General features: G+C 63.0%; 73 protein-coding genes, 1 tRNA gene and 2 pseudogenes (2 of these 76 only partly in view). 34 read left to right on the top strand and 42 right to left on the bottom strand.

Translation table 11 applies throughout. From position 1 onward, the window contains the following. Positions 1-726: the 3' portion of a M23 family metallopeptidase gene (locus ACSQ3L_RS08690; protein WP_436159568.1), read on the top strand. 1,242 nt of this gene lie to the left of the window's left edge; 726 of the gene's 1,968 nt are visible here — the last part of the coding sequence; its start codon lies beyond the left edge, outside the window; it ends in the stop codon at positions 724-726. Positions 727-732: 6 nt separating this feature from the next. On the opposite strand, the gene ACSQ3L_RS08685 is transcribed toward ACSQ3L_RS08690, so the two are convergent. Continuing rightward, complete coding sequence (locus ACSQ3L_RS08685) at positions 733-2,292, bottom strand: MFS transporter (RefSeq protein WP_436159567.1); 1,560 nt, start codon at positions 2,290-2,292, stop codon at positions 733-735. Positions 2,293-2,444: 152 nt separating this feature from the next. Between ACSQ3L_RS08685 and ACSQ3L_RS08680 the strand changes: the two genes are divergently transcribed. Then, positions 2,445-3,077, top strand: a complete 633-nt coding sequence (locus tag ACSQ3L_RS08680) for a TMEM175 family protein (protein WP_436159566.1) — start codon at positions 2,445-2,447, stop codon at positions 3,075-3,077. Here the strand turns inward: ACSQ3L_RS08680 and ACSQ3L_RS08675 are convergent. The 8 genes from ACSQ3L_RS08675 to ACSQ3L_RS08640 all read right to left on the bottom strand — a co-directional run bounded on the left by ACSQ3L_RS08675 (position 3,051) and on the right by ACSQ3L_RS08640 (position 14,911). Next, positions 3,051-4,556: a L,D-transpeptidase family protein gene (locus ACSQ3L_RS08675; RefSeq protein WP_436159565.1), complete on the bottom strand. Its 1,506-nt coding sequence runs from the start codon at positions 4,554-4,556 to the stop codon at positions 3,051-3,053. The genes ACSQ3L_RS08680 and ACSQ3L_RS08675 overlap by 27 nt on opposite strands. A gap of 246 nt (positions 4,557-4,802) precedes the next feature. Then, positions 4,803-5,168: an MmcQ/YjbR family DNA-binding protein gene (locus ACSQ3L_RS08670; protein ID WP_436159564.1), complete on the bottom strand. Its 366-nt coding sequence runs from the start codon at positions 5,166-5,168 to the stop codon at positions 4,803-4,805. Between the two features lie 118 nt (positions 5,169-5,286). Further along, positions 5,287-7,893 (bottom strand): ATP-dependent chaperone ClpB, encoded by a 2,607-nt coding sequence (gene clpB / locus ACSQ3L_RS08665; protein ID WP_436159563.1) that lies wholly within the window; start codon positions 7,891-7,893, stop codon positions 5,287-5,289. Between the two features lie 219 nt (positions 7,894-8,112). After that, positions 8,113-9,039: a DUF4167 domain-containing protein gene (locus ACSQ3L_RS08660; protein WP_436159562.1), complete on the bottom strand. Its 927-nt coding sequence runs from the start codon at positions 9,037-9,039 to the stop codon at positions 8,113-8,115. A 303-nt stretch (positions 9,040-9,342) separates the two neighbouring features. Then, entirely contained in the window at positions 9,343-10,221 is an 879-nt protein-coding gene (gene prmC / locus ACSQ3L_RS08655; RefSeq protein ID WP_436159561.1) for a peptide chain release factor N(5)-glutamine methyltransferase, read from the bottom strand. After that, the gene (prfA, locus tag ACSQ3L_RS08650; RefSeq protein WP_436159560.1) at positions 10,214-11,293 is read right to left on the bottom strand and encodes a peptide chain release factor 1; all 1,080 of its coding nucleotides are present in this window, start codon (positions 11,291-11,293) and stop codon (positions 10,214-10,216) included. The genes prmC and prfA overlap by 8 nt, the downstream gene beginning before the upstream one ends. Positions 11,294-11,303: 10 nt before the next feature. After that, positions 11,304-13,574 carry a phosphoenolpyruvate--protein phosphotransferase gene (ptsP, locus tag ACSQ3L_RS08645; protein ID WP_352632293.1) on the bottom strand — a complete coding sequence of 757 codons (2,271 nt, stop codon included), beginning with the start codon at positions 13,572-13,574 and terminating at the stop codon, positions 11,304-11,306. An 83-nt stretch (positions 13,575-13,657) separates the two neighbouring features. Then, entirely contained in the window at positions 13,658-14,911 is a 1,254-nt protein-coding gene (locus ACSQ3L_RS08640; protein WP_436159559.1) for an aspartate kinase, read from the bottom strand. A 258-nt stretch (positions 14,912-15,169) separates the two neighbouring features. On the opposite strand from ACSQ3L_RS08640, the gene ACSQ3L_RS08635 reads away from it, so the two are divergent. Next, positions 15,170-17,011, top strand: coding sequence for a CHASE3 domain-containing protein (locus ACSQ3L_RS08635; protein ID WP_436163401.1), 1,842 nt, complete (start codon positions 15,170-15,172; stop codon positions 17,009-17,011). Between the two features lie 48 nt (positions 17,012-17,059). Here ACSQ3L_RS08635 and ACSQ3L_RS08630 read toward each other — a convergent pair whose 3' ends face one another. Then, positions 17,060-19,204 carry a diguanylate cyclase gene (locus ACSQ3L_RS08630; RefSeq protein ID WP_436159558.1) on the bottom strand — a complete coding sequence of 715 codons (2,145 nt, stop codon included), beginning with the start codon at positions 19,202-19,204 and terminating at the stop codon, positions 17,060-17,062. A gap of 216 nt (positions 19,205-19,420) precedes the next feature. Next, positions 19,421-20,005: a putative glycolipid-binding domain-containing protein gene (locus tag ACSQ3L_RS08625; RefSeq protein ID WP_436159557.1), complete on the bottom strand. Its 585-nt coding sequence runs from the start codon at positions 20,003-20,005 to the stop codon at positions 19,421-19,423. Positions 20,006-20,190: 185 nt separating this feature from the next. Between ACSQ3L_RS08625 and ubiG the strand changes: the two are divergent. Further along, a pseudogene (ubiG, locus tag ACSQ3L_RS08620) lies at positions 20,191-20,928 on the top strand (bifunctional 2-polyprenyl-6-hydroxyphenol methylase/3-demethylubiquinol 3-O-methyltransferase UbiG); the annotation flags it as partial. 246 nt (positions 20,929-21,174) lie between these two features. Here ubiG and ACSQ3L_RS08615 read toward each other — a convergent pair. Both ACSQ3L_RS08615 and ACSQ3L_RS08610 read right to left on the bottom strand, forming a co-directional pair. Continuing rightward, positions 21,175-21,690: a flavin reductase family protein gene (locus ACSQ3L_RS08615; protein WP_436159556.1), complete on the bottom strand. Its 516-nt coding sequence runs from the start codon at positions 21,688-21,690 to the stop codon at positions 21,175-21,177. A gap of 113 nt (positions 21,691-21,803) precedes the next feature. After that, positions 21,804-22,928 (bottom strand): LLM class flavin-dependent oxidoreductase, encoded by a 1,125-nt coding sequence (locus ACSQ3L_RS08610; RefSeq protein ID WP_436159555.1) that lies wholly within the window; start codon positions 22,926-22,928, stop codon positions 21,804-21,806. Positions 22,929-23,037: 109 nt separating this feature from the next. Between ACSQ3L_RS08610 and ACSQ3L_RS08605 the strand changes: the two genes are divergently transcribed. Continuing rightward, entirely contained in the window at positions 23,038-23,634 is a 597-nt protein-coding gene (locus ACSQ3L_RS08605; RefSeq protein WP_436159554.1) for a winged helix DNA-binding protein, read from the top strand. A gap of 13 nt (positions 23,635-23,647) precedes the next feature. Here ACSQ3L_RS08605 and ACSQ3L_RS08600 read toward each other — a convergent pair whose 3' ends face one another. Beyond that, positions 23,648-24,562, bottom strand: coding sequence for a DMT family transporter (locus ACSQ3L_RS08600; RefSeq protein WP_436159553.1), 915 nt, complete (start codon positions 24,560-24,562; stop codon positions 23,648-23,650). Between the two features lie 96 nt (positions 24,563-24,658). Between ACSQ3L_RS08600 and ACSQ3L_RS08595 the strand changes: the two genes are divergently transcribed. Further along, positions 24,659-25,144, top strand: coding sequence for a MarR family winged helix-turn-helix transcriptional regulator (locus tag ACSQ3L_RS08595; RefSeq protein WP_436163400.1), 486 nt, complete (start codon positions 24,659-24,661; stop codon positions 25,142-25,144). Positions 25,145-25,148: 4 nt separating this feature from the next. Here the strand turns inward: ACSQ3L_RS08595 and ACSQ3L_RS08590 are convergent, their stop codons facing one another. From ACSQ3L_RS08590 to ACSQ3L_RS08575, 4 genes are read right to left on the bottom strand one after another with little or no spacing between them, the layout of a single operon-like run. Next, the gene (locus tag ACSQ3L_RS08590; RefSeq protein ID WP_292638787.1) at positions 25,149-25,574 is read right to left on the bottom strand and encodes a DUF1178 family protein; all 426 of its coding nucleotides are present in this window, start codon (positions 25,572-25,574) and stop codon (positions 25,149-25,151) included. Further along, on the bottom strand, positions 25,571-26,437 hold the full coding sequence (locus ACSQ3L_RS08585) for a carbon-nitrogen hydrolase family protein (RefSeq protein WP_436159552.1): 867 nt from the start codon (positions 26,435-26,437) through the stop codon (positions 25,571-25,573). Before ACSQ3L_RS08585 ends, ACSQ3L_RS08590 begins: the two co-directional genes overlap by 4 nt. A gap of 10 nt (positions 26,438-26,447) precedes the next feature. Further along, complete coding sequence (grxC, locus tag ACSQ3L_RS08580; RefSeq protein ID WP_436159551.1) at positions 26,448-26,717, bottom strand: glutaredoxin 3; 270 nt, start codon at positions 26,715-26,717, stop codon at positions 26,448-26,450. 27 nt (positions 26,718-26,744) lie between these two features. Continuing rightward, positions 26,745-27,545 (bottom strand): ComF family protein, encoded by an 801-nt coding sequence (locus ACSQ3L_RS08575; RefSeq protein ID WP_436159550.1) that lies wholly within the window; start codon positions 27,543-27,545, stop codon positions 26,745-26,747. 63 nt (positions 27,546-27,608) lie between these two features. Between ACSQ3L_RS08575 and ACSQ3L_RS08570 the strand changes: the two genes are divergently transcribed. Continuing rightward, on the top strand, positions 27,609-28,481 hold the full coding sequence (locus tag ACSQ3L_RS08570; RefSeq protein WP_436159549.1) for a class I SAM-dependent methyltransferase: 873 nt from the start codon (positions 27,609-27,611) through the stop codon (positions 28,479-28,481). 20 nt (positions 28,482-28,501) lie between these two features. On the opposite strand, the gene ACSQ3L_RS08565 is transcribed toward ACSQ3L_RS08570, so the two are convergent. The 5 genes from ACSQ3L_RS08565 to argJ form a co-directional block, all read right to left on the bottom strand. Further along, complete coding sequence (locus ACSQ3L_RS08565; protein WP_436159548.1) at positions 28,502-28,681, bottom strand: Flp family type IVb pilin; 180 nt, start codon at positions 28,679-28,681, stop codon at positions 28,502-28,504. Between the two features lie 109 nt (positions 28,682-28,790). Next, the gene (locus ACSQ3L_RS08560; protein ID WP_436159547.1) at positions 28,791-29,105 is read right to left on the bottom strand and encodes a hypothetical protein; all 315 of its coding nucleotides are present in this window, start codon (positions 29,103-29,105) and stop codon (positions 28,791-28,793) included. Positions 29,106-29,228: 123 nt separating this feature from the next. Further along, positions 29,229-29,651, bottom strand: a complete 423-nt coding sequence (locus ACSQ3L_RS08555) for a (deoxy)nucleoside triphosphate pyrophosphohydrolase (RefSeq protein ID WP_436159546.1) — start codon at positions 29,649-29,651, stop codon at positions 29,229-29,231. A 26-nt stretch (positions 29,652-29,677) separates the two neighbouring features. Then, a complete protein-coding gene (locus ACSQ3L_RS08550) occupies positions 29,678-30,430 on the bottom strand; it encodes a GNAT family N-acetyltransferase (protein WP_436159545.1) in 753 nt (250 codons plus the stop codon). Positions 30,431-30,459: 29 nt separating this feature from the next. Beyond that, a complete protein-coding gene (argJ, locus tag ACSQ3L_RS08545) occupies positions 30,460-31,701 on the bottom strand; it encodes a bifunctional glutamate N-acetyltransferase/amino-acid acetyltransferase ArgJ (RefSeq protein WP_436159544.1) in 1,242 nt (413 codons plus the stop codon). Between the two features lie 169 nt (positions 31,702-31,870). Between argJ and ACSQ3L_RS08540 the strand changes: the two genes are divergently transcribed. Beyond that, positions 31,871-33,100 carry a caspase family protein gene (locus tag ACSQ3L_RS08540; RefSeq protein WP_436159543.1) on the top strand — a complete coding sequence of 410 codons (1,230 nt, stop codon included), beginning with the start codon at positions 31,871-31,873 and terminating at the stop codon, positions 33,098-33,100. A 304-nt stretch (positions 33,101-33,404) separates the two neighbouring features. Then, positions 33,405-34,004 (top strand): TetR/AcrR family transcriptional regulator, encoded by a 600-nt coding sequence (locus tag ACSQ3L_RS08535; protein WP_436159542.1) that lies wholly within the window; start codon positions 33,405-33,407, stop codon positions 34,002-34,004. 70 nt (positions 34,005-34,074) lie between these two features. Here ACSQ3L_RS08535 and ACSQ3L_RS08530 read toward each other — a convergent pair whose 3' ends face one another. Further along, entirely contained in the window at positions 34,075-34,992 is a 918-nt protein-coding gene (locus ACSQ3L_RS08530; RefSeq protein WP_436159541.1) for a peptidylprolyl isomerase, read from the bottom strand. Positions 34,993-35,254: 262 nt separating this feature from the next. On the opposite strand from ACSQ3L_RS08530, the gene secA reads away from it, so the two are divergent. Then, positions 35,255-37,987, top strand: coding sequence for a preprotein translocase subunit SecA (secA, locus tag ACSQ3L_RS08525; protein WP_436159540.1), 2,733 nt, complete (start codon positions 35,255-35,257; stop codon positions 37,985-37,987). 661 nt (positions 37,988-38,648) lie between these two features. On the opposite strand, the gene ACSQ3L_RS08520 is transcribed toward secA, so the two are convergent. Beyond that, positions 38,649-38,858, bottom strand: coding sequence for a hypothetical protein (locus ACSQ3L_RS08520; protein ID WP_436159539.1), 210 nt, complete (start codon positions 38,856-38,858; stop codon positions 38,649-38,651). Positions 38,859-38,918: 60 nt separating this feature from the next. On the opposite strand from ACSQ3L_RS08520, the gene ACSQ3L_RS08515 reads away from it, so the two are divergent. Beyond that, positions 38,919-39,527 (top strand): hypothetical protein, encoded by a 609-nt coding sequence (locus ACSQ3L_RS08515; RefSeq protein ID WP_436159538.1) that lies wholly within the window; start codon positions 38,919-38,921, stop codon positions 39,525-39,527. Positions 39,528-39,658: 131 nt separating this feature from the next. Here ACSQ3L_RS08515 and ACSQ3L_RS08510 read toward each other — a convergent pair whose 3' ends face one another. Beyond that, positions 39,659-41,221, bottom strand: a complete 1,563-nt coding sequence (locus ACSQ3L_RS08510; RefSeq protein WP_436159537.1) for an ATP-binding protein — start codon at positions 41,219-41,221, stop codon at positions 39,659-39,661. Positions 41,222-41,358: 137 nt separating this feature from the next. After that, positions 41,359-41,625, bottom strand: a pseudogene (locus ACSQ3L_RS08505) (transposase); the annotation flags it as partial. Between the two features lie 145 nt (positions 41,626-41,770). Here ACSQ3L_RS08505 and ACSQ3L_RS08500 point away from each other — a divergent pair. The 3 genes from ACSQ3L_RS08500 (at position 41,771) to ACSQ3L_RS08490 (ending at position 46,013) form a co-directional block, all read left to right on the top strand. Next, on the top strand, positions 41,771-43,171 hold the full coding sequence (locus ACSQ3L_RS08500; protein WP_436159536.1) for a lipopolysaccharide biosynthesis protein: 1,401 nt from the start codon (positions 41,771-41,773) through the stop codon (positions 43,169-43,171). Continuing rightward, positions 43,171-44,451 (top strand): GNAT family N-acetyltransferase, encoded by a 1,281-nt coding sequence (locus ACSQ3L_RS08495; RefSeq protein ID WP_436159535.1) that lies wholly within the window; start codon positions 43,171-43,173, stop codon positions 44,449-44,451. The genes ACSQ3L_RS08500 and ACSQ3L_RS08495 overlap by 1 nt, the downstream gene beginning before the upstream one ends. 215 nt (positions 44,452-44,666) lie before the next feature. Next, the gene (locus tag ACSQ3L_RS08490) at positions 44,667-46,013 is read left to right on the top strand and encodes a hypothetical protein (RefSeq protein WP_436159534.1); all 1,347 of its coding nucleotides are present in this window, start codon (positions 44,667-44,669) and stop codon (positions 46,011-46,013) included. Between the two features lie 99 nt (positions 46,014-46,112). Here the strand turns inward: ACSQ3L_RS08490 and ACSQ3L_RS08485 are convergent. Next, positions 46,113-46,197 (bottom strand) — tRNA-Leu (locus ACSQ3L_RS08485). Positions 46,198-46,461: 264 nt separating this feature from the next. Between ACSQ3L_RS08485 and ACSQ3L_RS08480 the strand changes: the two genes are divergently transcribed. Together ACSQ3L_RS08480 and ACSQ3L_RS08475 are read left to right on the top strand one after the other, a co-directional pair. Continuing rightward, positions 46,462-47,049, top strand: a complete 588-nt coding sequence (locus ACSQ3L_RS08480) for a YqaA family protein (RefSeq protein ID WP_436159533.1) — start codon at positions 46,462-46,464, stop codon at positions 47,047-47,049. A gap of 35 nt (positions 47,050-47,084) precedes the next feature. Beyond that, positions 47,085-47,603 (top strand): disulfide bond formation protein B, encoded by a 519-nt coding sequence (locus ACSQ3L_RS08475; RefSeq protein ID WP_436159532.1) that lies wholly within the window; start codon positions 47,085-47,087, stop codon positions 47,601-47,603. A gap of 458 nt (positions 47,604-48,061) precedes the next feature. Here ACSQ3L_RS08475 and ACSQ3L_RS08470 read toward each other — a convergent pair whose 3' ends face one another. Together ACSQ3L_RS08470 and ACSQ3L_RS08465 are read right to left on the bottom strand one after the other, a co-directional pair. Next, complete coding sequence (locus ACSQ3L_RS08470; RefSeq protein WP_008874122.1) at positions 48,062-48,619, bottom strand: HNH endonuclease; 558 nt, start codon at positions 48,617-48,619, stop codon at positions 48,062-48,064. Positions 48,620-48,747: 128 nt separating this feature from the next. Further along, positions 48,748-49,389 carry a DNA-3-methyladenine glycosylase family protein gene (locus ACSQ3L_RS08465; RefSeq protein ID WP_436159531.1) on the bottom strand — a complete coding sequence of 214 codons (642 nt, stop codon included), beginning with the start codon at positions 49,387-49,389 and terminating at the stop codon, positions 48,748-48,750. Positions 49,390-49,462: 73 nt separating this feature from the next. Between ACSQ3L_RS08465 and gluQRS the strand changes: the two genes are divergently transcribed. After that, positions 49,463-50,338: a tRNA glutamyl-Q(34) synthetase GluQRS gene (gene gluQRS, locus ACSQ3L_RS08460; RefSeq protein ID WP_436163399.1), complete on the top strand. Its 876-nt coding sequence runs from the start codon at positions 49,463-49,465 to the stop codon at positions 50,336-50,338. A gap of 150 nt (positions 50,339-50,488) precedes the next feature. Continuing rightward, positions 50,489-51,385, top strand: coding sequence for a DMT family transporter (locus ACSQ3L_RS08455; protein WP_436159530.1), 897 nt, complete (start codon positions 50,489-50,491; stop codon positions 51,383-51,385). A 124-nt stretch (positions 51,386-51,509) separates the two neighbouring features. On the opposite strand, the gene ACSQ3L_RS08450 is transcribed toward ACSQ3L_RS08455, so the two are convergent. Beyond that, complete coding sequence (locus ACSQ3L_RS08450; RefSeq protein WP_436159529.1) at positions 51,510-52,361, bottom strand: YihY/virulence factor BrkB family protein; 852 nt, start codon at positions 52,359-52,361, stop codon at positions 51,510-51,512. A 55-nt stretch (positions 52,362-52,416) separates the two neighbouring features. Between ACSQ3L_RS08450 and ACSQ3L_RS08445 the strand changes: the two genes are divergently transcribed. The 7 genes from ACSQ3L_RS08445 (at position 52,417) to ACSQ3L_RS08415 (ending at position 57,942) form a co-directional block, all read left to right on the top strand. After that, a complete protein-coding gene (locus ACSQ3L_RS08445; RefSeq protein WP_436159528.1) occupies positions 52,417-53,283 on the top strand; it encodes an SDR family oxidoreductase in 867 nt (288 codons plus the stop codon). A 24-nt stretch (positions 53,284-53,307) separates the two neighbouring features. Then, a complete protein-coding gene (locus tag ACSQ3L_RS08440) occupies positions 53,308-53,499 on the top strand; it encodes a twin transmembrane helix small protein (RefSeq protein WP_292177974.1) in 192 nt (63 codons plus the stop codon). Positions 53,500-53,524: 25 nt separating this feature from the next. Further along, on the top strand, positions 53,525-54,106 hold the full coding sequence (locus ACSQ3L_RS08435; protein WP_436159527.1) for a cob(I)yrinic acid a,c-diamide adenosyltransferase: 582 nt from the start codon (positions 53,525-53,527) through the stop codon (positions 54,104-54,106). Positions 54,107-54,134: 28 nt separating this feature from the next. After that, positions 54,135-54,935 (top strand): rhomboid family intramembrane serine protease, encoded by an 801-nt coding sequence (locus tag ACSQ3L_RS08430; protein WP_436159526.1) that lies wholly within the window; start codon positions 54,135-54,137, stop codon positions 54,933-54,935. Positions 54,936-55,149: 214 nt separating this feature from the next. After that, a complete protein-coding gene (locus tag ACSQ3L_RS08425) occupies positions 55,150-55,899 on the top strand; it encodes an electron transfer flavoprotein subunit beta/FixA family protein (protein WP_436159525.1) in 750 nt (249 codons plus the stop codon). 23 nt (positions 55,900-55,922) lie between these two features. Then, positions 55,923-56,852 (top strand): electron transfer flavoprotein subunit alpha/FixB family protein, encoded by a 930-nt coding sequence (locus ACSQ3L_RS08420; RefSeq protein WP_436159524.1) that lies wholly within the window; start codon positions 55,923-55,925, stop codon positions 56,850-56,852. 211 nt (positions 56,853-57,063) lie between these two features. Further along, positions 57,064-57,942: a 3-hydroxybutyryl-CoA dehydrogenase gene (locus tag ACSQ3L_RS08415; protein WP_436159523.1), complete on the top strand. Its 879-nt coding sequence runs from the start codon at positions 57,064-57,066 to the stop codon at positions 57,940-57,942. Positions 57,943-57,989: 47 nt separating this feature from the next. Here the strand turns inward: ACSQ3L_RS08415 and ACSQ3L_RS08410 are convergent, their stop codons facing one another. The 3 genes from ACSQ3L_RS08410 to ACSQ3L_RS08400 all read right to left on the bottom strand — a co-directional run bounded on the left by ACSQ3L_RS08410 (position 57,990) and on the right by ACSQ3L_RS08400 (position 61,331). Next, positions 57,990-59,936 (bottom strand): PAS domain S-box protein, encoded by a 1,947-nt coding sequence (locus ACSQ3L_RS08410; protein ID WP_436159522.1) that lies wholly within the window; start codon positions 59,934-59,936, stop codon positions 57,990-57,992. Positions 59,937-60,154: 218 nt separating this feature from the next. Then, positions 60,155-60,793, bottom strand: coding sequence for an NrsF family protein (locus tag ACSQ3L_RS08405; RefSeq protein WP_436159521.1), 639 nt, complete (start codon positions 60,791-60,793; stop codon positions 60,155-60,157). Between the two features lies 1 nt (position 60,794). Further along, positions 60,795-61,331, bottom strand: a complete 537-nt coding sequence (locus tag ACSQ3L_RS08400; protein ID WP_436159520.1) for a sigma-70 family RNA polymerase sigma factor — start codon at positions 61,329-61,331, stop codon at positions 60,795-60,797. Positions 61,332-61,623: 292 nt separating this feature from the next. Here ACSQ3L_RS08400 and ACSQ3L_RS08395 point away from each other — a divergent pair, with 292 nt between their 5' ends. The 3 genes from ACSQ3L_RS08395 (at position 61,624) to ACSQ3L_RS08385 (ending at position 65,465) form a co-directional block, all read left to right on the top strand. After that, a complete protein-coding gene (locus tag ACSQ3L_RS08395; RefSeq protein WP_436159519.1) occupies positions 61,624-62,631 on the top strand; it encodes an iron ABC transporter substrate-binding protein in 1,008 nt (335 codons plus the stop codon). Positions 62,632-62,805: 174 nt separating this feature from the next. Continuing rightward, a complete protein-coding gene (locus ACSQ3L_RS08390) occupies positions 62,806-64,386 on the top strand; it encodes an ABC transporter permease (protein ID WP_436163398.1) in 1,581 nt (526 codons plus the stop codon). Further along, positions 64,383-65,465, top strand: coding sequence for an ABC transporter ATP-binding protein (locus ACSQ3L_RS08385; RefSeq protein ID WP_436159518.1), 1,083 nt, complete (start codon positions 64,383-64,385; stop codon positions 65,463-65,465). The genes ACSQ3L_RS08390 and ACSQ3L_RS08385 overlap by 4 nt, the downstream gene beginning before the upstream one ends. Before the next feature lie 48 nt (positions 65,466-65,513). Here ACSQ3L_RS08385 and ACSQ3L_RS08380 read toward each other — a convergent pair whose 3' ends face one another. From ACSQ3L_RS08380 to ACSQ3L_RS08360, 5 genes are all read right to left on the bottom strand, one after another. Then, entirely contained in the window at positions 65,514-66,323 is an 810-nt protein-coding gene (locus ACSQ3L_RS08380) for a phosphodiesterase (protein WP_436159517.1), read from the bottom strand. Between the two features lie 64 nt (positions 66,324-66,387). Then, positions 66,388-67,488 carry a sn-glycerol-3-phosphate import ATP-binding protein UgpC gene (locus ACSQ3L_RS08375; RefSeq protein WP_436159516.1) on the bottom strand — a complete coding sequence of 367 codons (1,101 nt, stop codon included), beginning with the start codon at positions 67,486-67,488 and terminating at the stop codon, positions 66,388-66,390. A gap of 18 nt (positions 67,489-67,506) precedes the next feature. Continuing rightward, positions 67,507-68,421 (bottom strand): ABC transporter permease subunit, encoded by a 915-nt coding sequence (locus tag ACSQ3L_RS08370; protein ID WP_436159515.1) that lies wholly within the window; start codon positions 68,419-68,421, stop codon positions 67,507-67,509. Between the two features lie 7 nt (positions 68,422-68,428). Beyond that, positions 68,429-69,313 (bottom strand): carbohydrate ABC transporter permease, encoded by an 885-nt coding sequence (locus tag ACSQ3L_RS08365; RefSeq protein WP_436159514.1) that lies wholly within the window; start codon positions 69,311-69,313, stop codon positions 68,429-68,431. Between the two features lie 139 nt (positions 69,314-69,452). Continuing rightward, positions 69,453-70,805 carry an extracellular solute-binding protein gene (locus ACSQ3L_RS08360; RefSeq protein WP_436159513.1) on the bottom strand — a complete coding sequence of 451 codons (1,353 nt, stop codon included), beginning with the start codon at positions 70,803-70,805 and terminating at the stop codon, positions 69,453-69,455. A gap of 423 nt (positions 70,806-71,228) precedes the next feature. Between ACSQ3L_RS08360 and ACSQ3L_RS08355 the strand changes: the two genes are divergently transcribed. Beyond that, positions 71,229-73,667 (top strand): EAL domain-containing protein, encoded by a 2,439-nt coding sequence (locus ACSQ3L_RS08355; RefSeq protein ID WP_436159512.1) that lies wholly within the window; start codon positions 71,229-71,231, stop codon positions 73,665-73,667. Positions 73,668-73,677: 10 nt separating this feature from the next. Here ACSQ3L_RS08355 and ACSQ3L_RS08350 read toward each other — a convergent pair whose 3' ends face one another. Beyond that, a complete protein-coding gene (locus ACSQ3L_RS08350; RefSeq protein WP_436159511.1) occupies positions 73,678-74,964 on the bottom strand; it encodes an MFS transporter in 1,287 nt (428 codons plus the stop codon). Positions 74,965-75,217: 253 nt separating this feature from the next. Continuing rightward, complete coding sequence (gene tlpA / locus ACSQ3L_RS08345; RefSeq protein ID WP_436159510.1) at positions 75,218-75,907, bottom strand: thiol:disulfide interchange protein TlpA; 690 nt, start codon at positions 75,905-75,907, stop codon at positions 75,218-75,220. 35 nt (positions 75,908-75,942) lie between these two features. On the opposite strand from tlpA, the gene argH reads away from it, so the two are divergent. The 3 genes from argH (at position 75,943) to lysA (ending at position 78,985) form a co-directional block, all read left to right on the top strand. Then, entirely contained in the window at positions 75,943-77,343 is a 1,401-nt protein-coding gene (gene argH / locus ACSQ3L_RS08340) for an argininosuccinate lyase (protein WP_436159509.1), read from the top strand. A gap of 101 nt (positions 77,344-77,444) precedes the next feature. Continuing rightward, the gene (locus ACSQ3L_RS08335; RefSeq protein WP_436159508.1) at positions 77,445-77,651 is read left to right on the top strand and encodes a hypothetical protein; all 207 of its coding nucleotides are present in this window, start codon (positions 77,445-77,447) and stop codon (positions 77,649-77,651) included. 65 nt (positions 77,652-77,716) lie between these two features. Then, a complete protein-coding gene (gene lysA / locus ACSQ3L_RS08330; protein ID WP_436159507.1) occupies positions 77,717-78,985 on the top strand; it encodes a diaminopimelate decarboxylase in 1,269 nt (422 codons plus the stop codon). A gap of 32 nt (positions 78,986-79,017) precedes the next feature. On the opposite strand, the gene ACSQ3L_RS08325 is transcribed toward lysA, so the two are convergent. Continuing rightward, on the bottom strand, positions 79,018-79,320 hold the full coding sequence (locus ACSQ3L_RS08325; protein ID WP_436159506.1) for an ArsR/SmtB family transcription factor: 303 nt from the start codon (positions 79,318-79,320) through the stop codon (positions 79,018-79,020). A 50-nt stretch (positions 79,321-79,370) separates the two neighbouring features. On the opposite strand from ACSQ3L_RS08325, the gene ACSQ3L_RS08320 reads away from it, so the two are divergent. Together ACSQ3L_RS08320 and ACSQ3L_RS08315 are read left to right on the top strand one after the other, a co-directional pair. Further along, positions 79,371-80,312 (top strand): threonine/serine dehydratase, encoded by a 942-nt coding sequence (locus tag ACSQ3L_RS08320; RefSeq protein WP_436159505.1) that lies wholly within the window; start codon positions 79,371-79,373, stop codon positions 80,310-80,312. 227 nt (positions 80,313-80,539) lie between these two features. After that, positions 80,540-81,011: the start of a TIGR02302 family protein gene (locus ACSQ3L_RS08315; RefSeq protein WP_436159504.1), read on the top strand. It continues 2,126 nt past the right edge of the window; 472 of the gene's 2,598 nt are visible here — the first part of the coding sequence; its start codon is at positions 80,540-80,542; its stop codon lies off the right edge, out of view.

Raw genomic sequence — 81,011 nt, 5'->3', positions numbered from 1 at the left:
GACGTCGACTTCCAGTCGCGCCTCAACCCCGCCGACCGCATCGAAGTCCTGTTCTCGCAGCCCGATGGCGACGACCAGACCTCGGATAGCTCCGAGCTTCTTTACGTCTCGGCGACGTTCGGCGGCCAGACGCGCAACTTCTACCGCTTCCAGATGCAGGACGGCAGCACCGACTATTTCGACGAGGATGGCTCGAGCGCCGAGCAGTTCCTGTTGCGCAATCCCCTGCCCGCCGGAAAATTCCGCTCCGGTTTCGGCGCCCGCAGGCATCCGATCCTCGGCTATGTCCGCATGCACACCGGCGTCGACTGGGCGGCGCCGATCGGCACGCCGATCATCGCCGCCGGCAACGGCACTGTCGAGAAGGTCGGCTGGGCCGGCGGTTACGGCAAGCAGATCATCATCCGCCATGCCAATGGCTACGAGACGTCATACAATCACCAGAGCGCCTTTGCCAAAGGCATCGAACCGGGCGTGCGCGTCCGCCAGGGTCAGACCATCGGCTTTCTCGGCCAGACCGGCCTCGCCACCGGTCCGCATCTTCACTACGAGCTGATCGTCAACGGCACCAAGGTCGATCCGATGCGTGTCCGCCTGCCGGTTGGCAAGGTGCTGAAGGGCGACGACCTCGTCGCCTTCAAGCGCGAGCGCGAGCGGATCGACGAACTGCTGAAGCAGGAAGACAGCGATTCGCTGAAGGTTGCGAGCGCCAAGATCGACGGTTGATCCGCTTCAGCCTTGCGGATTTTCGGCACGCCGCGGCCATGGTAGCCGCTCACCGGAAATGGTCGTCCAGGCGATGACAGCCGCAAGCAGGCAAAGCACCGCGGTCACCGAAGAGACCACGGCAAACGCGGCATCGCTGGCGGCGAGCCTTGCCGCATCGACGGCCGGCGCAAGTCCAGCCGTCGCCGGCTCGCCAAAGCCAGGCACGCCGGGCGTTGCACTGCCATCCAGTGCATTCGCGTAGACCCAGGCGGCGAGCGAGCCCATCGCCGCCACCGCGATCAGGCCGCCTATGCGCGAGACGGCGTTGTTTATGCCGGAGGCCGCACCCGTATCCTTGTCTTCCACAGCCGTCATGATCGCGGTCGACAGAGGCGACACGACCAGCGCCATGCCGAGCCCCATCAGCGCCATCAGCGGGAATGTTCCTGTCCAGAAATTATGGATGCCGGCATGGGTGAGCAAGGCAAGTCCGGCAAAGGCGAAAGCCACGACGAGGCTGCCGCAGGCGATTGGAAAACGCGGGCCGATCCGGTCCGACAGTTGGCCGACCGGTCCAGACAAAAGTGCGATCGCCGCCGACAGCGGCAGGAAGATGAAGCCTACCTCGGCCGTGCTCAGTCCCCAGCCGGCGATCAGCAGCATCGGCAGGTAGAAAAGATTGGCCGAGAGCGCGAAATAGAGGAAGAACGTCGCGGCATTGGCGCCTGCGAAAGCGCCGACGCGAAACAGGCTGAGGTCGATCATCGGCTCGCGCTGCCGAAGCTCGAAGACGATGAAGACCGCCAGCAACAAGACGCCGACAGCAATGCTCGGCCCAGCCATGTGGCTCTCGCCGCTGGCGCTCACCGAGGTTAGCCCGTAGGCGAGCGCGCCGAAGGCCAATGTTGCGAGCGCGGCACCGCCGAGATCCAGGCTGCGTTTCTCCGTTGGCGCGTCGGCCGGAACCTTGGCCAGCAGAAGATAGATCGAGATCAGTCCGAGCGGCAGGTTGATGGCGAAGATCGCCCGCCAGATGCCGTCGCCGAAGGCCGACAGCACGAAGCCGCCGACCACCGGGCCAAGTGCCGTGGTCAGCGCCGAAGCCGCCGCCCAGATGCCGATCGCCCGGCCGCGTTCCTTTTTCGGATAGGCCTTGGCGATGATGGCAAGGCTGCCCGGCACCATGATTGCCGCGCCAATGCCCTGGACGGCGCGAAATGCGATCAGCACCAACGCATTCGGCGCCAGTGCACAGGCCAGCGAAGCGGCAATGAACAGCGCAATGCCTGCCACGAAGGCACGGCGCAGCCCGAATCGATCGCCGGCAGCGCCGCCCGCGAGGATCAGCGCCGAGAGCGTCAACGCATAGGCATTGGAAATCCACTGCGCCTCCGCCAGGCTGGCGCCGAGATTGACGCGGATCGCCGGCGTGGCAATGGCCAGGATCGAACCGTCGATGAAGCCGAGCGCGGAGGCCAGGATTGCCGCGATCAGCACAAATCGTCGCCGCGATCGCGGACAGAACGTTCCATTCGTGGCCGGATTGGTCAGCGGGACGGCGGCCGCTTCACTGGGTGAATGCATGGAACCTCGTTAGACCTCCAGCGTACCGGCAACAACCGGCCAGTGGGCTGCTGTCCTTGAAACCAGCCACATTGCCAGGATTGCGCTTGTCCTGCTGCAAACGGCGGCAGCCATGTTAGGTTTCCTGGAAACGTGCAGACGGGGAGAAATCGATGAAGCGGCCACTTGAAGCATCGGCGGAGGGACGCGGCCGTGTCGTCGGCATTACCGACGGGGTGTTCGCCATCGCGCTCACCCTCATCGTTCTCGAAATCAGGGTGCCGGCGCACGAGGCGGTGCATTCCGAACGCGAGCTGCTTGCCGCGATCGCGGCACTGGCGCCGCGCTTCCTGACTTACGCCTTGAGTTTCCTGACGTTGACCATCTTCTGGTTTGGCCAGCAAGCGCAGCATGGTTTGATTGCCAGGTCCGACCGACGGCTTGCCACGCTCAACCTCTGCTTTCTCGCCTTCATCGCCCTACTGCCGTTCTCGACCGACCTTCTCGCCGACTTCCTCGAGTTCAGAACAGCGGTCGCCGTCTACTGGCTCAATCTGCTGATGCTCGGCGTCACGCTGTTCGCCAGCTGGCGCTATGCGGAGAAAAACGGCTTCGTGGCAGAGAACGTCGACGCGGAAACCAAACGCACGGTCTATCTGCGCATCGTCAAGGCGCAGATCCTGTGGGCGATCGGCGCTGCATTGTGCCTGATAGCCCCGCTGCTCAGCGTCGGCTTCATCTTGGTCGTGCAGTTGGTCTATGCCGCCGCACTTCGCAGTTCACTGCTGCGCAAAGTCATCGGCTGAAGGTCCGCCGACAAACTCGACCGTCACACCCGGCGAAACGAGCTTGGCCAGTTCCCGCGCATCCCAGTTGGTCAGCCGTACGCAGCCATGGCTCTCGGTCTTGCCGATCTTCGACGGGTCCGGCGTGCCGTGGATGCCGTAGGTCGGCTTGTCCAGGGCGATCCAGACCGAGCCGACAGGACCGTTCGGCCCAGGCGGAATGGTCAGCACCTTGTCGTTCTGGCCCTGCTTGAAATTGATGCTGGGGTTGTATGTATAGTTCGGATCGAGCGCCACGCGCGATACGGTGTGCGTGCCGGACGGTGACGGCGTGTCCGACGAGCCGATGGTTGCGGGATAGGCCGCGACCAGTCTGCCGCCGGCATCGTAGGCGAAAACCTCTTTCTTGCCCTTGTCGGCGACGATGCGGGCAACCGGCGTCGAGACCAGCCGACCGAAATTGGCAACCTTGACGATCGTGCCGGGCCGATTGAAGTTGACGTCCGGGTTGAGCGCCTTGAGATAATTTTCGTCCATGTGGAAGCGCTCCGCCAGCGCCTCGGTCACCGACGTGTAGCCCATGCGGTCGAGCTGCGCCTTCTGGCTGTAGTCTTCCGGGATCGAGGCGACATAGGGACCGGCCGCATCCTCCGGTGTGATCGTATAGTTGGCGAAGGCATCGCCGCCCGATTGCGCCAGTGCCGCCTGGATGCCGACCGCATCGGTCGACCGCAGACTGGCGCCGGTGATCTGGTTGTAGGCGGCCAGCGCCTTGTCGACATTCGAACCGAAGCGCCCGTCGATGACGCCAGGCGAAGCCCCGCCCCGATCGAGCAGTACTTGAAGTGCGGCAACATCCTGCCGGGCTCCCAGCGAAAGCGCCGGGGCAACAGCGGTCTTGTCGCCTGACTTCGGTGGCAGTGCCGCCTGGTCGCCGGGCAGAGATTCCGGCTGGGCAAGGTCTATCGAGGCCTCGTCCAGCGGCTGGCGCTTGATGATACCTGGCTTTGCCGGCTGCGGCGCGTCGGGATAATCGTTGTCGACGCTGCCATCGTCCTGCGGTGCCGGCGGATAGGCTTCCACGGAATTGTCCCCATAGGGATCGTATTCGTCCGCCGGCGGCGGGATAACCCGGCCTTCCTCTTCCAACTGCTTGCGGCGGAACCGCGCCATGTCTTCCGGATCGTCGAGATAGTAGCGGTCGTCGCCATCAGGGGCGCGGCCCAACTCGCGCAGTCGTGTCTCGCGGCGCAACGCGCGACGGTCGAGCCGGGTCTGCGGCGGTTGGATAGCGATGACCTTGCCGGTATCGGCGTCGACGATGACGCGGTTGCCCCTGGCATCGTAGTAGATGTCGAGATTGCCGTCCTGAGCGACAAGGATGCCATCATTGGCAGCACGGACAATCGGCGGTGCGCGATCCTGCGTCAGGGCGGCGAGGGCATTGGAAGACAAAAGCCCGCCGGCAAGTACCGAGAGGGTGAAGATCGTGCGCAGCATAGTGGCGAAACTCTCCGGTCCGTAATTGCCGCCGCCCGGCAGTGTCCTCTAGAGCGCCGCGTGTCCTTTCGGGCGCGCAAAGGACGCTCTAGCATTCAAATCTCCGTATCGCGAAAATCGAATCCGATTTTCGGGCCGATTCGGTAAGGCGAACCCCTTCGCCAGCAAACCAGTCAACCCACCCTATGGTTCCAATATGAACCGGGCATGAAGATGGCGGTTTTCCGGCGCCTCGCGGAATATTAACTAGCTTCCGGCAAGTCCCAATTCCCTGCGCGCCTGCTTGGTCAACTTCAGGGCGACAAGGCGATGGCTCTCGCGCAGATAGTCCTTCAGCGCGGCATCATCCATGCTCTGGCTTGTCCGACGCTGGATCCATGTCATGCCGCGCGAGGCAAGATAGGGCGCGGGCCGCAGGCCTGGCTGCTCCTTGAGCACATCATAGGCGATGTCGGAGCATTTGAAGGTGACGAAGAGCTGCTGGCCCTGGTCCCAGCCGCCGATCGCGAAGACCTTGGCTCCGACCTTCCAGACATGGGCGCCGCCCCATTGGACGACGTGGCTCGTCGAGGGCAGCGAGGCGCAAAAGCCGTTGTAGTCGTCCAGTGTCATCCGCGCCCCCCGTTTTTAATGCATGTCGCCCAAAAGTGGCCCCGGTTTTGGGAAGAACGACATGCATACGACAAAGACCTAAGACGCCGCGCGTCCGGGATGGACGCGCGGCGTTGGATCAGGCTGCCACTTCCGCCGCGACGATCGTCGGCTTCGAGCGGAAATTCAGCCGGTCGGAACCGGCTGTCACCTTGACGGTCGAGCCGTCGAGGATGTCGCCGAGCAGGATCTTCTCTGCCAGCGGGTCCTGCAGTTCCTTCTGCATCACCCGCTTCAGCGGCCGTGCGCCATAGGCCGGGTCGTAGCCCTTGGCTGCCAGCCAATCGACCGCCTCCTGGTCCAGCGAAAGCGTGATCTTGCGGTCGACAAGCAGGCTCTCCAGCCGCTTGAGCTGGATCTCGACGATGCGGCCCATATCCTGCCGGCGCAGCCGGTGGAACAGGATCACCTCGTCGACGCGGTTGAGGAACTCTGGCCGGAACGACGCCTTGACGACGTTCATCACCTCGTCGCGAACCGCATCGACATCCTGATCCTCGCTGAGATTGACGAGATATTCGGCGCCCAGGTTCGACGTCATGATGATCAGCGTGTTGCGAAAGTCGACCGTGCGGCCCTGCCCGTCGGTCAGGCGGCCGTCGTCGAGCACCTGCAGCAGCACGTTAAAGACGTCCGGATGCGCCTTCTCGATCTCGTCGAACAGCACGACCTGATACGGCCGGCGCCGCACCGCTTCGGTTAGCGCGCCGCCTTCTTCATAGCCGACATAGCCGGGAGGCGCGCCGATCAGCCGGGCGACCGAGTGCTTTTCCATGAACTCCGACATGTCGAGGCGCACCATGGCGCTCTCGTCGTCGAACAGGAAGCTCGCCAGCGCCTTGGTCAGCTCGGTCTTGCCGACACCCGTCGGGCCGAGGAACATGAACGAGCCGATCGGCCGGTTCGGATCCTGCAGGCCGGCGCGGGCGCGCCGCACCGCTTTGGACACAGCCTGCACCGCCTCGCCCTGGCCGACGACGCGCTTGCCGATCTCGTCTTCCATGCGCAACAGCTTGTCGCGCTCGCCCTGCAGCATCTTGTCGACCGGAATGCCGGTCCAGCGCGAGACGATATGGGCGATATGGTCGGGCTGGACCACCTCTTCGACCATGCCGGCCTTGCCGTCCTGGGCCTCGGCCTCCTTCAGCTTCTTTTCCAGTTCCGGGATCTTGCCATAGGCAAGCTCGCCGGCGCGCTGGAATTCACCCTTGCGCTGGGCAATGGCAAGGTCGTTGCGCGCCTCGTCGAGCTGCTTCTTGAGGTCGGCGGCGAGCCCGAGCTTCTGCTTCTCGGCCTGCCACCTGGCTGTGATCTCGGTCGATTCCTCCTCGAGGCCGACGAGCTCCTTTTCCAGGCGGGCAAGCCGGTCCTTCGAGGCATCGTCCGTCTCGACCTTCAGCGCCTCGCGCTCGATCTTGAGCTGCATGATGCGGCGATCGATCTCGTCGAGTGCTTCGGGCTTGGAATCGACCTGCATACGCAGCCGCGATGCGGCTTCGTCGACGAGGTCGATCGCCTTGTCGGGCAGGAAGCGGTCGGCGATGTAGCGGTTGGACAGCGTTGCCGCCGCCACCAGCGCCGAATCCGAAATGCGCACCTTGTGGTGCTGCTCGTACTTCTCCTTCAGGCCGCGCAGGATCGAAACGGTGTCTTCCACCGTCGGCTCGTCGACGAACACCGGCTGGAAGCGGCGGGCAAGGGCTGCATCCTTCTCGACATGCTTGCGATACTCATCGAGCGTGGTGGCGCCGACGCAGTGCAACTCGCCGCGCGCCAGCGCCGGCTTCAGGAGGTTTGATGCATCCATGGCGCCTTCAGCCTTGCCGGCACCGACCAGCGTGTGCATCTCGTCGATGAACAGGATGATGTTGCCGTTGGCCGAGGTGACCTCGGAGAGCACGGCCTTCAGCCGCTCCTCGAACTCGCCACGGTATTTGGCACCGGCAATCAGCGCGCCCATGTCGAGCGCCATCAATTGCTTGTCCTTCAGCGATTCCGGCACGTCGCCATTGACGATGCGCAACGCCAGGCCCTCGGCGATCGCCGTCTTGCCGACGCCGGGTTCGCCGATCAGCACCGGATTGTTCTTGGTGCGGCGCGACAGCACCTGGATGGTGCGGCGGATCTCGTCGTCACGGCCAATCACGGGGTCCAGCTTGCCGGCGCGGGCATCGGCGGTCAGGTCGCGCGCGTATTTCTTCAGCGCGTCGTAGCTCTGTTCGGCACTCGCCGAATCGGCGGTGCGGCCCTTGCGGACATCATTGATGACCTGGTTGAGCGCCTGCGCAGTCACGCCGGCCTTGGCCAGTATGTCGGCGGTCTTGGCCGACTTTTCCATGGCGAGCGCCTGCAAGAGCCGCTCCACCGTGACAAAACTGTCGCCGGCCTTCTTGGCCAGCTCCTCGGCGGTCGAGAACACTTTTGCCAGCGGCTGCGCCAGATAGAGCTGGCCATTGCCGCCCTCGACCTTGGGCATCGCCTCGAGCGCCGCCTCGACCCCAAGCTTGACGTCACGGACGTTGCCGCCGGCGCGTTCGATCAGCGACGCGGCCAGACCCTCGTCGTCGTCGACGAGCACCTTCAGGATGTGTTCAGGGGTGAATTGCTGATGGTTGCGGGAAAGCGCCATGGTCTGCGCGGACTGGATAAAGCCGCGCACGCGCTCTGAGTATTTCTCAAGGTTCATATCTGTCTCCTTCCATCACCGGCCCGCTTTGCGGCACCGGATCCGATTGCGGTGACGGACCCGCCCATTCGAGCCGGGTCCAGTTGAGGCTGATATGGTGCACAGGCCCCGAACCCTCAAGACGTCTCGATATCGGCAACTGCATAATATTGCACGGCCGCACAAACGAAAACGGCGGAGATTTCTCTCCGCCGTCCAATGTCTTGAAATGCCGTTCGATCAGTTGTCGATGTCGACATTGACCGGTTCAGCATTGCCGCTGTCGACCGGGGCCGTCACTGCCTCGCCGGAATTGGCATTGTCGCTGCCGCCATCAACCTGATCGGCGTTGACGCGCGGGCGGCGCGGACGCCGCGGGCGACGGGCAGCGGCACTTTCGGCGGCTGCCTCGTTGAGTTCGGCTCGGGCGGCAAGACCTGCCGGCGACAGGTTCTCGAACAACGGGGCCGGTTCGGCTGCCGCAATGGATTCGGTGGATTGGGTCGGCGACGCGGCTTCGGCCTGGATCGGGGCCTCATTGCGCTGGGGCTGGCCGCCTTGTTCGGCGGACGAACCATGGTCGCGCGGACCATTCTGCCCGTAACCGCCATTGGGGCGACGATCGCGATGGCGCCCGCCATTGTTGTCGCGGCCGCCATTGTTGCGCCCGCCATTGTCGCGGCCACCTTCCCGGTTGAGCGCGACCTCGGCCGGCATGCCTTCGATGACCGGCTGCGGCCCGGCGCCATGGTTGACTACCGGGATCTGGGGATCTGAAACAGTGTTGCCACCGCTGCCGGCATTGTCGAACTCGTCGCGATCCTCGTCGCCGTCGTCGTCGAAATCATCGCGATTCTGTTGCGCGTTCTGGATCGGCATCTGCGCCTGAGCGGCCGCGATGATGCGATTGTAGTGTTCGGCGTGCTGGAGATAGTTCTCCGCCATGACCCGATCGCCGGAGCTTTGCGCATCACGGGCAAGGGTGGCGTATTTTTCAGCGATCTGCTGAGCCGAGCCGCGGATCTTCACATCCGGGCCGTTGCTCTCGTAGTTGCGCGTCAGGGGGTTCGGCCCCTTGCGGTTGTTGTTGTTATTATTGTTGTTATTGCTGCCGCCGCCGCTATTGTTGCGACCGCGCATGCGCCTGTTCTGCTGTTGTGGCCTCATCAAACTCTCTTCATTTTGAAATTTTCGAAAAACTCTTCACGAACGGAGGCGCTCATGCAGCCAGCCGTTTCGTCTCTTCACCGGCGTTCGCCCGCATCGATTGCGTTGGCGCCACGTGCCATCCTGTTCCGGTTACATCACTTGCCGGACGATTCCCGCACGAAGCTTGGGCATCGTTTGCGCAAGAAGGCAGCTATTTCCAAGGAAAACCGAATCGCTAAGAGCACTGCCTGCTTCGTCTCATCCGGTTAACGCGACCCTAGCCGCATTCCCCGGTATTGCCAAGCGCTTTTTTGCACTGCGTCAAGGCTTAATCCTTTCAAAGACAAGAACCCTGTCGTTTCCGCCGAGGTCACGAAAAGCACCGCCCGGCACGTAGCCGGCCGCAGCGAATATCTCGCAGACCTCATTGCGTTGCATGTGGCCGATCTCGACCACAATCCTGCCTTCAGTTTCCAAAAACCTTGCCGCCTCCGCGGCGATGGTCCTGTAGGGGTTCAGACCGTCCGCGCCACCATCCAAGGCCAGGCGCGGGTCGAAATTGCGGACTTCGTCCTGCAGATTTCCAATGTCTTCGGAGGGTATATAGGGAGGGTTTGCGGCAATTACATGGTACCGGCCGGAAACTTTTTCGAACCAGTCCGATCGCAGCGCCGTGAACCGACCTGCAAGGCCCAGTTGGCTGGCATTGCGGGTCGCCGTCGCCAGCGCATCAGCGGACAGATCGACGCCGGTGGCGTTGGCTGTCGGCACGGCGCTGAGCAGCGCCAGCGCAATGGCGCCGGTGCCGGTACCAAGATCGAGGATGCGGCATGCGCCTTCCCGCGCCGCAATTGCCTCGATGAAGGGCAATATCGCCTCGACCAAAGTTTCGGTATCCGGCCGCGGCTCCAGCGTTTCCGGCGACAGCGACAGGCGCAGGCCGTAGAATTCACGATAGCCGAGGATGCGATGCACCGGTTCGCCGCCGGCGCGGCGTCTCAGGGCGGCATCGATTGCGGCAACAATGCCGGCGTCGATCCTGCGTTCGGGGTCCGCGATGGCTTGCGTGCGCGTCGTGCCGGAAAAATGCTCGACGATCAGCCGCGCATCCAACACCGGGTCAGCGACACCGGCCACGACAAGGCGGTTCCGCGCTTCCCGCAGCAGCGGCCCGAGCGTGTCGGGCAGTTGGTCAACCATCGATACCGATATCGGCGAGCAGCTTCGACTGGTGATCGGCGATCAACGCGTCGATGATCTCGTCGAGTTCGCCCATCATCACCCGGTCGAGCTTGTAGAGCGTCAGGTTGATGCGGTGGTCGGTGACGCGGCCTTGCGGGAAATTGTAGGTGCGGATGCGTTCCGAGCGGTCGCCGGAGCCGACCTGCGACTTGCGCGATTCGGAGCGCTCCTCGTCCGCCTTGCCGCGCTCCAGGTCATAGAGCCTAGCCCGCAGGATCTGCATCGCCTTGGCGCGGTTCTGGTGTTGCGACTTCTCCGCCTGCACCACCATGATGCCGGTCGGCAGATGGGTGATGCGGACAGCCGAATCGGTGGTGTTGACGTGCTGGCCGCCCGAGCCGGAGGCGCGCATCGTGTCGATGCGGATGTCTTCGGCCCTGATGTCGATGTCGACCTCTTCGGCTTCCGGCAGCACGGCGACGGTTGCCGCCGACGTGTGGATGCGCCCGCTCGCCTCGGTCGCCGGCACGCGCTGCACGCGGTGCACGCCCGATTCGAATTTCAGATGCGCAAAGACGCCCTTGCCCGACACCGTGGCGATGATTTCCTTGAAACCGCCGGCATCGCCATCGCTGGCTGAGGCCGTCTCGAAACGCCAGCCGCGTTCTGCAGCATAGCGCTCATACATGCGAAACAGGTCGCCGGCGAAAAGCGCTGCCTCATCGCCGCCGGTACCGGCGCGGATTTCCAGGATGGCGTTCTTGTCGTCGGCGGCATCCCTGGGCAACAGCAGGATCTGGATGTCCTTCTGCAGCGCCTCGATGCGGTCCTCGACCTCCGGCAGCTCGGCCTCGGCAAGTGCCCGCATCTCGGCATCGGTGCCCTTGTCGGCAAGCATCGCTTCGAGGTCGGCCTGCTCATGCTCGGCCAGGCGCAGCGCCCTGACCTTGGCCACCATATCCTGGATCTCGGCATATTCGGATGCCATCCGCACATAGGCATCCGGCGCCGGGCCAGCCGACATCTGCGCTTCGAGCATCTCGAAACGCTTGACGACTTGATCCATACGATCGCGGGGAAGGTTGACCATGATGAGACTGTTACAATGGGATCGAACGGTCGTCGGCAAACGCCTGCAGCAGCGCCCGCATCGGCAATCCCTGCGCCGGCGCCATCAGATTGTCGTCGAAAAATGCCTCCAACTCGTCCAGCGGCAGTTCCGTCAGCATTGCCTTGACCGGGCCGATCGAAGCCGGCGACATCGAGATCGAGCGGAAGCCAAGGCCGATCAATGCCATCGCCGAGATCGGCTTGCCGGCGAGTTCGCCGCACAGGGTCACCGGCGTATGGTTGCGGACACCGGCATCGGCGATCTGCTTGAGCACCCGCAGGAACGGCGCCGACAGCGTGTCGAAGCGGTTGGCCAATTGCGTGTTGCCGCGGTCGACGGCCATGACGAACTGGAACAAATCGTTCGAGCCGACCGAGACGAAATCGACAGCCTTCATCAATTCGTCAAGCTGGAACAACAGTGACGGCACCTCAAGCATCGCCCCCAGCTTGAGGCTGGTCGGCAGATGATGGGCAAAACGCGACAAATGCCGCACCTCGCGGTCGATGATCTCGCGCGCCTGGGCGATCTCGCCAAGCTCGGTCACCATCGGCAGCATCAGCTTGAGCTCACGCCCGCCACTGGCTTTGAGCAAAGCGCGGATCTGGGTGCGCAGCAGTCCCGGCCGGTCAAGCGTCAGGCGGATCGCCCTCCAGCCAAGCGCCGGGTTCTCTTCCTGGATCGCTCCCTTGAAATAGGGCAGCACCTTGTCGCCGCCAATATCGATGGTGCGGAAGGTGACCGGCTTGCCGCGCGCCGCTTCGAGCACGTCGCGGTAAAGCTTTTCCTGGGCCTCTGCACGGGGAAATGTCGAGGCGACCATGAACTGCAATTCGGTGCGGAACAGGCCGATGCCGGCCGCACCAGCTTCGGCAAGCTGCGGCAGGTCGACGGCAAGCCCGGCGTTCATCAACAAATCGACCTGGACACCGTCCCTGGTCGTCGACGGCTTCTTGCGCAGCTCGCGATAAACCTCTTGCCGGCGCGCCCGGAAACGCACCTTTTCGGCATAGGCGGCTTCAAGATCGGGCTGCGGCCGCAAATGGATAACGCCCTCTTCGCCGTCGACGATGATGGCGTCGCCGTTTTCCGCCATGGAAACGGCGCCCTTCATCTGTCCGGCGACCGGAATACCCATGGCGCGCGCGACGATGACGACGTGGCTGGTCGCAGCGCCATCCTCGAGCACCAGACCACGCATCTTGTCCCTGGGATAGTCGAGCAGCTCGGCGGCGCCCATCGAACGGGCGACGATGATGGCGTCCTTCGGCAGCGATGCGGCGACATCTTCCGGCCCGCGCCCCATCAACTGGCGCAAGAGCCGGTTGGCGAGATCGTCGAAATCGCTCATCCGCTCGCGCAGATAAGGGTCGGTCATGTGCAGCATGCGCGCGCGCATGTCGCTCTGCACCTTTTCCACCGCGGCCTCAGCCGTCAGGCCATTGCGGATCGCCTCTTCCAGCCGGCGCACCCAGCCGCGGTCGTTGGCGAACATGCGATAGGCTTCCAGCACCTGGCGATGCTCGCCCTCGAAGGCGACGTCGCGGCGTTCTAGCATGTCGTCGATGGAGAGCCTGAGCGAGCTGAGCGAGGTTTCGAGCCGGCGGACCTCTTCCTCGCTGTCTTCGTTGAACAGATTGGTGACGACGATGCGCGGCTCATGCAGCACGACATGGCCAAGCCCGACGCCTTCATTGAAGGACAGGCCGGTGAAGCTGACCGGACGGCGCAGATCGAGTTCGAGGCCGGGCCGCGTCAGCCGCGCCAGATCGCCGGTGGCGATCATCTCGGCGATCACCATCGCCGTGGTTTCCAGCGCCTCGACCTCGTCGTCGCGATAGTGGCGCATGGTCTTGTTCTGCACCACCAGCACGCCCAGCGTGCGCCCTGCCCGCAGCACCGGCACGCCGAGGAAGGAGTTGTAGATCTCCTCCCCGGTTTCCGGCAGATAGGCGAAGGCCGGGTGTTCCTGCGCATTGGACAGGTTGAGCGGCCGCGCGCTGGCCGCGATCGTGCCGACCAGGCCTTGCCCCAGCCTGAGCTGCGCCAGGTGGACGGCGTTCGGGTTCAGACCTTCGGTGGCATAGAGTTCGAGCACCGAATCGGCGCGCAGCACATAGAGCGAGCAGACTTCGGCGACCATGTTGGAGGCGATGTCGCGCACAATCCGGTCAAGCCGCTCCTGCGGCTCCAGCGGCTCCTGCATGAGCTCGCGGAGCCGTTTGAGCAAAACGCGCGGGCCACTGGCCTGATCACGCATCGCGGCTTCTTCTCCAATGGGCATTCTGCCCGCCGCAGTTTCCACTGCGACCGGCGCACACGCAACAACTCAAATCGTTCTCGCTACTGCTTATCCAGACCGTAGACGGAATGCAAAGTACGAACCGCAAGTTCGGTATACGGACCATCGATCAGAATCGAAATCTTGATTTCGGAGGTCGTGATAGCACGGATGTTGATCGATTTGTCGGCCAGCGCCTTGAAAGCGGTGGCGGCAACGCCGGCATGGCTCCTCATGCCGATGCCGATGACCGAAACCTTCGACATGCCGGCTTCCGACTGCACGACATCGTAGCCGATCGAGGCCTTCAGCCGCTCGAGTACGGCCAGCGCCTTGTCGACATCGCCCGATGGCACGGTGAAGGTCATGTCGGTGAACTTGCCGTCCTCGGAAATGTTCTGGACGATCATGTCGACATTGATGTTGGCCTCGGCCAGCGGCCCGAAGATGCCGGCGGCAACGCCCGGCCGGTCGCCGACCCGGCGCAGCGAAATCTGCGCCTCGTCCTTGGCATAAGCAATTCCGGTGACGACCTGCTGTTCCACGATCTCTTCCTCGTCGCAAATGAGCGTTCCCGGAGGATTGAGCAAATCCCCCATTCCGGGCGCATCGGGATCGTCGAAGGACGACCGCACGAACGTACGCACCCTGTGCACCATGGCAAGCTCGACCGAACGCACCTGCAGAACCTTGGCGCCGAGCGAGGCCATTTCAAGCATTTCCTCGAATGAGATCTTGGCCAGCCGCCGCGCCTTGGGCTCGATGCGCGGATCGGTTGTGTAGACCCCGTCGACATCGGTGTAGATGTCGCAGCGATCGGCCTTGACCGCCGCGGCGATGGCGACCGCGCTGGTGTCGGAGCCGCCGCGGCCGAGCGTGGCGATGCGATTGTCCGGGCCGATGCCCTGGAATCCGGCGATCACCGCCACCTGACCCTCGCCGAAGCGCGTGATCAGGAAGGCGCCGTCGATGTCGAGGATGCGCGCCGCGCCATGCGCGTTGTCGGTCTTGATCGGGATTTGCCAGCCCTGCCATGAGCGGGCATGCACGCCCATATTCTGCAAGGTGATGGCCAGAAGACCGGCCGTGATCTGTTCGCCGGAAGCGACGACCGCGTCATATTCGCGTGCGTCATGCATCGGCGAGGCCTCGCGCGTCCAGCCGACCAGTTCATTGGTCTTGCCGGCCATCGCTGAAACCACCACGGCCACCTCATGGCCGGCGTCGACCTCGCGTTTGACGTGACGCGCCACATTGCGGATGCGGGCGATGTCGGCGACGGAGGTTCCGCCGAATTTCATCACGATGCGCGCCATGGAAGCGAAATGCCTTTGACTGAAGCCGGACCCCAGCCCAAAAACCAGGAATCTCGAAAAGCGGAAGGCCGGCTGACGCCGGCCGTTGAATGCGCGGCCTCCTTAGCCAAATGATGAAGGTTTCGCAAGGCTAGCGGCGGATTGCCGGCCTCAAGAAGACGGCATATTGCGTTCCGCCCCGTCGCCGCCTACGAAATGCCGTCCGCGGGGAATTCCTTTGGTTCGGCATTGCAGATGATTGCTCGTCTTCGACGCACCATGCGACGGCAGTCGCTGCCGCTTGTCATCGGCTTCGCCGTATTGGCGCTTATCGTCGGCACGCGTGCCATGCTGGTCGAGAGCCAGAGGGCCAATCGCGCCGCCGCGCGCGAGACAATCGAGTATCAGGAGCTTCTTTCCGGGCTGCTTTCATTGGCGCAGGATGCAGAGAGCGGCCAACGCGGCTATCTGCTGACCGGGGAGAAATCCTACCTCGAACCTTATCGGAAGGCCGTCGAGGCGATCCCGGGGCAACTTGCCCGCATCGACACCATGACAGGTTCGGACGATCAGCTCGCCCCGCAGCTCAATCACATCAAGGGCGCGCTTTCGCGAAAGCAGGCCGAGATGGCCGAAACGATCGCGCTCTACGACAAAGGTGACGCTGTAAAAGCTTTGGAGCTGATCCGCAGCGGCCAGGGCAAGGCCGCCATGGACGAGATCCACGGCAGCATGGATACGATCCGGCGCATCGGCGCCGCCGCCATCGCCGCCCGCGACGAGCATACCGATCAACTCGAAGCCTGGCTGCGCGCCGCCTCGCTGGCGGCCCTGCTGGCGATTTTCGTGCTTGGCGTCTACACGATCACGCAATCGCGCCGTCGCTTCCGCGAGGTGGCCTTCGCCCAGGAAGAACTGATGCGCAAGAACATCGCGCTCGGCAAGGAGATCGAGACGCGCGAAAAGGCTGAATCGCAGATCCGCCAGATGCAGAAAATGGAGGCGGTCGGTCAACTCACAGGCGGTATCGCCCACGACTTCAACAACATGCTGGCGGTGATCATCAGTGCCATGAATCTCGCCCAGCGCAAGCTGGCGCGCGGCGAGCACGACATCGCGAAATTCATCGAGGCGGCAATCGACGCGGCAAGCCGTGCCGCCAATCTGACCGCCCGGCTGCTCGCCTTCTCGCGCCAGCAGCCATTGGCGCCGCAGATCGTCGACGCCAACCGTCTGCTGACCGGGATGTCGGACCTGATCCGGCGGGCGCTCGGCGAGACCATCCGCATCGAAACCGTGCTTGCGGGAGGCTTGTGGAAAACCCATGCCGACCCGAGCCAGATCGAGAATGCAATTCTCAACCTGGCCGTCAACGCCCGTGACGCCATGGGCGATAGCGGCAAGTTGACCATCGAGACCGCCAACAGCCATCTCGACGACAGCTACGCCGCCACCCATGCCGACGTTGCGGCCGGCCAGTATGTGATGATCGCCGTCACCGACACCGGTTCGGGCATGGCCCCCGATGTCGCAGCCAAGGCCTTCGAGCCCTTTTTCACCACCAAGCCGGTCGACAAGGGCACGGGCCTGGGGCTGAGCCAGGTATTCGGTTTCGTCAAACAGTCGGGTGGCCACGTCAAGATCTATTCCGAACCCGGCAACGGGACGACAATCAAGATCTACTTGCCGCGTTTCTTCGGTGCGGAGGATACTGCCGTACCCATCGGGCGAGGCGAGAACGCCGCCTCATCGGTCACCGAAACGATCCTTGTCGTCGAGGACGATGCTCGCGTGCGTGCCTCCACCACCGATACCTTGCGCGAACTCGGCTACGCCGTCATCCCTGCCGCGAGCGGCGAGGAAGCGTTGCAGAAACTGGCGGAAAACCCCGGCGTCGCACTTCTATTCACCGATATCGTCATGCCTGTCATGAACGGCCGCAAGCTGGCGGAGGAAGCGGTCGCGCGTATGCCGAGGCTGAAGGTGATCTTCACCACCGGCTTCACCAGGAACGCCGTGGTCCACAATGGCGTGCTCGACCATGACGTGCATTTCCTGGCCAAGCCCTTCACCATCGAGCAACTGGCCGCCAAGCTGCACGATGTGCTGGGCACGAAGTAGATCGCACCGGAACGATCTCGCTGGGCTGCGACCGCTGGATGCCGGGCCTCAAGCCACGCTTTTGCTGGCCTTGGATCGTTGCCTTTCAGCATGGGCCTTGCCCAGCCCTACGACGACACGGTCACGCCCGTCTGCTTTTGCCTGATAGAGCGCACGATCGGCGGCGTTGACGATCTCCGCCCATGAGGCGCCAAGTTCTGGAAAGGCAGCCACCCCGAATGATGCGGTGATGGTGCCAAGCGTGCGTCCGCGATGGGCGAGATGAAGCTGCTTGATTGCTTTTCGCAGCGCCTCGGCACGCTCAGCGCCGTCCGCCAGCGAAGTCGCGGGCATCATCCGTGCGAATTCCTCGCCGCCATAACGGGACACCACGTCGCTTTCCCTTGCATGATCCAGCAACGTGGCGGCGACCTGCTTGAGAACGAGATCGCCGGCTTCATGGCCGAACGTGTCGTTAAACTGCTTGAAATGATCCACATCGAGCATGATCATCGCCAGCGGCTGCTCGGAACGTTCCATGCGCCTCAATTCGCGACTGCTTGTTTCCTCGAGATAGCGGCGGTTGTAGAGCCCGGTATTCGGATCACGGATCGATTGTTGCCGCAGCGTTTCGCGCAGCCGCAAATTGGCGAGGGCCAATGCCAGCGTATCGACTACACCGCGCAGGATCTGCTGGCGCTCGGTCAGCCAGCCCGGCTTGTCGGCGGCATCTGGTTCGCACAGATGCACGATGCCAAGGGTCTCCCCTTGCGCCGCCAGAGGCATACAGACATAGCCGCGGCCACCATTCTCGGCAATGTGATTGCAGCGCGGCGTCAGCATGCCGGGACCGGCAACATGCTCCTGGCCGCGCCGCAGAGCCCAGCAGTCTTCGGGCGCAAACTGCCCAACACTCGAACGCACAGCGCCCCAATGCGCCATTTCCTCGACCAGATTGCGCGAGGCGCTGGTCAGATGAACGGTTCCGCTCAATCCGCCAAAGAAATCGGGCATGGCGGAGCCGACGACGGAAAACGCCTCCTGGAAGGTGACGCACGCCTGCAACAGCTCGCCGAGTTTGACCAGGCGGGTCGTTGCCTGGGAGGTTTCCTGCAGTTCGCGGTTCAGCGTTGCCAGTTCCTCTGCACGGTCGCTGACCGCCCGCTCGGCGCTGCGCAACTCGCTGATGTCGCTCAACGTCAGCACGATGCCGCCATCGGAGCGGTTGAGCGGGTTGCAGCTGGCAATAACAGGCAGGTACGATCCGTTCGGCTTTGCCAGCCGCACCTCGGCCTGATGCCGGCGACCCGTGGCCAGCGCCAGTTCAATCGGGGATGTTGCCTGCGCCAGCCTGTCTCCCGACAACCCTCGCAGGTCGAGGACCGACGACCAATCCTGCCCCTCGATCTTGTCGTTGCGCCATCCGACGATCTCGGCCGCCGCCGGATTGACCGAGACGATCTGGCCATTGCCGTTGATGACGACAATACCCTCCGCAACGGTGCGAACGATATCCTCGATATAGGCCTTCTGCTCCACAAGTTGCCCGCGTGAGGTTTCGAGCTCGGATGCCATGCGGTCGAACCCCTGCGCCAATTGGCCGAACTCGTCATTGGAGGCACGGTCGATGCGCGCCCCTGCGTCGCCGCGCGCCAGCGATTCGATGCCGCGGTTGAGACCGGAAAGACCGGCACCAAATCCGCGCAGCAAAAGGAAAGCCGAGATCCCGGAGAGCATCATGGCGGCCGCGGTGCATAAACCGACAAGCCAAAGTATGTTGTTGTTGCGTTGTTGGGCGGCACGCAGCAGCGGCGTGTACTCGAACAACACCGCGCCGACGGTCTTGTCGGGAGCGTCCTTGATCGGCACCGCGACCAGATTGATCGCTTCTGCCACGTCGGCGCTGCTTTCGACGAAGTCGCGCGGCTCGCCGTCATCGAGCGTGCGGCCGACTTCATTGCCGCGATCGTTAGCAAACGCGGTTCCGACATTCTGTTCCTCACCGGGAATATCGGCCAGGATGATCTTGCCACGATCGACCACGACGAGGTCGCGTTTCGAGCCGCTGTGCTGCGAGGTCACGAATTCCCGCAGCGCCTCGGGTCTCTCGAACAACGGACGTGGCGTATCGGCAGCCTTGAAGGCGATCGCCGCCGCGAGCTGCCGTGCAACGCTTGTCGCCTCGGCCAGTGCGGCGGATCTGGTCAGCGACATCTGGGAGACTATTGCAACGCCGCCCACAAGGCCAATCAAGGCCGCGGCGCTCAACAAGGTAGCGATAATCTGGGTCCTGATCCGCAACAAGCTGCCCCAATCCGTGGAAGGCAATGTATATGCCGAATCCCGCTCGTGCTTGAGGAAACCGCCAACCTCGTAAATTTGATGTTAAGGAACCCGGATCGACCGCTATGTCCGGGACAGATACCCGGTTCAAGCCAGGCCGATGTCAGCCTGCTTTGCGGTGGCTTTCCACAGGCCGGGATAGTCGACTACGAAGCCGTGCGGCGAGACCTCGAGGGTCTCGTCATAGCCGAACATGGGCGCGGCATAGGCGTAGCGAACCGTGTCGAGACGACGATAGCTCTGATCGAGGCGCACCAGTCTCAGTTCAGGGAAGGTCAGGTAGGCGGCCGGGGCAGGCGTTGCATCGCCGATGCCGAGGCGGTACCGGCGGATCGCCAACAGGTTCGATGCCGGTGTAAAGCCAAGATCGACGTCGACAAGGCCGGCGACGCCCCGCTGAACTTCGCCGTTCAGCGTCCACTGGCCGTCGGAATCTCGTTCGATCGCGTAGTGCAGGCGGCGCATGCCGAGAAAGCCGTCGATACGCGCCGTTCGTGTGTGCCAGCCGGCATCGCAATCCACCTCGTAGGCAAGGCAGCACGGCTTGTCGTCCTGGATGAAGATGGCTTGCCCCTCGAGCCTATGCCCGCCATCGGTCTGCGAAAACAGACAGGCGTCGTGACCCTCCACGTCCAGCCGATGCCAAAGGATCGAAGCCGTCATTGCTGTCATCGTCACCTCCTTCGAATTCAAAACGATGATGTATTCCTTCGCCCGCCAGGCCAATTGTGTTTCACCGCGGCGCGCTCCAGCTGACATGCCCTGACAGAATCCGGGTCCCTGCCGGCAGAGGAAAATTGTTGCCTTGACATTCGCGGCCTCACGCCCGACTTCCTAGCGTTCGAGGAGACCAACCCATGCCAGAGCCCCGACGATCGACGATCGATGCCGGAGAAGTGGAACGCTTTTCCGCCCTTGCCGCCGAATGGTGGAACCCGAACGGCAAGTTCCGTCCCCTGCACAAATTCAATCCGGTACGGCTGTCCTACATCCGCGACCAGATAGCGACGCGCTTTGGCCGTGATCCACGCGCCGCAAGGCCTTTCGAGGGCCTGCGCATCCTCGATATCGGCTGCGGCGGCGGCCTTTTGTGCGAGCCTATGGCACGGCTAGGCGCCGAGGTGGTCGGCGCGGATGCCTCCGAAACCAACATCGAGGTGGCGAAGCTGCACGCGGCCGAGGGCAATGTCAGCGTCGACTATCGCGCCACGACAGCCGAGGACCTTGCCGACGCCGGCGAGAAATTCGACGTCATCCTCAACATGGAAGTGGTCGAGCACGTCGCCGATATCGACCTTTTCGTCGCCAAATGCGGCGAGATGGTCCTGCCCGGCGGCATCATGTTCGTGGCCACCATCAACCGCACGCTGAAGGCGCTCGGGCTGGCCATCATCGGCGCCGAATATGTGCTGCGCTGGCTGCCGCGCGGCACCCACCAGTTCGGCAAGCTGGTGCGCCCCGAAGAGCTTGAAAAGGCGCTGGGCGGCGCCGGCCTGAGCATCATCGACCGCACCGGCGTCACCTACAATCCGCTGGCCGACCGCTGGGCGCGCTCGAAGGACATGGACGTCAATTACATGGTCCTGGCGGAAAAAAAGCTCGGTCTGACCAACAACGCTTTTGCTGGAATTGCTCCAAGGTGTGTTGAGATTCAGGTCAGGCCGAGTCGAAATCGGTGGGTTCCGAGAACCGGAGCGGAGCGTACTATTCGTACGTGAGCACCGGCCTACGCCGGCCATAGCTTTAACTGCCACGACCACTCTTGATTGCTTTGGCCGGCGAAGGCCGGAAGCGCAGGAAGCCATCGTTTGCAGACCGGCCTCACCTGAATCTCAACACACCTAGGAATCGAGCGGCCTGTAGCCGCCACGCCAATAGATCAGCGCCTGGCCGGCATCGCGGGTGCGCACGGCCTCGACCGAACCGATGACGATGGAATGCGTGCCGCGATCGATCATTTCGTCGAGGCTGCAATCGAAAGCGGCCACCGCACCCGAAAGCAATAAAGCTCCGGTCTTGAGCGTGATCCATTCGGCGCCCTCATAGCGGTCCTTGCCCTTGATGCCGCCAAAGCCGGAGAACCGCTCGGCCACGGATTGATGCTGGGGTCCGAGCGAGTTGACGCCGAAATGCCGGTAGCGCTCGATCACCGGCCAGGTCGACGACGACCGGTTGACACAGGCGATCACCTTGGGCGGTTCGGCCGACAGCGAGACGACCGAAATGACCACCAGGCCGGAGCGGTCCTCGCCGGTGCCAGCGGTGATGACGCTGACATTGCCGACGATCAGCCGCATCGCGGCCCGAAAATCCGCGACACCGACAGGATTTGCCTCCGAAGTCGTTGGCTCGGTCATGGGTTTCTCCAAAAGCAATTCCAGGAAAAGTGTGAAACGGTTTTCCGTCAGGAATTGCAACAAAACAAAAAGAAGTAGGGCGGTTCTGCGTTTCAGTGAAACGTTGAACTGCTCTACGCCGCCGACTGCATGGCGGCCGGCGCGATGCGGATGCCCCGCTGCTCGAGGATGGGCAGGACGGTGTCGCGAAAATAGGGGAATTCCTCGACATAGTCGACGAAGGACAGGGTCGAGCCGCGAAATCCGGCCTCGTGCAAGGCGGTGATCCCATCGGCAACCTGTTCGGGCGTGCCGGTGAGCGGGAAGCCGCCATGGCCCGCCGCCATGCGATCGCGAATGAGTGCCAGGAGGTCATGCGGGAACGACTGCGCGTGGGCGAATTGCAGCCGCACCAGATTGTCGACGGCCGCCCAGTCGGCGTTGGTGCGGGCGAAATGTTCGAGATAGTCCGTCGCTTCTTTCTCGGTCGGCCGGCAGACGACATGGGCAAAGGTCAGCACGTCGACATTGCTGCCGGCGGCGATCGCCTGTTGCTTCAGCGCCGCGATCTCGTCCCTGGAGCGTGACAGGTCGATTGCCGGCGTGAACAGGAAGTCCGCATTGCGGACAGCGAATTTGCGCCCTTCTTCCGAGCCGGCGGCATTGAGGATCGGCAGGCGTGCCGACGGGCGCGGGTCGCCAAGCACGTTCTTCAGCTTGAAATACGTGCCGTCCCAGTCGAAGGCTTCGGTACGATCCCAAAGCGCCCTGACGATATCGAACCATTCCTGCGCATAGCCGTATCGTGTGAGGTGATCGTCGGGCAGCGTCAGCCCGAGCGCTTCATATTCAGGCTTGTTCCAGCCGGCGACGATGTTGAGGCCGATACGGCCACGGCTGATCTGGTCGATCGTCGCCAATTGCTTGGCGACGACGACGGGGTGATTGGCCGCCGTGTGGGTGGTGGCGAAAACCGTGATGTTGCGGGTGAGCGCCAGGAGCCCGGCGGCCCAGGTGATCGTCTCCAGCACATTGCCGTGGAAATTGGTCTCCCCACCATAGCCGATCCAGCGGGCGATCGGCAGCATGAAATCGATGCCGGCCTCGTCGAGCAGCTGCGCCAGCCGCAGATTGTTGTCCCAGGAACTGACCCATCGTTCGGGAACCTTGGTGACGGTCATGCCGCCGGAACAATTGGAAGCGAAGGTCCCTAGAAAGAAGGGCTGTGCGTTGGCTGAAGCCTTGTCGAGCATGCTCATCGGTCGCGTTCTCCTCATTTTACGTTATATTTTATAATAGAAAGTCTATCATAAAATCATGTGGACGCAATCGGCCGGATCGGCGCATGCTGCCGGGCGGGGAGACATGATGAACGACCGGCGCAAACCTTCGGAAATACAAGCCAAGCTGCTGGATCGCGGCTGGCATCTGGCACGGACGCCGCTCGAAATCGACGTCGCCGAAATCGAATATGCGCTGATGCGTTCCTACGAGGCGTTCGGCCACTGGCAGGCAGAATGCCTGGCGACGGTGATCGAGTTTTCCGCCAGCGGGCCGGAAAATGCCTTGCTCCACATCATCAGGATGAACGACCGGCCAAAGAGCGTCCGCGACCTGGCACAGATGACCAACCGCGACGACATCCCCAACATCCAGTACAGCCTGCGCAAATTGCTCAAGGGCGGCCTGGTCAAGCGAACCGGCAGCGGTCGGGCCGGCGTCACCTACGAGGTCACGCCGCTCGGTTACCGTGTGACCGAACGCTATGCCGATATCCGTTCCGTCCTGCTCATCGAAACGGTGACGCGTGTCCCGGAGTTGGCGGCCAAGCTCGAGGAAGCGGCGCGCACGCTCGAGCTGATGACCGGCATCTATGAACAGGCGGCCCGCGCCGCGGCCACCCATCGCCGCCGGCACCCCAGGCTGGAACCCGGTGGAGAAGAGATCGAAGCCGACGCCGGCTGAGGCGCGAAAGTGCTTACGCCGCCTGGCTTTGCAGCTTCGTGACGGTCTGGCTTTGCGCCCTGGTGGTGATGAACACGCCGGCGGTGATGATGACCGCACCTGCCCAGGTCAGCAACTGATAGTGCTCGCCGAGGAAGATGGTGCCGGCAAACAAGCCGACGGCAGCCGCCACATAGCCGATCTGGCTGAGATAGACCGGACCGCCAACCGCCTGCAGCCGAAAGAAGAAGGCGAACATCGCCGACGCCGAAGCGACCTGCGCAACGACGACCAGCGGTACGCCGGCGAGTGGCACGAAGGCCTTGCCGCCGAACAGGAGTAAAATGCCGACAAGCAGCATCGCCGCCGCGGCGAGATGGCTGCCGACGGCAAGCTCGATCGGACCGGTGCCTTGCGGCCAATCGACCGTGCGGTAGATGTTGCCGGCGGCAAGGCTGACCGGAATGAGCAGCCCCATCACCACCCAGAACAGATCGGCCGGTTGGCCGGCTTCGCCGCGCGTCACCGCCACCATGACGGCGCCGGCGAAGCCGACTGCGATGCCGACAATACCCAGCATGTTGGGGCGCCGGACACGCAGCAGGATCGAGAACACCAGCGTGATGACAGGCGACAGTGTGAACATGATGCCGGTGTAGCCGGCGCCAAGATGCGGGATGGCTGAAAACATCAGGAGATTCGGCACGGCATAGGACACCGCAGCGGTGACGAAGAAATAGCGCAATTTGTGCGCGGTGAGCCGGACGCGCTGGCCGCGAGCCAAGAGCACGCACAGCAAGACGCCGCCGGCGCCCAGCGAGATGACGAAGGCCCAGACCATGGCCGGCACGCCAACCGCCGTGGCGAGCTTGCCGAACGGCAATGTCAAGCCGAGCAGGCCGCCGGTGACGACCAGCAGGCCGAGCGCTGAATCCCAGAGAAATTTCATAACCGAACCCTATAGCGCGGCCCCTTGGCCGGCATTGCATCTTGGAGTAAGATAACGGAAAGATTCTTAACGTCAAGATATATGATGGTGAGACAGTTGGACAGGGCAGCACGGGCGATCGAGCAATGGAGGCGGGAGCGGCCGGACCTGGATGTCTCGCCGATGGCCGTGCTCGGGCGGCTGAACGAGGCCGCCTCGCTGATCGCCCGCGAGCGCCTGGCGCCGTTGTTTGCCCGCTTTGGATTGCAGTCGGGGGAATTCGACGTGCTGGCTACGCTGCGCCGCGCTGGATCACCCTACGAGCTGACGCCGACCGCGCTCTATGAAGCCACGATGGTGACGTCGGGCGCCATGACCAACCGGCTCGACCGGCTGGAAACGTCCGGATTGATCCTGCGCGGGCCGCACCCCAACGATAGGCGCGGCATTGTCGTGCGGCTGACTGAAAAGGGGCTGGCCTTGATCAATGAGGCTGTTGCCGCCCATGTCGCCAACGAACACCAGATTCTCGCGGGCCTGACACCGGCGGAACAGGAAACGCTCTCTCGGCTGCTTGAGAAACTGATCGGCAGCGTGAGCTAGCTGGTCAGTTGCGATCATCCGGAAACACCGGGATCGGCATGAACTCGACGCCGTCCTCGGCCAGGCTCTTGGCCTCGTCCAGCGTCGCTTCGCCATAGATGCCGCGCGCGTCGGTTTCGCCGAAATGGATCTTTCGCGCTTCCTCGGCGAACTTGTCGCCGACATAGTCGGCATTCTCGCGCACCTTCTCGGCCATCGCCTTGAGCTGCGCCAGGGCCTGCTTCTGCGCCTCGCCCATGGCGAGCGCGATCGTTTCCTGCTTGCGCGCCGTGGAGACGGCGGGCGCCATCAGCGCTTTCTGCACCTTGTGCGAGCCGCAGCTCGGACAATCGACGAAGCCGCGCTTCTTCTGGGTGTCGAAATCGTCATTGCTGCGAAACCAGCCTTCGAATTCGTGCTCGTGTTCGCAGATCAGGGAAAAGCGGATCAAGAGGCTGCACCCCTGAGCCGCGGCGCCTCGCCCAAGCCGGCATTGACAGCGAAATCCCGCGCATTTTTGAGATTGGGGATCTTCTTGCGCGCGGCAAGCGACTGCGCCGGATCGATCTCGGCGACGATCACCGCGGGCTCGTCATGCGCGGCTTCCGCGATGATACGGCCCCACGGATCGACGATCAGCGAATGGCCATAGGTCTCTCGGCCATCCTCATGCAGGCCACCTTGCGCGGCGGCGACGATATAGGCGCCGTTCTCGATGGCGCGCGCCCTGAGCAGCACATGCCAGTGCGCCTCGCCCGTCTGGCGGGTGAAGGCGGCCGGTACGGAAAGCAGGTCAGCGCCGGCCAGCGCTTCGGCGCGGAACAATTGCGGAAAGCGCAAATCGTAGCAGACCGCGAAACCCAGTTTTGCGCCGTCGATCTCGGTGACGACAGCCTCGGTGCCTGGTTCGTAGGCGGCGGATTCACGCCAGGATTCGCCATTGTCGAGGTCGACGTCGAACATGTGGATCTTGTCGTAGGTGGCGAGCGTGGCGCCATCCGGCCCGAACAGCAGCGCCCGGTTGGCGAGCTTGCCGTCGGCGCGCAGGATGGCGGTCGAGCCGATATGCAGGAAGACGCCAAGCTCGCTCGCCAGCTTGCGCGCGGTCGAGACGACGATGTCCTTGTCTTCGGACGTAAACGAGGCGGCGCGGGCTTCCTTGTCGCGGATCAGCGCGCCGGTCATTTCCGGCGTCTGGATGTAGGTCGCACCTTGGCTAGCCGCTTCACGCACCAGCCGCTCGAGATCGACCGCGTTGCGCTCGGGGCTCTCGCCCGAACGCATCTGGATCGCAGCGGCTTTGAAAACACCCATCGTCATTCCCTCAATTCGTCGCGCCATTGGCGAGCAATTTGTCCAGCCGGCCTTCGGCCTCCAGCTCGTGGAGGTCGTCGCAGCCGCCGACATGCGTATCGCCGATGAAAATCTGCGGAAAGGTCGAGCGGCCGCGGGCGCGGAAAATCATCTCCTGGCGCAGTTCCGGCGAGAAGGAGGCATCGTGCTCTATAAAGGCAACGCCCTTGCGCTCGAGCAGCCGCTTGGCTGCCGTGCAATAGCCGCACATCATGCGGGTGTAGATGGTGACATCGACCATGACGAATTTCCGCTGTTCGTTGCCGACTTATATAGTCGCGGACTCGTCCGCCCGGAAGTCCCCCGGCAACACACGCGCAAAGGTCAGCACGTCGACGGCGGCCGCACCGCCTCTTTTCAGCGCCTTGGTGGCGGAACGCACGGTGGCGCCGGTGGTGTAGACATCATCGATCAATAGTACCCTGCGGCCGGCAATCTCGATTTCCGCCTCGGCGGGCACGCGAAAGGCGGCCCGCACATTTTCCTCGCGTTCCCCGCGCTCCAAACCAACCTGCTGGCGGGTGAGTTTTACGCGCCGCACCGCCGAGGGCGCGAAGGGCAATTGGCTAAGCGCCGAAACCGCCCTCGCCAGTTCCGCCGATTGGTTGAAGCGCCGCCTGAAAAAGCGCCGCCAGTGCAGCGGCACCGGCACCACCACATCCGCTTCGGCGATGAGGTCGGCTCCCGCGCGCACCATCCAGCGCGCCATCCATGGCGCGAGATCCGTGCGATCCTGGTATTTCAGCCCCTGCACCATCTGGCGGGCGACGCCGGAATAGGCGACCGCCGCTCGTGCCCGCTCGAACGGCGGCGGATCGGCAATCGCCTCGGCCGATAGAAAGCCTTCGCCCATATGGTGAGTGAACGGCGTGCCCATCACCGGGCACCATGGCCGTTCCAGCAGCCTGAGCTTCGGCCAGCAGGCGCCGCAGAGCACGCCGGGCTGCGAGACATGCCTGCGGCAACCGGCGCAGACCGGCGGAAACAGGATCCGCGCCGGCAAGCCGACAACCGACCGGGCCAGGTTCATGATCTCGATGGACTTGATCTTGGGCATCGGATCGGCCACGTGGTTGGTTCTCCTCCAGCTATACCAAGTATATCAGGATGCGGACAAACAAGGATCTGCCCGTTGCAGCCGATAATGGATACCTCTCTGTGGCTGGCGCACAAGCGGCGCGCGCTTGCCCATCCGCTTGACGGCGCGGATTTCCTGATGCGCCGCACGGCCGAGGACCTTGCCGACCGGCTGGGTGCCGTCGAGCGCAAATTCGGCAAGGCGGCCGTGCTGTTTTGCCAGACGCCGGCCGCGGCCGAAACGCTCGCCGAAAGCGGCAAGGTTGCCGACATTGTCCGCGTCGAGACGGATACGGCTTTCCTGAGCGGTGCCGGCGCCGGCTTGATCGCACCGCTGGAAACCGTGCCGTTCGAGCCAGAGAGCCTCGATCTGGCGGTGTCGCTTCTGTCGCTGCAGGCGATGAACGACATTCCCGGCATGCTGATCCAGATCCGCCGCGCCTTGCGGCCGGACGGGCTTTTTCTCGGCGCCTTTGCCGGTGCCGGCACGCTTTTCGAACTGCGCGAAAGCCTGCTTGCGGCCGAGACCGAGCTTTATGGCGGCGCCAGCCCGCGTGTCATCCCATTCACCGACGTACGCGATGCCGGTGCGCTTCTGCAGCGCGCCGGTCTCGCTTTGCCGGTCGCCGACGTCGAGACGGTGACGGTGCGCTATGCCAGCCTGTTCAACCTGATGGCGGATCTGCGAGCCATGGGCGAAACCTGCGCGCTCACCGATCGTAGCCGGCGGCCGGGCTCGCGTAAGCTGTTTGCCCGTGCGGCGGAAATCTACGCCGAGCGGTTTTCCGACCCCGACGGCCGCGTGAGGGCAAGTTTCTCGATTGTCTGGATGTCCGGCTGGGCGCCCGATGCATCGCAGCAAAAACCGCTGAAGCCTGGCTCGGCCAAGGTCTCGCTGAAGGCAATCCTGGAGGGACCCAGGCAATGATGGTGTCCGTGGAAACCAGGTCAGGGTGCGAACGCGTTCGCAAGCCTGCTGTTTTCGTCGCTGAATAGCCAGGCGAGCGCGTTGAAGGCCTGCCCCATGCCGCCGATGATCGTCAGCGACAGCACAGCGACGATCAGGCCATATTCGACGGCGGTGGCGCCGGTCTCATCCTTCAGAAAACGCAGCAGCACTGCTTTCATGGCCTCAACCCCTTTATTCGGGACCTTACCGCCGATCTGTTAAGAAAGGTTAACGGCAAAGGCTTAACAGGCGGTGAAACCGCCGCCTTTCAGAAATTTGTTAACCATGTCAGCAGTCGCCGCTGCTTCTGCCGTCGGACCTGATGATGCAGACGGAACTGCGCTGCGGCTGCAGCACGCTGCGGCGCAGCGTATAGGTTTCGCGATGGCTGAGCGAGCCGGTGGCCGTCATGTCGAGCCCGCCAAGATCATCGCGGACCGACGGCGAGCGTGTCTGGCTGTCCAGGAACGGAGTTGCGATCAGCGCAAGCGCCACAGCGGCCGAACCGAACAAAAGCGTGATGCGCAATATGCCCATGCCCGCATCGGCGGCGCGAAAGCCGCGCTCGAGCCTGATCGAGTCCCAATCCCTGTCTAGGCTCATGCTATCGCTCCCCGGCGAATCGGCGCGGCCGTGAAACGACCCATGCTTCAACTTTTCACGATGAGATAAATCTTCCATTAACGCTGGCTGATACGACGCCTCGGCTAGGCCGGGCAGAAGCCCTCAGAGAAGATCGATGAGGAACGGGATCAGCGGCGCATCGGCCGGCGGCATCGGATAATCGCGCATCTGCTTTGGCCGCACCCATTTTAGCGTCTGCCCTTCCCTGGGCTGGGCGATGCCGCGGAAGCGCCGGCAGATGAACAGCGGCATCAGCAGGTGAAAATCGTCGTAGGAATGACTGGCGAAGGTGAGCGGCGCCAGGCAGGGAATGTCGGTGTCGATGCCGGTTTCCTCGTGCAGCTCGCGAATGATGCATTCTTCGGGCGTCTCGCCGGGCTCGACCTTGCCGCCGGGAAACTCCCACAGGCCGGCAAGTTGCTTGCCTTCGGGCCGCTGCGCCAAAAGCACGCGGCCGTCGGCATCGACCAGCGCGCAGGCGGCGACCAGCAGCAGGCGTTTGCCGGCGATCGTCACCTCGCTCATGCCATCACGTCATTCATGCCATCACTTCATTCATGACCCGGTGGCCGGCGGTAGTGGTAACGGTAGACTTCGTCGAAGCCGAGCGAATGGTAAAGCGCCAGCGCCGGCACATTGTTGGCCTCGACCTGCAGCCAGGCTTCCCGTGCGCCCCGCAGCCGCGCCCATTTCAGCGCCGACAGGATCAGGTTGCGGCCGTGGCCCTTGTTGCGCGCCGACTTGTCGGTGGCGACCTCGAACAGGCCGGCAAGATCGCCGTCATGCACGCAGATCAGCGTCGCCAGCGCTTCGGCTCCATCCTCGAGCGCGAAAAGTCCCGCCTCCGGCTGGATGGCGCCGATGATCTCCGACAGGCCGGGCCGCAGCGAAACGTCCGAACCGCTGACCTTGAGCGACGCGCCGATGAAACGGCTGATGTCCTTCAGCGGAATCTGGTCCATGGCGGAGTCGAGTTGCGCGTCGGCCAGCGGCAGCCGCATGACCAGTGACTCGTCGAACCGGCTCCAGCCTTCGCGGTCGAGATGGCCGGCGAGATCCGGCCCCGACAGCGGCGACATGCGGAACGTCAGCGGCCTGCCATAGGCATCGAAACGGCGGCTGGCCCGGCCGATACGGTCGGCCATGTGCATGATATCGCCGGGATCGAGCGGATTGACCGAGTTCAGCCGCTTGGCCGGATGACCGGCGGTCAGCCGCACCACCCAGGTGCCGTCATAGTGGACGGCGGCTGCCGGCCAGGCGCGAAAACCGGCCGCCTCGTAGCGGCGCACGATCGCGAGCATACTTGCCGGATGCCTGGAGTTCAAAACCGTCAGCTCCGATAGTCGCCATTGATGGCGACATATTCCTTGGTCAGATCGCAGGTCCACACCGTCGCCTTGCCGCGGCCGATGCCGATGTCGGCGCGGATGCGGATGTCGTCGCGCTTCATGTAGGCCGACGTCGCTTGCTCGGAATAACCGGGGTCGCGCTCGCCCTCATGCGCCAGCCTGTTGTCGCCGAACCAGATCGACAGCCGGTCGCGATCGGCGGGCTCGCCAGCCTTGCCGACGGCCATGACGACGCGTCCCCAATTGGCATCCTCGCCGGCGACCGCCGTCTTGACCAACGGCGAATTGGCGATCGACAGCGCGATGCGCTTGGCCGAACGCGCCGATTTGGCGCCGGTGACGGTGACTTCGACCTGCTTGCGGGCGCCCTCGCCGTCGCGCACCACTTGCAGCGCCAGCGATTTCAGCACCTTGCCGAGTGCCCGGCGAAACGCGCCGAGACGCGCATCCTTGGGGTCGGTTATCTCGGGCGCGCCGCGCCTGGCGGCCTTGCCGGTCGCGAAGATCAGCAGCGTGTCGCTGGTCGAGGTGTCGCTGTCGACGGTGACCGCGTTGAACGTCTTGGCCGTGCCGCGCGACAACAGGTCCTGCAGGACGGGGGCGGCGATCGGCGCGTCGGTGGCGATGAAGGAGAGCATCGTTGCCATGTCGGGCGCGATCATGCCGGCGCCCTTGGAGATGCCGTTGATGGTGACGTCGGTATCGCCGAGCTTGACGGTCGCGGTCGCCACTTTCGGATAGGTGTCCGTGGTCATGATCGCCTTTGCCGCTTCGGTCCACAGCTCAGGCTTGCCGTTGCTGACCAGCCCCGCCAGCAGGTGGCTGAACTTGCTGGTGTCGAGCGGCTCGCCGATGACGCCGGTCGAGGCCAGGAAAACCTCACTTGCCTTGCAGCCGGCGGCCTTCGCCGCCGCCTCGCCCGTCAGGGCGGTGGACTCGCGGCCCTTCTTGCCGGTGAAGGCGTTGGCGTTGCCGGAATTGACGACCAGCACCCGCGCCTTGCCGGCACCGAGATTCTGCCGGCAGAAATCGACCGGCGCCGAAGGGCATTTCGATTTCGTGAACACGCCGGCGACCGCCGTGCCTTCATCGAAGACCATGGTCAAAAGGTCGGTGCGGTTCTTGTACTTTATCCCGGCTTCGGCGGTGGCGATGCGCACCCCCTCGATGACAGGCATCTTGGGGTATTTCTTCGGCGCAAGCGGCGAAATCGTCGTGGACATGGGAGCCTCGGGCGGGAAAATCGCAAGGGAAGGCCGGTTTGCCCGATACGCCGCGTCGGCGCAAGGGCGTTTTCGTCGCTCTTGCGGGGCGCGGGAGACCACTCGGGATTAAGCCTGCATCTCAAATCTGTTGGCGTCGTCCGGGCCGATAGCGTTATGATCCCGTCCCATGGGCAGGCTTGCGATCCTGGCATGGGCATTTCTGGGACTTTTGCTGCTGGGCGCGGATGCGCAGCCGCAACGGCGCGTGGCGCTTGTCATCGGCAACGGCACTTACGCCGAAGCCGGCACGCTGGCCAATCCGGTGAATGACGCCCTCGACATCGCCGACAAGCTGCGCTCCATCGGCTTCGAGGTCATCGAAGGCAATGATCTCGGCAAGCGCGAACTTGAGCGCGGCATCGGCGAGTTCTCCGATGCGCTCGAAGGCGCCGGCGTCGGGCTTTTCTACTACGCCGGCCACGGCCTGCAGGTCGAGGGGCGCAACTACATCGTGCCGGTCGACGCCAGGCTGGACGTGCCGGTGAAGCTGCAGCTCGAAGCGGTGCCGATCGACGAAGTCCTCGACATCATGGAACAGCAGACCAAGGTCAGCCTGGTGTTTCTCGATGCCTGCCGCAACAACCCGTTCGCCCGCAGCCTGAGCCGCACCGCCACCACCCGCTCGGCGACGGCGCTGGCGGGGCTGGCGCAATTCGATTCGACGCGCGGCTCGTTCATTGCCTTCTCGACGGCGCCGGGTGCCGTCGCCATGGACGGAAGCGGGCGCAATTCGCCCTTTGCCGCCGCCCTGCTGCGTCACATTGCCGAACCCGGCCAGAGCATCAACGACATGATGATCGCGGTGCGCCGCGACGTGGTTTCGCAAACGCGCGAGGCGCAGCGCCCCTGGGAACAGGGCTCGCTCCTCGAACGCTTCGAATTCGTCTCGGACGGACAGCCTGCAGAGCCGCAGCAGCCGGCCGCCGCGCCGGCGCCCGCGACCGAAGTTGCCGTACTAGAGCGCTCGGTGGGGGACGACAAGGGATCGATCGAAAACTTCCTGCGCCAGGATTACCTAACACCGGACACCAAGGCGATGGGCGAGACCGTCAAGCGGCTCTACGGTTCGTCCGCCACCATTTTCGGCACCCATTACGACGCCGATGCCATCGTCAAGGTCAAGACCGACTGGTTCGCGCAATGGGCCTCCTGGTCGCTTGGCCTGGAACCGGGCAGCCTGGAGGTCATCCCGCATGGCGAGGACCGTGCCGAGGCCGTCTTTGCGATGCGCTACGACTATCTGCCGAAGGACAAGTCGGCGGCACGGCTGACCGGCAAGGCACGCGTCACGCTTGGGCTGGTCAAGGCCGACGGTAGCTGGCGCATCGAGGCCGAGACATCGCAAGCGATGCAGTAGACATCATCCGACTGCCAGTCCGGCATTGTCGGGCAGTCTTTGCCGGTCGCCCTTCATGCCGATAGGAATTTTTTCTTGACTCGGTGACGGCAGCTATGCTACAAATTTGTCTATGGTGCTGATTTGCGCCAGTGAACCCGCCGCACAGGCGGGTTTTGCGTTTGGGGCTTCGCCAACCAAGACGCCGGCAAAGGCTCCAAAAGAACCGCGACCATCACCAGCCTCCGGCTTGAAAACGCGCCGTTTCGTTTGAGCGTCGGGTCACCTATATTGCCGGCGAAGTTGTTTGGCGAGGACGACAAAAATGGCCGCGGACGCCGATCCAGCGCGCAGATCAATCGGTGCGCGACGCAACCCCGACAGCGCCGATGCCATTCTCGAAGCCGCCGAGGCCGTGCTGGTCGAGGCCGGTTATGCCGGTTTCTCGATCGAGGCGGTAGCGCGCCGCGCCCGCGCCGGCAAACCCACCATCTATCGCTGGTGGCCGAGCAAGGCGGCCTTGCTGCTCGAAGTCTATCAGCGCCAGAAGCGCGTCGACGTTCCCGATACCGGGCGGCTGGAGGAGGATCTCGTCGGCTTCGTGAAAAACCTGTTCGCCCACTGGCGCGAGACATCGTCGGGCAGCGTGTTCAGGTCGCTGATCGCCGAGGCGCAGTCGGACGAGACCGCTGCCGCGGCCCTTGCCGACTATGCGCTGGGCCGACTTTCCCATACTGGCCAGATGGTCGACCGCGCCAAGACTAGGGGCGAAATCCCAGCCGAAATCGATTCAGCTGTTGTCGCCGACCTGATCGCCTCCTTCGCCTGGAGGCACCTGTTGACCAACCGGCTCGACGAGGACGAAGCGACGATACGCAAGGCAGTCAGCTACGTGATGCGCGGCATAGCAGCGCCCGGCAAGTAAGACACGGCCAACAAAAAAGGGCGCGGCAACCCTTGGCTGCCGCGCCCCTTTCCAAAAAATTCCTTCAGGCCTACTTGGCGCTTTCCAGCGTATCGACCGCCTTCTTCAAATTCGCATCCGGTATCTCGACCTTGGCGCCGGCGCGAAGCGACTTGACCAGCGCGAAATACTTGTCGCGGATGACCGCCTGCTTGGCCTGGTCCTTGACGTCGTCGAAGGCCGGCGGCTGCTTGGTGCGCTTGTCCTCGAGCTTGATGACATGCCAGCCGAACTGCGACTGCACCGGCTGCTTGGTGTATTTGCCGACCTCGAGCGCGAAGGCTGCCTTGTCGAACTCCGGCACCATCTGCCCGGGTCCGAACCAGCCGAGATCGCCGCCGCTGGTCTTGCCCGAGGGATCGCTGGTGTGCTCGTTGGCGAGCTTCTGGAAGTCGGCGCCGCCGTCGAGCTGCTTGATGATCGCCTCGGCCTCTTCCTTCGTCTTCACGAGGATGTGACGGGCATGCACCTCGTTGGTGGGCGGCGTGTTGGCGATTTCCTGGTCGTAGCGGGCGCGGACCTCGGCATCGGTGACCTTTTCGACGACGCCCTTCTCGACCATCTCGCCATGCAGAGCGCGTTGCTGCAGGAAGGCCATGCGGCGCTGGAAGTCAGGATCCTTGTCGAGCCCTGTGGTGACCGCCTGGGCGGCCATGACGCGGATCTCGATGGCCGCCGAAAGCGCCGCGGCACGACGCTGCTCGGGCGGCAGCTGCGCGAACTGCTGCGACAGCTCGCCTTCGGCAAGCACCAGATCGGCTTCGGTCAAGGGCTGGCCATTGATCGTCGCGATCACAGTATTCGGATCTACCGGTGCTGCAGCCGGTGCTGCCGCGGCCGCCGGGGCGGGAGCGGCTTCTTGCGCCATCAGCGGCGACAGCGGAAGGGCCGACAGGCCGAATGCCAGGCCAAGGCTGGCGAGCGACGCACGGCGGAACAACAAGGACATAAAGCGACTCCGGTAAGGGATCATGAGGGCGGGAAGGTTTCCAGATCAGCCAGATTGTGGCGGAATTTGGCGCGACCGGCAGGGCCAGCGCGGCGTTGACATCAGTTGAGCCCCCTCTTATCTGTCCAACGACTTTGCGTCCAGAACCGTTTTCCGGGCGCTTTTTGTGTTTGCCCGTGTTCAGGCGGTGCGTTCACGTGGATTTGATGGGGCCGGCCGGCGCTCATCGCAAGATTGAGAATACTATCGAAAGGACCATTGGATGGTCAGTCTCGGCGGTCTCGCCCGTAAGGTTTTCGGTTCCTCCAACGACCGCCGGGTCAAATCGACCCGGCCCCGTGTCGAGGCGATCAACGCCATGGAAAACGAGATGCGGGCGCTCTCCGACGAGGAGTTGGTCGGCCGCACCGCGAAATTCCGCCAGGACATCGCCAACGGCGCCACGCTCGACGACCTTTTGGTGCCGGCCTTTGCCACTGCCCGCGAGGCAGCCCGCCGCGTGCTCGGCATGCGGCCCTTCGACGTCCAGTTGATCGGCGGCATGGTGCTGCACAATGGCGGCATTGCCGAAATGCGCACCGGCGAGGGCAAGACCCTGGTCGCGACGCTGCCGGTCTACCTCAACGCGCTCGCCGGCAACGGCGTCCACGTCGTCACCGTCAACGACTATCTCGCCACCCGCGACTCCGAATGGATGGGCCGCGTCTACAAATTCCTCGGCCTCTCGGTCGGCGTCATCGTCCATGGCCTGTCCGACGAGGAGCGCCGCGTCGCCTACGCCTCCGACGTCACCTACGCCACCAACAACGAGCTCGGCTTCGACTATCTGCGCGACAACATGAAGTACGAGCGCAACCAGATGGTGCAGCGCGGTCACAATTACGCGATCGTCGACGAGGTCGACTCCATCCTGGTCGACGAGGCGCGCACGCCGCTGATCATTTCCGGCCCGCTCGAGGACCGTTCGGAAATGTACAACACCATCGACACCTTCATCATCCAGCTGCAGCCGCCGGATTATGAGATCGACGAGAAGCAGAAGACCTCGATCTTCACCGAGGAAGGCACCGAGAAGCTCGAGAACCTTTTGCGCGACGCCGACCTGCTGAAGGGCGAGTCGCTCTACGACGTCGAGAACGTCGCCATCGTCCACCACGTCAACAATGCGCTGAAGGCGCACCGGCTGTTCCAGAAGGACAAGGACTACATCGTGCGCAACGGCGAGATCGTCATCATCGACGAGTTCACCGGCCGCATGATGCCAGGCCGCCGCTATTCGGAAGGTCTGCACCAGGCACTCGAAGCCAAGGAGCATGTGGCGATCCAGCCGGAGAACCAGACGCTGGCCTCCGTCACCTTCCAGAACTACTTCCGCCTCTACAAGAAGCTTTCCGGCATGACCGGCACGGCGCTGACCGAGGCCGAGGAATTCGGCAACATCTACGGCCTCGAAGTCACCGAGATCCCGACCAACCTGCCGGTCGTCCGCATCGACGAGGACGACGAGGTCTACCGGACGGTCGAGGAGAAATACAAGGCGATCGTCAGGGAGATCCGCGAAGCCAGCGCCAAGGGCCAGCCGACGCTGGTCGGCACCACCTCCATCGAAAAATCCGAGCAGCTGGCCGAGCGCCTGCGCAAGGAAGGCTTCAAGGATTTCGAAGTTCTGAACGCCCGCCACCACGAGCGAGAGGCGGCGATCGTCGCCCAGGCCGGCAAGCCGGGCGCCATCACCATCGCCACCAACATGGCCGGCCGCGGCACCGACATCAAGCTTGGCGGCAATGCCGAGATGCGCATTGAAGACGAACTCGGCGACATGCCTGCCGGACCCGAGCGCGAGGCGCGGGAAAAGGAAATCAATGCCGACGTCGAGCGCCTGAAGGAAAAGGCTCTGGCCGCCGGCGGCCTCTATGTGCTGGCCACCGAGCGACACGAATCGCGCCGCATCGACAACCAGCTCAGAGGCCGTTCAGGCCGCCAGGGCGACCCCGGCCGCTCGAAATTCTTCCTGTCGCTGCAGGACGATCTGATGCGCATCTTCGGCTCCGAGCGCATGGACGGCATGCTGCAGAAGCTCGGCCTCAAGGAAGACGAGGCGATCATCCATCCGTGGATCAACAAGGCGCTGGAAAAGGCGCAGAAAAAGGTCGAGGCGCGCAACTTCGACATACGCAAGAACCTTTTGAAATATGACGACGTCTCCAACGACCAGCGCAAGGTGGTGTTCGAGCAGCGCATCGAGCTGATGGACGGCGAAGGCCTCTCTGAGACCATTGGCGAGATGCGCGAGGGCGTCATCGACGAGATCGTCGCCAAGGCCATTCCCGAAAACGCCTATGCCGAACAGTGGGATGTCGCCGGGCTGAAAGCCGAGGTCGCCGAATTCCTCAATCTCGACCTGCCGATCGAGGACTGGGCCAAGGAAGAGGGCATCGCCGAGGACGACATCCGCGAGCGCATCGCGCAGGCCGCCGAAGCCGCCGCCAAGGAGCGCGCCGAGCGCTTCGGCCCCGAGGTGATGAGCTATGTCGAACGCTCGGTTGTGCTGCAGACGCTCGACCATCTGTGGCGCGAGCACATCGTCAACCTCGACCACCTGCGTTCGGTCGTCGGCTTCCGCGGCTACGCCCAGCGCGACCCGCTGCAGGAGTACAAGGGCGAGGCGTTCGAGCTGTTCCAGGCGATGCTTGGCAATCTGCGCCAGGCCGTCACCGCGCAGCTGATGCGCGTCGAACTGGTCCGCCAGGCCGCCGAAGCACCGCCTCCGGAAGCCCCCGACATGTTCGGCACCCACATCGACGGCACCACCGGCGAGAACGATTTTGACGGCGGCGAGACCGCCCTCCTGGTCCGCCCGGAGACAACCGCCATCGTCGCCCCCGAGGACCGCGACCCCAACAACCAGGCCACCTGGGGCAAAGTCGGCCGCAACGAAGCCTGCCCCTGCGGCTCGGGGAAGAAGTACAAGCACTGCCACGGCGCGTTTGCCTAAAGAGCGCGGCGCTTTCCTTCTCCCCGTTCACGGGGAGAAGGTGCCCGAAGGGCGGATGAGGGGCGGCGCTGATTAGATTGGCCGACCTCGCCTGCGGATATTTGACAAGCCATGCTCCGTGAGTACGCTTTGAGCCGCTTACATGGGGACATCGGTGGCCGAAAGAAGTAAAACTGCGGACGCGGTCCTCAAGGGTGTTTTGATCGCACAGGTACTTGTTGGAGGTGGGTTCGTTGGCTTCTGGCTATGGACCGGGAAAGCCACTATCCCAAGGCACGGCGGCGGCTGGCTTGACCTTGATCGGATCCAAGACCCGTTCACCTATTGGTTTCTACTCGTCGCAATTTCATGCGCTCTCATAGCTTTGCCAATCCGGTATCTCTATCAAGGGCCGCCAAAGCGCTAGGCGGTTCGTTCCGGCCCCGAAAGGAGACCTGGATCCTCTGGGATAGTTTAGTTGTCAAGCGATTCGAGTCTGTTACTCACATTTACAACGTTATCCACAGGAGGCGTTCCCTGAATGTTTCAGGTGAAACAGTAGCTAATCATTTGAAAATAAACGATAATGTTAAAAAGTTGAAACTTTCCCTTGCTGAACGCGTTGTACCGTGAGCAAATGGTAACCAGGGATAGCTGCGCTTGACAGCGCACGGGAGTGATGCTAGTGGGCCGCGCCTTCCGAATCGAACACGTAAAGAACAAAGTCAACATGCTTATCGACTACCTGACCCTGCGCGACTATGACCGCGCCGAAGTAGAGTCGACTGACCGCATTATAAAGCGGCAGTCGCGAGGTAGCATTTTTGCGCAAAATGGTTGGTATATAAATCGCAGGCAACTCGACAAACAGTCGAGAGAAGCGGATAAACATATTAGCAATCTCCGCAAGGCGGTTAGGAAAGTTAACCCGTAAGACTATGGCCTGCCCCGAATGATGGCGAAGGCGCCTGACAAAATTGCTGTCGCCTTCGCCAAAGTTCGCTCCGAATGGAACCGGGCGGAAAAGGCCATCAAGCTTGCCGAGCAAGTCAACAAAGAAATTGTCAATCCTGCTATCTACGAGCTTCGGTACGGGGCTCGCCGAGTGGTCGAGGCTTTTGACCTAGATGACCCTACAGCCGCAGAGAAGCACTTGCAGGATGCTTATTTTGATTGCTGCCGCGCCCGACATGATGCAATCGATGCCGCAACCTCGAAAATGACTGCAGTGATGGACTTAGCCGTCCAGAAACTGGGCGCAGACGTTGTCCTTCAGTATTTTCCCGAATTTACAGCCCTTGTTCACCGGCTCGGCGCTGTTTGCGATCTCATCGCCGAATCTCGTGAGGACCGGAAAAATCGGGACAAGATATATGCTGTCATCGAGGCTGATGATCTGGGCGAACTAGTCAAGATTTACAACAAATTCAAAGCAAGTGAGCCGCTACTAAAGGCGGCCGCCGCAAAGATTCGCCGAGAAATATTTTTCACACGCCTATTTGGATGGGCGAGCATTGCGGCAGGCATCGGGGCAATTATCGCCGCTTGGTGGTGGCACTAGAACTTTTCTTGCTCGACGCCGGGACAGAACCCTTCTCTCTCGGATGCGCGTCCTTGATCACCTTCTTCAGCACACGGTCAAAGGCTTCCTCTGACTGGTCGGTTTCCAGTTCGCGAGCCGCCTCGCGGAATTTATCGACTTGGGACTGGGCGGGGCTTGAATCGGTATGTTTTGGTTGAGTCATGCTTCCGTCCTCGTTTGTTTTGGAATTCAATAAAGCCCTTCTCGACCAACCCTGCGATCAGCTTGCTAGCGGTCGGCCATGACTTGTTGGTGACCAAAGCGGCACTTGTGATGTTGATTTCGTTTTGAGTTCCAAGGAACGTAAGAATTTGCTTTTCTTCCGTGCTAAGGCCCATGAATTCGGTGTCTGATATTTGGTTAAACAGCTCCTTGGATACAAACGCCTTTCGCGAGACCACGTCATTTTCTAGCGTGACGTGGACATGGTGCGCGTGCCCTTCGATCTGCCGGAACCTAGGCTCTGGTAGTTTAGCGACTTCCATGGCGCGCCTCATGCGCCTTGTGCCTTCATAGCCGCAAAAAGTCAGTTCGAGATGCATCATCGCCTCCATCAAAAAGGGATTGCGAGGATTGTGTGCATCATAAACGGTTGATGCCGTTGTGGGCGGAACGAAGCCGCCGGGGCTCTCCACAACGAAACGATCATCAAAAATCTTCACAAAGATATTTTGCGTCTTCAGATTATAGGAGCGGTGCGCGACCGCATTAACCACTGCTTCGAACCAAGCTTCCTCTGGATATTCCGGTCGCATCAGAAGCCGCCCAGCGCTGGCAAAATGTTGGAAAGACCGCAGTTGGGACGAGATGACGGGGCGAGCGGCGAACAGGAGCTTTGCAATATTCCCGTCAACGAACGTACTGAAGACTGAATTTAGCTCGGTGCCGAACCGCTCCTGATTCCCTTCGTATCTGATCACACGTATGCGGGCGCCAGGTATTTCCGTGCGTGGATCCGATGCAAATAGCAGGGCGCAAGCCAAATTCGGTTGAAAGCCGGTTCCTGTTCGCTTGCCAAGCTTGGCAAGCTCCAGAAGCTCTTCTCGCCCTTTCTCGGATTGAAATCGGCGATTTGTGAAGAACGCTTGGCAGAACTTATTTATCTCTACCAAGTCGAATTCATCTGGGTACTTTAGGTTCACCGGCTCAAGCTCATAGTGAATCTCGCCTTTGGAGATTCTAAGCTCTCTCTTAAGAGCCTCAGTGATCCGAATTTTCTTGTCGCCCTCTCTTATGAACGCCTCGCCGCTGCTGGTTTCTACAAGCTTATCGGCCCGGTAGGAGACCCGATAGACAAGCACGAAGTCGTCGTCCCCTCGCTTGTTTTTAACGGGCACGTGCTTACAAACCCATCTGGCGTCCGGGCAAAGCGAAGTCAGGCTTTCTAGATCGTTCCGTCGCGATGGTGACAGCGAACTGCACCCTTCGATTTTCCCCGCGTCATCAACGCCGACAATGATGATTCCTCCATGCGGTTGGGTGTTCGACCACATGGACAGATATTCCGATAGCGTCTTGGGCTGAGTGTTAATCCCTTTGCGTTCGACGCGGCGATCTTCCACAAAAGTCAGCACGTTGGCCGGCCCGATGCGGTCGTAAATTTCATCCGGCGTCCACAACTGGACGATTGTTTCCACGGGAAACCGAAGATCGAAGCTCATCTGGTCGGACATGGCCGAACTCTAAACCACTCGCAAACGCGTTTCGAGTGCAAAAAAAATGCTGCTGCTGTCGCTACTTACGTTTGTTCCGTTTGGGGAACCGCGGCAGTGCAAGCTGCACTGGTCTACGATAGTGCAGCCGCTTTCCCTCAAGGAGCTGATCGGTAGTTCAGGCGTTTACCGGCGGCGCCCTTCAGGGCAATGAGCGAACGAACGTTGTCTTCAATGCCCATGGCCGAACGGTTCGAATAGCGGAAGTCGAACTCTGCCAGATAGCGGTGCAAATGATGCTCGCCGCAATGCTGATAAACCCCCTTCATGCCGCGCTTGAGGATCGAATAGAAGCCTTCGACGGTGTTCGTGTGGACGGTCTTTTTGCCTTCGTAGCGGACATATTCGTCCTTGGAATGCGTGACGACCCCTCCGCCGCCCCTCATCCGCCTGCCGGCACCTTCTCCCCGTATAGGGACGGGGCGAAGGGCGCTCCCCACCCAACCGTTTCTTAATGTGTCTCCGCTACACAGAACCCCGAAAAGAAGCGGAAAACGGAGAGAAATCGGGGTGCGCTTTTCCGCGGCCACGACAGCCGGGCGGTTCTTGCCGCAGCGTTTGGCGCTGCGCATGGGGCCGTTGCTTGGCCGCATCGATGCCGTGCTGTTCACCGCCGACGAGCGCGGCGAGGCCGGCCGCATGTCGGTCATCGCCTTCTCCATCCGCATCGTCAGCGCCGTCATCGCCTTCATCAGCCAGGTGCTGATGGCGCGCTGGATGGGCTCGTTCGAATACGGCATTTTCGTCCTCGTCTGGGTGACGATGGTCATCGTCGGCAACCTCGCCTGCCTCGGCTTCCACACTTCGGTCATCCGCTTCATTCCCGAATACCGCGAGCGCGGCCTGATGGACGAGCTGCGCGGCATCGTGCTGGCCAGCCGCCTGTTCGTGCTGATCGCCTCCACGCTGATTGCCGGGCTCGGCGCGCTCGGCGTCTGGCTGGCGGCACCGTGGATCGAAAACTACTATGTGATCCCGTTCATCCTCGGCGTCATCTGCCTGCCGATGATCGCCATGTCCGATCTCCTGTCGGGACTGGCACGCGCCAACAGCTGGGCGCTGTTTGCCCTGTCGCCGACCTATCTGGTGCGGCCGGTGCTGATCCTGCTGTTCATGGCGCTGATGCTGCTGGCCGGCTATGCCCCCGACGCAAAAACGGCGATCTTCGCCTCGATCGCCGCCACCTACGCCACAACGCTGGGTCAGCTCATCGGTGTCACCCAGCGTATGGAAAGGCAGATTCCGGCCGGGCCGATGAAAGTCCATTTCGCGCAATGGTTCGTCGTCTCGCTGCCGATCTTCCTGGTCGAGAGCTTCTTCTTCCTGCTCACCAATGCCGACGTGCTGATGGTCGGCGCCTATATGGATCCCAACGATGTCGCCGTCTATTTCGCCACGGTGAAAACGCTGGCGCTGGTGCATTTCGTCTATTTCGCCGTCAAGGCCGGCGTTGCCCAGCGCTATGCGCAGTTCACCCATGGCGACCCGCAAAGGCTCGCCGCCTTTGCCCGCGAGACTGTGTCGTGGACGTTCTGGCCCTCGCTGGTGATGGCGCTGCTGGTGCTGGCGCTGGGCGAGCCGATGCTGGTGCTGTTCGGCCCTGAATTCACATCAGGCTATCCGCTGCTGTTCCTGCTCGTCTTCGGCGTCGTGGCGCGGGCCGCCGTCGGCCCCTGCGAAAGCCTGCTGACGATGAGCGGCAACCAGAACATCTGCGCCGCCGTCTATGCCATGACGCTGGCCTTCAACATCGGCCTCAACGTGGTGCTGATTCCGCTGTTCGGCCTGTGGGGCGCGGCCATGGCCACCGCCTTTGCCATGATCTTCGAAGCCAGCGCGCTGTCCTTTACGGTGTGGCGCAAGCTCGGCATCGTCATGCTCATCTTCGTGCCCGCGAAAGGAGCCGCGTGATGGCCGCCATCCCGTTGCTTGAGGAAACCAGCGGCGGCACCGCCGGCGCCATGGTGTCCGGCCTTGCCGGGCTGACCCGCGACGCCGATCCCGCCCATATCGAAATCCTTGCCAACAACCGGCCCGAGCGCAAACTCGCCATCTACCCGGCATCGGCCGGCTTCGACCTGGTCGAGGAGCTGGATTATCTCTGCGCCCGCACGGTCGAGCCCAACGTGTTCTTCAACCCGCGCTTCCTGGCGCCGGCCATGCCGCGGCTGGAGGATCGCGAGGTGCGGCTGGCGGTCATCCGCGACGGCGACGAATACCGCAACCGGCTGCGCCTTCTGGTGCCGATCTCAGTGGAACGGCCTGTGGTGCCGCTCGGCGTTCCGGTGATGCGCACATGGTCGAGCCCGTTCGGTCCGCTTGGCACGCCGCTGGTCGACCGCGACGATCCGGTCGGCGTCGTCGAGGATTTCTTCTCGATGCTGTCGCGCCCGCATCTCAAGCTGCCGAAAGTGTTCGTCCTGCCCGATATCCGGCTCGACGGGCCGGTGGCGAGCCTGTTTGCCACCGTGGCCGAGACGCGCGGCCTGATGCTGGTCACCACCGGTCAGACCCAGCGCCCGGCGCTGGAGAGCGAGCTGGATGGCGATGACTATCTGAAGGCCTCGCTGCGTTCGCACCATTATCGCGAGTTCCGCCGCCTGAAGCGGCGTCTTAGCGACCTCGGCAAGCTTGAGCATGTCGTGGCGCGCGGGCCTGAAGACATCCGCCACGCCATCGAAGGCTTCCTGACGCTGGAGGCGGCCGGCTGGAAGGGCCGCGAACGCACCGCCATGGCGATCGACCGTTTCCGCGCCGCCTTCGCTCGCGAGGCCGTGCACCGGCTGGCCGAGCAGGACATGTGCCGCATCCACTCGCTGACGCTCGACGGCCGCACCATCGCCTGCCTGATCGTCTTCGTCGAAGCCGGCGTCGCCTATACCTGGAAGACCGCCTATGACGAAACGCTGGCCTCCTATTCGCCCGGCACGCTGCTGATGATCGAGGTGACCAGGCAGCATCTCGACGATCCCAACATCATGATGACCGATTCCTGCGCCGTGCCCGATCATCCGGTGATGAGCCGGCTATGGGCCGAGCGCAAGCCGATGGGCACGCTGGTGATCGGCCTGACGCCGGACGCCGACCGCCTCACCCGGCAAGCGGCCTCACAGCTGCACCTCTACCGCGAAACCCGCAACATGGCCCGCCTGCTGCGCAATCGAATGAAGAGCTTGCTGCGACGGCGCTGAGGCAGGCAGGGTGCGGTTCCTCGAAACGGCATATTTTCGCGGCAGGATTTGGATGATTGATAGAGGTGATGGAGAATAGTAAACGATAATATTAACCTCTGCTCATGGAAAGGCGAGATTTCCAGCAGCAAATTTTCAGTGGGCAGTCAAGATCTACTCGCAATCTTGTTCCTGATCCGCGATAGTCTAGTGATTCGGTCCGCGATGAGAGAAAAATGTCGCTGAATCATGAGGCCAACGGCGCCCGGCACATCAGTGCGGAGGGTAGCGCCGTTGTCCGAAAGGGCGACGATGACGCGTTCGAAGAACTGATCCGGAGCATCCGAGCCGCCACGCGTCAGGCTTCGCCTCTCTTCGAAGGGGAGCCCGTGACCAGATTGGCCCAGCCGGACACGCCGGCTGCTTCCCTTGGTTCGATGGACTCAAGCCAGGCCGGGACCGGCCGCGCTTCCTCCCCCTTGTCCAGCTATCAGTCGATTCTGCGGGCCGGCGATGACTTGGCCGCCCATTTGAAAGGCGTGGAGGACGGGCTGTCGCGTCACGCATGGTCCTCCGTGCAGGACTATTCTGCCAGGCTCGATGCGCAAACGCGCCATAGCGACGCTCCCGATACCGAGAAATGGGAATTGCAAGAGGAGGTGGCCAAGCTCAAACGCTTGCACGATCGCACCTCGAAAGAGCTTGAGCGAAAATCGCGCGAGCTATCGATCGCGAGCGCGGCCATCGCCGACCTGCAGGTCGAACGCAACAGGACCCGGCAGGCCATTGCAGAGGCCGACAGGCACGCCAACCAGCGTGAAGCGCGGTTGCTGAAGGCGAATGTCGAGGTCGAGTGTCTGGGCCGGAACCTGGCGCGAATCTCGGAGCAACTTTGCGATGAGATCATGGCCAGGCAAGCCGCCGAGCACGCGCGTGAGAAAGTTGCATCGCGGCTCGCCGATTTGGAACAGGCCGCCATGCTGCTTCATTCCAGGGTCGCGGATTACGAACTCCTCAATGGGCGACCGACCGGTAAACTGTCTCGGCAGATGGCGGTGCAGCAAGACCTGCAGGCGCGGCTGTCCACGGTCGAGCATGAGCGCGGCGTTCTCGAGGATTGCGCCGCCGCCGCGCGGCAGCGGGCGGTGGAACTCGAAAGGGAGTTGCGTTCGCTCCAGCACCGCGCCACCGCTCTGCTTGTCGATCAAGCCGTGGTCCGCGCACCGCTGAGCCATGTCGGGCAACGCGCCGGGGAAGCTGCCGGGCATTGGCGCCCCGAAGCCGAGATCGCGAAATTACGTGAGGAGCGCGACGCGGCGCAAAGGGACTGTGCCGCGGTGAAGGTTCAACTCGCCGATCTCCGCTTGCGCGGCATGACCGACGAACTCGCGCATGCCCGTTGCCGCGATGAGAACCGCGAGCTTCACCACAGGCTGGAAACGCTGACACGCCAGGACCGGCACAGCGGACCGGCAGCCGATGACGGTGCCGATCTCGAACGGGCATTCGACGAATTGCTGGCAACCGGCGCGCTTAGCGCGGCCAACGACGGCGACTCCACCGTGACGCGCAAAGCGTCTTGATCGCGTTGCTGAAGCATATCGCCCTCCTTCGCCAAGGCTTCGGAGGACACTCCCTCGCTCTTCGAGTGGCTTGCCACCCGAAGCTCGAAGAGCGAAGGGTGGTGCCCCTAGCCGGAATCGAACCAGCACTCCTTGCGGAACTCGATTTTGAGTCGAGCGCGTCTACCAATTCCGCCATAGGGGCTCAGGCCGGGCGGCCTGGATGGCGCGGGACTATACGGTTGGAGGCCTGTTCGTCAACTGGCCAATTGTTGCCGCCCCCGGGATGCGACCAAACTGCGCCTTTCGATTTCGTGACGGGGCTGCCATTGTGCAGCGTGGAAAATCTTTCTAGACAGGCGGCGCATCGAAGTGCTGCGCGCCTGACAGGATGGATGGCGCGCTTTGGGTCTTTGGTTCTGTCCCGAAACCGCTGTGCATTTTTGGGCGACACGCATTAGGAGTGCCGATGCTTCGCGGACTTTACGACTGGACCTTGTCGCTGGCGGCCCGCAAATCCGCCGAATGGTGGCTGGCCTTCATCGCCTTCGTCGAAAGCTCGGTGTTCCTGGTGCCGGCCGACGTGCTCTATCTGCCGATGGCGCTGTCGCGGCCGGATCGCGCCTACCGCTATGCGCTGATCGCCACCGTCGCTTCGGTGCTGGGCGGCATCGCCGGCTGGTTCATCGGCCACTACGCCTATGACGCGGTGGCGAGGCCGATCCTTGAATTCTACGGCAAATATGACGAGTTCGAAGCGCTGCGCGTCTCTTCCGGGGTCGGCTTCATCATCCTGATGCTGGTCACTTCGGGTGCCGCCCATCTGCCGCCGATCAAGGTGGTGACGATCCTGTCCGGCGTCATCGGCGTCAATTTGCTGCTGTTCATCGTGCTGGCTATCGTGGCGCGCGGCGGCCGCTTCCTGCTGCTGGCCTGGCTGCTGCGCCGCTATGGCGAGCCGATCCGCGAGTTCATCGAAAAGCGCCTCGGCCTGATCGCCGGCGGCGGCGCGGCTGCCCTGATTTTGCTCTATATCCTGGTCAAATACGCGTTCTGAACACAGCCATTGCGAGCCGGACGGAGCCGATTGAAATGACAGCGACCATGAGTGCCGACACCGGACGCCAGCGGACGCTGACGGCTCTGTTCCTCGCGGTCGCCATGGCCGCCACCGTCGGCTCGGCGCTCGGCTTCCAGTATCTCGGCGGCTACATCCCTTGCCACCTCTGCCTCGAACAGCGCACGCCCTATTATATCGGCGTACCGCTGATGGTGCTGGCGGCGATTGCATCGATGCTGCACGCGCCGGCATGGCTGACGCGCGGCCTGTTGGCCGTCGGCGGCCTCTTGATGCTCTATGGCCTCTATCTCGGCGTCTACCACTCCGGCGTCGAATGGCAGTGGTGGGCCGGCCCGACCGATTGCACCGCCGGCGCCGGACCGGTCGACACCGGCGGCAAGGGCGTGCTCGACGCGCTCGACAAATTCGTGCCGCCATCCTGCGACAAGGCGGCACTGCGCATCCTCGGCCTGTCGCTGGCCGGCTGGAACGCCATCGCCAGCCTTGTCCTCGCCGCCGTCGCCTTCCGAGCCGCTTTCACGCGCGACTGAACCAGCGCGACGCAGAGTTCGAGCAAAAATTCAGCAGGCTGAGTCGCATGGCGTGGCTTTCGGCGTCCGAACCAGGTCGACCCCCACTCCGTCTCGGCTTCGCCGAGCCACCTCTCCCCCGATCGACGGGGTAGAGGAAGGGCGCGAACTTATTCTAGCCAACGCTCCTCCAACAGGCTCTCTTCCTCTCCCTCCGGAGGGGGGAGAGGTGGCGCTGCGAAGCAGCGACGGAGTGGGGGAAGCCGGTCCCTAAGCGCGAAGCCGCTGATAAGTGAGCGGGACCGAGATGGTCCGATATCGGGGAGTGTCAGATTATCATGGTCTGGTAGGTCCGTGAGCACCGGCCTACGCCGGCCGTAGCCTTGACTGCCAGGACCACGCATAAGCGCTTCAGCCGGCGAAGGCCGGTGCGCAGACAGTCGCTCCAGACGGCCAGCCTCCCGAATTCTCGAACGATCTCAGGGTTCGAGTTCGACATCCCAGTAGAGATAATCCATCCAGCTCTCATGCAGATGGTTGGGCGGGAACAGGCGACCATTGTTGTGCAAATCGTGCACGGTCGGCTGGTAGGGCTTCTGCAGCGGCCACATCTTGGCATGCGCCGGCATCATGCCGCCCTTCCTCAGATTGCAGGGCGAGCAGGCGGCAACGACATTCTCCCATGTCGTCGCACCGCCGCGATGACGGGGAATGACGTGATCGAAGGTCAGATCCTCCGGCGTGCCGCAATACTGGCACTGGAAGCGATCGCGCAGGAAGACGTTGAAGCGGGTAAAGGCCGGGTGCCTGGACGGCTTCACATAGGCCTTCAGGCTGACCACGCTCGGCAGCTTCATCGAGAAGGTCGGCGAGGAGACGGCGTGCTCGTATTCGGCGACGATGTTCACCCGGTCGAGGAACACCGCCTTGATGGCATCCTGCCACGACCAGAGCGACAGGGGGTAATAGCTGAGCGGACGGTAATCCGCATTCAGCACCAGTGCTGGGAGCCCATCCGGAGATACGGCAACCGTCACGTGTTTACCTCCTTGGTTCTAGACCCGAACGGCGTGGATACTGTAAGCCCGACATGACAGGGATGTGAAGCGGATTGTCGCGTCGCTGAAGCGCCAAAAATGCATGATTTTTATGATTTTTTGCGAATTCAGGCCGGCGGCGCGGCGTCCCGCCCCCTGGTTTCGCGATAATAGGACCAGAAAAGCCGCGATGCGACACCTCGCCACGGGCTCCATGATTCGGCCAATGCGATCAGTGTTTTCTCCGGCGGACGTGGCTCGATACCGAGTGCGTGGCCGACCGCGCTCTGCAGCGCGACGTCGCGTGCGGGGAAGATGTCGGGGTGTCCGGCCGCAAACAAAAGATACACTTCCGCCGTCCATGGGCCGATGCCGGACACCGCCGTCAGCGTCGTGATCGCCTCCTGGGCATCGAGCGAACAGAGGTGATGCAGGTCGAGGCCGTCATCTACCGCCTGGGCAACAGCGATCAGGCCGCGCTGCTTCGGCCGCGACAGGCCGGCCTCGCGAAACATGTCCTCGCCGGCGGCAAGGATCGCCTGCGGCGTCAGCGGATCGACGAGCTTGGTCAGCCGGCCGAAGATCGCATCGGCGCTGGCGCGAGACACTTGCTGTGAGACGACAATCGAGGCCAGGCTCCTGAATCCCGGCTCGGAGAGCCGCAGCGGCACGTCGCCGGCCATGCCGCGCACCTTTTCCAGGCGCGGGTCGATCACGCAAAGCGCATCGAGCCCCCGTGCAATGTCGTCCGATGTCACGATACGCTGCATGCTTTCTTGTTCCTTGACCGTCGACAAGGTAGCAATTGGCGAAGCGCCGCAAAACATGATTGCCGCCCGAGACATGACACTCCTGACATTCCGCTTCGCGCCTAGCCCCAACGGCGACCTGCATCTCGGCCACGCTTATTCGGCACTGCTCAACCAGAAGCTGGCGGCACAGGCAGGCGGCCGGCTGCTGCTGCGCATCGAGGACATCGACACGACGCGCTGCACGCCGCAATTCGAAGCCGGCGTGCTTGCCGACCTGAAATGGCTGGGGCTTGGCTGGGAAGAGCCGGTGCGCCGCCAATCCGAGCATTTCGCCGAATACGAGACGGTGCTCGAGCGGCTGATCCGGCAAGAACTCGTCTATCCCGCCTTCATGAGCCGTGGCGAGATCCGCGCCTTCATCACCGGCAGCGAAAAGCGCGGACGCGACTGGCCGCGCGATCCCGACGGCGTGCCGCTCTACCCCGCCGCCGACAAGGCGCTGCCGGTGAAAGAACGCCAGCGGCGGATCGCCGAGAATGTGCCCTTCGCCTGGCGGCTGGATGTCGATGCCGCCATGGCGCGTGTCGGCAAGGACCTGTCCTGGACGGAGTATTCCGACGAGGCGCTTTCCGCGACGCGCTCCGTCGAAGCCCACCCACGGGACTGGGGCGACGTGATCGTGGCGCGTCGCGACATCCCGACCAGCTACCATCTCGCCGTCGTCATGGACGATGCGCTGCAAGGCGTCAGCCACGTCGTGCGCGGGCAGGATCTGTTTTCCGCCACCAGCGTCCAGCGCCTGCTGCAGGAACTCCTGGGGCTGCCGCAACCGGCCTATTTCCATCATCGTCTTATTCTCGGACCCGACGGGCGAAAGCTGTCAAAGAGCCTGGGCGATACCGGCCTTGCCGCCTTGCGCCATGCCGGCGTGTCGCCTGCCGACGTCAGGCGGATGGTCGGGCTTTGAGCCCGGCGAGACCAGACAAGCCACCTGCCAGATGCGCCGGGCGTTGAATTCCGGTGATGCATGGATCAACGGTTTCGTTTTGCGTGCCGGGTTGAACGGGATTAGAGCATCGCCACGGTCAATTCTCTCCAGTGCGGCGGTCTCCGGAACATGCAAAGCATCAAGCGGTTCATCCCCGCCACCTTCGTCGTCCTGTGGGCGACCGGCTTCATCGGCGCGCGCTACGCCATGCCGTGGGCGGAGCCGTTCACCTTCCTTGCAGCGCGTTTCGTCATCGCCGCGATCCTGCTGGCCGTCCTGATGCTTGTGCTGGGTTCGAAAAGAGCCACCCGCGAGGAGGCGCTGCATGCCACCGGCGCCGGTATCCTGATGCACGGCGTCTATCTCGGTGCCGTCTTCTGGGCCATCCACAGGGGCATGCCGGCTGGCTTTTCAGCCCTCATCGTCGGCCTGCAGCCGCTGATCACGGCGGTGCTCGCCGGCAAGTTTCTCGGCGAGGCGATCCTGCCGCGCCATTGGCTTGGCCTTGGCATCGGCCTTATCGGCATCGTCATCGTATTGTGGCCGAAGCTCGGCGCGCTGGGCGGCGGCGTAACAGTGGCGACGCTGACCGCCTCGCTGGTCTCGGTGCTCGGCATGAGCGCCGGCACCATCTGGCAGAAGCGCTTCGCCTCAGGCGGCGACCTGGTCGCGGCGACCATGTGGCAATATGTCGGCGGCGCCTCGCTGATGATCCTGGCCGCGCTGGCCTTCGAGACGCACAGGGTCGTCATCAATGGCGAACTGATCTTCGCCATGGCCTGGCTGGTGCTGGTGCTGTCGCTCGGCGCCATCTTCCTTTTGATGGTGATGATCCGCGACGGCGAGATGTCGAAAGTCGCCTCGCTGTTCTACCTGGTGCCCGCGGTGACGGCCCTCATCGCCTGGGCCTTGTTCGACGAGCAACTCAACGCGCTGCAGATTGTCGGCATGGCGATCACGACATTCGGCGTCGGCCTGGCAACCGCCCGGCCGAACAAGGGAGGAATTGTAGAACTGAGGAACTGAGGAACTGAGGAATTGAGGAATTGAGGAATTGAGGAGAAAAAACACACAGCGCCAGATATGGCCGCTTTTTCTCCAGTTCTCCAGTTCTTCAATTCCTCAATTCCTCTATCCGTCCAGCCTCGACTCATCCGACCCGGGCACGTGCCTCAAGATAGCGGCTGATCGCGGCATTGAGTTCGCCGCCGAGGATGAAGATCGCCGAGACCATGTAGAGGAAAACCACGGCGATCATGATCGAGGCCAGGCCGGCATAAGTCGTCACATAGGACGAGAAGTGATCGAGATAGGTGGCGAAGAGGGTCGAACCAATGAGCCATGCCGCCAGCGTGAAGACGATGCCCGGTACCAGCGAGACGAAGCGGCGCTTGCCCGCCGGCAGCCAGAAATGCACGGCAAACAACCCGCCGACAATGACCGCCGAGGCGATGACGTAACGCCACAGCGTGATCGTGCCCATATAGGGCTTGATCCAGTCGATATGGGCTTCGGCGAGCCGCGCCAGCAGCGGCGCGAACACCAGGAGCACGCTGATCGCCAGGAAACCGGCCGTGGCGATGAGAACGAAGATGATGCTCTGCACCCGGCGGTAGATGATGCCTCGCGTTTCCGAAACGCGATAGGCGCGGTTGAGCGAGGTGCGCAGCGCCTCGATGCCGTTCGAGGCAAAGTAGGCGGCAAGCAGCACGCCATAGGTCAAAAGGTCGGTGCGCCTGACGGTCAGCACATTGAGCACTTCGCGCGCGATCGGCTTGGCGATCTGTTCGGGCCAGGTGTCGAAGACCAGATGCACGGCCGTGTCGGAGAACGCCTGCGCGCCGAGGAAGCTCGCCAGCGTCGTCGCGAAGATCAGGAACGGGAACAGCGCCATCAGCGATGTGATCGCCAGATGGCTGGCCATAGCCCAGCCGTCATCGGTGTTGAAATGGCCAAGCGCGTCGTAGAGGACCCGCTTGAGGGCTACGATCTTCCGCAACAAGAACCGCGCCCTCCAATTGTCTCCACGCCAGGAATATGGGAAGGGATTGCGGCAAATGGCAACCCTTGGCGAAACCACGAACAGTTCGGCGCAAGAGTTGCGCTCGATCATCGTCACTGGCGCATCGTCTGGAATAGGCGCGTACTGCGCCCGCGCGTTGAAGGCGGAAGGCTGGCGGGTGTTCGCGACGGCGCGCAAACCGCAGGACATCGCCGCACTCGAAGCCGACGGTATCGAAGCCTTCTATCTCGATTATTGCGAGCCGGATTCCATCGCCACGCTGGTGGCGGCGGTGCTCGATCGCACCGACGGCACGCTGGACGCCCTGTTCAACAACGGCGCCTACGCTCAGCCCGGCGCCGTCGAGGATCTGCCCATTGCGGCGCTCAAGCATCAATTCGAGGCGAATTTCTTCGGCTGGCATGATTTGACCAGCCGGCTGGTGCCGGTGATGCGCCGCCAGGGTCACGGCCGCATCGTTCACTGCTCGTCGATCCTTGGTCTGGTGCCGGTACGCTTTCGCGGCGCCTATTCGGCGTCGAAACACGCCCTGGAGGCCCTGATGCTGTGCCAGCGCCAGGAACTGGCAGGCAGCGGCGTCCATGTCTCGCTGATCGAGCCAGGACCGGTGAAGTCGAAGATCGCCAGCAATGGCCTGCCCTGGTTTCTCAGCAATATCGACCATGAGAATTCCGTGCACCGCGCGGACTATGCGGCGCAACTGGAACGGCTGCGGGCAGGCGGCAGCCAATCGGCCTTGAAGCCAGGGCCGGAAGTGGTTCACGCGGCGCTGCGCCATGCACTTCTGTCACGGCGCCCGCGCCCGCACTATGTGGTAACAGTGCCGGCCAAGGTCGGCGCAGCGCTCAAACGCATCCTGCCGGCATCGATACTTTACCGCCTGATGGCCAAACGCGCCTGAACACCAAACAACTGGAACGCAACAATGGCAACCGTCTTCAACATTCTCGCCATTCTGGTCATGGTCGCGGTGGCGATCGTGCTTGTTCGTGGCCTCATCAACATGATGCGCGGCGGTTCAGGCGTCACCTCGAACAAGCTGATGCAGGCACGCGTGATGCTGCAGGCCGTGGCGCTGGTGCTGATCCTGCTGGCGGTGTATTTCACCCGCAAGTGAGGATATCGGCGGCCGGGAAGGCGAAATGGTCAAGCTCAACAAGATCTACACCCGCACCGGCGATGATGGCACCACGGGTCTCGGCACCGGCGAGAGGCGGCTGAAATCCGACCTGCGGGTGGACGCCTACGGCACGGTCGACGAGGCCAATGCCTGCATCGGCATTGCCAGGGTCCATACGGCCGCGACCCATCCTGCGATCGACGCCATGCTTTCCCGCATCCAGAACGATCTGTTCGACCTCGGTGCCGATCTCGCCGTGCCCGACGACGGCAAGCCGCTCGGCTATGAGCCGCTTCGCATCATCGCCGTGCAGACCGACCGGGTCGAGAAGGATATCGACCTGCTCAACAAGCAGCTTCAGCCGCTCAAATCCTTCGTGCTCAATGGCGGCACACCGGCGGCGGCGGCACTTCACCTTGCCCGCACCGTGGCCCGGCGGGCCGAACGGCTGATGGTGGCATTGGCCCAGGATCCGCGCGAACAAGTCAACCGCGACGGGCTGAAATACATCAACCGCGTCTCGGATTTCCTGTTTGTCGCCGCCCGGGCGGTCAATGACAACGGAAACGCCGACGTGCTATGGGTTCCCGGCAAGAACCGCTGATTGTCGAAAGCGGAAGAGGGCCTGGGGCATGTTCATCCCGCTTTATGACACCAACAGGCTGCGGCACATCCGCCTGCAATATGTGACGATCGGGCTGATCGTGGTCAATGCGCTGGTCTACCTCGCCACCTCTCTCGGCGGCGAGAGTTTCTCCAATGCCGCCGTGCTTGGCCTCGGTTTCATCCCCTCGGTCGTCCATGACACAGCCGAGCTCGACCCCCGCTTTATCGTCATTCCCGAAAGCCTGAGCTACCTCACCTATTCCTTCCTGCATGCCGACATCTTCCACCTCGGCGGCAACATGCTGTTCCTGTGGGTGTTCGGCGACAATGTCGAGGACGCGCTCGGCCACATCCGCTACCTCGTTTTCTACCTGTTGTGCGCGATCGCTGGAGCCGCCTTCCAGGGCCTCATCGCCTGGGATTCGCAGGTGCCGCTGATCGGCGCGTCCGGCGCCATTGCCGGCGTGGTCGTCGCCTATCTGATCCTTTATCCCAGGGTAAAGGTCTGGGTGCTGGCCTTTGCCCGTATCCCGCTGCGCATACCGGCCTTCATCCCGCTCATCCTATGGGTGCTGTTCCAGCTGGTGATGTTTGCCGCCGGCGGCGAGGACCAGATCTCCTGGGCCTGCCATATTGGCGGCATCATCGCCGGAGCCGTTCTTGTGCTCGTCCTGCGCAGCCGCGGCGTGCCGCTGTTTGCCGGCGCCGACGAGGACATCGCGCCCACCGCTCCCAACCAACCGCCGGTTGCCACGGAACCGCTGATCCCCGACCCACCCGCCGCGACGCCGCGCTGGGGGCGAGGAAACGCTTCCAGTTCGGACTGAACCGATTTGAGCGACTCACAGCGTATTGACGTGCAGTGTTGCCGCAACTACGGAAACGTCTCCCGCCGCAGCTCAAGGCGGTCAAAGACCAGAATTTCCATCCAGCCAGAATTCCGTCTGGCCGGAATTCCGTCAGGAATGTCGGCTTTCGACAACTCAGAAAGGGCGCGGGCTGTTATAGCGCGCCCAACTAGCGTGAAGAGGTGACAGGCAAATGAAGATCCTTGTGCCCGTGAAGCGGGTTGTGGATGCGAACGTCAAGGTTCGCGTGAAGGCTGATGGTTCGGCGGTGGAACTGGCCAACGTCAAGATGGCGATGAATCCCTTCGACGAGATCGCGGTGGAAGAAGCGATCCGGCTGAAGGAAGCCGGCAAGGCGGAAGAAATCATCGTCGTCTCGATCGGCCCGCAGCAGGCGCAGGAAACCCTGCGCACCGCTCTCGCCATGGGCGCCGATCGCGCCATCCTGGTCAAGACCGACGAACAGACCGAGCCGCTGGGTGTCGCCAAGGTGCTGAAGGGCGTCGTCGACGCCGAGCAACCCGGCCTCGTCATCCTCGGCAAGCAGGCGATCGACGATGACAGCAACCAGACCGGCCAGATGCTGGCGGCACTGCTGGGCTGGGCACAGGGCACCTTCGCCTCCAAGATCGTGCTCGACGGCGACAAGGCCAAGGTGACGCGAGAAGTCGACGGCGGCCTGCAGACGGTGGAACTGAAGATGCCGGCGATCGTCACCGCCGACCTTCGCCTCAACCAGCCGCGCTATGCCTCGCTGCCCAACATCATGAAGGCTAAGAAGAAGCAGCTCGACGAGAAGAGCCCGGCCGACTACGGCGCCGACGTCAAGCCGCGCCTCAAGGTTCTCAAGACCGAGGAGCCGAGCGGCCGCAAGGCAGGCGTCAAGGTCAAGAGCGTCGCCGAACTGGTCGACAAGCTGAAGAACGAAGCCGGCGTGCTCTGAGCGATCGGGAAAGGAACAGACAAATGGCAATTCTCCTCATCGCGGAACACGACAACGCAACCCTTTCGGACCAGACCGCCAAGGCGCTTTCGGCCGCCCTGCAGATCGGTTCGGACGTGCATGTGCTGGTTGCCGGCAAGGGCGCCAAGGGCGCTGCCGACGCTGCCGCCAAGCTCAAGGGCGTGAGCAAGGTGCTGCTCGCCGAAGCCGACGAGCTTGCCGAGCACCTCGCCGAACCGACGGCAGCGCTGGTTGTGTCGCTGGCAGGCGCTTATGACACCGTCATCGCGCCGGCGACCTCGTCGGGCAAGAATGTCGCGCCACGCGTGGCAGCGCTCCTCGATGTCGCGCAGGTCTCCGAGATCATCGAAGTCGTATCGCCCGACACCTTCAAGCGGCCGATCTATGCCGGCAACGCCATCCAGACGGTGCAGTCGACCGACGCCAAGAAGGTGATCACGGTCCGTACCGCCTCCTTCCAGGCCGCCCCCGAGGGTGGCTCGGCGGCGGTCGAGACCGTCAAGGCGGCAGCCAATCCCGGCCTCTCCACCTTCGTCGAGAACAAGCTTTCCGAGACCGACCGTCCGGAACTAACCTCGGCCAAGATCATCATCTCGGGCGGCCGCGCGCTGGGTTCGGCAGAAAAATTCCAGGAGGTTATCCTGCCGGTTGCCGACAAGCTCGGTGCCGCCGTCGGCGCTTCCCGTGCCGCGGTCGATGCCGGCTATGCGCCCAACGACTGGCAGGTCGGCCAGACCGGCAAGGTGGTTGCCCCCGATCTCTACATTGCGGTCGGCATCTCCGGCGCCATCCAGCACCTCGCCGGCATGAAGGATTCGAAGGTCATCGTCGCCATCAACAAGGACGAGGAGGCACCGATTTTCCAGGTTGCCGACTACGGCCTCGTCGGCGATCTCTTCGTCATCCTGCCGGAGCTGCAAAAGGCGCTTTGACGCTTCCTGCCAAAGCGTATTAAATAGTGAGGGGTGGGGTAGACGAAGTCGCCCCGCCCTTTTAGTTTGCACCGCACAAAAAGCAGGCCGCAGAGGCTAAAAGCAATTCCAGCAAAAGTGCGCAGCGGTTTTGCGTCCGGAATTGCGGTAAAATAAGAAGGTGGAGCGCTTTCGCAATTCATGCGGAAGGGCTCCGGACGGGATCGGTGTAATGAGCAAGATCGAGACGATCGGCATCATCGGCGCGGGCCAGATGGGCGGCGGCATCGCCCATGTTTCCGCGCTTTCGGGCTACAAGGTGCTGATCTACGATATCTCGCCCGACCGAATCGAGAAGGGCATTGCCACCATCAGTGGCAACATGGCCCGCCAGGTAGGGTCCGGCAAGCTCGACGAGAAAGTGCGCAACGACGCGATGGGCCGCATTTCGGCTGCCCCGGCGATGGCGGATCTTGCCGGCGCCGATCTGGTGATCGAGGCGGCGACCGAGGACGAGACGGTCAAGCGCAAGATCTACGCCCAGCTTTGTCCGCAACTCAATCCCGAAGCCATCCTGGCGACCAACACCTCGTCGATCTCGATCACCCGGCTTGCCGCGCAGACCGACCGGCCGGAGCGGTTCATCGGCATACATTTCATGAACCCGGTGCCGCTGATGAAGCTGGTCGAGCTGGTGCGCGGCATCGCCACCGAGGATCAGACCTTCGAGGCGGCCAAGACCTATGTGAAGCAGCTCGACAAGACGATCACGGTCTCGGAGGATTTTCCGGCCTTCATCGTCAACCGCATCCTGCTGCCGATGATCAACGAGGCGATCTACACGCTCTATGAGGGCGTCGGCTCGGTCGATGCCATCGACACCGCCATGCGGCTCGGCGCCAACCATCCGATGGGACCGCTGCAGCTTGCCGATTTCATTGGCCTCGATACCTGCCTGTCGATCATGCAGGTGCTGCATGACGGCCTGTCGGATTCGAAATACCGCCCTTGCCCGCTGCTGGTGAAGTACGTCGAGGCCGGCTGGCTCGGCCGCAAGACTGGGCGCGGCTTCTACGACTATCGCGGCGAGCATCCCATCCCGACGCGCTGATCAGATCCGCGTCGGCAGCAAGCTTTCCGGACCGGCTCTGATCAGGATCAGGAGGCCACGGCCAGCGGCTCAGGAGCAATCTCCCCGTCAGGCGCCACACAAACGCAGCCGCGGCCGGCCGCCTTGGCCGCATAGCAAGCCGCGTCGGCCCTGGCGATGATCTCGTCAATCTCGCCGCAATTGGCGCTGATCGCGGCCAGCCCAATGCTGGCGCCGATCACGTGAGGACGGCCGTCCCAGGTGAAGTCCAGGCCGCCGATCGCATCGATGATGGAGCGCGCCGCGATCTTGGCGCCGGCTGCCGAACCCGATTTCAGAATGACCGCGAATTCGTCGCCGCCCAGGCGAGCGACGATGTCGTCCGGACCAAGCACGCCGCGAACCGCCTCGGCGACCCGCTTCAGCAGCGCGTCTCCCGCAGCGTGGCCACCCGTATCGTTGACCAGCTTGAAGTGGTCGAGGTCGATGAACATGAACTGGTGTCCGGCGCCTCCGACCGACTTCGTCGTGTCGCCGCCCGACTTTGTCGTGTCGGCGGTGCCGTCCTTGCGTGCCTGGCCGACCAGTTCCTCCATGGCGCGGATGAAGCTCGAGCGATTGGCAAGGCCAGTCAGTGCGTCGTGTGCCGCGGCGTGGGCGAGCTGGCGCTGCAGCGCACGCGCATCGGTGAAGTCCTGGAAGACGATGACCAGCCCGCAGAATTCGTTCCGCTCGTTGATGATCGGCGACACGACCTGACGGATGCTGCAGCGCGTGTCGTCGCGCCGGACAAGGACGGCGCGACTGTTCTGGTCGGCGGGGGCATGAACGCCGACTGCTGGCCGGGTCACGCCGATCCTGTGCCCCGTCTCCTCGTCGACGGCCCAGTAGACATGACCAAGCATCTTGCCGAGAGCCTCGCCGCCGGCAACACCGGTCAGCTTTTCGGCGACCGGATTCATGAAGGTGACACGGTTTGTGGCATCGGTGCAGATGACGGCATCGCCGATCGACTGCAGCGTCACCCTAAGCCGCTCCTTTTCATCGGCCAGCAGCGCCGCCGACACGGTGAGGTGTGCTTCGGCCTCCTTGCGCCGGGTGATGTCGGTCAGGCTGCCTATGGCCCTGACCAGCCGCCCCTCCTGGTCACGCTCGATGGCCTTGCCACGGTCGAGGATCCACATCCAGTGGCCATCCTTGTGGCGCATCCTGAACTCGGCTTCGAAGAACGGCGTCTTGCCATCGAGATGGGCGCGATCGGCTTCGGCGACAGTCTCGCGATCGTCGGGATGGATCATCGACAGCCAGCGGTCGGTGTCGCCATCGAGCTCGCCATCCGCGTAGCCCAGCATCTTGACCCAGGTCGAGGAATAGGTCGTCCCGCCCTTGCGCATGTCAAGGTCCCAGACACCTTGGCCGGCGCCGGCGAGCGCGAAATTCCAACGTGTTTCCGCTTCGGCAATGCGCGCCTCGGCCTGCTTGCGCGCGTCGATGTCCTCGATCTGCGAGACGAGATAGAGCGGGCGGCCGCTGTTTTCGTCACGAATGACCGAGCCGGCAAGATGAGCCCAGACGGGTGTGCCATCCTTGCGGAGATAGCGCTTTTCGAAGTGGAAGGAATTGACCGTGCCGGCTCTCATGCCGTCCATCGTTTTCCGGCCGATATGCAGATCTTCGGGATGCGTGATCTGGAAGAAGGTCAGCGCCTCTAGCTCTTCGCGACTGTAGCCAAGCATGGTGGCGAAAGCCGGATTGGTCTCGCGAATGCGCCCGTCGAGACCGACGACGACGATGCCGATCGCAGAATCCTCCATGGCACGACGAAAGCGCAGCTCGCTTTCGGCGATCTGCCGGCGATCCCTGCTGATCCGACGGACGGACAGGGCGGCGAGGAACAGCGCGCCCGCCGCTACCGCCGCCGATATCCGCAGGCAGAGTTTCAGCGCTTCGGTGCCGAGGTCCAGGCGCGACAGCAGGATCGAGCCCGCCATGACGCCCAGGCCGGCTACGAGCAACGCCAGCCCTGCGTACTCAAAAGATTTTCGGCCGGTCAATCCTCGCCACATCACGATACGTGCCACCCCCGTGCGCAAACGCATGTTGTCGCATCAACCTTGACCGATCGATTTTAAAGAAAGGTTGCGTCCGGCATACCGGCGCCATCGCTAACCGGCAAACAATTGCCGGCATGATTAAGGATCGGTGTGCATGGGCTTGCGATCGCGGCGGGACGCTACCAGCGCACGAAAAACCGCCCGCCAAGCGCGCCGAGCAATGCGAGCGCCGCGATCGCTATCGTGTACCAAGTGGCGACGAAAAGCGGCGAATCGTCGAAGCAATGCGCGGCGTAGAAGGTCGCCGCCAGCCCGCCGGCGAGCAGGCCCGCCACGGCGCCGGCAAGCACAGGACGCGTCGGCGCACCGTAGCGCAGCATCCACAGGAAGATGGCAAGCGGACCGAGGCCGATCAGCGGGATGAAGCCCATGCAGATCATCATGTTGGAGCCGACCATCCTTGTGCCCCACAGTGCCTCCGGCACCATGAAAAGCTCCAGAACCACCGCCACTGCTACCAGCGCCGGCGCAGCGGCCATCCAGGCTATTGCCCGGCCCGTCGAGGCACCCGGCGTTGACAAGGCACGGATCAGGGCGAAGGCGCTGACGGCAAGCACGATGGTGAAAACGAATTTGGAGAGGAAGCGCATCGTGTGCGCGGCCGCCATGAAATCCGGGCGCGGACCAATGGTCAGCAGGAAAACGACGGCCGCGATCACCGCTGCCGCACTGGCGGCCAGCCACCAGGCCGATTGCAGCGGCATCGCCTTGCTGCTTGCATCGGCGTCCAGCGCCTTGATGAGATCGTCCGTCCTCATGTCATTCCCGCCCGAATCGCTTCGCTATCGCGGCAAGTCCGCGATGCAGCGACACACGCACCGCCGTCTCGCTGATGCCGAATTTTGCCGCTGTCTCGCCGATGGACCGCCCTTCCACCGACACGGCCGAGACCACGGAGCGCTGTGCCGGCGACAGGCCGTCCAGTGCCCGGTTGATGTCGCGCTCGCTGACGGTCTCGGTTTCCGGCTCGGCGAAGGTCTCGGCGATGTCGTCGACGTCGATCTCGATGCGCCGTCCGCGCCTCCGGAACGCGTCGATCAGCTTGAAGCGGGCGATCGCATAGATCCACGGCAACACCGGCGCATCCTGGCGCCAGGTATGCCGTTTCACATGAATGGCCAGCAAGGTTTCCTGCACGACATCCTCGGGATCGACCCCGCCCTGCACGATCTTGCGCCTGGCAAAACCGCGAACCAGCGCGGCAATCCGGTGCAGAAAGTCGGCGTAAGCCCTTTCATCTCCCGCGATCGCGGCCCGCATCAGCCGGGAAAGTTCGGCCTCGTCCTTGCCGCTCACAAGAGTTCACTCCCCGATTTTCGCGTCTCGGCGCTGATTTGTTACGTGGCCGGCGAAATAATGTCCAAGCCAAACTGCCGGCAAATCACGAAAATTCGCGGGAGCCGACCGTGGACCGGTTCGTGCCACACGAGTCGGCTGGACCCGTGAGCATTGCGCGAAATTCTCCGCCCGCACCTACCTTTGCCCCTCAGCGACCGATTGAAGCACACCATCAATGTTGACTACTGGTGTCAGGTATCGATAGGTGCAGGCGTGACGACCCAAGCCCCCTGAGATCGAGGACAATGATATGAAATACACTCTTTCCACCCTGGTCGGCGCCACTGCGCTGGCAATCAGCCTGATCGCCGGCCCAGCAATGGCCGAGGATGCCGGCATCATTGTCTACAACGCCCAGCACGAAACCCTGACCAAGGCGTGGGCCGAAGGCTTTACCAAGGAAACCGGCATCAAGGTCACCGTCCGTGATGGCGGCGACAGTGACTTCTCCAACCAGATCGTCGCCGAAGGCGCTGCCTCGCCGGCCGACGTGTTCCTGACGGAGAACTCGCCGGCCATGGCGCTGGTCGAGAGCGCTGGCCTGTTCGCGCCGGTCGACGCCGACACGCTGGCGCAGGTTCCCCAGGACTATCAGCCGGCCAGCGGCAAATGGGTCGGCGTTGCCGCGCGCAGCACCGTCTTTGCCTACAACAAGACCAAGCTGACCGCCGACCAGCTGCCCAAGTCGATGCTCGATCTCGCCGATCCGAGCTGGAAGGGCCGTTGGGCCGCCTCCCCGTCGGGCGCCGATTTCCAGGCCATCGTCAGTGCGCTGCTGCAGCTCAAGGGCGAGGCGGCCACGGCGGACTGGCTGAAGGCGATGAAGACCAATTTCACCGCTTACAAGGGCAACAGTACGGTGATGAAGGCGGTCAATGCCGGTGAGATCGAAGGCGGCGTGATCTATCACTATTACTACTTCGGCGATCAGGCCAAAACCGGCGAAAACAGCAAGAACGTCGCGCTGCACTATTTCAAGAACCAGGATCCGGGCGCCTTCGTCTCGATTTCCGGCGGCGGGGTGCTGGCCTCGAGCAAGCATCCCAAGGAAGCCCAGGCCTTCCTGAAATGGGTGACCGGCAAGGGCGGCCAGGACGTGCTGAAGACCGGCGATTCCTTCGAATACGCGGTCGGCAAGGGTGCGGAATCCAACCCGAAGCTGGTGCCGCTCGCCGATCTGCAGGCGCCGAAGGTCGATGCCACGACGCTGAACTCCAAGAAGGTCACCGACCTGATGACGGCAGCCGGCTTGCTTTAGTTGCCATTCCTCCTAAAAGGACAACCGACCACGCTCCCGCGGGAATTCGCCTTCCGCGGGAGTGATTTTGTTTTTCGAGATGGCATTCGTCGATGACGACACGCTGTGTTCCCGACCGCGATCGCGGTCCTTCAATTGCTGCCGCTGGACGGCAACGGCACGGCGTCTGACCTGATGCAGTCTGCGGTCGATCTCGCGCATTCGGGCCTGGCTTCGGGAATAAGCCGAAGGGCTCGGCGACGCGCACCGCTTTGGCTGGTCATCGCCGCCATCTTCGTTGCGCTGCTGGCGCTGCTGCCGCTTGCCTTCATCATCTGGATCGCGGTGCAGACCGGCTGGGAAACCGTCTCGGCGCTGGTCTTCCGGCCGCGTGTCGGCGAGCTTCTGGTCAACACCGTCCTGCTGGTCGCGCTCTCCGTGCCGATCACAATCGTGCTGTCGGTGGCGCTGGCCTGGCTGACCGAGCGCAGCGACCTGCCGGGCGCCCGGCTCTGGGCCTGGCTGTGCGTGGCGCCGCTCGCCATCCCGGCCTTCGTGCACAGCTATGCCTGGATCACCATGGTGCCCGGACTGCATGGCTTGTGGGCCGGCGTGCTGGTTTCAGTGATCGCCTATTTCCCATTCCTCTATCTGCCGGTGTCGGCGGCGTTGCGCCGTCTCGATCCTGCCCTCGAGGACGCCGCGGCCGCACTCGGCCTTGGGCCACGGCGCGTGTTCTGGCGTGTCGTGCTGCCGCAATTGCGGCTCGCCATCTGCGGCGGCTCACTGCTGGTCGGGCTGCATCTGCTGGCCGAGTATGGGCTCTATGTCTTCATCCGCTTCGACACTTTCACCACGGCGATCGTCGACCAGTTCCAGTCGACCTTCAACGGACCGGCCGCTAACATGCTGGCTGGCGTATTGGTGAGCTGCTGCTTCGTGCTGCTCGGCCTCGAAGTGCTGGTGCGCGGAGAGGAGCGCTATGCCCGTGTCGGCTCCGGCGCCGCGCGCTATCAGCAGCGTACGAGCCTCGGACGCGCCACCATCCCGAGCCTGCTCTTGCTCGTCGTCACCGCACTGCTGGCGCTCGGTGTGCCGTTCGTCACCATTGGCGGCTGGCTTGCCGCCGGCGGCGCAGCAGTCTGGCGCCTCAACGAGATCGGCCTGGCGCTTGGCCAGACGCTGTTCCTGGCGCTCGCCGGCGCATTGCTGGCCACCGTCGCCGCCATGCCGATGGCCTGGATCTCGATCCGCGCGCCGGGGCCGTTGCAGCGTCTGCTGGAGGGCTGCAACTACATCGTCGGCTCGCTGCCCGGCGTCGTCATTGCGCTGGCGCTGGTCACCATCACCGTGCGCATCGCGCTGCCGCTCTACCAGACGCTGTTCACCATCCTGGTGGCCTATTCGCTGATGTTCCTGCCGCGCGCGCTGGTCAGCCTGCGGGCATCGATTGCGCAGGCGCCGGTCGAGCTCGAACGCGCCGCTTCCAGTCTCGGCCGGCCGCCGCTGCAGGCACTGTGGTCGACGACCATCCGCCTGTCGGCGCCGGGTGCCGCGGCCGGGATGGCGCTGGTGGCGCTCGGCATCATGAATGAACTGACCGCGACCCAGATGCTGGCACCGAACGGTACCCGCACGCTGGCGATGGCGTTCTGGGCCTACAGCGGCGAGATCGATTATGCCTCGGCGGCGCCTTATGCCTTCATCATGGTGGCGATGTCGCTTCCCTTGACCTGGCTGCTCTATGTCCAGTCGAAGCGGATGGCCGGACGATGAGCTTTCTCGAAATCAGCGGCCTGCACAAGCATTACGGCCCGGTGGCCGCTCTTGCCGGCGTAGATCTCAGCGTCACCAGCGGCAGCCGCACGGCGATCGTCGGCCCGTCCGGCTGCGGCAAGACCACCTTGCTGCGGCTGATCGCCGGATTCGAAGCGCCGGACCAGGGCCGCATCACGCTCGACGGCGAGGTGCTGGCCAATGGCGGCGCGGCGGTGCCGGCATATCGTCGAGGCATCGGCGTGGTGGCCCAGGATGGTGCGCTGTTTCCGCATCTGACCATTGGTGACAATATCGGTTTCGGCATGGGCCGGGGCGAGGACAAGCGCACCGAGCGCATCGTCGAGCTCGCCTATATCGTCGGGCTCGACAAGGCGATCCTCAAACGCCGCCCGCACGAGCTTTCCGGCGGCCAGCAGCAGCGTGTGGCACTGGCCCGCGCCATGGCGATGAAGCCCCGGCTGATGCTTCTCGACGAGCCGTTCTCGGCGCTCGATACCGGCCTGCGCGCCTCGATGCGCAAGGCGGTGGCCGAGCTTCTGGAAGAGGCGGGCATCACCACCATCCTGGTGACGCACGACCAGGCCGAAGCGCTGTCCTTCGCCAGCCAGGTCGCGGTGATGCGCGACGGCAAGTTCTCGCAAATCGGTACGCCGCGCGAGCTCTATCTCAAGCCGAAGGACAGGATGATCGCCGAGTTCCTCGGCGACGCCATCATCCTGCCGGCAAAGATATCGGATGGCTTCGCCAGTTCGCCGCTCGGCCGCATCGCGGTCGACACCAGTGACAGCCGCGATATCGCCCGTATCATGCTGCGGCCGGAGCAGATCGCGCTGAAAAGAACGTCGCGCGAGGGCATGTCGGGCACCTCGGACATGCTGTTCGGCGAAGTGACGGAATCGGAATTCGCCGGCTCGATGTGCACGATCGCGGTGCGGCTTCTGAACAGCGCCGATCCGCCCGATGCAGCCGCGATCGGCAACACGCCGCTGGTCCTGCGCAAACCGGGCATGGACGCGCCGGCGGTCGGCGAGATCGTCCGGCTGACCGTGTCGGGAAAGGCGCATGTCTTCGGCTGAACGGGCGATGGCTTTTGTCACACTTCGCCACAACGCGGCGTAGCCGGCTCACGCCATGATGAATTCACCGGTTTCGCCGGAATAAATCGGCCATCGTTCGAGAAAATCGCAACCGTGAACGACCACGTGCTCGTTGGCGCTGTCGATCAGGACGACCGCGTAGGAAGGCGGCGCCTGCTCGACAATCTCGCTCGATCTGTCGAGGGCAAGCTCGAACCTGGCATGCAGGCCGCGCTGCGCCGAGAACGGAATGCCGGCGACCGTGCCGGCAATGTCGCGATGGACGTGACCGAAGAAGATATGGCGGACATTGCCATGGCGCCTGAGCAGGCCCAGCAACCGTTCGGGCTGCTCGAGGGCCAGCGGATCGAGCTGCGGTAGGCCCAGCGCAACCGGCGGATGATGCATGAAGACATAGGCTGGCTTGCCGGCTGCTTCTTCGAGCCGGGATTCGAGCCAGGCCAGCCGCCTGTCGCACAATTCGCCTTCGATGCGCCCTTCCGCCAGGCAGTCGAGAAACAGCAGCACCTCGTCGGCCGTTTGATGGGCGGACTGCACGAAGCCGTTCTCATCGAGCGGAATTTCGGGAAACGCTGCGACCAGATTGGTCCGCCGGTCGTGATTCCCCGGCAGCAGCCGCCAGGGCACCGACAGCGCGCTCAACGCTGTCCTGAGATCGGCATAGCTCTCGGGCGCGCCGGTCTCGGTCAGGTCGCCGGTGAAGACGCAAAGTGCGGCATCGGCGTGATGCGCATTGATGTGCGCGATGCATGAAGCCAGCCGCTGATGCAGGTCAGCGCCATAGCGGCGCTCGCCTTGCCGGCCAAGATGGACATCGGTGACCTGGACAATTTTCATTGCACGCTTCTTCGATCTGCCGGTGGCGCCTGCCCGTCATCGGCGATAATGGCTGGTTCAGAAGTCAGAGTGCCGGCTCCGGAACGGAAGCCTTGAAGACCTCGATACGGGTTCCTGTCTCCGACGAGAAGAAATGCAGATCCTCGGGCGAGATCTTCAGGCCGACCGCGCTGCCCGGTTCAGGGTGGATAGGCTCCGACGTCATCACCGAAAACGGCGCGCCGTCGAGGTCGACATAGATGACGCGGCCCGCGCCCAGCTCCTCGACGAGATCGACGGTCGCATTGAGCGCACCTGCCGTGCCCGGCGCCACAAGCCGCACGGCTTCCGGCCGGATGCCCATCGCTACTTTCGTGCCGACGGGCAGACCCGCACGTGTCATGGCCAGGCGCCGGCTGCCGCCAAGCAGCGACAGCCCGTCGAGCTCGACCGTGCCTTCGAGAATGTTCATGGCCGGCGCACCGACGAAGGTGGCGACAAAACGGCTGGCCGGACGGCTGTAGATCTGGGCCGGCGTGCCGACCTGTTCGACGCGGCCGCCATTCATCACCACCAGCCGGTCGGCCAGCGTCATCGCTTCGACCTGGTCATGCGTGACGAAGACCGAGGTGGCGTTCAGCCGGCGATGCAGCTTGCGGATTTCCGAACGCATCTGAACGCGCAGCTTGGCGTCGAGATTGGACAACGGTTCGTCGAACAGGAACACTTTGGGCTCGCGGATCATGGCGCGGCCCATGGCGACACGCTGCCTCTGCCCACCGGACAGCGCCATCGGCTTGCGGTCGAGTAGATGTTCGAGCTCCAGCGTGCGGGCAACCGCCTGGATGCGCTGGGTGCGCTCGGCGGCGGGAACGCCGGCGACCTTGAGCGAATAGCCGATGTTCTGCGCCACGCTCATATGCGGATAGAGCGCGTAGTTCTGGAACACCATGGCGCAGCCGCGCTCGCGCGGTTCCAGTTTGTTGACGACGGTGCCATCGATGGCGATCTCGCCGCCGGATATGTCCTCAAGCCCGGCGATCATCCGCAGCAGCGTGGACTTGCCGCAGCCCGATGGCCCGAGGATGACGACGAACTCGCCCGACGCGATGTCGAGGTCGACGCCGTGCACGACCTGCATCTTGGCGTAGCTTTTCTTGACGTCGCGAATGGTGATGGAGGCCATCTTTCGTCTCCTTTCAGGTCACTTCTCGGTGGCGATCAGGCCGCGCACGAACCAGCGTTGCATGAGCACCACGACAATCAGCGGCGGCAGCATGACGATAAGCGTTCCGGCCATGGCGATGTTCCATTCCGGAATACCGCCGACATTGGGGATGAGCTGCTTCAGCTCGGTGACCGCTGTCGCATGCGACTGGTCGGTGGTGATTAGCAGCGGCCACAGATACTGGTTCCACGCCCACAGGAACATGATGGTCCCAAGCGCGGCCATGTTGTTGCGCGACAGCGGCAGCAGGATATCGATGAAGAAGCGCAGGGCGCCGGCACCGTCCATGCGCGCGGCTTCGGTCAACTCATCCGGCACGGTCAGGAAGAACTGCCGGTACAGAAAAGTGCCGGTGGCGGTCGCGATCAGCGGCAGGATCAGCCCCGAATAGGAATTGAGCAGCCCGAGGTTGAGCGAAACCTGGATGCCCGAGATTTTTTCGATGAGCCAGCTCAGGCCGGTCACGTCGAGAATGGCCTGATAGGGCGACAGCACGTTGGCGACGACCGCGTAGGTCGGCACGATGCGCACTTCCAGCGGCAGCATCAGCGTCACGAAGATCAGCCAGAAGATGAAGGTACGGCCGGGATAGCGGAAATAGACGATCGAGAAGGCTGTGAGCGCCGAGATGATCACTTTGCCCGCCGCGACGCCGGCGGCCATGATGAAACTGTTCAGAAGCTTGGGGCCGAGATCGGCCGTCGTCCATGCCGTCTTGATGTTGAGCCAGAAATCGCTGCCCGGCAGCAGCGACATCGGCACATCGTTGACATCCCTGAGATTGTGGGAGGCGGCGATGGCAACGACCACGAACGGTGCGATGCAAAGCACGAAGCCGACGAACAGGATCACGTGCGTGAAGAAATTGAGGAACGGGGTGCGCTCTACCATGCCAGCCTCACCGGTAGTGCACACGCCGCTCGATGAAGCGGAACTGGAAAATGGTCAGCACGACGATGAGCACCATCAGGATGATGCTCTGTGCGGCAGCACCGGAGTAGTCGAGGCCTTTGAAGCCGTCGGAATAGATCTTGTAGACCATCAGATTGGTGGCGTTCGCCGGTCCGCCCGAAGTCATGATGTCGACGATGCCGAAGGAATCCTGGAAGCTCTCGGTGATGTTGATGACCAGCAGGAAGAAGATCGTCGGCGTGATCAGCGGGAACTGGATGTCCCAGAAGCGTCTGAGGACGCCGGAGCCATCCATCGCCGCCGCCTCGATCAGCGAACGCGGGATGGCCTGGAATGCGGCGAGGAAGAAGATGAAGTTATAGCCGACATATTTCCAGGAGAAGGCGATGATGATCGAGGCCATGGCGTCAGTGCCGTCAAGGCCAGGATCCCAGAAACCGGGCCAGACCTGGTTGACGACGGCCATGAAGCCGGCCTCCGGCGCCAGGATGAAGCGGAACGCCATTGCCAGCGCCGGCGCCGCGATGCCGTAGGGCCAGATCAGCACCACGCGGTAGAAGCGCGACCCGGTCAGTTGCCGGTCGGTCAAGGCGGCCAGAGCGAGGCCGATGAACATCGCAAGCCCGGTGCTGATGCCGGCAAAGACAAGACTGGCGGTGATCGAGTTCCAGTAGTCGGCGTTGGACAGGATAGAGCGGAAATTGTCGAGCCCGACCCAGATGTTGCCGCCGCCCCAGGGCTGCTGCAGCGTCAGCGACCAGTACACGGCCTGACCTGCCGGCCAGTAGAAGAACGTGAAGATCAAGAGGAGCTGCGGCACCGCGAAAAGGATGCCGATCGTCCAGCTGCCAAAGGTAACGCGTTTTTCCATCGGTCCGCCGATGCCGCTCAACGGCCACTTCGAGGAAGACTAGTAACGAAATGGCCGCCCGTCGACCCAAGCATGATCCCGAATTTTCGCAAAGGACCATGCTCGGAGAAGACCGGCGGGCGGCCGTGCAGATTACGGATCAGGGCAGGGTCTTGCCCGGATAGGTCTGCTGGAAGCGGTCGAGAATGGCGTCGCCATTCTTGACCAGCGTATCGAGGCCTTCCTGGACGCTGACCTTGTTGGCGAAGATCGCCTGCATCTGGGTGCCGAACTCGGCGCGGATCTGGGTGAAGTTGCCCAAGCGGATGCCGCGGGTGATTTCGGTCGGCTCGGACGCGGTCAGGCTGGCGATCGCGACTTCACGGCCCTTATACGGCGCCTTGTCGTAGAAGCCGGTGGACTTCATGTAGTCGAAGCCCGACTTGGTCACCGGGATGTAGCCGGTGTTGGTCGACCAGAACAATGCGGTCTTGGGATCGTGGATGAAGTTGAGGAACGCGGCCGCGCCCTTGTATTCCGCATCCGACTTACCCGAGAGAACCCACAGCGAAGCGCCGCCGACGAGCGAATTCTTGCGCTCGGTGCCGGCATAGACCGGCAGTTCGGCGACATCCCAGTTCATGCCTGCCTTCTGCGTCTTGCCGACGGTGCCGTGATCGCCGACCGAGGTCATGATGACCTGGCAGGTGCCGGAGGCGAAGGCCTGGACCATGTCCTGGCCGAGGTCCTTGGACTTGATCTTGACGAGGCCGGCATCATACCATTTCTTGAGGTCGGTGACATACTGGACGAATTTGGTCTTGTTGACTTCCAGACGCGCGTCGAGGCCATCATAGCCGTTGTTCTTGGTCGCGATCGGCTGGTTGTGGAGCGCCGAGAACTGCTCCATCAGCTGCCAGCTTTCATTGGCCGAGATGTTGATCGCCATCGGGCATTCATAGCCGGCGTCCTTCATCGCCTGGAGGTCGGCACCGACATCTTCCCAGGTCTTCGGGGCTTCGGTCTTGCCGATCTTGGCGAAGGCGTCCTTGTTCCAGTACATCAGCGCGGTCGAGGAATTGAACGGGAAGGACAGCATCTCGCCCTTCGAGGTCGCGTAATAGCGGGCGATGCCGGGGAAATAGTCGGCGTAGTCGATCTTGTAGCCGTTTTCTTCCATCAGCTTGTCGGCCGGCTTGTAGGCGCCCGACAGCATCATGGTGGCGGTGCCGACATCATAGACCTGGACCACGGCGGGCTGCTTACTGGCGCGGAAGGCGGCGATCGTGTTCTGCAGCGTGGCGTCGTAATTGCCCTGGCTGGTGCAGACGACTTCATAGTCGGCCTGCGAGGCGTTGAAGTTCTTGCACAGCGTGTCGACGACGCGTGCCAGGTCGCCCGAAAGGCCGAACCAGAAATCGAATTTTACCGGCTCTGCGACGGCAGGCACCGCAAGCACCGCGCTGAGCGCGCCTGCGGCAAGGGCTGCAAGGCCCCGCTTGATGATGGTCATGATTTCTTCCCTCTTGAGTGGCTGTTGACAAGGGTCTTGCGCAAGTCCTTGCCCGCTCTCTTAGAGAAGGTATGTGACAGTTCTGCTGTGGCCTCCCAGGCCTGTGGACAGCCCGTCTCTCCTCCCCTCCGGCGGCTGCGTCGGCATGAAAATGTCATGCCAGCGCCCTAGGTAGCTAGGGCGGCTGCCGAGGACGCAAAGGCCGTGAAGATCAGCCATAATTATCCGGCTAAGGGGATGCCATCGGTCGTGACGCTCCGCATCGCCTGACGAGCGCCCCAGCCGGCTTCCACCAGAAGAAATCAGCCGCCTTCTCCCGGAAAACACGCCAGGGTTGCAGGCGCATTTAATCGATCCTTCAATGAGCAAGCGCTAATCAGTCCTACTGCCCTGTTTATTTTCCGATAGATCAGGTGAAATAAGATGCTGACGGTCTACAATTGTATCGTCAACCAACACGATCTGAGACTGGTCGCACTGGCCGCGCTGATCTGCGGAATTTCCTGTTTCTCTGCTGTCAACCTGCTTCATCACATCAGCCGCTCCACAGATCGGAACCGGCTTGCCTGGCTGACGATCGCGGCTACGTCGACCGGCTTCGGTATCTGGGCAACGCATTTCATCGCCATGCTTGCGTTCACGCCGGGAATACCCAGCGCCTACGATCCCGCCCTCTCCGTGCTCTCGCTCGCCGCTTCGGTCGCGTTGACGGCGGCCGGCATGTGGATCGCCACATTGCGCAACGAATTTGATTATCATCTCGTCGGCGGCGCCGTCCTGGGCGGCGGCATCGCGGCGATGCACTACATCGGCATGGCGGCATTCGAGGTCCAGGGTCGGATCGAATGGAACCTGTTGCTTGTCGCCGTTTCCCTGCTTGCCGGCGTAGCGCTTGCGGGGCTGGCATTACGTGTCGTACTGCGCCGCCCCTCCCTGAAGGCGACATCCGCCGGCGCGGTGCTGCTGACGCTGGCGATCTGCACCCTGCATTTCATCGGTATGGGTGCCGTCTCGATCTTTCCCGATTCCTCGATCTCCATATCCGAATACACGATCGAGCCGACCTCGCAGGCTTTCGCAGCCGCAGCCGCCACGCTGGTGATCCTGGTGCTGTCGGCATCGGCACTGTGGATCGATCTGCGCTTCCGTCGCCAGAAGCTCGAGGTCGACCGTATGCATGGCCTGGCCAATGCCGCCGTGGAGGGTCTGATCGTCTGCGACGGCAACCGCATCATCAGCGCCAATGACAGCATTGCAAGGCTGACCGGCATGGCGACCGCGACGCTGAACGGAATGCAGCTCGGCGATCTCTTCGGGTCCGATATATCAGGCTTCGGCGAGCAGCCGCAGGAGGTCGAATTGAGCGGCCGCGACGGCACAAGCATCCCTGTCGAGCTGATCGCCAGGAGCATCGACTATTGTGGCAAACCCCATAACGTGGTCGCGGTCCGCGACATTCGCGAGCGCAAGAAGGCGGAACAGGAGATCCTGCGCCTTGCTCATTTCGATCCATTGACCGGACTGGCCAATCGCCGCAGCTTTTCCGGCCGGCTGGAGGCGGAAATTGCAGCAATGGGCCGGACCAGGAAAGGCGGCCACCTTGCGCTTCTGCTGCTCGATCTCGACCGTTTCAAGGAGGTCAACGACCTGTACGGGCACGGCGCCGGCGACGCCATGCTGCAGAAGGTTGCGCATTGCGTGACCGGCGTCCTTCGTCAAGGACAGATGGTGGCGCGGCTGGGCGGCGACGAATTCGCCATCATCGCCCCGAACCTGACCGACCCGTTGGAGGCCGGCCGTATCGCCAACGCCGTGCTGACCGTCATGCGCGAGGAAAACCGGCTCTCGGTCGGCGGCGGCCTTGTGTCGGCCAGCATCGGCATTGCGCTTTATCCATCGGATGCCGAAAACCAGACCAGCCTGATAAGCCACGCCGACACGGCACTCTACCGGGCCAAGACCGAAGGCAAGGACACCTACCGCTATTTCGAAGCCTCGATGGGGGCCGAGGCCCGCGACAAGCGCGTGATGGAGCACGAACTGCGTCAGGCGGTCGCGCGCCAGGAGTTCTACCTCGTCTACCAGCCGCAGAAGGAGATCAGCAGCGGCAAGATGATCGGCTTCGAAGCCCTGATCCGCTGGCGCCATCCGACGCGCGGCGACGTGCCCCCGAGCATATTCATCCCGGTGGCCGAAGACAGTGGAGCCATTGGCCAGATTGGCGATTGGGTGCTGACGGCGGCCTGCGCGGAAGCCGCCCGCTGGGAAAATCCGCTGACGGTAGCCGTCAACGTTTCGGCCGTGCAGCTTCACAATACGAATTTCAGCCGCAAGGTCCATGAAACACTGCTGAATTCCGGCTTGGCGCCCGGCAGGCTCGAACTGGAGATCACCGAAACGGCGCTCGTCAAGGACATGCCGCGCGCGCTGGCGACCTTGCGGCAGGTCAAGGCGCTGGGCGTGCGCGTGGCCATGGACGATTTCGGAACCGGCTATTCCTCGCTATCCAACCTGCGCGCCTTCCCCTTTGACAAGATCAAGATCGATGGCTCCTTCATCAAGTCCGTTGACAAGAACGGCCAGGTCGCGGCGATCGTGCGCGCCGTCCTGGGACTTGGACGCGGCCTCGGCCTGCCGGTTCTGGCGGAGGGTGTCGAGACGCTCGGCGAACTGAAATTCCTGGACGCCGAAGCCTGCGAGATCGGCCAGGGCTACTATATCGGCAGGCCGGCTCTCATCGAGGAATTCGGCGACCTGACCGGTGTCGCCGCACCCACGGTCGGCAACAAAGCCGCCAGCCTGCGCGACAGAAGCGTTCTGGCCTTCGCGCCCGCGCCGGTCCTTGGTCTGAACAGGGCCTAGAGCGGCATACTCATCGCCCACCCCGATAGCGTTGCCAGCTTTCTTCGACCGCTGGTTTGAAGCCACTCCGATCGACAAATGCCGCGAACAGCGCCGCCAGCAATGCGAGCGATGCCGATGTGAGCAAGATACCGAGCAGCAGACGGGCCGCGCCTGCCTCTTTGAGGAACAGGCCGGCGATGGTGGCGATGAGCGCGCCGCCGCCGATCGACATCGCGGCGGCCAAACCGGCAGCGGTGCCGGCAAGATCTGCGCGAACCGACAACACGCCGACATTGGCGGTGGGCATCGTCAGCCCGTTGCCTATGCCTATGAACATGCAGGGTATGAAGAACGCCAGAGCGTGAGTGGAGCCCGAGATCGACAGGATCAATCCAAAAAACAGCCCGAGGCAGGTCAGGAGACGGGCAAACACAAGCACAGCACCTCGCGCATGTCCGGACCCGTATCGACCAGACAAAAAACTGCCAAGGATAAAACCGGTCGGAACCATTCCCATATAGAGGCCCAATATCGCGCTTGAGCCGCCGACAGATTCGTTCATGGCCAGCGGAGCGCCTCCAAGGAAGATGTAGAATGTGCCCATCGAGCAGGCCATGCACAGCGTGAAAGCCCAGAATCTCACGGAACCCAGCAACTGCAGATAAGACGCAAGATAGTTGCGCGCCGACTCCTTTGAAGGTGCTGCGGTTTCTCTGAGGTAGCGCATGCAGAAAACCAGCATGGCTGCGCCGAGGACCCCAAGTACGACGAAGATCGACCGCCAACCGAACAACTCGTCCAACACCCCACCGAGCGTGGGTCCGAGCATAGGCGCAATAGCCCACCCCATGGCGGCGTAGCCTATTCTGCTTGTGGCTTCGCGTTCGCCCGATGTCTCCTTGATGATCACGAGCGCGACGGAAAAGCAGGCGGCGATGGATGCTTGCATCATTCGAAAGAGCAAGAAAGCTTCAATACTGGAGGCAAAGGCGCATCCCGCAGACGCAACGATGAAGATTGTCAGAGCCGTCAATACAACCGGCCTGCGTCCAAATCGGTCTGACAATGCGCCTGAGATGAGTCCTGTCAGAGCCGTGACAATCGCATAGCCAGCAACCGAGAAATTGACGAGCGCGAAATCGGCATCAAACTCCACCGCGATCCCGGGTAGCGACGGCAAATAGATGTTCACCGGCAACACCGAGAGGGCCGTAAGGAATACGAGAATGGCATATGGGAGCGATACGGCATTTGGCGCCGAAACCGTCTCTCCGGTTTGCATAGTTGTAGGTTTATTGGATTTGTCGCGCGTCATGGTCTCGCCGTCTTGTCCGGGGGGATTTTCAGAGATCTGACGAGGACCGGCCGAACTGCGGCATAAAAAAAGGCCCCGTCAGGAGCCTGTTTACCGCGCATGGGTGCTTCCGCCGGTGGTTACACCACCCTGCCCATACGCTCTCTTACCACGACAAAGACTGCTTCAAACTTCATGGCAATACAGCTAGTCGGCAATGGACGTGTCGTCAATTGCCGGATCCTCTGCCGCCCCGAGATAGGCGCGACGCGCTCTAGAGGCTCTCGGGCTTGAGCGCCGCCTCGACCAGCCGCCGGGCATCCGGCCCCGACCATTCGGCCGGGCCGTTCATATGGGCGATCAGGCAGCCCTCGCCGTCGATCAGCATGGTGACGGGAAGGCCGAGCGCCAGGCCGCGCGTCTTGAGGTCGTTGAACAGCGCCATCGTCGAATCCCGGTAATAGCCGAGCGTCGCAACGCCGGTATCGGCGAGGAATTTCTTCGGCTTCACATCGTCGCCGGCATCGACATTGACGGCGACCACCTGAAAGGCATCGCTGCCCTTTTCCTTCTGCAGCGCGTCGAGCGCCGGCATTTCGGCGCGGCACGGCGCGCACCATGTCGCCCACAGATTGAGCAGCACCGTCTTGCCGGTATGATCGGCAAGCGTCATCGGCTTGCCGTCCGGACCGTTGAAGGCGAGGCTCTTCAAGGATTGCGGCGGATCGGCCGGTAGAAGCGCCGCGACCTCACCGGTGGCCGAGGCCGCGACCTTCTTGGCACGGTCGCTCTTGGCGGCGCAGGCGACGTCGTCCTTGCTGTCGCCGACGGCGGCTTGTGCCGGTGCATTGTTGCCAGACCGGCTCTCGCTGACATATACCGCGACCGCGCCCGCCAGCGCGCCCGCCATCAAGGCGGCGAGGATCAGGCGCGGGGCCGGGAAGAATCTATTACCGTCTGCCATTTTCTCAAAACTGCTCCGAAGCACGGGTTATAGCCATGAGCGACAAGAAGACCAGCAACCAGATGTGGGGCGGACGTTTTGCCTCGGGTCCGGCCGCGATCATGGAAGCAATCAACGCGTCGATCTCATTCGACCGCAAACTCTATGCGCAGGACATCAAAGGCTCGATCGCCCATAGCGAGATGCTGGCGCAAACGGGCATTATTTCGGCAGCCGATCAAGAAAAAATCGCTCACGGGCTGAACACGATCCTGAAAGAGATCGAGGCCGGCAGCTTCGAGTTCTCGACCAGGCTCGAAGACATCCACATGAATATCGAGGCGCGCCTTGCCGATCTGATCGGCCCAGCGGCCGGCCGCCTGCACACCGCACGCTCGCGCAACGACCAGGTCGCGGTCGATTTGCGGCTATGGGTCAAGGACGAGTGCTTTCGCGTCGCCGAGGCGTTGAAAGCGTTGATCAAGGCGTTGCTGGAGCGGGCCGAGGAGCATGCGGCGACGGTGATGCCGGGCTTCACCCATATGCAGGCGGCGCAGCCGGTGACCTTCGGCCATCACTGCATGGCCTATGTCGAGATGTTTTCGCGCGACCTGTCGCGTGTGCGCGATGCGATCGAACGGATGGACGAAAGCCCGCTCGGTGCCGCGGCCCTTGCCGGCACCAGCTTCCCGATCGACCGCCACCGGACGGCCAAGACGCTCGGCTTCCGCGAGCCGATGCGCAATTCGCTGGACAGCGTTTCCGATCGCGATTTCGCGCTGGAGTTCCTCGGCATGGCCGCGATCTGCGCCACGCATCTGTCGCGGCTGGCCGAGGAGATCATCATCTGGTCGACGCCGCAGTTCGGCTTCGTCAGGCTGTCGGATTCGTTTTCCACCGGCTCCTCGATCATGCCGCAGAAGAAGAACCCCGATGCCGCCGAACTGGTGCGCGGCAAGACCGGCCGCGTCACCGGCCATCTGGTCGGCCTGCTGACGGTGATGAAGGGCATGCCTTTGACCTATGGCAAGGACATGCAGGAAGATAAGGAATCGGTGTTCGATGCCGCCGAGACGCTCGACCTGATGCTGGCGGCGATGACGGGCATGGTCTCGGACATGACGGTCAATGCAGCGGCGATGAAGAAGGCCGCTGGCTCCGGCCATGCGACCGCGACCGACCTCGCCGACTGGCTGGTGCGCACGCTCGGCCTGCCATTCCGCGAAGCGCATCACGTTACCGGCCGGGCAGTAGCGCTGGCCGAAGAGAAAAAGGTGGGGCTGGACAAGCTTTCGCTGGAGGATTTGCAGTCGATCAATCCCGGCATCACGGCGGGCATATTTTCGGTGCTGGCGGTGCAGAACTCGGTCAAGAGCCGCACCAGTTTCGGCGGCACCGCGCCGTCGGAAGTGAGGAAGCAGATCCGCGCCTGGAAAAAGCGACTGGCGAAAGCGTGATCCCGGATATTGGGAGCAGCAATATCCAACAATATCCGGGGTGCAATACGCCGAGAACTCGGCTAAAAGCGGCGGCTGGCAATTTTCGGACGGATGGATCGATGACCGGAAGCAGGATTTTGGTGACGCTGACGCTGCTGGTGGCGATCGCGACCGTCTCGGCCTGCGGCAGGAGGAGCGGTCTCGACACGCCCTATGAGGCGGCCGTGCAGGCGCGCAAGGATGCCTCGAAGGCCCACCAGCCCGTGCCGCCAGAGCCGGAGAAACCGGTCGTGGACAAGAAGTTCATCCTCGACCCGCTGATCTAGAGCCGACGAGACCGGGGCTTTCGAAACCCGATCCCATCGCGCTCCAACTTTCCGGAACCACTCCCGTGAACCATTTCGACTACCGCGACGGCGTGCTGCATGCCGAGGACGTGGCGATACCCGATATCGCCGCACAGATCGGCACGCCGTTCTACTGCTATTCGACGGCCACCTTGACCAGGCACTACCGGGTGTTCGCGCAAGCCTTTGCCGGGCTCGACGCGCTGGTCTGCTACGCCATGAAGGCCAATTCCAACCAGGCCGTCCTGCGCACGCTGGCAAAGCTCGGCGCCGGCGCCGACGTGGTTTCGGAAGGTGAATTGCGCCGTGCGCTGGCCGCCGGCATTCCGGCCGGCAAGATCCTGTTTTCGGGCGTCGGCAAGACCGCGCGCGAAATGGACTTTGCCCTCGCCGCCGGCATCCTCTGCTTCAACGTCGAGTCCGAGCCAGAACTCGAGCTCTTGTCAGCCCGTGCCGTCGCCCTTGGCAAGGTGGCGTCGATCTCGCTGCGCATCAATCCCGATGTCGACGCCAGGACCCACAAGAAGATCTCCACCGGCAAGGCCGAGAACAAGTTCGGCATCCCGTGGCAGCGGGCGCGTCAGGTCTATGCCCGCGCGGCAAAGCTTCCCGGCATCAAGATCACCGGCATCGACACCCATATCGGCAGCCAGATCACAGAGCTGCAGCCCTTCGACGACGCCTTCGCCCTGCTTGTCGATCTGGTCGGCGCGCTGCGAACCGACGGCCATGCCATCGAGCATATCGATCTCGGCGGCGGCCTCGGCATCCCCTACCGCGTCGACAACAACCCGCCGCCGCTGCCCGACGCCTATGCCCAGATCGTCAGGAAGCATGTCACCAAGCTCGGATTGAAGGTCATGTTCGAGCCGGGCCGGCTGATATCAGGCAATGCCGGCATCCTCGTCTCGGAAGTGATCTTCGTGAAGGAAGGCGACGCCAAGAACTTCCTCGTCGTCGACGCCGCCATGAACGATCTCATCCGGCCGACGCTCTACGATGCTTTCCACGACATAAGGCCGGTCGTGCAGCCGCCGGCCGATACGCCACGTATGATGGTCGACGTGGTCGGCCCGGTCTGCGAGACCGGCGATTACATCGGCCTAGACCGCGATCTGCCCAGGCTGAAGGCCGGCGACCTGATTGCCGTCTCCACCGCCGGCGCCTATGGCGCGGTGCAAGCTGGCACCTACAACACCCGCCTGCTGGTGCCCGAGGTGCTGGTCGACGGTGACCGGTTCCACGTCGTGCGTCCGCGCCTGACCTATGACGATCTGATCGGGCTGGATTCGATACCCGACTGGCTCGCCTAGAAGCTGCTAGGGCTGGATACCAGCCCGCAATGCTACAGCCGGTTCTGGATGAGCGCCCTGATATTGGCGATCCTGTCTTCGTCGCGGCGGTAGAACGTCCATTGCTTGATGCGCCTGGCGCTGAGCAGGCCGGCCTGGGTGAGCACGCGCATATGCTCGCTCAGCGTCGCTTGCGTGATGCCGAGTTTTTCGGCGATCAGCAGCGCGCAAACGCCGTCCTCGACCAGATCGCCATCGACCTGGACCCGGAAATGCGCGCGCGGATCCTTCAGCCAGTCGAGGATCTGCAGCCTGCGTTCGTTGGCGATCGCCTTGAAGACATCAACCTCTTGCATTTAGCCATTTTGCCAAGTTACTAATTACTGTCAATCCCAGGGAGAACGCCATGACGAACGGCAACACCGTCACACGCGAGCGCATTGCCGCGGTGGAACCGCGCATCCGCCCCTACATCAGACACACGCCGGTGCTGCGCGTCGACATGGCCGACTTCGACAGGCCGCCGCTGGCCGTCGACCTGAAGCTTGAATGCCTGCAGCATTCTGGCTCGTTCAAGGCGCGCGGTGCCTTCACCAACCTTTTGGAGCGGGCGGTCCCCGAAGTCGGTGTCGTCGCCGCATCGGGCGGCAACCATGGTGCGGCCGTCGCCTATGCCGCCATGCGGCTCGGCCACAAGGCGACCATCTTCGTTCCCGAGGTGAGTCCGCCGGCCAAGCTGGAGCGAATCCGCTCTTACGGCGCCGAGCTGATCGTCGGCGGCGCCCGCTACGCCGAAGCGCTGGCCGCCAGCGAGCGTTTCGCCGAGGAAACCGGCGCCTTGCAAATCCATGCCTTCAACCAGGAGGAAACGCTGGTCGGCCAGGGCACGCTCGGGCTCGAAATCGAGAGTGATTTGCCCCAGATCGACACGCTGCTGGTCGCCGTCGGCGGCGGCGGCCTGATCGGCGGCATCGCCGCCTGGTTCGCCGGCCGCATCCGCATCGTCGCCGTCGAGCCGGAAGGGGCGCCGACGCTGCATCGCGCCTTCGAGGCTGGACATCCCGTTGATGCGCCGACTGAGGGCATCGCTGCCGATTCGCTGGCGCCAAAGCGCGTCGGCGAAATGATGTTCCCGATCGCCGAAGCCTTTGTCGAACGCTCGATCCTGGTCAGCGACGACGACATCATCGCCGCGCAGAAGGCGCTGTGGAACCGGGTGCGCATCATCTCCGAGCCGGGTGGCGCCGCGGCCTTTGCCGCGGTCCTGTCCGGCCGCTATGCATCGGCACCTGGCGAACGCATCGCCGTGCTGGTCTGCGGGGCGAACGCCAACCCCGCAACCTTCTGACAGCAACCATCCGTATGGAACTATAATGGCGGTCTTCACGTTTTTGCAAACTGCCTCGCCTTTGCCGTGTTTGCTGGTATTCTTCGAGTCGTGAGGCGTTGGGCTATCCTGCCCGCCCCACAGCATGATCCCGAAAAGTGGAATCCGGTTTTCGGGACAGATCATGCTCAAGGAGATAGAGCCCCCTCCCGGTTCTTTCGGGACGAAATAGGCTCTAGGAAGGGCCGATGACGGAACGACCCACCTTCAGCAGCGATCGCGGCCTGGCCGGGCGCCTTGCCTTGAGCCGGCTGGCGACGCGGGTCTCGATAATGGTCGAGCGTGGCTGGCCGTTGCTGCTTCCGCTCGTCATCGTCGCCAGTCTGTTCCTCAGCGTCTCCTGGCTCGGCCTCTTCACCCTGCTGCCGGACACGGCGCGCATCGGTCTCGTCGCCGCATTCGCCATCGCGGCATTGGCCGCGCTCTATCCGCTGCGCTTCTTCCGCCTGCCTGGCGCCGCCGAAATCGACCGCCGTATCGAGGCGGCCAATCAATTGTTGCACAGCCCGGTGCTGGTGCAGACCGACCGGCCAAGCGGCAGGGAAAGCAGCTTTTCACAGGCGCTGTGGCGCGAACACCAGAAGCGTATGGCCCGAAAGCTCGACAGCCTCGGCGCCGACTTGCCGCGCACACGCGTGCCGGAACGCGATCCCTGGGGGC

Origin of the sequence: Mesorhizobium sp. LjRoot246 (assembly GCF_964254115.1) — a bacterium.
Taxonomy (GTDB): Bacteria; Pseudomonadota; Alphaproteobacteria; order Rhizobiales; family Rhizobiaceae; genus Mesorhizobium.
The sequence above is the reverse complement of the archived record's forward strand: the minus strand, read 5'-3'. Positions and strand labels throughout refer to the sequence as shown.

Coding starts and splice junctions, on each gene's coding strand:
- ACSQ3L_RS08560 (WP_436159547.1), bottom strand. CDS start 29,105: ATGAGCCTAGACAGGGATTGGGACTCGATCAGGCTCGAGCGCGGCTTT.
- argH (WP_436159509.1), top strand. CDS start 75,943: ATGAGCGACAAGAAGACCAGCAACCAGATGTGGGGCGGACGTTTTGCC.
- ACSQ3L_RS08465 (WP_436159531.1), bottom strand. CDS start 49,389: ATGCAGCGTATCGTGACATCGGACGACATTGCACGGGGGCTCGATGCG.
- ACSQ3L_RS08605 (WP_436159554.1), top strand. CDS start 23,038: ATGAACGACCGGCGCAAACCTTCGGAAATACAAGCCAAGCTGCTGGAT.
- clpB (WP_436159563.1), bottom strand. CDS start 7,893: ATGAACCTTGAGAAATACTCAGAGCGCGTGCGCGGCTTTATCCAGTCC.
- ACSQ3L_RS08535 (WP_436159542.1), top strand. CDS start 33,405: ATGGCCGCGGACGCCGATCCAGCGCGCAGATCAATCGGTGCGCGACGC.
- ACSQ3L_RS08375 (WP_436159516.1), bottom strand. CDS start 67,488: ATGGCCTCCATCACCATTCGCGACGTCAAGAAAAGCTACGCCAAGATG.
- ACSQ3L_RS08380 (WP_436159517.1), bottom strand. CDS start 66,323: ATGAAAATTGTCCAGGTCACCGATGTCCATCTTGGCCGGCAAGGCGAG.
- ACSQ3L_RS08610 (WP_436159555.1), bottom strand. CDS start 22,928: ATGAGCATGCTCGACAAGGCTTCAGCCAACGCACAGCCCTTCTTTCTA.
- ACSQ3L_RS08555 (WP_436159546.1), bottom strand. CDS start 29,651: ATGAGCGAGGTGACGATCGCCGGCAAACGCCTGCTGCTGGTCGCCGCC.
- ACSQ3L_RS08350 (WP_436159511.1), bottom strand. CDS start 74,964: ATGACGCGCGACAAATCCAATAAACCTACAACTATGCAAACCGGAGAG.
- ACSQ3L_RS08685 (WP_436159567.1), bottom strand. CDS start 2,292: ATGCATTCACCCAGTGAAGCGGCCGCCGTCCCGCTGACCAATCCGGCC.
- tlpA (WP_436159510.1), bottom strand. CDS start 75,907: ATGGCAGACGGTAATAGATTCTTCCCGGCCCCGCGCCTGATCCTCGCC.
- ACSQ3L_RS08435 (WP_436159527.1), top strand. CDS start 53,525: ATGGTCAAGCTCAACAAGATCTACACCCGCACCGGCGATGATGGCACC.
- ACSQ3L_RS08390 (WP_436163398.1), top strand. CDS start 62,806: ATGCAGTCTGCGGTCGATCTCGCGCATTCGGGCCTGGCTTCGGGAATA.
- secA (WP_436159540.1), top strand. CDS start 35,255: ATGGTCAGTCTCGGCGGTCTCGCCCGTAAGGTTTTCGGTTCCTCCAAC.
- ACSQ3L_RS08420 (WP_436159524.1), top strand. CDS start 55,923: ATGGCAATTCTCCTCATCGCGGAACACGACAACGCAACCCTTTCGGAC.
- gluQRS (WP_436163399.1), top strand. CDS start 49,463: ATGACACTCCTGACATTCCGCTTCGCGCCTAGCCCCAACGGCGACCTG.
- ACSQ3L_RS08405 (WP_436159521.1), bottom strand. CDS start 60,793: ATGAGGACGGACGATCTCATCAAGGCGCTGGACGCCGATGCAAGCAGC.
- ACSQ3L_RS08675 (WP_436159565.1), bottom strand. CDS start 4,556: ATGCTGCGCACGATCTTCACCCTCTCGGTACTTGCCGGCGGGCTTTTG.
- ACSQ3L_RS08495 (WP_436159535.1), top strand. CDS start 43,171: ATGGCCGCCATCCCGTTGCTTGAGGAAACCAGCGGCGGCACCGCCGGC.
- ACSQ3L_RS08490 (WP_436159534.1), top strand. CDS start 44,667: ATGTCGCTGAATCATGAGGCCAACGGCGCCCGGCACATCAGTGCGGAG.
- ACSQ3L_RS08660 (WP_436159562.1), bottom strand. CDS start 9,039: ATGAGGCCACAACAGCAGAACAGGCGCATGCGCGGTCGCAACAATAGC.
- ACSQ3L_RS08550 (WP_436159545.1), bottom strand. CDS start 30,430: ATGCTCGCGATCGTGCGCCGCTACGAGGCGGCCGGTTTTCGCGCCTGG.
- ACSQ3L_RS08415 (WP_436159523.1), top strand. CDS start 57,064: ATGAGCAAGATCGAGACGATCGGCATCATCGGCGCGGGCCAGATGGGC.
- ACSQ3L_RS08540 (WP_436159543.1), top strand. CDS start 31,871: ATGGGCAGGCTTGCGATCCTGGCATGGGCATTTCTGGGACTTTTGCTG.
- ACSQ3L_RS08335 (WP_436159508.1), top strand. CDS start 77,445: ATGACCGGAAGCAGGATTTTGGTGACGCTGACGCTGCTGGTGGCGATC.
- ACSQ3L_RS08670 (WP_436159564.1), bottom strand. CDS start 5,168: ATGACACTGGACGACTACAACGGCTTTTGCGCCTCGCTGCCCTCGACG.
- ACSQ3L_RS08440 (WP_292177974.1), top strand. CDS start 53,308: ATGGCAACCGTCTTCAACATTCTCGCCATTCTGGTCATGGTCGCGGTG.
- ACSQ3L_RS08385 (WP_436159518.1), top strand. CDS start 64,383: ATGAGCTTTCTCGAAATCAGCGGCCTGCACAAGCATTACGGCCCGGTG.
- ACSQ3L_RS08445 (WP_436159528.1), top strand. CDS start 52,417: ATGGCAACCCTTGGCGAAACCACGAACAGTTCGGCGCAAGAGTTGCGC.
- grxC (WP_436159551.1), bottom strand. CDS start 26,717: ATGGTCGATGTCACCATCTACACCCGCATGATGTGCGGCTATTGCACG.
- ACSQ3L_RS08630 (WP_436159558.1), bottom strand. CDS start 19,204: ATGTCGCTGACCAGATCCGCCGCACTGGCCGAGGCGACAAGCGTTGCA.
- ACSQ3L_RS08615 (WP_436159556.1), bottom strand. CDS start 21,690: ATGACCGAGCCAACGACTTCGGAGGCAAATCCTGTCGGTGTCGCGGAT.
- ACSQ3L_RS08430 (WP_436159526.1), top strand. CDS start 54,135: ATGTTCATCCCGCTTTATGACACCAACAGGCTGCGGCACATCCGCCTG.
- ptsP (WP_352632293.1), bottom strand. CDS start 13,574: ATGCGTGATCAGGCCAGTGGCCCGCGCGTTTTGCTCAAACGGCTCCGC.
- ACSQ3L_RS08365 (WP_436159514.1), bottom strand. CDS start 69,313: ATGGAAAAACGCGTTACCTTTGGCAGCTGGACGATCGGCATCCTTTTC.
- prmC (WP_436159561.1), bottom strand. CDS start 10,221: ATGGTTGACCAACTGCCCGACACGCTCGGGCCGCTGCTGCGGGAAGCG.
- ACSQ3L_RS08530 (WP_436159541.1), bottom strand. CDS start 34,992: ATGTCCTTGTTGTTCCGCCGTGCGTCGCTCGCCAGCCTTGGCCTGGCA.
- ACSQ3L_RS08680 (WP_436159566.1), top strand. CDS start 2,445: ATGAAGCGGCCACTTGAAGCATCGGCGGAGGGACGCGGCCGTGTCGTC.
- ACSQ3L_RS08325 (WP_436159506.1), bottom strand. CDS start 79,320: ATGCAAGAGGTTGATGTCTTCAAGGCGATCGCCAACGAACGCAGGCTG.
- ACSQ3L_RS08515 (WP_436159538.1), top strand. CDS start 38,919: ATGATGGCGAAGGCGCCTGACAAAATTGCTGTCGCCTTCGCCAAAGTT.
- ACSQ3L_RS08520 (WP_436159539.1), bottom strand. CDS start 38,858: ATGTTTATCCGCTTCTCTCGACTGTTTGTCGAGTTGCCTGCGATTTAT.
- ACSQ3L_RS08360 (WP_436159513.1), bottom strand. CDS start 70,805: ATGACCATCATCAAGCGGGGCCTTGCAGCCCTTGCCGCAGGCGCGCTC.
- ACSQ3L_RS08600 (WP_436159553.1), bottom strand. CDS start 24,562: ATGAAATTTCTCTGGGATTCAGCGCTCGGCCTGCTGGTCGTCACCGGC.
- ACSQ3L_RS08480 (WP_436159533.1), top strand. CDS start 46,462: ATGCTTCGCGGACTTTACGACTGGACCTTGTCGCTGGCGGCCCGCAAA.
- ACSQ3L_RS08625 (WP_436159557.1), bottom strand. CDS start 20,005: ATGACAGCAATGACGGCTTCGATCCTTTGGCATCGGCTGGACGTGGAG.
- ACSQ3L_RS08320 (WP_436159505.1), top strand. CDS start 79,371: ATGACGAACGGCAACACCGTCACACGCGAGCGCATTGCCGCGGTGGAA.
- prfA (WP_436159560.1), bottom strand. CDS start 11,293: ATGGTCAACCTTCCCCGCGATCGTATGGATCAAGTCGTCAAGCGTTTC.
- argJ (WP_436159544.1), bottom strand. CDS start 31,701: ATGTCCACGACGATTTCGCCGCTTGCGCCGAAGAAATACCCCAAGATG.
- ACSQ3L_RS08475 (WP_436159532.1), top strand. CDS start 47,085: ATGACAGCGACCATGAGTGCCGACACCGGACGCCAGCGGACGCTGACG.
- ACSQ3L_RS08510 (WP_436159537.1), bottom strand. CDS start 41,221: ATGTCCGACCAGATGAGCTTCGATCTTCGGTTTCCCGTGGAAACAATC.
- ACSQ3L_RS08635 (WP_436163401.1), top strand. CDS start 15,170: ATGCGACGGCAGTCGCTGCCGCTTGTCATCGGCTTCGCCGTATTGGCG.
- ACSQ3L_RS08585 (WP_436159552.1), bottom strand. CDS start 26,437: ATGGGTGTTTTCAAAGCCGCTGCGATCCAGATGCGTTCGGGCGAGAGC.
- ACSQ3L_RS08395 (WP_436159519.1), top strand. CDS start 61,624: ATGAAATACACTCTTTCCACCCTGGTCGGCGCCACTGCGCTGGCAATC.
- ACSQ3L_RS08425 (WP_436159525.1), top strand. CDS start 55,150: ATGAAGATCCTTGTGCCCGTGAAGCGGGTTGTGGATGCGAACGTCAAG.
- ACSQ3L_RS08370 (WP_436159515.1), bottom strand. CDS start 68,421: ATGGTAGAGCGCACCCCGTTCCTCAATTTCTTCACGCACGTGATCCTG.
- ACSQ3L_RS08455 (WP_436159530.1), top strand. CDS start 50,489: ATGCAAAGCATCAAGCGGTTCATCCCCGCCACCTTCGTCGTCCTGTGG.
- ACSQ3L_RS08640 (WP_436159559.1), bottom strand. CDS start 14,911: ATGGCGCGCATCGTGATGAAATTCGGCGGAACCTCCGTCGCCGACATC.
- ACSQ3L_RS08355 (WP_436159512.1), top strand. CDS start 71,229: ATGCTGACGGTCTACAATTGTATCGTCAACCAACACGATCTGAGACTG.
- ACSQ3L_RS08565 (WP_436159548.1), bottom strand. CDS start 28,681: ATGAAAGCAGTGCTGCTGCGTTTTCTGAAGGATGAGACCGGCGCCACC.